Annotated in this window: 106 protein-coding genes, 1 tRNA gene and 1 riboswitch (2 of these 108 running past the window's edge); of the genes, 56 read left to right on the forward strand and 51 right to left on the reverse strand. The window is 64.6% G+C overall.

The genetic code is table 11. The features are described from left to right. Positions 1 to 128: the end of a TetR/AcrR family transcriptional regulator gene (locus U1R88_RS08535; protein WP_322430860.1), read on the forward strand. The gene continues 448 nt to the left of window position 1, outside the view; 128 of the gene's 576 nt are visible here — the last part of the coding sequence; its start codon lies beyond the left edge, outside the window; the stop codon is at positions 126 to 128. A 17-nt stretch (positions 129 to 145) separates the two neighbouring features. Further along, positions 146 to 1,084, forward strand: a complete 939-nt coding sequence (locus U1R88_RS08540; RefSeq protein WP_322430861.1) for a DMT family transporter — start codon at positions 146 to 148, stop codon at positions 1,082 to 1,084. 16 nt (positions 1,085 to 1,100) lie between these two features. Here U1R88_RS08540 and U1R88_RS08545 read toward each other — a convergent pair whose 3' ends face one another. The 8 genes from U1R88_RS08545 to U1R88_RS08580 all read right to left on the reverse strand — a co-directional run bounded on the left by U1R88_RS08545 (position 1,101) and on the right by U1R88_RS08580 (position 10,073). Continuing rightward, positions 1,101 to 1,781 carry a DUF4336 domain-containing protein gene (locus U1R88_RS08545; protein WP_322430862.1) on the reverse strand — a complete coding sequence of 227 codons (681 nt, stop codon included), beginning with the start codon at positions 1,779 to 1,781 and terminating at the stop codon, positions 1,101 to 1,103. Positions 1,782 to 1,825: 44 nt separating this feature from the next. Beyond that, positions 1,826 to 2,596, reverse strand: coding sequence for a pyrroline-5-carboxylate reductase (locus U1R88_RS08550; protein ID WP_068286329.1), 771 nt, complete (start codon positions 2,594 to 2,596; stop codon positions 1,826 to 1,828). Further along, the gene (locus tag U1R88_RS08555) at positions 2,593 to 3,552 is read right to left on the reverse strand and encodes a bifunctional riboflavin kinase/FAD synthetase (RefSeq protein ID WP_068286326.1); all 960 of its coding nucleotides are present in this window, start codon (positions 3,550 to 3,552) and stop codon (positions 2,593 to 2,595) included. Before U1R88_RS08555 ends, U1R88_RS08550 begins: the two co-directional genes overlap by 4 nt. Before the next feature lie 5 nt (positions 3,553 to 3,557). Next, a complete protein-coding gene (locus U1R88_RS08560) occupies positions 3,558 to 4,430 on the reverse strand; it encodes a TIGR01459 family HAD-type hydrolase (protein WP_322430863.1) in 873 nt (290 codons plus the stop codon). Positions 4,431 to 4,690: 260 nt separating this feature from the next. Then, positions 4,691 to 5,542 (reverse strand): patatin-like phospholipase family protein, encoded by an 852-nt coding sequence (locus U1R88_RS08565; RefSeq protein ID WP_322430864.1) that lies wholly within the window; start codon positions 5,540 to 5,542, stop codon positions 4,691 to 4,693. Between the two features lies 1 nt (position 5,543). Then, the gene (purD, locus tag U1R88_RS08570; protein WP_322430865.1) at positions 5,544 to 6,815 is read right to left on the reverse strand and encodes a phosphoribosylamine--glycine ligase; all 1,272 of its coding nucleotides are present in this window, start codon (positions 6,813 to 6,815) and stop codon (positions 5,544 to 5,546) included. A 170-nt stretch (positions 6,816 to 6,985) separates the two neighbouring features. Then, entirely contained in the window at positions 6,986 to 7,924 is a 939-nt protein-coding gene (locus tag U1R88_RS08575) for a 4-(cytidine 5'-diphospho)-2-C-methyl-D-erythritol kinase (RefSeq protein WP_322430866.1), read from the reverse strand. Then, positions 7,914 to 10,073, reverse strand: a complete 2,160-nt coding sequence (locus tag U1R88_RS08580) for a tetratricopeptide repeat protein (protein ID WP_322430867.1) — start codon at positions 10,071 to 10,073, stop codon at positions 7,914 to 7,916. The genes U1R88_RS08575 and U1R88_RS08580 overlap by 11 nt, the downstream gene beginning before the upstream one ends. Before the next feature lie 271 nt (positions 10,074 to 10,344). Between U1R88_RS08580 and U1R88_RS08585 the strand changes: the two genes are divergently transcribed. Both U1R88_RS08585 and U1R88_RS08590 read left to right on the forward strand, forming a co-directional pair. After that, positions 10,345 to 11,577: an MFS transporter gene (locus U1R88_RS08585; protein WP_322430868.1), complete on the forward strand. Its 1,233-nt coding sequence runs from the start codon at positions 10,345 to 10,347 to the stop codon at positions 11,575 to 11,577. 153 nt (positions 11,578 to 11,730) lie between these two features. Then, on the forward strand, positions 11,731 to 13,554 hold the full coding sequence (locus U1R88_RS08590) for a tetratricopeptide repeat protein (protein WP_322430870.1): 1,824 nt from the start codon (positions 11,731 to 11,733) through the stop codon (positions 13,552 to 13,554). Between the two features lie 40 nt (positions 13,555 to 13,594). Here U1R88_RS08590 and U1R88_RS08595 read toward each other — a convergent pair whose 3' ends face one another. After that, on the reverse strand, positions 13,595 to 14,809 hold the full coding sequence (locus U1R88_RS08595; RefSeq protein WP_322430871.1) for an N-acetylglucosamine-6-phosphate deacetylase: 1,215 nt from the start codon (positions 14,807 to 14,809) through the stop codon (positions 13,595 to 13,597). A gap of 80 nt (positions 14,810 to 14,889) precedes the next feature. On the opposite strand from U1R88_RS08595, the gene U1R88_RS08600 reads away from it, so the two are divergent. Further along, positions 14,890 to 15,651: a DeoR/GlpR family DNA-binding transcription regulator gene (locus U1R88_RS08600; RefSeq protein WP_322430872.1), complete on the forward strand. Its 762-nt coding sequence runs from the start codon at positions 14,890 to 14,892 to the stop codon at positions 15,649 to 15,651. A gap of 27 nt (positions 15,652 to 15,678) precedes the next feature. Here U1R88_RS08600 and U1R88_RS08605 read toward each other — a convergent pair whose 3' ends face one another. Together U1R88_RS08605 and U1R88_RS08610 are read right to left on the reverse strand one after the other, a co-directional pair. Next, complete coding sequence (locus U1R88_RS08605; RefSeq protein WP_322430873.1) at positions 15,679 to 16,050, reverse strand: hypothetical protein; 372 nt, start codon at positions 16,048 to 16,050, stop codon at positions 15,679 to 15,681. Positions 16,051 to 16,064: 14 nt separating this feature from the next. Further along, complete coding sequence (locus U1R88_RS08610; protein WP_322430874.1) at positions 16,065 to 17,741, reverse strand: electron transfer flavoprotein-ubiquinone oxidoreductase; 1,677 nt, start codon at positions 17,739 to 17,741, stop codon at positions 16,065 to 16,067. Between the two features lie 456 nt (positions 17,742 to 18,197). Here U1R88_RS08610 and U1R88_RS08615 point away from each other — a divergent pair, with 456 nt between their 5' ends. From U1R88_RS08615 to speD, 8 genes are all read left to right on the forward strand, one after another. Further along, the gene (locus U1R88_RS08615; protein ID WP_322430875.1) at positions 18,198 to 19,214 is read left to right on the forward strand and encodes an SPFH domain-containing protein; all 1,017 of its coding nucleotides are present in this window, start codon (positions 18,198 to 18,200) and stop codon (positions 19,212 to 19,214) included. 230 nt (positions 19,215 to 19,444) lie between these two features. Continuing rightward, a complete protein-coding gene (locus U1R88_RS08620) occupies positions 19,445 to 20,125 on the forward strand; it encodes a DUF4178 domain-containing protein (protein ID WP_322430876.1) in 681 nt (226 codons plus the stop codon). Then, complete coding sequence (locus tag U1R88_RS08625) at positions 20,125 to 21,702, forward strand: DUF4178 domain-containing protein (RefSeq protein ID WP_322430877.1); 1,578 nt, start codon at positions 20,125 to 20,127, stop codon at positions 21,700 to 21,702. Before U1R88_RS08620 ends, U1R88_RS08625 begins: the two co-directional genes overlap by 1 nt. Next, complete coding sequence (locus U1R88_RS08630; RefSeq protein WP_322430878.1) at positions 21,699 to 21,899, forward strand: hypothetical protein; 201 nt, start codon at positions 21,699 to 21,701, stop codon at positions 21,897 to 21,899. The genes U1R88_RS08625 and U1R88_RS08630 overlap by 4 nt, the downstream gene beginning before the upstream one ends. Positions 21,900 to 21,908: 9 nt before the next feature. Then, positions 21,909 to 22,136 (forward strand): DUF350 domain-containing protein, encoded by a 228-nt coding sequence (locus tag U1R88_RS08635; RefSeq protein ID WP_156771483.1) that lies wholly within the window; start codon positions 21,909 to 21,911, stop codon positions 22,134 to 22,136. Positions 22,137 to 22,302: 166 nt separating this feature from the next. Then, positions 22,303 to 23,811 (forward strand): polyamine aminopropyltransferase, encoded by a 1,509-nt coding sequence (locus tag U1R88_RS08640; RefSeq protein ID WP_322430879.1) that lies wholly within the window; start codon positions 22,303 to 22,305, stop codon positions 23,809 to 23,811. Between the two features lie 123 nt (positions 23,812 to 23,934). After that, on the forward strand, positions 23,935 to 25,605 hold the full coding sequence (locus U1R88_RS08645; protein WP_322430880.1) for an FAD-dependent oxidoreductase: 1,671 nt from the start codon (positions 23,935 to 23,937) through the stop codon (positions 25,603 to 25,605). A 26-nt stretch (positions 25,606 to 25,631) separates the two neighbouring features. After that, positions 25,632 to 26,039 carry an adenosylmethionine decarboxylase gene (gene speD, locus U1R88_RS08650; protein WP_322430881.1) on the forward strand — a complete coding sequence of 136 codons (408 nt, stop codon included), beginning with the start codon at positions 25,632 to 25,634 and terminating at the stop codon, positions 26,037 to 26,039. A 19-nt stretch (positions 26,040 to 26,058) separates the two neighbouring features. Here speD and U1R88_RS08655 read toward each other — a convergent pair whose 3' ends face one another. The 8 genes from U1R88_RS08655 to ctrA all read right to left on the reverse strand — a co-directional run bounded on the left by U1R88_RS08655 (position 26,059) and on the right by ctrA (position 33,722). Then, on the reverse strand, positions 26,059 to 26,463 hold the full coding sequence (locus U1R88_RS08655; protein WP_322430882.1) for a hypothetical protein: 405 nt from the start codon (positions 26,461 to 26,463) through the stop codon (positions 26,059 to 26,061). A 77-nt stretch (positions 26,464 to 26,540) separates the two neighbouring features. Beyond that, positions 26,541 to 28,106, reverse strand: coding sequence for an aminomethyl-transferring glycine dehydrogenase subunit GcvPB (gcvPB, locus tag U1R88_RS08660; RefSeq protein WP_322430883.1), 1,566 nt, complete (start codon positions 28,104 to 28,106; stop codon positions 26,541 to 26,543). Further along, entirely contained in the window at positions 28,106 to 29,446 is a 1,341-nt protein-coding gene (gcvPA, locus tag U1R88_RS08665; protein WP_322430884.1) for an aminomethyl-transferring glycine dehydrogenase subunit GcvPA, read from the reverse strand. Before gcvPA ends, gcvPB begins: the two co-directional genes overlap by 1 nt. 3 nt (positions 29,447 to 29,449) lie before the next feature. Then, positions 29,450 to 29,821 (reverse strand): glycine cleavage system protein GcvH, encoded by a 372-nt coding sequence (gene gcvH / locus U1R88_RS08670; RefSeq protein WP_322430885.1) that lies wholly within the window; start codon positions 29,819 to 29,821, stop codon positions 29,450 to 29,452. Positions 29,822 to 29,845: 24 nt separating this feature from the next. Continuing rightward, complete coding sequence (gcvT, locus tag U1R88_RS08675) at positions 29,846 to 31,000, reverse strand: glycine cleavage system aminomethyltransferase GcvT (protein WP_322430886.1); 1,155 nt, start codon at positions 30,998 to 31,000, stop codon at positions 29,846 to 29,848. Between the two features lie 179 nt (positions 31,001 to 31,179). Beyond that, positions 31,180 to 31,286: riboswitch (glycine riboswitch) on the reverse strand. 92 nt (positions 31,287 to 31,378) lie between these two features. Then, the gene (locus U1R88_RS08680; RefSeq protein WP_322430887.1) at positions 31,379 to 31,975 is read right to left on the reverse strand and encodes a hypothetical protein; all 597 of its coding nucleotides are present in this window, start codon (positions 31,973 to 31,975) and stop codon (positions 31,379 to 31,381) included. Between the two features lie 96 nt (positions 31,976 to 32,071). After that, the gene (locus U1R88_RS08685) at positions 32,072 to 32,854 is read right to left on the reverse strand and encodes a 5'-methylthioadenosine/adenosylhomocysteine nucleosidase (RefSeq protein ID WP_322430888.1); all 783 of its coding nucleotides are present in this window, start codon (positions 32,852 to 32,854) and stop codon (positions 32,072 to 32,074) included. A 166-nt stretch (positions 32,855 to 33,020) separates the two neighbouring features. Then, entirely contained in the window at positions 33,021 to 33,722 is a 702-nt protein-coding gene (gene ctrA / locus U1R88_RS08690; RefSeq protein ID WP_105861513.1) for a response regulator transcription factor CtrA, read from the reverse strand. Between the two features lie 852 nt (positions 33,723 to 34,574). Between ctrA and fliJ the strand changes: the two genes are divergently transcribed. After that, positions 34,575 to 34,934: a flagellar export protein FliJ gene (gene fliJ, locus U1R88_RS08695; protein ID WP_068286244.1), complete on the forward strand. Its 360-nt coding sequence runs from the start codon at positions 34,575 to 34,577 to the stop codon at positions 34,932 to 34,934. A 72-nt stretch (positions 34,935 to 35,006) separates the two neighbouring features. Here the strand turns inward: fliJ and U1R88_RS08700 are convergent, their stop codons facing one another. From U1R88_RS08700 to chpT, 3 genes are read right to left on the reverse strand one after another with little or no spacing between them, the layout of a single operon-like run. Then, positions 35,007 to 35,315 (reverse strand): hypothetical protein, encoded by a 309-nt coding sequence (locus tag U1R88_RS08700; RefSeq protein WP_322430889.1) that lies wholly within the window; start codon positions 35,313 to 35,315, stop codon positions 35,007 to 35,009. Between the two features lie 55 nt (positions 35,316 to 35,370). Beyond that, on the reverse strand, positions 35,371 to 35,751 hold the full coding sequence (locus tag U1R88_RS08705) for a RidA family protein (RefSeq protein WP_322430890.1): 381 nt from the start codon (positions 35,749 to 35,751) through the stop codon (positions 35,371 to 35,373). A gap of 10 nt (positions 35,752 to 35,761) precedes the next feature. Further along, on the reverse strand, positions 35,762 to 36,406 hold the full coding sequence (chpT, locus tag U1R88_RS08710) for a histidine phosphotransferase ChpT (RefSeq protein ID WP_068286236.1): 645 nt from the start codon (positions 36,404 to 36,406) through the stop codon (positions 35,762 to 35,764). 247 nt (positions 36,407 to 36,653) lie between these two features. On the opposite strand from chpT, the gene cysQ reads away from it, so the two are divergent. The 3 genes from cysQ (at position 36,654) to U1R88_RS08725 (ending at position 39,744) form a co-directional block, all read left to right on the forward strand. Then, on the forward strand, positions 36,654 to 37,460 hold the full coding sequence (gene cysQ, locus U1R88_RS08715; RefSeq protein ID WP_322430891.1) for a 3'(2'),5'-bisphosphate nucleotidase CysQ: 807 nt from the start codon (positions 36,654 to 36,656) through the stop codon (positions 37,458 to 37,460). A 296-nt stretch (positions 37,461 to 37,756) separates the two neighbouring features. Continuing rightward, the gene (locus tag U1R88_RS08720) at positions 37,757 to 38,350 is read left to right on the forward strand and encodes a DUF1134 domain-containing protein (RefSeq protein ID WP_068286233.1); all 594 of its coding nucleotides are present in this window, start codon (positions 37,757 to 37,759) and stop codon (positions 38,348 to 38,350) included. A 221-nt stretch (positions 38,351 to 38,571) separates the two neighbouring features. Beyond that, positions 38,572 to 39,744, forward strand: coding sequence for a coiled-coil domain-containing protein (locus tag U1R88_RS08725; RefSeq protein WP_322430892.1), 1,173 nt, complete (start codon positions 38,572 to 38,574; stop codon positions 39,742 to 39,744). Between the two features lie 131 nt (positions 39,745 to 39,875). Here U1R88_RS08725 and U1R88_RS08730 read toward each other — a convergent pair whose 3' ends face one another. Both U1R88_RS08730 and U1R88_RS08735 read right to left on the reverse strand, forming a co-directional pair. Further along, a complete protein-coding gene (locus U1R88_RS08730; RefSeq protein WP_322430893.1) occupies positions 39,876 to 40,775 on the reverse strand; it encodes a pseudouridine-5'-phosphate glycosidase in 900 nt (299 codons plus the stop codon). Continuing rightward, entirely contained in the window at positions 40,772 to 41,710 is a 939-nt protein-coding gene (locus tag U1R88_RS08735; protein ID WP_322430894.1) for a carbohydrate kinase family protein, read from the reverse strand. Before U1R88_RS08735 ends, U1R88_RS08730 begins: the two co-directional genes overlap by 4 nt. A 237-nt stretch (positions 41,711 to 41,947) precedes the next feature. Here U1R88_RS08735 and U1R88_RS08740 point away from each other — a divergent pair, with 237 nt between their 5' ends. The 4 genes from U1R88_RS08740 to ftrA all read left to right on the forward strand — a co-directional run bounded on the left by U1R88_RS08740 (position 41,948) and on the right by ftrA (position 46,146). Continuing rightward, positions 41,948 to 42,958: a lytic murein transglycosylase gene (locus tag U1R88_RS08740; protein ID WP_322430895.1), complete on the forward strand. Its 1,011-nt coding sequence runs from the start codon at positions 41,948 to 41,950 to the stop codon at positions 42,956 to 42,958. Between the two features lie 243 nt (positions 42,959 to 43,201). Beyond that, the gene (locus U1R88_RS08745) at positions 43,202 to 44,014 is read left to right on the forward strand and encodes a transporter substrate-binding domain-containing protein (protein WP_322430896.1); all 813 of its coding nucleotides are present in this window, start codon (positions 43,202 to 43,204) and stop codon (positions 44,012 to 44,014) included. Positions 44,015 to 44,183: 169 nt separating this feature from the next. Then, entirely contained in the window at positions 44,184 to 45,017 is an 834-nt protein-coding gene (locus U1R88_RS08750; protein ID WP_322430897.1) for an amino acid ABC transporter permease, read from the forward strand. A 130-nt stretch (positions 45,018 to 45,147) separates the two neighbouring features. Next, positions 45,148 to 46,146, forward strand: a complete 999-nt coding sequence (ftrA, locus tag U1R88_RS08755) for a transcriptional regulator FtrA (protein WP_322431360.1) — start codon at positions 45,148 to 45,150, stop codon at positions 46,144 to 46,146. Positions 46,147 to 46,164: 18 nt separating this feature from the next. On the opposite strand, the gene U1R88_RS08760 is transcribed toward ftrA, so the two are convergent. After that, positions 46,165 to 46,464, reverse strand: coding sequence for an ArsR/SmtB family transcription factor (locus U1R88_RS08760; protein ID WP_068286200.1), 300 nt, complete (start codon positions 46,462 to 46,464; stop codon positions 46,165 to 46,167). Between the two features lie 144 nt (positions 46,465 to 46,608). On the opposite strand from U1R88_RS08760, the gene U1R88_RS08765 reads away from it, so the two are divergent. Then, positions 46,609 to 47,673, forward strand: a complete 1,065-nt coding sequence (locus tag U1R88_RS08765; RefSeq protein WP_322430898.1) for an alkene reductase — start codon at positions 46,609 to 46,611, stop codon at positions 47,671 to 47,673. 40 nt (positions 47,674 to 47,713) lie between these two features. Here U1R88_RS08765 and U1R88_RS08770 read toward each other — a convergent pair whose 3' ends face one another. Then, on the reverse strand, positions 47,714 to 49,321 hold the full coding sequence (locus U1R88_RS08770) for a peptide chain release factor 3 (RefSeq protein ID WP_322430899.1): 1,608 nt from the start codon (positions 49,319 to 49,321) through the stop codon (positions 47,714 to 47,716). A gap of 222 nt (positions 49,322 to 49,543) precedes the next feature. Between U1R88_RS08770 and U1R88_RS08775 the strand changes: the two genes are divergently transcribed. Further along, a tRNA-Gly gene (locus U1R88_RS08775) sits at positions 49,544 to 49,618 on the forward strand. Positions 49,619 to 49,705: 87 nt separating this feature from the next. Here U1R88_RS08775 and U1R88_RS08780 read toward each other — a convergent pair. The 5 genes from U1R88_RS08780 to U1R88_RS08800 all read right to left on the reverse strand — a co-directional run bounded on the left by U1R88_RS08780 (position 49,706) and on the right by U1R88_RS08800 (position 56,201). Next, complete coding sequence (locus U1R88_RS08780; protein ID WP_322431361.1) at positions 49,706 to 50,611, reverse strand: substrate-binding domain-containing protein; 906 nt, start codon at positions 50,609 to 50,611, stop codon at positions 49,706 to 49,708. Between the two features lie 301 nt (positions 50,612 to 50,912). Continuing rightward, positions 50,913 to 51,404, reverse strand: coding sequence for a hypothetical protein (locus tag U1R88_RS08785; protein WP_322430900.1), 492 nt, complete (start codon positions 51,402 to 51,404; stop codon positions 50,913 to 50,915). Positions 51,405 to 51,484: 80 nt separating this feature from the next. Continuing rightward, positions 51,485 to 52,708, reverse strand: a complete 1,224-nt coding sequence (locus U1R88_RS08790) for an aminotransferase-like domain-containing protein (RefSeq protein WP_322431362.1) — start codon at positions 52,706 to 52,708, stop codon at positions 51,485 to 51,487. Positions 52,709 to 52,899: 191 nt separating this feature from the next. Further along, positions 52,900 to 55,296 (reverse strand): glucan 1,4-alpha-glucosidase, encoded by a 2,397-nt coding sequence (locus tag U1R88_RS08795; protein WP_322430901.1) that lies wholly within the window; start codon positions 55,294 to 55,296, stop codon positions 52,900 to 52,902. Then, positions 55,293 to 56,201, reverse strand: a complete 909-nt coding sequence (locus U1R88_RS08800; protein ID WP_322430902.1) for an ROK family protein — start codon at positions 56,199 to 56,201, stop codon at positions 55,293 to 55,295. The genes U1R88_RS08795 and U1R88_RS08800 overlap by 4 nt, the downstream gene beginning before the upstream one ends. Before the next feature lie 334 nt (positions 56,202 to 56,535). On the opposite strand from U1R88_RS08800, the gene U1R88_RS08805 reads away from it, so the two are divergent. Further along, entirely contained in the window at positions 56,536 to 56,700 is a 165-nt protein-coding gene (locus U1R88_RS08805) for a DUF1127 domain-containing protein (protein ID WP_082979645.1), read from the forward strand. A gap of 220 nt (positions 56,701 to 56,920) precedes the next feature. On the opposite strand, the gene U1R88_RS08810 is transcribed toward U1R88_RS08805, so the two are convergent. From U1R88_RS08810 to U1R88_RS08830, 5 genes are all read right to left on the reverse strand, one after another. Beyond that, entirely contained in the window at positions 56,921 to 57,124 is a 204-nt protein-coding gene (locus tag U1R88_RS08810) for a hypothetical protein (RefSeq protein WP_068286156.1), read from the reverse strand. Beyond that, a complete protein-coding gene (locus U1R88_RS08815; RefSeq protein WP_322430903.1) occupies positions 57,121 to 57,837 on the reverse strand; it encodes an aldolase in 717 nt (238 codons plus the stop codon). Before U1R88_RS08815 ends, U1R88_RS08810 begins: the two co-directional genes overlap by 4 nt. A 115-nt stretch (positions 57,838 to 57,952) precedes the next feature. After that, a complete protein-coding gene (mbfA, locus tag U1R88_RS08820) occupies positions 57,953 to 58,906 on the reverse strand; it encodes an iron exporter MbfA (protein ID WP_322430904.1) in 954 nt (317 codons plus the stop codon). A gap of 75 nt (positions 58,907 to 58,981) precedes the next feature. Continuing rightward, on the reverse strand, positions 58,982 to 59,557 hold the full coding sequence (locus U1R88_RS08825) for a Yip1 family protein (RefSeq protein ID WP_322430905.1): 576 nt from the start codon (positions 59,555 to 59,557) through the stop codon (positions 58,982 to 58,984). 83 nt (positions 59,558 to 59,640) lie between these two features. Then, positions 59,641 to 60,804, reverse strand: a complete 1,164-nt coding sequence (locus tag U1R88_RS08830) for a dihydrodipicolinate synthase family protein (RefSeq protein WP_322430906.1) — start codon at positions 60,802 to 60,804, stop codon at positions 59,641 to 59,643. A 331-nt stretch (positions 60,805 to 61,135) separates the two neighbouring features. Here U1R88_RS08830 and U1R88_RS08835 point away from each other — a divergent pair, with 331 nt between their 5' ends. The 17 genes from U1R88_RS08835 (at position 61,136) to U1R88_RS08915 (ending at position 82,578) form a co-directional block, all read left to right on the forward strand. Further along, positions 61,136 to 62,194: a LacI family DNA-binding transcriptional regulator gene (locus tag U1R88_RS08835; protein WP_322430907.1), complete on the forward strand. Its 1,059-nt coding sequence runs from the start codon at positions 61,136 to 61,138 to the stop codon at positions 62,192 to 62,194. Continuing rightward, the gene (locus U1R88_RS08840; protein ID WP_322430908.1) at positions 62,194 to 63,216 is read left to right on the forward strand and encodes a Gfo/Idh/MocA family protein; all 1,023 of its coding nucleotides are present in this window, start codon (positions 62,194 to 62,196) and stop codon (positions 63,214 to 63,216) included. The genes U1R88_RS08835 and U1R88_RS08840 overlap by 1 nt, the downstream gene beginning before the upstream one ends. Positions 63,217 to 63,220: 4 nt before the next feature. Next, positions 63,221 to 64,813, forward strand: coding sequence for an acyl CoA:acetate/3-ketoacid CoA transferase (locus U1R88_RS08845; protein ID WP_322430909.1), 1,593 nt, complete (start codon positions 63,221 to 63,223; stop codon positions 64,811 to 64,813). Between the two features lie 15 nt (positions 64,814 to 64,828). Then, the gene (locus U1R88_RS08850) at positions 64,829 to 65,602 is read left to right on the forward strand and encodes an enoyl-CoA hydratase/isomerase family protein (RefSeq protein WP_322430910.1); all 774 of its coding nucleotides are present in this window, start codon (positions 64,829 to 64,831) and stop codon (positions 65,600 to 65,602) included. After that, positions 65,599 to 67,128, forward strand: a complete 1,530-nt coding sequence (locus tag U1R88_RS08855; protein WP_425545397.1) for an aldehyde dehydrogenase family protein — start codon at positions 65,599 to 65,601, stop codon at positions 67,126 to 67,128. Before U1R88_RS08850 ends, U1R88_RS08855 begins: the two co-directional genes overlap by 4 nt. Positions 67,129 to 67,310: 182 nt before the next feature. After that, positions 67,311 to 68,576 carry an ABC transporter substrate-binding protein gene (locus U1R88_RS08860; RefSeq protein WP_068286130.1) on the forward strand — a complete coding sequence of 422 codons (1,266 nt, stop codon included), beginning with the start codon at positions 67,311 to 67,313 and terminating at the stop codon, positions 68,574 to 68,576. A gap of 221 nt (positions 68,577 to 68,797) precedes the next feature. Continuing rightward, positions 68,798 to 69,727, forward strand: a complete 930-nt coding sequence (locus U1R88_RS08865; protein ID WP_322430911.1) for a carbohydrate ABC transporter permease — start codon at positions 68,798 to 68,800, stop codon at positions 69,725 to 69,727. Continuing rightward, entirely contained in the window at positions 69,727 to 70,662 is a 936-nt protein-coding gene (locus tag U1R88_RS08870; protein ID WP_322430912.1) for a carbohydrate ABC transporter permease, read from the forward strand. The genes U1R88_RS08865 and U1R88_RS08870 overlap by 1 nt, the downstream gene beginning before the upstream one ends. Before the next feature lie 4 nt (positions 70,663 to 70,666). Then, positions 70,667 to 71,779, forward strand: coding sequence for an ABC transporter ATP-binding protein (locus tag U1R88_RS08875; RefSeq protein ID WP_322430913.1), 1,113 nt, complete (start codon positions 70,667 to 70,669; stop codon positions 71,777 to 71,779). A gap of 291 nt (positions 71,780 to 72,070) precedes the next feature. After that, positions 72,071 to 73,564: a GMC family oxidoreductase gene (locus U1R88_RS08880; protein ID WP_322430914.1), complete on the forward strand. Its 1,494-nt coding sequence runs from the start codon at positions 72,071 to 72,073 to the stop codon at positions 73,562 to 73,564. Then, the gene (locus U1R88_RS08885; RefSeq protein ID WP_322430915.1) at positions 73,561 to 74,337 is read left to right on the forward strand and encodes a 3-ketoacyl-ACP reductase; all 777 of its coding nucleotides are present in this window, start codon (positions 73,561 to 73,563) and stop codon (positions 74,335 to 74,337) included. The genes U1R88_RS08880 and U1R88_RS08885 overlap by 4 nt, the downstream gene beginning before the upstream one ends. 234 nt (positions 74,338 to 74,571) lie before the next feature. After that, positions 74,572 to 76,185: a GMC family oxidoreductase gene (locus U1R88_RS08890; protein WP_322430916.1), complete on the forward strand. Its 1,614-nt coding sequence runs from the start codon at positions 74,572 to 74,574 to the stop codon at positions 76,183 to 76,185. A gap of 12 nt (positions 76,186 to 76,197) precedes the next feature. Next, positions 76,198 to 76,506 carry a Dabb family protein gene (locus tag U1R88_RS08895; protein WP_322430917.1) on the forward strand — a complete coding sequence of 103 codons (309 nt, stop codon included), beginning with the start codon at positions 76,198 to 76,200 and terminating at the stop codon, positions 76,504 to 76,506. A gap of 268 nt (positions 76,507 to 76,774) precedes the next feature. After that, positions 76,775 to 77,653 carry a TetR/AcrR family transcriptional regulator gene (locus tag U1R88_RS08900; RefSeq protein ID WP_322430918.1) on the forward strand — a complete coding sequence of 293 codons (879 nt, stop codon included), beginning with the start codon at positions 76,775 to 76,777 and terminating at the stop codon, positions 77,651 to 77,653. Continuing rightward, positions 77,640 to 79,001 (forward strand): efflux RND transporter periplasmic adaptor subunit, encoded by a 1,362-nt coding sequence (locus U1R88_RS08905; RefSeq protein WP_322430919.1) that lies wholly within the window; start codon positions 77,640 to 77,642, stop codon positions 78,999 to 79,001. The genes U1R88_RS08900 and U1R88_RS08905 overlap by 14 nt, the downstream gene beginning before the upstream one ends. A 7-nt stretch (positions 79,002 to 79,008) precedes the next feature. Further along, entirely contained in the window at positions 79,009 to 82,152 is a 3,144-nt protein-coding gene (locus tag U1R88_RS08910; protein WP_322430920.1) for an efflux RND transporter permease subunit, read from the forward strand. 129 nt (positions 82,153 to 82,281) lie between these two features. Continuing rightward, positions 82,282 to 82,578 carry a hypothetical protein gene (locus tag U1R88_RS08915; protein WP_322430921.1) on the forward strand — a complete coding sequence of 99 codons (297 nt, stop codon included), beginning with the start codon at positions 82,282 to 82,284 and terminating at the stop codon, positions 82,576 to 82,578. 28 nt (positions 82,579 to 82,606) lie between these two features. On the opposite strand, the gene U1R88_RS08920 is transcribed toward U1R88_RS08915, so the two are convergent. The 3 genes from U1R88_RS08920 to U1R88_RS08930 all read right to left on the reverse strand — a co-directional run bounded on the left by U1R88_RS08920 (position 82,607) and on the right by U1R88_RS08930 (position 86,403). Continuing rightward, positions 82,607 to 83,593, reverse strand: coding sequence for a magnesium transporter CorA family protein (locus tag U1R88_RS08920; protein WP_322430922.1), 987 nt, complete (start codon positions 83,591 to 83,593; stop codon positions 82,607 to 82,609). A 295-nt stretch (positions 83,594 to 83,888) separates the two neighbouring features. Further along, positions 83,889 to 84,371 (reverse strand): energy transducer TonB family protein, encoded by a 483-nt coding sequence (locus tag U1R88_RS08925; protein WP_322430923.1) that lies wholly within the window; start codon positions 84,369 to 84,371, stop codon positions 83,889 to 83,891. A 211-nt stretch (positions 84,372 to 84,582) separates the two neighbouring features. After that, positions 84,583 to 86,403 (reverse strand): ABC-F family ATP-binding cassette domain-containing protein, encoded by a 1,821-nt coding sequence (locus U1R88_RS08930; protein WP_322430924.1) that lies wholly within the window; start codon positions 86,401 to 86,403, stop codon positions 84,583 to 84,585. Between the two features lie 232 nt (positions 86,404 to 86,635). Between U1R88_RS08930 and U1R88_RS08935 the strand changes: the two genes are divergently transcribed. The 3 genes from U1R88_RS08935 (at position 86,636) to U1R88_RS08945 (ending at position 89,951) form a co-directional block, all read left to right on the forward strand. Further along, positions 86,636 to 87,424, forward strand: coding sequence for a L,D-transpeptidase (locus U1R88_RS08935; RefSeq protein WP_068286086.1), 789 nt, complete (start codon positions 86,636 to 86,638; stop codon positions 87,422 to 87,424). 277 nt (positions 87,425 to 87,701) lie between these two features. Further along, positions 87,702 to 88,763 (forward strand): sugar phosphate isomerase/epimerase family protein, encoded by a 1,062-nt coding sequence (locus U1R88_RS08940; protein ID WP_068286085.1) that lies wholly within the window; start codon positions 87,702 to 87,704, stop codon positions 88,761 to 88,763. 15 nt (positions 88,764 to 88,778) lie between these two features. Further along, on the forward strand, positions 88,779 to 89,951 hold the full coding sequence (locus U1R88_RS08945) for a Gfo/Idh/MocA family protein (protein WP_322430925.1): 1,173 nt from the start codon (positions 88,779 to 88,781) through the stop codon (positions 89,949 to 89,951). A 184-nt stretch (positions 89,952 to 90,135) separates the two neighbouring features. Here U1R88_RS08945 and U1R88_RS08950 read toward each other — a convergent pair whose 3' ends face one another. Further along, a complete protein-coding gene (locus U1R88_RS08950) occupies positions 90,136 to 90,738 on the reverse strand; it encodes a TetR/AcrR family transcriptional regulator (RefSeq protein ID WP_322430926.1) in 603 nt (200 codons plus the stop codon). 114 nt (positions 90,739 to 90,852) lie between these two features. Here U1R88_RS08950 and U1R88_RS08955 point away from each other — a divergent pair, with 114 nt between their 5' ends. Then, positions 90,853 to 92,061 (forward strand): MFS transporter, encoded by a 1,209-nt coding sequence (locus tag U1R88_RS08955; protein ID WP_322430927.1) that lies wholly within the window; start codon positions 90,853 to 90,855, stop codon positions 92,059 to 92,061. Positions 92,062 to 92,079: 18 nt separating this feature from the next. On the opposite strand, the gene U1R88_RS08960 is transcribed toward U1R88_RS08955, so the two are convergent. From U1R88_RS08960 to U1R88_RS08980, 5 genes are all read right to left on the reverse strand, one after another. Continuing rightward, positions 92,080 to 93,045, reverse strand: coding sequence for a branched-chain amino acid ABC transporter permease (locus U1R88_RS08960; RefSeq protein WP_322430928.1), 966 nt, complete (start codon positions 93,043 to 93,045; stop codon positions 92,080 to 92,082). Continuing rightward, a complete protein-coding gene (locus U1R88_RS08965; RefSeq protein ID WP_068286078.1) occupies positions 93,045 to 93,932 on the reverse strand; it encodes a branched-chain amino acid ABC transporter permease in 888 nt (295 codons plus the stop codon). Before U1R88_RS08965 ends, U1R88_RS08960 begins: the two co-directional genes overlap by 1 nt. 93 nt (positions 93,933 to 94,025) lie before the next feature. Next, entirely contained in the window at positions 94,026 to 95,243 is a 1,218-nt protein-coding gene (locus U1R88_RS08970; RefSeq protein WP_322430929.1) for an ABC transporter substrate-binding protein, read from the reverse strand. Between the two features lie 31 nt (positions 95,244 to 95,274). Further along, positions 95,275 to 95,997 carry an ABC transporter ATP-binding protein gene (locus U1R88_RS08975; protein WP_322430930.1) on the reverse strand — a complete coding sequence of 241 codons (723 nt, stop codon included), beginning with the start codon at positions 95,995 to 95,997 and terminating at the stop codon, positions 95,275 to 95,277. Beyond that, positions 95,990 to 96,745: an ABC transporter ATP-binding protein gene (locus U1R88_RS08980; protein ID WP_322430931.1), complete on the reverse strand. Its 756-nt coding sequence runs from the start codon at positions 96,743 to 96,745 to the stop codon at positions 95,990 to 95,992. Before U1R88_RS08980 ends, U1R88_RS08975 begins: the two co-directional genes overlap by 8 nt. Before the next feature lie 367 nt (positions 96,746 to 97,112). Here U1R88_RS08980 and dhaL point away from each other — a divergent pair, with 367 nt between their 5' ends. The 6 genes from dhaL to dhaK all read left to right on the forward strand — a co-directional run bounded on the left by dhaL (position 97,113) and on the right by dhaK (position 101,641). After that, complete coding sequence (gene dhaL / locus U1R88_RS08985) at positions 97,113 to 97,724, forward strand: dihydroxyacetone kinase subunit DhaL (protein ID WP_322430932.1); 612 nt, start codon at positions 97,113 to 97,115, stop codon at positions 97,722 to 97,724. Then, a complete protein-coding gene (gene dhaM, locus U1R88_RS08990) occupies positions 97,721 to 98,104 on the forward strand; it encodes a dihydroxyacetone kinase phosphoryl donor subunit DhaM (protein ID WP_068286069.1) in 384 nt (127 codons plus the stop codon). Before dhaL ends, dhaM begins: the two co-directional genes overlap by 4 nt. A gap of 7 nt (positions 98,105 to 98,111) precedes the next feature. Further along, positions 98,112 to 98,402 carry an HPr family phosphocarrier protein gene (locus tag U1R88_RS08995; protein WP_068286067.1) on the forward strand — a complete coding sequence of 97 codons (291 nt, stop codon included), beginning with the start codon at positions 98,112 to 98,114 and terminating at the stop codon, positions 98,400 to 98,402. Between the two features lie 123 nt (positions 98,403 to 98,525). Further along, a complete protein-coding gene (locus U1R88_RS09000) occupies positions 98,526 to 100,118 on the forward strand; it encodes a putative PEP-binding protein (protein WP_322430933.1) in 1,593 nt (530 codons plus the stop codon). After that, positions 100,111 to 100,590 (forward strand): hypothetical protein, encoded by a 480-nt coding sequence (locus U1R88_RS09005; RefSeq protein WP_322430934.1) that lies wholly within the window; start codon positions 100,111 to 100,113, stop codon positions 100,588 to 100,590. The genes U1R88_RS09000 and U1R88_RS09005 overlap by 8 nt, the downstream gene beginning before the upstream one ends. A 61-nt stretch (positions 100,591 to 100,651) precedes the next feature. Further along, positions 100,652 to 101,641 carry a dihydroxyacetone kinase subunit DhaK gene (dhaK, locus tag U1R88_RS09010; protein WP_322430935.1) on the forward strand — a complete coding sequence of 330 codons (990 nt, stop codon included), beginning with the start codon at positions 100,652 to 100,654 and terminating at the stop codon, positions 101,639 to 101,641. 432 nt (positions 101,642 to 102,073) lie between these two features. Here the strand turns inward: dhaK and U1R88_RS09015 are convergent, their stop codons facing one another. Next, on the reverse strand, positions 102,074 to 102,622 hold the full coding sequence (locus U1R88_RS09015; RefSeq protein WP_322430936.1) for a cysteine hydrolase family protein: 549 nt from the start codon (positions 102,620 to 102,622) through the stop codon (positions 102,074 to 102,076). 104 nt (positions 102,623 to 102,726) lie between these two features. On the opposite strand from U1R88_RS09015, the gene U1R88_RS09020 reads away from it, so the two are divergent. Next, the gene (locus U1R88_RS09020) at positions 102,727 to 103,686 is read left to right on the forward strand and encodes a GlxA family transcriptional regulator (RefSeq protein WP_322430937.1); all 960 of its coding nucleotides are present in this window, start codon (positions 102,727 to 102,729) and stop codon (positions 103,684 to 103,686) included. Positions 103,687 to 103,699: 13 nt separating this feature from the next. Here the strand turns inward: U1R88_RS09020 and U1R88_RS09025 are convergent, their stop codons facing one another. Then, positions 103,700 to 104,296 (reverse strand): TetR/AcrR family transcriptional regulator, encoded by a 597-nt coding sequence (locus U1R88_RS09025; RefSeq protein ID WP_068286054.1) that lies wholly within the window; start codon positions 104,294 to 104,296, stop codon positions 103,700 to 103,702. A 79-nt stretch (positions 104,297 to 104,375) separates the two neighbouring features. On the opposite strand from U1R88_RS09025, the gene U1R88_RS09030 reads away from it, so the two are divergent. Then, complete coding sequence (locus U1R88_RS09030) at positions 104,376 to 105,650, forward strand: MFS transporter (protein WP_322430938.1); 1,275 nt, start codon at positions 104,376 to 104,378, stop codon at positions 105,648 to 105,650. Between the two features lie 103 nt (positions 105,651 to 105,753). Continuing rightward, the gene (locus tag U1R88_RS09035; RefSeq protein ID WP_322430939.1) at positions 105,754 to 107,199 is read left to right on the forward strand and encodes an aldehyde dehydrogenase family protein; all 1,446 of its coding nucleotides are present in this window, start codon (positions 105,754 to 105,756) and stop codon (positions 107,197 to 107,199) included. A 16-nt stretch (positions 107,200 to 107,215) separates the two neighbouring features. Here the strand turns inward: U1R88_RS09035 and U1R88_RS09040 are convergent, their stop codons facing one another. The 3 genes from U1R88_RS09040 to U1R88_RS09050 form a co-directional block, all read right to left on the reverse strand. Then, the gene (locus tag U1R88_RS09040) at positions 107,216 to 107,839 is read right to left on the reverse strand and encodes an HD domain-containing protein (protein WP_322430940.1); all 624 of its coding nucleotides are present in this window, start codon (positions 107,837 to 107,839) and stop codon (positions 107,216 to 107,218) included. 132 nt (positions 107,840 to 107,971) lie between these two features. Continuing rightward, positions 107,972 to 108,763, reverse strand: a complete 792-nt coding sequence (gene attM / locus U1R88_RS09045; RefSeq protein WP_322430941.1) for an AttM family quorum-quenching N-acyl homoserine lactonase — start codon at positions 108,761 to 108,763, stop codon at positions 107,972 to 107,974. A gap of 34 nt (positions 108,764 to 108,797) precedes the next feature. After that, positions 108,798 to 110,084 carry a hydroxyacid-oxoacid transhydrogenase gene (locus U1R88_RS09050; protein ID WP_322430942.1) on the reverse strand — a complete coding sequence of 429 codons (1,287 nt, stop codon included), beginning with the start codon at positions 110,082 to 110,084 and terminating at the stop codon, positions 108,798 to 108,800. Positions 110,085 to 110,338: 254 nt separating this feature from the next. Between U1R88_RS09050 and U1R88_RS09055 the strand changes: the two genes are divergently transcribed. Further along, positions 110,339 to 111,127, forward strand: a complete 789-nt coding sequence (locus tag U1R88_RS09055) for a FadR/GntR family transcriptional regulator (RefSeq protein WP_322430943.1) — start codon at positions 110,339 to 110,341, stop codon at positions 111,125 to 111,127. Between the two features lie 7 nt (positions 111,128 to 111,134). Here U1R88_RS09055 and U1R88_RS09060 read toward each other — a convergent pair whose 3' ends face one another. After that, on the reverse strand, positions 111,135 to 112,133 hold the full coding sequence (locus tag U1R88_RS09060; RefSeq protein ID WP_322430944.1) for an extensin-like domain-containing protein: 999 nt from the start codon (positions 112,131 to 112,133) through the stop codon (positions 111,135 to 111,137). A gap of 110 nt (positions 112,134 to 112,243) precedes the next feature. Here U1R88_RS09060 and U1R88_RS09065 point away from each other — a divergent pair, with 110 nt between their 5' ends. Beyond that, positions 112,244 to 112,271: the 5' end (the start) of a nucleotidyltransferase family protein gene (locus U1R88_RS09065; protein ID WP_322430945.1), read on the forward strand. It continues 659 nt past the right edge of the window; 28 of the gene's 687 nt are visible here — the first part of the coding sequence; its start codon is at positions 112,244 to 112,246; its stop codon lies off the right edge, out of view.

Genomic DNA, 112,271 nt, shown 5'->3' on the forward strand with positions numbered 1-112,271 from the left:
TCGATGAAACCGCTGAACATCTTTCCTTCCTGCTCGAAGGCGCCATGTCGCGCGCCGGGCTGGACGGGCATGACGGGCGCCTGAAGACCGCACGCCGGATTGCCGCCTCGATCCTGGAACGGTTTTGAGCCCGGATGTCATGCCCATGAGTGAGGCTGTCAGCCCATCTTCTCCCGGGGAGAACAGAATTGTGGCGATTGCCGTGCTGCTCGTGCTCGAAGCGGCATTGGTGATCTCATGGAGCGCCGGGTTCGTCGGCATCCGGTTTGCCATCGACCATGCCCCGATCTTCCTGATCCTGCTGTGGCGCAGCCTGGTCTCCGGCCTGGTCCTGCTGCCCTTTGCCCTTACGATGGGGCCGCCGCTGCGCTGGAAGGACGTGCTGCCGCAGATATGGTTCGGCGCGCTGGCGATGTCCGGCTACCTCGCCGGCTTTGCCCTGGCGATCGTCTTCGGCGTGCCGACCGGCCTCGTGGCCCTAATTGCCGACATGCTGCCTTTGGCCGTGGCCATCCTGTCCTGGCCGGTGCTGGGGCAGGCCTTAAATGCGCGTCAGTGGCTTGGTTCGTTCCTTGGCCTGGCCGGTGTCCTGATCGCCTCGGGCTGGTCCCTCGACATGGGCCATGTCCCGCTCTGGGCCTATGGCCTGCCGGTTCTCGGCACGCTATCGCTGGCCCTGGCGACCTTGCTGCAGAAGCGCAGCCCGGCCGGCGCCATGCCGGTGCATCAGAGCCTGTGCATCCAATGCCTGTCCGCTTCGGCAATCTTCGCCCTGTTCGCCTGGCATGAGGGCAGCGTCCTGCCTGTCCTCGACAGGGGTTTTGTCGGCGGCATCCTCTGGCTGGTTTTCGTTGCGACTTTCGGTGCCTGGAGCCTCTATTACGTCGCCCTGCGCAAATCCTCGCCCACCCGCGTCACCTCGGTGCTGTATCTCAGTCCCCCGGTGACGATGATCTGGGCCTGGCTGATGTTCGGCGAGCCGCTGTCTTGGGCCATGGCAGCGGGCCTGGTGGTTTCCCTGGCCGGGATCGTCATCGTCGCGCGATCACCGGCCATCGCGGCGGGCCACGCCGGCGATCCCTGAGGGGCGGATCATTTGATCAGCCAGGCGAGGCCCTGGCAAGGAAAGCCTGGCCGTCCCCTGTGATGGGCTCGCCATGCGCCATCAGCACCTTCGCGGTCGGCCATGCCAGGATACGCTTGACCGCCTCGCGTGCGGCGGGCCGGTTCACGAAGGCCATGCGGAACTTGCGGGGCACCGACGGTTCGGGGGCGACCATGAGGTCGAGTTTCGCCACCACCGCCCGCCAGCCGTCGAACCAGGCGGCGTCGAAATGCTGGATGAGATCGGTGAACAGCGTCGTACGGCTCGGGCGATGGAAAAACACCACCTCGGTGGTGATCAGATTGCCTGGCACGAGGACATGGTCGAGATCATCGGCCCAAGCCGGAATGGGTGCCTCACCGAAATCGCCGTCGAAGCGGATGTCCTTGCGTTTGGTCCTGAGGCCGGGCGGTGCATAGACGCTGGCACCGGGATAGGCGTGCTGCCAGTCGCCCAGGAAGAGGTGATGAAGCGAATTGGGGGGCACCAGATAGCGCACGGCGCCCAGTGCGTCGACCTGCGCCTGCAGATCCTGCGACAAGGCGATCGGGGACCAGACGAGGAGATTGCCGCCGGATAGCCGGATGATGGCCATGCGGGTGGGGTAGTGAAAGCCGGCCACCGAGGTGGTCGGGCCATCCGCAATCCAGATCTCGCCACCGAAATTCTTCAGCATTGCCGATCTTCCCGCGGTCTGCCGGGTTCCGTTCGATCGCCTGCTCAGGACGCCGTAATGCGTCGGTGCACGCCGTCGAGGCTCTCGGCGAAAGCCTCGAAGAGCTTGCGATCCGTCAATTCGCGCAGGACCTGTTCGTTGATGCCGCCGCGCGTCGCATATTCCTGCGCCAGATGCATGAAATCGGCATTGGGCGCCGCTTCCGGCGCCTGGGCCAGGGCCTTGAAGAGGGCGCCGACATAATCGCGTGCCGCCGGATCGGCAACGCCATGGCCCTGCAGCCAGCCGTGAAGGGTGTCGAGATATTTGAAATAAGTGGCGAATGTCGCGGTGGCAACGCTCAGCGCATCGAACTCGGCAACATCCTTCACCGCAAAGGCTTTGCCGAACCGGGCGAAGAAGGTCACGACGTCGGGATCGGGCGGATAGATGATCGTCGGCCCCTGCCTCTGGGCGACCATCGGCATCGGCAGCGCCTTGGTGACGCGCTCGGCCGGGGAGACGAGGGCGGCGATCTCCTCGAGAGACAGAGTAGCGATCAGGCTGATGACGCGATGGTCCGGGCGGAACCGCAGACCCGACAGCACGTCATCGGCGATCTGGGGCCGCACGGCGAGCATGATCGTGTCGCAGGCGTCGAGGACGGCCTGGTTGTCGGCCGCGATCCGCACATCGGCAAAACGCGCTGCGAGGTCGGCGGCAATAGCCTCGTTGCGCGGCGACAGCACGACCGGCACGTCGTTGTCGGCGACCGACTTGAGACCCGTGACGATTGCCGATGTCAGCGCGCCCGTTCCGATGAAGCCGAGTTTCATGGAGCGCTCCGCGCCGTCATCTGGCGGGCGATGCGACTGTCCTCGTTCATGCGCTCGACCAGGGCTTCGATCGAATTGAATTTCAGCTCGCCGCGGATATAGCCGACGAAAGCGATCTCGATCTCCTTGCCATAGAGGTCGCCGGCATAGTCGAACACGAAGGTCTCGAGCAAAGGAGGGCCATTGTCGAAGGTCGGGCGGCGGCCGAAACTGGCGACACCGGCATGCACCACGCCATCGATCAGCGCACGCACGGCGTAGATACCAAGGGCGAGGCCGCATTGCGGATCGAGCGCCATATTCGCCGTGGGAAAGCCGAGCTCGCGGCCACGCTTCTCGCCGTGGACGACGGTGCCCAACACCGACCATTCATGGCCGAGCAGGCGATTGGCGCGCGTGATGTCGCCCGCCGCCAGGGCGCGGCGAATGGAGGAGGAGGAAACGGCCTCGCCGCTCTCGCGCGTCGGCGCCACGATGGCGATGTCGAGGCCGAGGGCGCGGCCATGCTGCACCAAGAATTCGGGGGTGCCGCGGCGATCCTTGCCGAAATGAAAATCATAGCCGACGGCGACGGCATGGGCGCCGAGCCGCCGGACCACCAGCTCTTCCAGGAATTCCTCGGCCGTCATGCCGGCAAGCGCCCGGTCGAAGGTGAGGGTGACCAGCGCGTCGAGCCCGGCCTTCTCCAGGAGGCGGGCCTTCAAGGCGGGCGGTGTCAGTCGGAACAGGGGCTCATCCGGCCGGAACAGGCTGCGCGGATGCGGCTCGAAGCTGAGGGCGACGGCCGGCCGCGACCGATGGTGCGGTCCCGGCTGCGAGCCCCTGGCGAGAGCCTCGGCCGCATCGATCACCGCTAGGTGACCGCGATGCACGCCGTCGAAATTGCCGATCGCGATGGCGGCGCCGGCAAGATGGGCGGGCAAGGTGACGGGATCGAGAAACTGCTCGAAGGCCATGATGTCTACCAGATCAGCCGCGGCATGACCGCGTCGGGAATGACGCCCTTGTCGGCAAGGAAGGCAGAGAGCGCCTCGGGGTCGACGCCATCGCCTTCATGGCCGGCCTCGAGCGCATGGATGCCGCCGGAAATGAACAGCGCGCCGCACCCGATGGCGGCGGCGCCGGCGAGATCGGTTCGCACGGAATCGCCGATGGCCAGTGTACGCGCGGAGGATGTCGGCTTGCCGCGGAGCGAGGTGGCCGTCTCGAAGGCGGCGTCATAGATCGGCTTGTAGGGCTTGCCGCAGATGGCCACCTCGCCGCCGATGGCGCGATAGGCTTCCGCCAGCGCACCGGCGCAATAGATGATGGTGCCGCCGCGATCGACGATGAGGTCGGGATTGGCGCAGATCATCGGCACGCCGCACGCCTTGAAGCCCGCCAACATGTCTCTATAGGTCTCCGGCGTCTCCGTGGTGTCGTCGAACAGGCCGGTGCAGACGACCACTTCCGCCTCCTCGGGCGTGTCGGCGAAACGGATGCCGAGGCCGTCATAGAGCGGCCGGTCGCGATCGGGGCCGAGATGGAAGACCCTCCTGGCTGCCACATGGGCGATCTGCGCCCGCGTCACGTCCCCCGAAGTGACGATGGCGTCCCAGCATTCGCGCGGCAGGCCGAGCCGGGCGAGCTGCGGCATCACCGACTGAGCCGGCCGCGGCGCGTTCGAGACCAGCACCGCAACGCCGCCCTGCCGGCGATAGGCGATGAGGGCGTCGGCAACACCGTCGAACACCCTGTGGCCATTGTGGATGACGCCCCAGATGTCGCAGAAGATCAGGTCATAGGCGCTGGCAATCTCGCGAAAGCCATGGATGAGACGGGGCGAGGAAGCCAAGGCGGGGCCTTTCCTGTCGAATGGGTTAAGCGGTGCGGGACGACGGTGCCCTTCACATAAGCCCTCAGGGCCGGGCTGGGAAGAGACAAGGGAGCGGGGGCGTCGAAAGGGGCCGGAAAGAGCGCCACCGCCTTCTCCCCTCGCGGGAGAAGGTGTCCCGAAGGGACGGATGAGGGGAGATACGCAACCTGGTCGGGAAATCGCTGCACCCCTCATCCTCCTGCCGGGACCTTCTCCCGCAAGGGGAGAAGGAACCTGACTTATCCCCGCTCCAGCAGCTCGCCCAATTTCCGTTTCAGTTCCTCCTTTGCCGGCCTCGCCAGGCGGAAGACCACGCTGGAGCGGGCGAAATCGAGGGCACGGATGCTGCCGACATTGGGGCGGATCAGGATGTCGGGACGATAATGGGCCGCCTTGGCATCGACGATCGCCGCCTGCATGATCTGCAGGGCCCCGAACATCGCCTCGAAGGTTCCGGGCATGTCGGTCTCGGCGGCGATGGTCGCGGCGCCCGAGACGTCGACGCCGACGAGAATGTCGGCCTTGCCGGCAAGGTGGTCGAGCGGCAGCGGGTTGACGGTGGCGCCATCGACCAGCACCTGGCCGTCGATGCGCACCGGTCTGAAGGCGCCGGGGATCGCCATGGAGGCGGCGACGGCCTGGCGCAGCGGGCCGGCGGTGAAGGCCCGCTCACGGCGGCCGTAATAATCGGTGGCCACGATGGTGAGCGGGATGGCAAGATCGGCAAAGGCCTGGGGCACGGCCTCGGGCAGAAAGGCGTCGCAAAAGACCTCGGCATCGATCATCACCGGATTGCCGAGGCCGGAAAACAGGTCGGCCAGCCGCCCGCTGCGTGCTGCCATCAGCTTGTTGCGCATGCCGCGCCGATCGGCGAGCATGGCCAGCGTATAAGCATGAAGCTCGGCGGCCGACAGGCCGGCGGCGTAGGCTGCGGCATAGATTGCGCCCATCGAGGTGCCGGCCATGGCGACCGGCCGGATGCCGAGCTCGTCGAAGACTTCCAGCATCGGGATATGGGCGAGGCCGCGTGCGCCACCGCCACCCAGGGCCAAAGCTACGGTCTTGCTGGAACGCGTGACCGTGGGCGTCATGTCAGGCCTTGCCGATGGCGCGCCAGCCGATGTCGCGGCGGCTGAAACCTTCGGGCCAGTCGACGAGATCGACGGCCTCATAAGCCCGCTTCTGCGCCTCCGCGACGGTCTTGCCGCTGGCGGTGATGCCGAGCACGCGTCCGCCATTGGCGAGGATATGGTCGCCCGAGCGCTTGGTGCCGGCATGGAAGACCAGCACGTCGTCGAGCGAAGCCGCCTTGGCGAGACCCCGGATTTCCGAGCCGCGCTGGAAACTGCCGGGATAGCCCTTGGTCGCCATTACCACGCAAAGCGCCGCGTCGTTCTTCCAACGCAGGGAGATGGTGGAGAGCACCCCGTCGGCCGAGGCGATCAGGGCCGGCAACAGGTCCGAGCGTAGCCGCGGCATCAGCACCTGCGTTTCCGGATCGCCGAAGCGGACATTGTACTCGATCAGCTCAGGGCCATCCTTGGTGATCATCAGGCCGGCGAAGAGTACCCCCTTGAACGGCGTGCCGCGGGCGGCCATGGCCCGTACGGTGGGGCGGATGATGGTTTCCATCACGCGCTCTTCCATCTCTGATGTCATGATGGGCGCGGGCGAATAGGCGCCCATGCCGCCGGTATTCGGGCCCTTGTCTCCATCGAAGACGCGCTTGTGGTCCTGCGCGGAGATGAGGGGAAGGGCGGTGGTGCCGTCGCACAGGGCGAAGAAGCTCGCCTCCTCGCCCTCCAGGAACTGTTCCACCACCACTTCGTGGCCGGCCTCGCCGACGCTGCCTGCGAAGATGGCGTCGACGGCGGCCAGGGCATCGTCCAGCGTCATCGCCACCACCACGCCCTTGCCGGCGGCCAGGCCATCGGCCTTGATCACGATCGGCGCGCCCTGTTCTTGGACATATGCACGCGCAGCGACAGCATCGGTGAAGCGCCGATAGGCGGCGGTCGGGATGGAAAATTCCTGGCACAGATCCTTGGTGTAGCCCTTGGAGCCTTCGAGCTGGGCGGCGGCCTTGGTGGGGCCGAAGGCTTTGATGCCGGCCGCTGCGAGATCGTCGACAAGGCCGGCGACCAGGGGAGCCTCTGGGCCCACCACCACGAAGTCGATCTCGTTCTCGCGGCAGAAGGCGATCACCGCCGGATGGTCGGCCGGGTCGAGGACGGCGCAGATCGCGCATTCTTCCATGCCGGGATTGCCGGGCGCGGCATAGAGCCTCTCGCAGAGCGGGCTCGCCGATATCGCCCAGGCCAGGGCATGTTCGCGCCCGCCCGATCCGATCAGAAGAATGTTCATCGTCACCGCCTGCAGAAATTCCGTTGGCCGGACCTTTGCCCGATCAGGGGGCAGGATGCAATGTCGAAGCGTATTCCCTGGGAGTGCGGACGTCCTCGTCCGCTCTTGGAAACGCTGCGCTTGGGGGGAGGAGCGGACGAGGACGTCCGCTCCTCCCAGGAGTTCCTTCCTCAGCCGATGACGGTGTCCACCACCCACCAGCCCGGTCGATGCCGTGCGATCGCCTGTCTTGCTGCGACTGCGGTCTCCGCCGTCTCGAACAGGCCGAACACGGTGGCGCCCGAGCCTGACATGCGGGCGAGACGGCAGGCGGGCTGGTCACGCAAGACGGCGAGCGCCTCGCCGATGGCAGGGCGCAGGGCAAGGGCCGGTGGTTCGAGATCGTTGCGGCCCCGATCGAGATGGCCGATCAATGCCGCCGTTCGCCGTTCGCCTTCGATGGTCGCGGCCAGGGCAAGGTCGGGGGAGGTGACCGACCCCACGGGAAGGGCAAGCGCGCGGAAGACATCTGCCGTCGGCGTGGCAATCCCCGGATTGAGCAGGACGGCGGGCAGGGGAGGCAGGGGAACCGGAGCGGACAGGGTCTCTCCTGCGCCGCGCATCCAGCGGCTGACGCCTTGCAGGCAGACCGGCACGTCCGAGCCCGTGGCGCGGGCAGCGGCCAGGACTGTCTCCTCAATCGAACCTTTCTTGTCCGTCAACGGCAGGCCATTGGCGCGGGCGAGCAGGCGCAGGGCAGCTGCGGCATCCGAGGAGCCGCCACCGATGCCGGCGGCGGCCGGCAGGCGCTTGTCGAGGCGGAAATGGCCGAGCGTGAGGCCGTCATGCCGTTCGGCGAGAGCCTTGGCTGCTTTCAGGACGAGATTGTCGCCAATGCTGCCGGTCTCTTCCGCACGAGGCCCGAAAACCTCCAGGGAAAGGCCGCGCCCCGGATCGAGACTGAGCTCGTCGGCGATATCGGCAAAGGCGACCAGGCTGTCGAGCACGTGAAAGCCGTCAGCGCGTCGCCCCAGCACGGCCAGGGTCAGATTGACCTTGGCACGGGCTTTCTCGTTCAGCCGGGCAGGCGAGACTCTCGCTTCGCCCGCTCCCGGATCGTCAGCCGCCATTGCTGTTGGACGGCGCGACAGGCTTCACGGGTTCTGCAGGTTTTGGTGCATCGGCAGGCTTGGGTGCATCAGCCGGCTTAGCCGGATCGACGGGCTTGGGAGCCTCGGTCGGCTTGGAGGGATCAGTCGGCTTGGAAGTATCAGCCGGCTTGGGTGTGTCGGCCGGCTTTGTCTCGCCTGCGGGCTGGGGAGCGTCAGCAGGCTTACTTTGGTCAGTAGATTTGGGTGCTTCCGCGGGTTTGTCGGCATCGGCCGGCTTTTCGGGCTGCGAGGGCTGGGCAGCATCCGGCGTCTTCGGTGCATCGGTGGGTTTTGCCTCGTCCGCGGGCTTGGACGCATCCGCCGGTTTGGCCGCATCCGGGGACTTGGCCGCATCAGGAGACTTGGCCACATCAGGAGACTTGGCCACGTCACCGGTCTTGCTGGCATCGGCCGAGGCCGTGTCCCGCATGCCATCCTTCAGCTTCTGCTCGATCTTGGCTTTCTCGTCCGGCTCGGGCTTGGCATCGAGAGCGTGGCGCCACTGGAAGGTCGCCTCCAGCTTGCGCCCGATCTTCCAATAGGCATCGCCGAGGTGGTCGTTGATGGTCGGATCGCTCGGCTTGAGGGAGACTGCGCGCTCGAGCTGTTCGACCGCCTCGTCATATTGGCCGAGCTTGTAGTTGGCCCAGCCGAGGCTGTCGACGATATAGCCGTCGTCCGGGCGTTGATCGACGGCCTTCTTGATCATCTCCATGCCTTCCTGGAGATGCATGCCCTGATCGATCCAGGAATAGCCGAGATAGTTCAGTACCGAAGGCTGGTCCGGGAAGAGTTCGAGCGCCTTCTTGAAGTCCGCCTCGGCCTTGGGCCACTGCTTGATGCGCTCATAGGCGATACCGCGGTAATAGAAGGTGGCCCAGTCATTGCGGGTGGGCTTGCCGATCACGTCGACCGCCTGCGAGAACGCCACGGACGCCTCTTCCCAGCGCTTGCGCTGGTTGAAGATGCCGCCGAGCGAGATGATGGCGTCGAGATCCTGCGGATTGGCCGAAATGATCTTCTTCAGATGCGCCACGCCCTCATCCGTCTTGTCGAGCTCGTCCAGCGTGGTGGCGAGCTCGATTTCGGCGTTGCGCTTGAGCGGCGAGGAAGCGGGCACGCTCTTGAACAGGGTTTCGGCGGTCTGGGGCTGCTTGAGGTCGCTGTAGAGTTCGGCAAGGCCGATCAAGGCCGTGGCATTGGCGGGCTCCAGATAGAGCGCCAGGCGATAGAACACCACGGCATAGTCGGCACCGCCCTGCTTGGCGATGCCGGCGGCGACCGAGACCAGGATATCGGCCGCGCCCTGCTGGGCCGTGGTCACGGCCGGCGCGATGCGCTTGCCCGCCTTGATGTCGGCGATCAGTGCCGCGACGATCGGCTGGCGAGGCACCTTGGCCGAATAGGCTTCCAGCACCTTGAGCGCATCGTCCTTCTTGCCGGCGCGCGCCAGTGCCCGGGCATAGGCGTCGACGATGGAGACGGCATTGGCATCGCGCTCATGGGCGTCCTTGAGCCGGGCGATCGCCTCATCGCGCATTCCCGCCATGTCGAGCATCATGCCGGTGGAGAAATTCTTGAAGGTGGAAAAGCCGTCATTGGACGAGATGTCGTCGCTGGCCACCACGCCTTTCTTGGTCTGGCCGGCACCCGCATAGGTCCAGGTCGAGATCAGGGGCGTCGCCAGCTGCAGGATGGGCTTGTCGAGCGTGAAGGCGAGCTCGTCGCGGGCCTTGGTGTAGTCCCGCCCCTTCAACGCCCGGATGCCGAGCACGAGATGGGCGATCGGGTTCTTCTTGTCGATCGCCACCACGCGCCGGGCGAAGGTGACGGCCTTGTCCATTTCGCCCGAGGTCAGCAAGGCAATGAAGGTGCGGTTGGTCAACTCCTGCCGAGCCTGCTCGTCCTTGAACAGGCCGCTGCTCAGCGCCTTGGCATAGAAGGAGGCCGCATTGTCGTCGTCGCGCACATTGGCGGCCAGTCGCCCGGCCAACAGGCTGCCTGAAGCGGAAGTCGGCCGGAATGGACGTTCGAGCGCCTTGGCCGCCAGTGCCGGCGCCATCAGGGTCGTCGAGAGGGCGATCGCCAACAAGGCGGCGGAAAAAGACGTGCGGGAAGACAGGGGCACAGGGAAGAAAACTCCGAATCAGCCGGCCGCCTCGACACAGGCGACGCAGTCGCGAATTATTCGCCGCTACCATGGCTGCTTTGAGGCGAGGGAACAACCCACCCTCCGCGCTAATCCGCCGATTTTGCCGGGCCGTTTGACCCGTCTTCGATCGGCCGCCGCCGGCCTGCAACCCCAGCGGGCGCCCGTGCCGGCAGGTATCGACCGCTCCTCTTGGAATGGCCCGGGATCGGCGCTTGACAAGCTGACGCCGGGATACGACCCCTTGGTCATGTCCGCTCCCACCCCCTGTGCGCCCCCCGTGCCCCATGTCGCTCGCGGGTCGGCTGCCTACCGCAAGATCAGTCTCGCTCTCTTCCTCGCCGGTTTCGGCACTTTCTCGCTGATCTATTGCGTTCAGCCCCTGCTGCCGCTGCTGGCCGAGGAATTCCATGTCGGCGCGGCCCAGAGTTCGCTGGCGCTCTCCCTGACCACCGGCGCGCTCGCCTTTGCCATCTTTGCGGCCGCCGCCGTTTCGGAGCGATTCGGCCGGCGCGAACTGATGTTCGCCTCCATCGGCCTTGCCAGCCTGCTCAATCTTGCCGTGGCGGTCACGCCGGGATGGCATGCCATCCTGGCCTTGCGTGCCGTCGAAGGGCTGGCCATTGGCGGGGTACCGGCCATCGCCATCGCCTACCTGGCCGAGGAGATCGAGCCCAATGGCCTGGGTTTTGCCATGGGGCTCTACATTGCGGGCACCGCGCTCGGCGGCATGGCGGGCCGGGTGTTGACCGGCGTTCTTGCCGAATTCCTGACCTGGCGCCTCGCCTTGGCGATCGTCGGTCTCGGCGGCCTCGTGCTGGCGCTCGGCTTCGTCCTGCTCCTGCCGCCCTCGCGGCATTTCACGCCGCGCAAGGGTTTCGATCTTCGCTATCACCTCAGGGCGTGGGCTTCGCATGTCGGCCGGGAGAGGCCCGGTGCCGTGCTGGCAAAGCCGCTTTTGTTCGCCGTCGCCTTTTGCGGCTTCGGCAGCTTCGTGACCGTCTACAATTACGCCGGCTTTCGGCTGATGGCGCCGCCCTTCGACCTCAGCCCGACGCAGACCGGCCTGATCTTCACCGTCTATCTGTTCGGCACCGTCTCTTCCTCGTTCGGCGGCATGGCGGCCGACCGGCTGGGGCGGGCGCCGGTGCTGATCGCCGGCCTCCTGACCATGGCGGTTGGCATCGGCCTCACGCTCTCCTCGAGCCTCACCGGCATCATTGCCGGCATTGCGGTGCTGACGGCGGGCCAGTTCGCCTGCCATGCGGTGGCGAGCGGCTGGGTCGGCCGGCTGGGCGGTGCCAGCAAGGGCCACGCCGCCTCGCTCTACATGCTCGCTTACTATCTCGGCGCCAGCATCGTGGGCTCGACGGGCGGCTGGTTCTGGAGCGTCGGGGGATGGCAGGCCGTGGTCGGCTTCACGCTGGTACTGATCGCGCTTGCCGTCGCATGCGCGGTGCGGCTGATGCGTTCCGGGCGTTGATGAAAGAGCCGGACGCCGCTCCAAGCGAAGAAAGCTGTCGACCTGCGCTCGATTGACGGCCATGTTCGGCGCGATAGGGACAAGGGGAGGCGGGCGGCCTTGCCGTCGCCGTGCCGTCGGCAGGATCGAGCCGGGGCGCTGGGGAGCGGGATCATGAACGCATATCGCCTGATGATCGTGGCTGCGGCAATGCTCCTGTGGCTGGCCGGCCAGGCAGCCGCGGCTCCCAAGGGCGGCTGCGCCTCGGATGATCCGGCCGTCGCCATTCCTGCCTGCACTGCCGCCATCAACCGCATTGCGGTGACACCTGGCAGCCAGGCTACCGCCTACCTGCAGCGCGGGCGCGCCTATTACCGGCAGAAGCAATATGGCCTTGCGATCAACGATCTCAGCGCGTCGATCCGACATAACGACAAGAGCTACCTGGCCTATGTCTTCCGTGGCCTCAGCTCTGCCGAACTCGGCGACCACAATGCGGCGATTGACGACTACGACAAGGCCATCGCCATCAAGCCGGGATCGGCGGATGTCTATTTCTATCGTGCCAATTCCCGTTCGGAGCAGGACGATATCGAAAACGCCATCGCCGATTATTCGCGCGCCGTCGATCTCGATCCGCGTATGGGCCCCGCTTTTGCCAATCGCGGCAATCTGCAGCAGCGGCTCGGCCGCCATGACAAGGCTGTCGCCGACTATACCAGGGCAATCGCGCTGAAGCAGGGGGTCTCGCTGATCTACAGCAATCGCGCCAATTCCTATGTCAATCTCAAGCGCTACGACCTCGCCATGGCCGATTTCGACAGGGCGATCGCGGCCGATGCCGGCAATTTCAATGCCTATAACAACCGTGCCAACCTGCATTACGCCCAGGGCGAGATCGACGAGGCCATCGCGGATGTCAGCAAGGCGATCGCCTTGAATCCCGGCATAGCCGAATTCCATTCGGGCCGTTGCGCGCTCTATCTGGCGAAGGGAGCGCTGCGGGAGGCACTGACGGATTGCGATACGGCCATCGCGGCACGGCGCGACTATGCCGAGGCCTATCTCAATCGCGGGCTGGCGCATTGGCGCCTCGAGGAGAGAGAAGCCGGCCTGTCCGACATGGAGATGGCCTTCTCGATCAATCCGAACCTGCCCAATGTCCAGCGCTATGTGACGCTCTTTCGTGCCTCGAAGGCGGTGCAGCAGGCCGAGGCCGGCAAGAAGAACCCGCCTGCCGCCGCCCAGAAGGCTATGGCCGGCGGTTCGCGGCGGTTCGCGCTGGTCATCGGCAATTCACGCTACCAGGCCGTGTCGCAACTGCCCAATCCCAGGCGTGACGCTGACCTCGTCGCCGCGGCTCTGCGAACGGCTGGCGTGCAGGACGTTACGGTTGCTTACGATCTCGGACGTGCCGGCATGGTCGATGCCCTCAGGGCTTTCTCTGCCAAGGCCGATACGGCCGACTGGGCCATTCTCTATTATGCCGGCCATGGCATGGAACTGACGGGGCAGAATTATCTCATCCCCGTCGATGCAAGACTGCAGTCCGATCGCGATGTCCCCGACGAAACCGTCAGCCTGCAGCGAGTCCTGTCGGCGTTGAGTGGCGCGCGCCGCCTGAAGCTGGTGCTGCTGGATGCCTGCCGCAACAACCCCTTTGCCGCGCAGATGACGATGACGGCCGCAACCCGCTCGGTCGGGCGCGGCCTCTCGCGGGTCGAGCCTTCGGGAGCGACGCTGGTGGTCTATTCGGCCAAGGAGGGCACGGTGGCCGAGGATGGCGACAGCCGGCACAGCGCCTTTGCCGAAGCCTTCGCCAGACGGGTGGTGGAACCGGGGCTGGAGATCAACAAGGTATTCCGCTTCGTGACCAGCGACGTGATGTCACGAACCGCAAACCGGCAGGAGCCCTTCGTCTACGGCTCGCTGCCGCCCGAGGATTTCATCTTCACCGGCGTGCAGAACCAGCCGTCATCGGCATCGTCCTCGCCCTGACCCCGCGCGCGGCCTGCGGCCAGGCGAGGGCGGTTGGCGCTCAGGCTGCCTGATAGGTACCTGCATCTGTGACGGACAGTGGCTCGCCACCGATGAAGACGCGCTCGACCTCTAAATTTCCATCGAGAACCACGATGTCGGCCCGCTTGCCCGGCGCCAGGGTGCCGACATCGCCGGCAATGCCGGTAAGCTCGGCCGGCGTCAGCGAGGCCATGCGGATGACGGCAGGCAGGTCCTGGCCGATGGCCTTTGCCATGGTCTTCACCATCTGGTCCATGCCATGCATCGAGCTCGCCAGGCTGCCGTCCGCGCCCCGGACGGAATGGCCGTCGCTCCAGACCCAGCTGCCGTCCACCTGCGAGCCGAAGCGATATTGGCCGGGCGGCATGTCCATGGCGCGGTTGGCATCGGTGACGAGGCAGCAGCGCCGGGGCCCGATCAGGCGGAAGGCGAAGCGCAGCAGGTCGTCGGAAAGGTGGATGCCGTCGGCGATCACCTCGGTGCTCATCGCCGGGTTGGCGAGGACATATTGCTCCATCCCGGCCTGCATGGGCGTGCCGAAGCGCTTGCGCAGGGAGGCGACCGAGCTCATGGCGCACCAGAAATGGTCGACGTGGCGCATGCCATGCGCGAAGGCCGCCTCGAGTTCATCCCAGCGGGCGTTGGAATGGCCGCAGGTGATGAAGCAACCCCGTTCGCGGGCATGGTCGAAGAAATCGAGGGCGCCGGGCAGTTCTGAGGCGCAGGTGGCGATCTTGATGATCTCCCGACCGAGGAAATATTCATATTCCTCCCGCACCGGATCACGCCGCCCCTCGGGCGCGTGGATGCCGACCTTGTCTTCCGCAAAATAGGGACCGTAGAAATGGATGCCGGCGATGCGGGCGCCATCCGAAGGTGTCCAGGAGGCTTGCACGTTTTCGCACGCTTTCACCATCGCATCGAGCTGGGCGAAGGACCCCGTCGTGGTGGTCGGGAAGATCGAGGTGGTGCCGTGCCTGGCATGGGCGACATTTGTTCGCCGCACGGCATCGACGGTGCCATCCATATAGTCGGCGCCGGCACCGCCATGCACGTGAATGTCGACGAAACCCGGTGACAGGTAGCGGCCGCCGAAATCGAGACATTCCTTGCCTTCATGCCTGGAAGCAGGGGGCTCGATCGCTTCTATCCGGCCGTCTACGCAGTGGATCACGGCGTCTTCGAGAATGGCATCTTCGAGGATAACGTTCCCTTTCAGGAGAAGCTCTTTCATGCTGGATCCGGCGATAGCTGTTGTGATAGGAATGCATGTATCTAACGATATCGTCATAAACGTGCAATTGAGGAATCGCCTTGCCCATCGAATCAACGCCTGACGAGAGGCGCGCCTTCGTCCTGTCGAAGCTGGAGGCCAAGGGCAGGCTGTCGACGCAGGAGGTCTCGGCGCATTTCGAGGTTTCCGAGGACACCATCCGGCGCGACTTCCGGGACATGGCGGCGGAAGGCCTGATCAAGCGTGTCCACGGTGCTGCCCTGCCGGTCTCGCCGGGCGGATTACCCTTCCAGGGGCGCTACAAGATCGCAGCAGGCCTGAAGGCGCGCCTGGCCCGGGCGGCGGCCGGGCTCGTGCTGCCGGATCAGGTGGTCGTCATCGACGGCGGCACCACCAATCTCGAAGTGGCCAGGCAGTTGCCGCGCGATCTCCGGGCGACCATCGTCACCAACAGTCCGCTGATTGCGAGCGCAACGACCGAGCATCCGCATCTGGAGGTCATTCTGCTCGGCGGCATCTTCGACAAGCGCAGCCAGATGGTGCTGGGCGCGCGCGTGCTCGACCAGCTTCACGCCATCAATGCCGATCTGTGCGTCATCGGCGTGCACGGCATCCACGAGGAGTTCGGATTGACCACTGCCGACTATGACGAGGCTGCGATCAAGGCCGCCATGATGAAGGCGGCTGCCGAGGTCGTCGCGGTGGCGACCCCGGATAAATTCGGCACCGTGGCGGCGCACCATTTCGCTACGCTGTCGTCGATCGATACGCTGGTTACAGAAGAGACGCCCCGTGCCCGCGACCTGCTGGAGAAGGGTGGCGTGAAGGCGATTTATGCCTGAGAGGGGGCAAGCCGCACTGCCTTGGAGTCAGGCCTCGCTCCGCCTTTTCGACTGCCGGGAGGCTGCCGCCGCCGCACCCAGGGCACCGATGCCGGCGCCGATCAGCGCGCAATTGATGAGGATGCCGACGAGATCGGTGCGATTGGCCGCCGCGATCGCCTGCGCCGCCTGCTCGGCACCGACGCCCCCGGTCCTCGCATCCATCATGGCGACCATGCCTGGCTCGTTGCATTTGGGCAGGAGCGTGTATTTGGCCTCGTCGCTGTCGCCATAGATCTTCTCGATGGCCTGCTCGCAGCGCAGCCGGTCGGCCGGGGAAACCCCGGGCGCGCCGAACTGCAGATAGAGGCCGACGCCGAGGAGGATGACCCCGAGGCCGGCGTAAAGAAGTGCCTTCACCCGCATGCGTCCGCCTACATGTTGGGATAGTTCGGGCCGCCGCCGCCCTCCGGCGTCACCCAGTTGATGTTCTGGGCGGGATCCTTGATGTCGCAGGTCTTGCAGTGCACGCAGTTCTGCGCGTTGATCACGAAACGCGGATCCTTCTTGGCTGTCTCGTCGCCATAGACCACCTCATAGACGCCCGCCGGGCAATAGAGCCGGGCCGGCTCGCCATAGACCGGCAGGTTCTTTTCGATCGGAACCTTGGGGTCCTTCAATGTAAGATGGATCGGCTGGTCTTCCTCGTGATTGGTCGAGGACAGGAAGACGGAGGAGAGCTTGTCGAAGGACAGCTTGCCGTCCGGCTTGGGATAGTCGATCGGCTTGCATTCGGCGATCGGCTTCAGGGTCGCATAGTCGGGCTTGCCATGCTTGAGCGTGCCGAACAGGGAGAAGCCGAGCTTTTCGTTGAGATGCATGTCGATGCCGCCGAGGATCACGCCGGCGAAGGTGCCGAGCTTTGACCACAGCGGCTTGACGTTGCGCACCTTGTAGAGGTCGCGGCCGATCTCGCTGGAGCGCCAGGCGGCCTCGTAGGAGGCTGGCTCGTCATGCGAACGGCCCTCGGCCAGCGCCTTGGAGAGGTGCTCGGCCGCCAGCATGCCCGACAGCACGGCATTGTGGCTGCCCTTGATGCGCGGCACGTTGACGAAGCCGGCCGCGCAGCCGATCAGGGCGCCGCCGGGGAAGGAGAGCTTGGGCACCGACTGGTAGCCGCCCTCGGTGATGGCGCGCGCGCCATAGGCGATGCGCTTGCCGCCCTCGAAAGTCGGAGCGATCAGCGGATGGTGCTTGAAGCGCTGGAACTCGTCGAAGGGCGAGAGATAGGGATTGGTGTAGTTGAGGTGGATGACGAAACCCACCACCACCTGGTTGTTCTCCAGATGGTAGAGGAAGGAGCCGCCGCCCGTCTTCGAATCCAGTGGCCAGCCAAAGGAATGCTGCACCCGGCCGGGGACATGCTTGGCCGGATCGATCTGCCAGAGTTCCTTGATGCCGATGCCGTATTTCTGGGGCTCGCGGCCGTCGGCGAGATTGAACTTGGCGATCAGCGCCTTGGTCAGGCTGCCGCGGGCACCCTCGGCGAAGAGGGTGTATTTGCCGTGGAGTTCCATGCCGCGGGTGAAGCCGGATTTGGGCTGGCCGTCGCGGCCGATGCCCATGTCGCCGGTGGCAATGCCCTTCACCGCGCCCTTATCGTCATAGAGCACTTCGGCGGCGGCAAAGCCGGGATAGATCTCGACGCCGAGGGTTTCGGCCTGGGTAGCCAGCCAGCGGCAGACATTGCCGAGCGAGCCGACGAAATTGCCGTGGTTCGACATCAGCTTGGGCATGCCGAAATTGGGCAGGCGCAGGGCGCCGGACGGGCCGAGATAATAGAACTGGTCCTCGGTGACCTCGGTCACCAGCGGGCGATCGTCCGCCTCGCGCCATTCGGGCAGCAGCTTGTCGAGGCCGATCGGATCGATCACCGCGCCGGAGAGGATATGGGCCCCGACCTCCGAGCCCTTCTCCACCACCACCACGCTGGTTTCGGGATTGAGCTGCTTGAGATGGATTGCGGCCGCCAGACCGGCAGGTCCGGCGCCGACCACGACGACATCATATTCCATCGCCTCGCGGGGGCCGAGATCGGCACTGTCGGTCATCGAGTAGTCTCCGGTGGTTTGAAAGAGCTTGGAGTGATCGTGCTTTTTTCACGTTTTTGGAATGGGTGCAAACAATGCTGCGACGGTTTCCCAAACTAAGTAACCAATTGGTGCGTTAATGTCACGTTGGGCGGGGCCGTCGGTTCCATCTGCGGGCAGCAGCGTTCGGGATCACGGCATCTTCTCCCGTTGCAGGGGGGCGATATTTCGCCAGCATGGCCGGCAACGCACGAAAAGACGATATCGATCGCAACGATGCCCTTGATCCGTCGCTGATTGTCATATTCTCCCGCAAAAGGCATGGAAGGGTTTGGCCGTTCTCCAAGAAGGCCGGTTCTGCGGCTCTATACTGATGCAGATGATGCTGTCTCTTGGGTTACCCTTTCCCATTGCCACGCGTGCTAGGTAGAGTAGGCTGTCTGCGGCTTGCGATCCGTCGGTGTGGAGCATACGGGCATGGGCATTCTGGACTTCATCTCCAAGCAATTTATCGATGTCATCCAGTGGACGGCCGAGGAGCCGGGCCTGTTGGCCTACCGCTTCCCGATGTCCGGCATGGAAATCCAGAACGGCGCCCAGCTCGTGGTGCGCGAGACGCAGAAGGCGGCCTTCTTCAACGAAGGCAAGATCGCCGACATCTTCGGCCCCGGCACCTATACGCTCACTACCCAGACCCTGCCGGTGCTGACCTATCTGAAGAACTGGGACAAGTTCTTCGAATCGCCCTTCAAGTCGGACGTCTATTTCTTCGACACCAAGGACCAGATCGACCGCAAATGGGGCACCACCCAGCCCCTCACCATCCGCGACAAGGAATATGGCCCGATCCGCATTCGCGCCTTCGGCAATTATTCCTATGCGATCGGCGATGTCGGCGCGTTCTGGTCTCGCCTGGTCGGCACGGCGGAGCGCTGCACCTCCGAGATGATCGAGGGACAGCTCCGCGGTGCCGTGCTCACCGCCATTGCCTCGACGCTCGGCCAGAGCAACGTCGCCTTCATCGACATGGCCGCCAATCAGGAAGCCTTTTCGCAAAAGCTCGCCGAGGCCATCCGTCCGGCGCTCCGGGACTACGGTATCGACATCAAGAGCTTCTACGTCCAGAGCCTGTCGCTGCCCGAGGAACTCCAGCGCATCCTCGACAAGGCCAGTTCCATGAACATGCTGGGCGATCTCAATCGCTACGCCCAGTTCCAGACGGCCGAATCCATTCCGCTCGCCGCCGAGAATCCGGGCGGTCTTGCCGGGGCAGGGGCAGGGCTCGGCGCCGGCATGGCGATCGGCCAGGCCATGGCCCAGGGCTTTGCCAATGCGGCGCCGGCCCAGGCCCCCTCGGCGCCGGCCGCGCCCGCGCAGCCGGCCGAGGACCCGATCCAACTCCTCGAAAAGCTCGGCGGGCTGCTGGCCAAGGGCATCCTGACCCAGCAGGAATTCGACGCCAAGAAGGCCGAATTGCTGTCGCGGATCAAGTGACCCCGCCCACTGGGAAATCAATCAAAGAGCTTGTCATCCCCGGCCGAGCTACTCGCGAGCGCAGCGAGAGAGGGCGAGGGGAAGGGGATCCAGGGGTAATGAAAAACATCGATGGGCCCCTGGATCCCCTTCCCTTGGCCTCCGGCCTCGCCGGGGATGACAGAGCCCTTATCTTGGAACCGTCCCTCGGTGCAGGAAGCCGGTCAATCCAGTGATCCATACGAGGCCCAATGCGTAAATTCGCCTGCCCTTCCTGCGGAGCGGATGTCGTGTTCCGGTCGGCGCAGTCGGTGTATGCCGTCTGTGCCTATTGCCAGTCCATGGTGGTGCGTACCGATGTGGACGTGACGTCGCTCGGCGTTATGGCGGCGCTCCCCGACGACATGAGTCCCCTTCAGCTCGGCACCGGCGGCGTGTTCGATGGCCAGTCCTTCACCATTATCGGACGCCTGAAGATCGGCTGGAGCGACGGGCTGTGGAACGAATGGCACATGCTGATGGATGACGGCCGGGAAGGCTGGATCGGTGAGGCACAAGGGTTCTTCTCAGTGAGCTTCGAGGCGGAGGAGGCGACCTGGGGGGGCGTGCGCGAAGCCTTGGAGCGCTGCCGGCCGCTGCTGGAGGGGAGCGAGACCGGCACCGCCGGCATTGGGCCGGGCTTCTCCGTGGCGATGAATGGCGTTCAGCTCAGGGCTGTCGACATCAAGCTGGCGACCTGCCTGGGGTCGGAGGGCGAATTGCCCTTTGCGGCCCCCAAGGGCCGGCGCACCGTGTCAATCGATTGCATCGGCGCCGAGGGTGAATTCGCCACGCTCGAACACGATGGCGAAGAGGTCAGTGCCTATTTCGGCCGCTATCTGGAATGGGATGCCTTGCGCTTCTCCAATCTCAGGCCGCTGGAGGGCTGGTGATGGACGAGCCTCTCACGCCGCCGTCGCCGCCGACACCACCTCTATCCGCGCAGCGACCGCCCGGGCGACCGCGAACCTTTGCCTGCCCCAATTGCGGCGGGGCGGTGACCCTGCGCGCCGTCGGCCAGTCGATCAGCGCGACCTGCAGCCAGTGCTCCTCGCTGATCGACGTCGCCGACGAGAATCTGCGCATCATCCAGAAGGCGCAGGCTGCGCTGGAACCCTCGGAGATTCCGATCGGCGCCCGCGGGCGGCTGCAGGACGTCGAATGGGAGGTCGTCGGCTATATGCGCCGGAGCGACCGGACGGGATATTACGAATGGATCGAATATCTCCTCTACAATCCCTATCGAGGCTATCGCTTCCTGGTCCGGGAAGCCGGTCACTGGACCCTAGTGAGAATGCTCACCCGCGATGTACCGGCGGCCGGCAGCACCATCGACCTCACGGTCGAGGGGCGGCGCTATGCCTTCTTCAGCAAGGGGCAGGCGCTTACCAAATATGTCGCCGGCGAATTCTATTGGCGAGCTTCCACGGCGGATGTCACCGAGACGGCGGACTATATCGCTTCGCCCCACCGGCTGATGGTCGAGAGCAATGCCGAGGAAATCATCGTCTCCGAAGGCATCTATCTCGAACCTAGCCTGGTGGCGCAGGCCTTCAAGCTGCCGCTGGCGGACGAACGCCGTGGGCCCGGCGTCAACCAGCCCAATCCGCACAAACGCTGGCTCAGGGTGCCCCTCGCCGCGCTCGGCCTGGCGACGCTGCTGCAATTCGGCTCGCTCGCCCTCTCGCCCGGACGCCAGGTCGCCTCGCAGACCTTCACCCTGACGTCTGCCGACAAGGGCAAGACCTTCGCCTCCGAGCCGTTCCGCCTGGATGGCCGCGGCAATGTCGAGTTCGAGACCAGCGCCGAGCTCAAGGATGACTGGCTGGAGCTCGATGTCGCCCTGGTCAATGTCGAGACAAATCGCAGCTACCATGCCTCCCAGGGGCTGGAGAATTACAGCAGCGGGCGGGTTACCGAACGCACCAGCGAATTGCTGTCGCCGGTGCCGGCAGGCACCTACAAATTGCTGATCGACACCAATGCCGGCCTGTTCACCAAGGCGGCGGAGACCGTGCCGATGGTGGCGCGCGAGGATTACCTGCAAACCTGGTTGCGCAACAATGGCCAGGGCGGCAGTTTCCCCTCCTCGCAGCCCGCCATTGCTCCTGCGCCCGCCAATCCTCTGCCTTCGGAGAAATTCACCGTCACGGTCCGGCACGACGTGCCGATCTGGTCTAACTATCTCGGTGCCGTCGGCCTCCTGGCTCTCGGCGCCGGCTTCGGCTTCTTCCGCGACCGGCGCTTCGAGCAGTCGCGCTGGGAGCAGGGCGGCATCGACGAGGAAGCGCCATCGGTGTCCGGCAACCTGGCGGCGGGCGGTTTCGTTGCCGCCGCCGGCAGCAGCAATAGCAACTCCGATTCCGGGACCGACAATTGGTGGTCGTCGAGCAGCGACGATGACGACGACAGCGGTGGTTCCTCATCGAGCGACGATTCCAGCAGCAGTTCCAGCAGCGAGGACACGTGAGCAGGATTCAGATGATCTTCGCCGGGGCGGTCGTGTTCGGCATGGCTCTCGGCAATTTCGGCGGCTATTCGCTGGCCAATATGTGGCACGGCAAGCAGACCACCAGCCGCGGCATCAGGAGCAGCGACGATGGCGGCTCCTTCGGGTGGTTCGGCGGCGGCAGAAGCTCCGGCGGCGGCTATTCATATCACAAATAGGGGGCTTTCATGGATGTCTCGGGCCTGATCGAACTGAAATATGTGGTGGCCTCGCTGGTCTATTCCGGCATCGGCCTCCTCGTCTTCGTCATCGCCTTCTGGCTGCTCGACCTGCTGACGCCGAAGGTGCAGGTGTGGAAGGAACTATGCGAGAAGCGCAACACCGCGATGGCGATCTTTCTGGGTGCCGTGGCGCTCGGCATCGCCATCATCATCGCCTCGGCGATCCATGGCTGACCGTGCGACAGACATGACTGGTGTGCTTGGGCCTTTGCGGTCATTGCGAGCGCAGCGAAGCAATCCAGCCCGTCCACGCCAAGGCTCCTGGATTGCTTCGCTGCGCTCGCAACGACGTGAGGCTCGCGCGGTATTCCAGCCGCAACCGTAATTCGAAGGCGCGTTCGTGGAAATCCTGCTGCTCTTTTCCGCCTTCGTGATCGCGACGTGCGGGCTGATCTACGAACTGATCGCCGGAACGCTGGCGAGCTATCTCCTGGGCGATTCCGTCACGCAGTTCTCCACCATCATCGGCACCTATCTCTTTGCCATGGGGGTGGGCTCCTGGCTTTCGCGCTATATCGAGCGCGACCTGCTCGGCCATTTCGTCCGCATCGAACTGCTGGTCGGGGCGGTCGGCGGCAGCTCCGCGGCGGCCCTGTTCATCCTGTTCGACCATGTCGCCTCCTTCCGGCTCTGGCTCTATTCGCTGGTCGGGGTGATCGGCATCCTGGTCGGCATCGAGATCCCGCTGCTGCTGCGCATCCTAGAAGGACGGCTCGCCTTCAAGGACCTGGTTTCCAAGGTCTTCACCTTCGACTATATCGGCGCGCTCTTCGCTTCCCTGCTGTTCCCGCTGGTGCTGGTGCCCTATCTCGGCCTGATCCGCTCGGCCTTCCTGTTCGGCATTCTCAACACGCTGGTGGCGATCTGGGTGCTCTATGCCATCAAGGCCCCCATCCTTCGGCGCGGTGCGCACAAGGCCGCCGCCTTCGCCGTGCTGGCTCTGCTCGGTGCCGGCTTCGCCTGGTCCGAGCGCATCCAGTCGATTGCCGAGGCGAGCGCCTATCCGGGCTCGGTGATCTTTGCCGAATCCACGCCCTATCAGCGCATCGTGGTCACGCGCCAGCAGCGCGACATCAGGCTTTTCCTCAATTCGAACCTGCAATTCTCCTCGCTCGACGAATATCGCTACCACGAGGCGTTGGTGCATCCGGTGATGAGCGCCCTCAAGGCACCGCGCAAGGTGCTGATCATCGGCGGCGGCGACGGGCTGGCCTTGCGGGAGGTCCTGAAATATCCGGCGGTCGAAGCGGTCACCATGGTGGATCTCGACCCGGCCGTGACGCGCCTGTTCTCCCATAACGAGATGATGACCGGCCTCAATGGCGGTTCCCTGTCCTCGCCCAAGCTGACCCTCATCAACGCCGATGCCTTCCTCTGGCTGCGCGAGCAGAAGCCGGCCGAGGCGCGTTTCGATGCGGTGATCATCGACCTGCCCGACCCCTCCAATTTCTCCATCGGCAAGCTCTATTCGCTCACCTTCTACCGTCTCTTGAAATCGGCGGTAAACGAGGACGGCCTGGTGGTGATCCAGAGCACCTCGCCCCTGGTCGCACGCAAATCCTTCTGGTGCGTCAACAACACGCTGGCGGCGGCCGGTTTCGAGACCGCGGCCTATCACCTCTTCGTACCCTCCTTCGGGGAATGGGGCTTCATCATCGGCTCCTTCGCACCCTATCGTCCGCCGGAGCGCCTGCCCGAGGGGCTTCGTTTCCTCGATGTGACCACCATGAAGGCGATGTTCCAGTTCCCGCCCGACATGGCCCATGTCCAGACCGCCATCCAGCGCCTCGATGACCAGCCGCTGGTGCGCTATTTCGACGAGGAGTGGGGCAATTACCTCATTTATTAGACATTCCGCTTCGACCTTGCCGGCCGTCATTGCGAGCGCAGCGAAGCAATCCAGCTCTGCCCCGCCCAACGGATTGGATTGCTTCGCTGCGCTCGCAATGACGTTTTCAGGGCGACCTTCACCATGACCCGGATCAGCCGCAAGCAATTCCTCGCCTTGGGGGCTGCCTCGCTCGGCCTGGCCGGCGCCGGGCTGGTCGGTGGGGAATTGCTGGCGGGCAAGGGGATGACTGGAAGCGGCGAGGGTGGTTCCGTGCCCGGGGAACTGGTGGGTGCGTCTTCCCGCATCGGTCACAGGTTGCGGAGCGGGTCCTTTCCGATTGCCGGCGAAACCCTGAAAACCGGCATCCTCATCGTGGGCGGCGGCATAGCGGGCCTCGGCGCCGGCTATCGCCTTGCCAAGGCTGGCTATGACGATTTCCTTCTGCTCGATCTCGAGGCTTCTCCCGGCGGCAATGCTTCCAGCGGCCGCAACGAGGTTTGTGCCTTTCCCTGGGGTGCCCATTACGTGCCGCTGCTCACCGAGGAGGCCAGGGCGGTCCGGGCGCTGTTCCAGGATTTCGGCGTCATCACCGGCTACGACGCCAAGGGCACGCCCATCTATGACGAATATGCCCTCTGCGCCGATCCCTCGGAACGGCTCTATCGCTATGGGCGCTGGCAGGAGGGCCTGATGCCTTCCATCGGCCTCGACGCCGACGAGGAGGCCGACGGCAAGCGCTTCTTTGCGGCGATGAAGGCGTTTCGCCAGCGTATCGGCAGCGACGGCCGACGCGCCTTCGCCATTCCGCTCGACCTCAGCTCCCGGGACGCCGATCTGATGGCGCTCGACGGCCTCACCATGACGGCCTGGATGGAGCGGGAGGGCTATCGCTCGCCGTCATTGGCCTGGTATGTCGATTATTGCTGCCGCGACGACTACGGCACGCGCTCGCGCGATGTCTCGGCCTGGGCCGGCATCCATTATTTCGCGGCCCGCAACGGCCGCGGCGCCGATGCCGAGGACCAGGGCCTGGTCACCTGGCCTGAGGGCAACGGCTATCTGGCGCGCCGTCTCGCCGAAGCGCTCGGCCCCCGCATCCGGACACGTTCGCTCGCTTATGCCGTCGAGGCGAAGGGGGGCGGCGTGGCCGGTAACGCCGGCGTTACCGTCGACGTCTGGGATGCGGTCGCCGACAAGGCTTTCCGCATCGAGGCCAAGGCGGCCATCCTGGCGACGCCGCATTTCGTCACGGCGCGGCTGCTGAGGGATCCGAGCCTTACCGCCGGTTTCTCCTACGCTCCCTGGGCGGTCGCCAACATCACGCTGAGCCGCCTGCCCGGCGGCGCCGGCGCCAATCTGAGCTGGGACAATGTCGTCTTCGACAGCCCCTTGCTCGGCTATGTCGTCGCCACCCACCAGATCACCCAGATGCGCCCGACCCGGACGGTGCTGACCTATTATTGGCCGATCAGTCATCTGTCGCCCGAGGACGCCCGCCGCGAGGCGCTCTCCCGGCCCCTGGCGGAATGGCAGGCGATCTTCCTGAAGGAACTCCTCGTCGTGCATCCCGAGCTCGAAGGCCATGTCGAGCGGGTTGATGTCTGGATCTGGGGCCATGCCATGATCCGGCCGGTGCCCGGCTTCATCTGGGGCGGGCAGCGCCGGGCCGGCCTGCAGCAGAGCCCGCCGGTCTTCACCGCCCATTCCGACATGAGCGGCGTCTCCATCTTCGAGGAAGCCTATACGCATGGCGTGCGTGCGGCGGAGAGGGCCATGGCCTATAGTGGCCATCCCTTCGAAACGGTGCTGTGATGGCGCGGGCAGATCAGGGAAGGCCATTGGCAGCGCAAGCGCAAACCTCGAGAGCCGGGCCGGCTCCGCCGGCGGATGCTACGCCCATCCAGGCCCGCGCCTTCGCGCCCGGCCTGCATCTGCTCATCGACTTCTGGGACTGCCGGGGCCTCACCGATGCCGCGGGCATCCAACGCGCCCTGCGCAAGGCCGCAACCGCCTGCGGCGCCACGGTGCTCGGCGTCAAGCTGCATGGCTTCGGCGAGACCGGCGGCATCACCGGCGTCGCCTTGCTCGCCGAATCCCATATCAGCATCCACACTTGGCCCGAGACCGGCTATGCCGCCCTCGACATCTTCATGTGCGGGCGCTGCGATCCCCGCCAGGCCCTGCCGGTGCTGGAGGCCCATTTCGCGCCAAGGCGGGTCAAGGTGAGCGAGCATCGGCGGGGATAAGATAGTCAGACCATAGTCCTCACCCCTCCGCCTCGCTGCCCATGTCGGCATCGGTGAGATAGACTGTCTTGATCGTCCCTGATGGATATACGCAATACCAGCTATAGGGGTTCGGCTCCTCGTCGGTGATGATCGAGCGGCAGTTGGCGGCTTTCGAAAAATGAAGGGCGAAGCGGCGCTCTTCCTCCAGTGAATCCGGGCCTGCCTGCCAGATGTCGATCTGGAGAGGATAGGTCTCGCTCAGCGGCGCGATGACGACCTCGATGTCGCTTGGCTTGTCGTCACCGGCAGCCCAGCTTTCATGCTTCTCGTCGTGGGAACCGAAATAGGTGATCGTTAGGTCTGGCTCGAAATAGTGCCGGATGGCGCCTTGGATCGTCTCGATATCGAGAGGGCGGTCGATGAAGAGCTGGAAATAGCCCATGCCGTGCTCAGTGATGTGAAAATCGCTCAGTGATGTGAAAATCCCGCCGGACCGTGCCCGGCGGGAACGATCGTTTCCTATTTCGCCGCGTCCTTGATGGGCTCCGGCTGCGTCCAGCGCAGCACGGGCTGGCGGGCGGCGCGGGTTTCGTCCAGGCGCCGGCGCGGGGCGTGGTAGGGGGCGCCGGAGAAGCGCTCGGTCTCGCCGCGACTGGCGACCAAGGCAAGGTCGCGCAGCGTGGCGATGAAGAGGTCGAGCGAGGTCTTGGATTCGCTCTCCGTCGGCTCGATCAGCATGGCGCCATGCACCACGAGGGGGAAATACATCGTCATCGGATGATAGCCCTCGTCGATCATCGCCTTGGCGAAATCGAGCGTGGTCACGCCGGTGTCCTTCAGCCAGGTGTCGTCGAACAGCGCCTCATGCATGCAGGGCTGGTCACCGAAGGGGGCCGACATCAGGTCAGCCAGGCCGGCGCGGATATAGTTGGCGGAGAGCACCGCATCTTCCGAGGCCTGCCGCATGCCGTCGGTGCCATGCGAGAGCATATAGGTCAGCGCCCGCGTGAACATGCCCATCTGGCCGTGGAAGGCGGTGAGGCGGCCGAAGGGCGTCTCGCCATTCATCACTTCTTCGGCCCGTTCGACCAGCACGCGGGCATTGACGACATAGGGGAAGGGCGCGAAGGGCGCGAGCTTGTCGGAGAGCACCACCGGCCCCGCGCCCGGCCCACCGCCGCCATGGGGCGTCGAGAAGGTCTTGTGCAGGTTGATGTGCATGGCATCGATGCCGAGGTCGCCGGGGCGCACCTTGCCGACGATGGCGTTGAAATTGGCGCCGTCGCAGTAGAAATAGGCGCCCGCCTCGTGCACCACATCGGCGATGGCGCTGACGTCACGCTCGAACAGGCCACAGGTGTTGGGGTTGGTCAGCATGATCGCGGCGACATGCGGGCCCAGGGCCTTCTTGATTTCCGCCGGATCGACGGTGCCGTCCGCGCGCACCGGGATGGACTCCACCGTGAAGCCAATCAGGGCGGCGGTGGCCGGATTGGTGCCATGGGCCGAGTCGGGCACCAGCACGACCTTGCGCGTCTCGCCTTCACCCCTGGCTGCGATGGCTGCCTTGATCGCCATCATGCCGCAAAGCTCGCCATGCGCGCCGGCCTTCGGGCTCATCGCCACCGCCGGCATGCCGGTGAGGGTCTTGAGGTAATGGGCGAGATGATCGATCACCGCCAGCGCGCCGGGCACGGTCGAGATCGGCTGCAGCGGATGGATGTCGGCAAAGCCCGGCAGCCGCGCCACCTTCTCGTTGAGGCGCGGATTGTGCTTCATGGTGCAGGAGCCGAGCGGGAAAAGCCCGGTATCGATGCCGAAATTCTTCTGGCTCAGGCGCACGAAATGGCGCATCGCCTCCGGCTCAGCAAAGCCGGGCAGGCCGATCGGATCCTTGCGCTCGAAGGCCCCGAGCCTCGGCTCGAAATCCTCGACCTCCTCGACGTCGACGCCGGTCACATCCGTGCGACCGATCTCGAACAGCAGGGCTTCCTCGATGATGAGGGCGCGGTTGCCGGTGAAGGTGGGGTTGAAGGCCTCGGCGCCCTCGCCGGGGGAGGAGGGACGTCCCTGACGGTTCAACATCAGACCAGCTCCTTCAGGGCGCTCACGAGGGCGGTGCGGTCCTCGTCGGTGTTCACTTCGGTGGAAGCGATGATCAGGAGATCCTTCAGCTCGGCATTGGGCGACAGGCGCGAATAAGGCACGCCGCCCAGAATACCCTGGGCTGCCAGCTTCTCCAGCAGCGAGGCGGCACTGCCTGATACCCGGATGGTGAACTCGTTGAAGAAGCTCTGCTGGATGATCTCGATACCCTTCACCTTGCCCAGCATGTCGGCCAGCTTCACCGCATTGGCATGGTTGACGCGGGCGAGCCTGCGCAGGCCTTTCTCGCCGAGCAGCGCCATGTGAATGGTGAAGGCCAGCACGCACAGGCCCGAATTGGTGCAGATGTTCGAGGTCGCCTTGTCGCGGCGGATGTGCTGCTCGCGGGTGGAAAGCGTCAGCACGAAACCGCGCCGGCCCTCGGCATCCACGGTCTGGCCGCAGAGGCGCCCGGGCATCTGGCGCACATATTTCTGCCGCGTGGCGAACAGGCCGACATAGGGCCCGCCATAGTTGAGGGCGTTGCCGATGGACTGGCCCTCGCCGACCACGATATCGGCACCCATTTCGCCCGGCGATTTAATGAGGCCGAGCGATACGGCCTCGGTGAACACGGCGATCAGGAGGGCGCCAGCCTTGTGGCAGGCTTGCGCGATTGGCGTGAGATCGCGCAGGTTGCCGAAGATATCAGGGTTCTGCACCACGACGCAGGAGGTCTCACCATCGATCCCCGCAATCAGATCCTCGCTGCCGTCGACGTCGGCGGGCATGGCCACCTCGGTATGGCCGGCCATCTTGGAGACGGTATGCACCACGTCGGTATAGTGCGGATGCAGGCCGCCGGAGAGGATCGCCTTGGAGCGGCGGGTGACGCGGTGGGCCATCAGCACGGCCTCGGCCGTGCCGGTCGAGCCGTCATACATCGAGGCATTGGCGACTTCCATGCCGGTCAGCAGCGCGACCTGGGTCTGGAACTCGTAGAGATATTGCAGCGTGCCCTGGGCGATCTCGGGCTGATAGGGCGTATAGGAGGTGAGGAATTCCGAACGCTGGATCAGGTGGTCGACGGTTGCCGGTACATGATGCTTATAGGCGCCGGCACCGACGAAGAAGGGCACTGAGGACGCCGTCACATTGCGCGAGGCGAAGGCGGTCATGATCTTCTCGACCGCCATTTCGCTCTTGGCATTCGGCAGCACCGGCGGTGCTTTCAGGAGCTTGTCGGCGGGGACGCTGGCGAAGAGATCGTCGATGCCGTTGACGCCGATCTTCGCCAGCATGGCGCTGCGATCATCGGCGGTCAGGGGTAGATAGCGCATGGATCAGGCTCCGATATGGGCCTTGTAGGCTGCATCGTCCATGAGAGCGTCGAGTTCGGCCGGGTTGGAGAGCTTGATCTTGATGAACCAGCCCTTGCCGAGCGGATCCTCGTTCACCGTGGAGGGAGAGTCGGGCAAGCCCTCGTTTGCCTCGATCACCGTGCCGGATACCGGGGCATAGACTTCGCTGGCGGCCTTCACCGATTCAACCACCGCGGCTTCGTCGCCCTGCTTGAGCACTTTGCCGGTGGCCGGAAGCTCGACGAACACCACGTCGCCGAGCTGCGACTGGGCGTAGTCGGTGATGCCGATCGTGGCGACGTCGCCCTCGACGGACACATATTCGTGGTCGCTGGTGAACTTGATCGTGGCCATGGTTTTCCTCAATCTCTGGATGGCTCAGGAACGGTGGAAGCGGTGTGGGGCGAAGGGCAGCGGTACGACCTGGATCGGCACATCCTTACCGCGCAATTCGACGGTGAGGCCGGTGCCTTCGGCCGCCAGGGCAGGGAGCACATAGCCGATGGCAATGGGGCCGGCCACGGTGGGGCCGAAGCCGCCCGAGGTGACGATGCCGACGGTCTCGCCGGCCTTGTTCTTCAGGGCCGCGCCCTCGCGTACGGGCGAGCGCCCTTCCGGCTTGAGGCCGACGCGGATGCGAGCGGGCCCTTCCGCGATTTCGCGCTGGATGCGGGAAGCGCCGGGAAAGCCGCCTTGTTCGCGCCGGCGCTTCTGGATCGACCAGATCAGGCCGGCCTCGATCGGCGAGATGGTCGGATCGAGCTCATGGCCATAGAGGCAGAGACCCGCCTCGAGGCGCAGCGAGTCGCGGGCGCCGAGGCCGATCGGCTTGACCCGCTCGTCGGCCAGCAGCGTGCGCCACAGGATGACGGCCTTGTCGTTGTGGACTGAGATCTCATAGCCATCCTCGCCGGTATAGCCCGAGCGGGAGAGGCCGATGGCAATGCCGTCGAAGGTCGAGCGCCGGGAGGCCATGAAGGGCATGGCGGCTGCGTCCGGGCAATGATCGGCCAGCACGGCAGCCGCGAGCGGACCCTGCAACGCGAGCAGGGCGTGGTCCCCGGCGACAACCAGCTGCGCGCTGTCGCCGATCTTATCGCGCAGCAGGGCGAAGTCGGCATCCTTGCAGCCGGCATTGACCACCAGGCCGAGCTTGCCGTCCTCGGCGGGGTCGCTCGAGCGTGCCGCCATGAGGTCGTCGAGCGTGCCGCCCTCATCGTTCAGGAACTGGGTGTAGCGCTGGCGGCCCGGGGCGAGATTGAGAATATCAGCCGGCACCAGCGTTTCCAGGGCCGCAGCGACGGCTTCATGGCTGTCGGCGATCAGATAGGCCTGCCCCATATGCGAAACGTCGAACAGGCCGGCCGCGTTGCGCGTGTGGTTGTGCTCGGCGATGATGCCAGTGGGATACTGGACCGGCATGTCATAGCCGGCAAATGGCACCATGCGTGCGCCAAGGGCGACATGCTCGGCATGAAGAGGCGTCTTGAGAAGCGGGGCTTGCTGATCTGGGCTTGCGGCTGGCTCGGCCATGGGCACTCCGGCAAAAGGTTGCACGCCGGACGAATGAATGTCCGGTTGTGCCCCCTCTGTCGCGGTTACCTGAGAGATTTCGCGACCCCGCACCCAAGTTCCAGGTGCAAGAACTGGGAGCCACTTACGCCCTTCGGTGAGCCCGAATGCTCGCGCATTCGTGCCGCTTTCCAGAGTTTCGTTCCCCCGCGGTCCGGTTGCCTGAGAGTTTCCGGGGCGGTTGCTCCTTCGGCGCCGGTCCGTGATTCCTCAAGGGAATCAGACCGAACTCTTCCGCGGGGATCGGCCGAATGCCGGGAAGCTATCCCTCGCCTCAACGGTCGTCAACCCAACAGAATGAGGCGCCTTGGGAAAAGGTCTGAAGAATTTTGAGCCCGCTCAGCCCCGGCGTTTTTTCTTGGTGACAGTGCCGCCCTTGCCGTCGAATCCGACCACGATGTCATAGGAACTGAGCGGCTGCTCCAGGCCGATGGTGATCGGGGCCGAGGTGTCGACCACCCGGAAACTGCCAGGACCGCCGCCGGGCGTCGCCGCGGCGGAGACGCGGATCACCTTGGTGTAGACGGGCTTCTCGTCGCGGTCGCGGATGGTGATACGCACTGGCGCCGAATAGCCACCACCGCCGGACGAAGCGACGTGACCCTCCACGCCGACCTTGATGGTGACGGTATTGCCGCTGGCGAGATCGCACTCACGGGCGAAGTTGGTGATAGAGAATTGCGCACTGGGGGGACCGTAGGCCGCCGCGCCGGTGGGAATGTTGATCTGCGGGCACTCGGTGTCGGGGTCGAAATCCACCCGCAGCGGGGCTTGCGATGCGGTCTGCGTCTGTGTCGGCGCAGCCGTTTCCGTCGGCGTGCCGTAGACACCGGTAATCATGCTGCTGGTGCAGCCGCCGAGAAGGAGCGCCGGGGCGACCACACCTGCCAACAGGGCGCTACGAGCCGCCCAGACGCCATACTGACTGCCAACCATCGTCACGCTCCGCTGAATGCACGGCGTCCTTATAGCATGCCGTTCGGCTTCGGCCAGTCCGGCGCTGGCCCGCTATGCACAGGCCCTTTGAACCAGTCACCAGTCAGTGTGCTGCAGGAAGCGCCGCAGGATGTGGTGGGAGTAGAAACTGGCGACCGTGGCGAGGAAGGCCGGAAAATCGACATGGGCATTGTCGTCGGCACTGTCGGAGATGGTGCGCAATACGCCACAGGGAACGCCGTAGTCATGGCAGATCTGGGCCACGGCCCCGCTTTCCATCTCGATGGCAAGGGCGTCCGGAATGTCGTCGCGCAGGGCTGCGACCGCCGCGTGACCGTTGACGAACTGGTCGCCGCTGATGATCAGCCCGCGATGAAGGCGGGGAGCGGCAAGAGCGAAGCGTTCGCGAATCTCGGCGGAGAGCTGCGGCAGATCCTCGGCCAGGAAAGCCTCGACCGCCTCCGACAGGCTGTTGCCGATGGGAGCATCGGCGGCGAAGCGGGCCATGCCCGTCAGGGGAACCTCGTAGCGCGGGAAGATCGGGCGCGCGTCGAGATCGTGCTGGAGCATGGCATCGGCCACCACGATATCGCCGACCCTGACCGATCGGGCGCCACCGCCGGCCACGCCGACATTGAGGATGGCGCCAACCTGATAGGCATGGATGAGGCCGGCGGCGGCAGTGGCGGCGGCAACCTTGCCGACCCGCGAGAGCGTCAGCACGCAGGGGCGGCCGAAGAGATGGCCGCTGTGGTAGTCCCGGCCGCCGATGCGCTGCGTCTGCGTGGCGCCGTCCTGCTTCATCAGGGCGAAAAGCGCTTCGGCCTCCTCGGCGAGCGGGACGAGGATGCCGAGGGGAGAGGTAGAAGAGACTGTCATGCAAGCTTCCGGAGCGGGCGGGTTCAGCGAAGGCGGGAACGGACACCATAGGCCATTCGTTCATCGCCTTGATGTCAAGCCATTCCGATGGGGGGACATGCCTTGCAAAAAGAAAGGCCGGGACTGAGCCCGGCCATCTCATCTCGTTGGTGGGGGAGACGCGGCGTCAGACCGCGATGCGCTCTTCGATCTCGTTGGGCTCGCGCAGCACATAGCCGCGGCCCCAGACCGTCTCGATGTAGTTGGTGCCGTTGGTGGCGTTGGCCAGTTTCTTGCGCAGCTTGCAGATGAAGACGTCGATGATCTTCAGTTCCGGCTCGTCCATTCCGCCATAGAGATGGTTGAGGAACATCTCCTTGGTCAGCGTGGTGCCCTTGCGCAGCGAGAGCAGCTCGAGCATCTGATACTCCTTGCCGGTCAGATGCACGCGCGAACCATGGACCTCGACCGTCTTGGTGTCGAGATTGACCACGAGGTCGCCGGTGGCGATCACCGACTGGGCATGGCCCTTGGAGCGGCGGACGATGGCGTGGATGCGCGCAACCAGCTCGTCCTTGTGGAAGGGCTTGGTCAGGTAGTCGTCGGCGCCGAAGCCGAGGCCCTTCACCTTGTCCTCGATGCCGGCAAGGCCGGACAGGATGAGGATCGGCGTCTTGACCTTGGCCACCCTGAGCGAGCGCAGGACCTCGTAGCCCGACATGTCGGGGAGGTTCAGGTCGAGCAGGATGATGTCGTAATCATACAGCTTGCCGAGATCGACACCTTCCTCGCCCAGATCCGTCGTATAGACGTTGAAACTCTCTGACTTGAGCATCAGCTCAATGCTTTGCGCCGTGGCGCTATCGTCTTCGACAAGAAGTACGCGCATCTCAATCCCCCACTGCGGCCTCGGAGGGTCGACCGCCGTCGCGAATGCGCAGACGGCACGGTGAAGTCACCTCGTCGATGATCAACCGCGACGCTACGCAGGCATGGTTAACAAATTGTGATTCTCTCATGCAAGCGAAACTTGAAAACAAGGTCCAAAACTCCCTGTAACACATTGCCTGAAAGACAGATTCGGTGAGCGACAAGCGTCAACATTCACATGAAGAAACTTGCCTAAGCGATTCAACCGACTCACCCATTCGCCGCAGAATTTCGACAAACGTGGCGGTGAGTTCGTTGACCGTTGTTAGGGATCATTAACGAGGCAGGTAAATTAATGGTTACCGTCGGGGCAGGTTCTTAGGGATTCAGAGCGAATCAACAGCTTTCCCCGAGCCGCCCGCGCCATGGTGGGCGGAGCGGTCGTCTCGTCGGCGACCCAGGAGGCAGGCCGGTTCGCTGCGGAGCAGCTTCGTCGAATCCGCCTGCTTCTTCAAGCTGTTAGAAACAAGTAAACGCAGTATTAATTCTGCGATTCCTGTCTGATGTGAAGCATATCTTCCGCATGAATCGGTAGTCCTGCTGCAGCTCGCTGCTCCCCGGAGAAATATTAAGAAAAGCGGCAGCGACGTGGAGAAATGGCGCGCCGACTTGGTAAATCATGGCGTACGATTTTCTTGATTGTCGACTGTCCCGCCTTGGTTCGCGGCTTTTTTGCGGCGAGTAAGGAAGAATTCACGTCCATGCCGGATGGTGTGGGTCTTCGCCGGGCCGATGGCCTGGCGATCCGATTGTGCGGCCTGTCCCCCACGGTAGGGGCGGCGGGCCGATGCGGCTGATGGAGTAGTGAGTAATGAAGTCGCGCGATACCCTTATTCGTCTCAAGCGCTTCCAGGCAGACGAGAGACGCCGCCAGGTCATCCAGATCGAAACCATGGTGGCCGAGTTCGAGCGCATGGCAAGCGAACTCGAACGCGAAATCAAGGCCGAGGAAGCCAAGGCCGGCATCACCGATCCGAGCCATTTCGCCTATCCGACCTATGCCCGTGCAGCCACTGCACGCAGGGACAATCTGCGTGGTTCGGCCGACGATCTGAAGATCAAGCTGGAAGACGCCAGGAGCGCGCTCACCGATGCGCTGGACGATCTGAAGATGGTCGAGACGCTCGACGATCGCGAAAAGGCCAGCGAGCGCAGCATCGCTGCCCAATAGAAGGCTGACGTTGGACAGCCAAATCCTGGCTAACCTCGGGCTTGGACAATCGGTACGATACGAGGCCGTCGCTCACTGCTTGGGCGTCGGCGGCTTGGTGCTGGTACAGCGCAGGTCCCTGCGCACGCAGGAAATGCCCGGGGTCGAACACATCGGCTTGCCATTCACAACCGCGCAGATGATGCATTCGTCGGTGACCTCGCTGCAATCGGGATTGCCGGCGATGAAGGAAAGCACGCGCTCGTCGGGGGCGATGGGCTGGGAGGGCGCCGGAGGCTCCGGCGGCTTGGCCTGGCTGTCCTGCGCCCGTGCCGGCGACCATCCCTGGCCGACAGTCAGTATGGCGGCAGCCAGACACAGGCGGATCAGTACGCTGCGCATTGGAGCACACTCCCTGCAACCGGCCTTCAAAACAAAGGCTTACAGCAAAACAACGTCAGCCGCGAAACGCCGTGACTTCAATCTCGACCTTCATCTCAGGCTTGATGAGATCGCAGATCAGCATGGTGGCCGCAGGTCGAATCTCCCCAAAGACCCGGCCGGTGACCGCCATCACGGTCTCCACATGGTCGGTGCTGGTCACGTAATAGGTCGCGCGCACCACCTGGCTCATGGCAAAACCACCCTCGGCCAAGGCCTTTTCGATGGTTGCCAGCGTGTTCTCGGTCTGGGCGGCGACGTCTTCCGGCAACGTCATGCTGGCATAGTCATAGCCGGTGGTACCGGAGACGAAGCACCAGTCGCCCTGCACCACGGCGCGGGAATAGCCGGCGCTGCGTTCGAGCGGGGAGCCGGTCGAGATCAGTTTGCGGGGCATGGATGCTTCCTTACACAGGCGCGGCGGTGATGCGCACGCCGCCATCGATCGCCTCGATCGTCACGGACATGCCGGCGGCCCGGGCAATCAGCCCGGTGTAGTAGGGCTGGATCAGGTGGCTATCGAGCGTGCCGTTTTCGGGCTCGCCCGCCAGAAGGCTGATCAGGCCGGGGGGAATGCGCGAATTGCCGCCAAGCGAGACGACCTCGAAGGTCGGCGCCTCGGGATCACCGGTCACCTTGGCATTGATGGAGCCGCCACGCGGAATGGTGGTGGTGGCGACCACGAGCAAGTTCAGCAACAGCTTGACCTTGTTCTTCGGCATGAACTGGCGCGGTGCCGACCAGCTCAGCGTCACCTTCTCATCCTGGATGAAGCCGCGGGCGACGTTCTCGGCATCGCCGAGATCGATCGAAGCTCCGGCCGAGCCGGCGGCCCCGAAGGCGATCCGCGCAAACTGCAGGCGTGCCGAGGCGTTCCGGGAACTTTTCTTGATCAGGTCGAGGGCAAAGGCCTTCATCGAGGCATCGTCTTCGTCCTCGAGGACTTCGAGCCCGTTGACGATGGCGCCGACCGGATTGATCACGTCATGGCAGACGCGAGAGCAGAGCAGGGCGGCCAGATCAAGCGCATCGAGTTGAAAACCAGCGGTCATCGCAGCACCCAGAATAAATCAGGAGAGAAAGGCAAATCGGAAGAGAATCAGGTCTCGAGAACCTGTTTTTCAGATAGACTCTGCGGCGCGGGATGTGAAGGCGCGAGGTGCCTGCATGTCCCGTTCCGCCCTGTTTGCAACCCTGGAGTGCGCTGACGAAGGGGGTGCAAAGATGAGCAGCAGACCCAATATTCTTGCGGTACGACGCCAATCAGGACTAAACAGGCCGCTGCTATCGGAGGCCCTTGTGACCCAGACCGCTCAGACTTCACTCTCGCCCCTTTCCAGCCCGGACGCGATTGCGCATGCCTTTGCCGAGATCGCCCGTGAGGCGGGCGCCGCGATCATGCAAGTCTACGCCAAGGGATGCGACGCCCGCATCAAGGACGACCGCTCGCCGGTGACGGAAGCGGACGAAGTGGCGGAAGCGATCATCCTGCGGCGGCTGGCGGATGTGATGCCGGGCGTCCCGGTGGTGGCGGAAGAATGCGCTGCCAAGGGGGTGATTCCGGATGTCGGCAGGCGCTTCATCCTGGTCGATCCGCTCGATGGCACCAAGGAATTCCTCAACCGCAACGGCGAGTTCACCGTCAACATCGCCCTGATCGAAGATGGCAGGCCGGTCGCCGGTTGTGTGTTCGCGCCGGCGGTCGACACGCTTTATGCGGGGGGTGATACGGCCTGGCGCGTGCGGGACGGTGCCGAAGAGACCATCTCGACGCGGGCCTACCCCGCCGAGGGGCTGACGGCGTTGTGCAGCCGTTCCCATCCCGACGCCAAGAGCGAAGCCTTTCTGGCCGAATATGCCATTGCGGACCGGCGCGAGGCCGGATCCTCTTTGAAGTTCTGCCGGGTGGCGGAAGGCGTCGCCGATGTCTATCCGCGCTTCGGGCCGACCATGGAGTGGGATGTCGCGGCCGGCCATGCCGTGCTTTCCGCCGCGGGCGGGCAGGTGCTGATGCCCGATGGCGAAGACTTTCGCTATGGCAAGGCTGCTGCCGGCTTCCGCAATGTCGCTTTCGTGGCCTGGGGCCAGGAGGCTCCTCGCAAATAGCTGAGTTGCCGCGGCTTTTCCTCGTTATCCCTGCCTCAATCCCGCGCAGATGCGGCCATGTTTCCGGGCGTTTTGCCTGCTGGAATCGCGTGGTCGTATCGCCAAGGCCTCTTGTGACCCGGTGGCATCACCGGGACCCGCGCGGACGCGTCGAAACGAAGAACGAGGGCAAGAAGGGCAGCCATTCGGATGCACTTCGCTCTTGGAAGCAATTTGTTAACGCTGATAGGCCACAAAATAGGGCTCACAGACGCCCAAAACAGGGCTTACAGAGGCCTAAGCCAACGAGGCTCGCGATGAACGACATTCTTCCCCGCCGCAAGGCTCTTACCATGATGGCCGGCATGGCTCTGTCCGCGACCGGCTTCGTCTCCCCCTCCCTGGCGCTTGCGCAGTCGGAGCGGCCGGAGCGCATCTCCTCCAACGAACTCGTCAATTCCGGCCACCGTTTCTTCGGTACCGTGTCGAGGGATCTGGCGCTCACCATTCAGAAGGCGGTGGCGCGCTGGGGCGAGCCCAATGGCTACATCCTCGGCCAGGAAGGGTCGGGCGCCTTCATCGGCGGACTTCGCTATGGCGAGGGCACGATGTTCACGCGCAATGTCGGCGACCGCAAGGTCTACTGGCAGGGCCCCTCCGTGGGGTGGGATTTCGGTGGCGACGGCGCGCGTACCATGATGCTGGTCTACAATATGGACCGGATCGACGAGATCTATAGCCGCTTCCCCGGGATCGCCGGTTCGGCCTATATCATCGGCGGCTTCGGCATGACCGCGCTGGGTGATGGCAATATGATGGTGGTGCCCATCAAGTCCGGCGTCGGTGCCCGTCTCGGCATCAATCTGGGTTATCTCAAATTCACGCCGTCGGCCACGTGGAATCCCTTCTGATCCCGCGCAACTGTGCGGCATCTGAGGGTGGTTGCTGGTGTTCATCCCAGCAAGGAAATGCAGATACCAGTGCTGCGGTCAGATCATCTATACAAACCGTACGCAATGGATGCTAGTTGGACATCCAAGTGCGATTTTAAGCACGCTGTGCGTTTTCATCCTGCATTGTCGTCGAATTGACGTATAGTACGGCGAAGATATCGCCGTACTGAGACTCTGCCGTGCTCGATTATGCGATTGCCTTTTTCCTCGGAGCAGCGCTCGCTGCCTTGGCCGCACTGGCCATGGTGCCTGCGATCTGGGGACGTGCGCGTCGCTTGATCCGTCGTGAAATGGAAACCGCTTTGCCCCTGTCGATGGCACAGGTGCGGGCCGCCCAGGATCACGTCCGGGCGGAAGCGGCCATGCGACACCGTCGCCTTGAACAGAAAGCCGAGCATGAGCGCGCCCAGCGGCATCAGCTGATGGCCGACTATGGCCGTCAGAGTGAAAGGCTGCGCCGGCTCGAGGCCCTGCTCGGGGTCGATGCCGCCAGGCTTGGTCAATTGGAAGACGGTGCAGCCAATGGCCAGCGCGACGTGCTCGCCGCCCAGCAGGAGGTTGCGGCGCTGAAGGCGGAGCTGGCGGCGGCGCGAGTGACCATTGCGCTGCGCGATGACGAAGCCCTCGATCACGGCCGCGAGCTTGCCGCGGCGCAGGAAAGCAATGACAGCCTGCGCATCGAATTGGTCGCTCTTCGTACCAAGCTCGGTGCGGCGGAGGATGGCGCGGTTCTGCATCAGCACGAATTGCAGGAGGCGCTGGAACTGGCTTCCGGCAAGAATGACCGCCTCGCCACCCAGTCGATCGAGCTGATGCGGCGCGACACTGCGATCGCCGCACTCGAGGCGCGGACGGCCTCGTTGCAGCGCGAATTGCAGGCGATGGCCGACAAGAGACAGGCAGCCGAAACCGAGCGATCTGACAGCCTGGTCCGACTTTCGGACTGGGAGGCGGATCTGCGCCGCAAGGATGCCCTATTGGCCGAACGCGATGCCCGGCTGGCCCTGGCGGGGGGACGGGAGGCCGAACTGATCGCCGAGCTCAATCGCCTGCGCCGCAGTGCGGAGCCGAGCGCCGCCGAGGAAGAAATCGGTGCCCTGAAGATCGAGCGGGCCCGCTTGCAGGCCGAGCTTGCCGCTCTTCGCGAGGAAGCCCATGAATCCTGGCTGCGCATCGAGGCCGACAACAGCCTTCTTCGCCGCGAAATGGCGCAGGTCGCTGCCGAAATCGCCCGCGAGGCGGCAACCCGCCGGGCCGTCGGTGTGGTGCCCGGACCGGAGCGTCAGGCAGCGAATGATCCGGCTGCACAGGACCAGGCAGCACAGGCAAGCCAGGAAGCCCGGCCGAACTGACCACGCTCTCAACGCATTTCGACGGTATGGCTGCGCAAGGATTCCTTCGGTCACACCTGGTCGATCGGCGCGCCGCCGAAGTAGCAGAGTGGCGGGAGCATTCGTCACTCCCGTCAGTGACCGGGCTGATATTACAGCGCGGCGGCGATCTTCGCCGCCAGGCGCGCATTGTTCTCCACCAAGGCGATATTGGCGATCAGGCTGCGCCCCTCGGTGAGGTCGAGCATGCGTGAGAGCAGGAAAGGCGTGAGAGCCTTGCCGGAAATGCCCATGGCATCGGCTTCGTCCACGGCCGCTTCGATAGCGGGATTGATCTCGTTGGCGGCGATCTCGTCGGCCGGCGGGATGGGGTTGCCGACCAGCACGCCGCCGTCGAGCCGCAATTCCGCGCGGGCTCGGATCAGGGCGGCGATGTCGGCGGGGTCGTCGAGGCGCATCGGTGCCGCCAGGCCGCTCTTGCGGCTCCAGAAGGCGGGGAATTCGTCGGAGCCATAGCCGACGACCGGCACGCCGAGCGTCTCCAGGGTCTCCAGCGTCTTGGGCAGGTCGAGGATGGCCTTGGCGCCGGCGCAGACGACGCAGACCGGCGTGCGCGCCAGTTCCTGCAGATCGGCCGAGATGTCGTAGGTCTTCTCGACGCCGCGATGCACGCCGCCGATGCCGCCGGTGGCGAAGACGCGGATACCGGCCCGGTCGGCGGCGATCATGGTGGCGGCCACCGTGGTGGAGCCGTTCTTGCCCGTGGCGACGGCATAGCCGAGGTCGGCACGGCTGAGCTTCAGGAAGCCGGTAGCCTTGCCCATGGCTTCGAGCTGGCTGTCCTCCAGCCCGGCATGAATGACGCCGTCGAGCACGGCGATGGTTGCCGGCTCGGCACCGCCGGCCCTGACCGCCGCTTCGACCTTGCGGGCCGTCTCGACGTTCTGGGGCCAGGGCATGCCATGGGTGATGATGGTGGATTCCAGCGCGACGACCGGCTTGCCGGCCTTGAGGGCGGCAGAGACAGCGGCGGAATGAGCAATGGACGTCATGATGCTATCGTTTCGGTTGGATGGGAATTGATGTAGCGGGCCAGCACGGCCTGCATGGTGAGATCGGAACGCACGGTCTGGGGCGACTCGACCGTGAGGGCTGCGGCAGCCATGGCCCGGTGGGCCGCCATGAGGAAGTCGTCGCCGGCGGCGAGGCGTGCGAGCGTGGCCCCGGCCAGCGCATCGCCGGCCCCGTTGACGTTGGTCGGGCGGGAGGCCAGCGCGGCGATAGGGGTTACCTTGCCCGCTTCCCAGGCCAGGGCTCCGCGCGGGCCGAGGGTGAGCAGGCCGCGTGGCGCCGGGCCCGCCGCGAGCCTTGTAGCCAGGGCTTCCGCTTCCTCCTCGCTTCCGAGCAAAGCGCGCGCCTCGTAGAGATTGAGGAAGAGGATATCGATCGAGGCCAGGATCGGTACGAGCCTGGCCAGCTTCTGCACCGAGACGGGCACGCAGGCGAGGGGGCGGGCACCTTTGGTCTCCGCCACGGCCTGCAAAGCGGCTGGCGGCAGGTTGGCGTCGGCGAACACATAGCCTTCCGGAGGAAAGCTGACCATCTGGGCGGTGATGGTTTCGGGCTCTATCCGGTCGAAGATCGCCATGTCGGCGAGACCGATCACCAATTCGCCCTCGCCGCTGAAAATGGCGGTGTAGGAGGCGGTGGTGGCTCCGGCGGCCAGCCTGACGGAGCTCATGTCGATGCCGGCCCGGTTGCTTTCCTCGACGACACGCCGCCCCTCCAGATCGTCGCCGACCAGTGAGACGAGGCCGACCTCGATGCCCAGGCGCGCCAGATTCTCAGCCACGTTGCGGGCGACACCGCCCAGGCTGGTGCGCATCGTGCCGATGTTCGAGGTGTAGAGGCGCTCCTTCGCATCGGCGGTCTCGCCGACACGGTCGATGACGCAGCCCCCTGCACATAGAACGGGACGATAGGCCATGGCTCCTCGCGACGGGCCCATAGGCCCGAAAACGCTTCCCGTGCCACAGATTCGCGCCCGCAACAATGCGACGCTCCGCCGGTTGCCGCTTTCCTCTTGCGTCACGCTGCGATTGCCGTCATGAGAATCCCGCCTTCCAAGCGCATCCGGGACAGGCCTTGCTCTTTCCCGGCAACCGCCACATTTTGCGCATTCTTGTTTGGCTTTTGTGGCTCTTCTTCCCTCCGAGATGATTTCATGCGCACTGCCCCCTTGCTTGCCGCCCTGTTGCTGATGGCCTCGCCAGCCCTGGCCCAGACGGAGCCGCAGCCTTCGTCGCCCCAGGCCCAGCCACAACCTCAAGCCCAGCCACAACCTCAAGCCCAACCGCAGCCTCAAGGCCAGTCTGAGCCCCAAGCCCAACCTCAAGCCCAGCCTCAAGCTCAGCCGCAATCCGGGGCGCAGCCCGCCGCACAGCCCCAGCCGCAAGGCCAGCCACAGGGGCAGGCGCAGCCCCAGGTGCAGGCCTGCACCACGCCGACCGATCCCGCCGGCTTCCCGGCGTGGCTGGAAAATTTCAAGAAGGATGCCGCGGCCAGGGGCATTGGCGCCCAGGGCATGGCCGCCCTGGAGGGCGTTACCTACGATCCCAAGGTGATCGGGCTCGACCGCGCCCAGCGGAAGACCTTTTCGCAGACCTTCGAGGAGTTCTCGGGCCGCATGGTCAATGCCTATCGCATCAAGCGCGGCAAGCAGGTGATCAAGAAATACCAGGCAGTGTTCGACAAGGCCGAAGCCGAATATGGCGTGCAGGCGCCGATCATCGCTTCTCTCTGGGCGCTCGAGACCGATTTCGGGGCCAATGTCGGCAAGTTCGAGAGCATCCGCTCGCTGGCAACCCTCTCCTTCGATTGCCGCCGCGGTGACAAGTTCCGCCCCGAACTGATTGCCGCCCTCACCATCGTCGACAAGGGCGACGTGCCGCTGCACGAGATGCGCGGTGCCTGGGCCGGTGAGATCGGCCAGGTCCAGTTCATGCCGACCTCCTATCTCAAGCATGCCGTAGATTTCGACGGCGATGGCCACAAGGATCTGGTCAAGAGCCAGGCCGACGTGATCGGCTCGGTCGCCAAGTTCCTGTCGGGCCGCTGGCAGCGTGGCGCCGGCTGGAATCCCGGCGAGCCGAATTTCGACGCCCTCAAGGCCTGGAACGGCAGCGAGCTCTATCGCAAGACGGTCGCGCTGCTGGCCACCAAGATCGCGGAATAGCGGAAATTTCCGGAGCGGTGGCCTGCCCACGGGGGCGGTCTTGCCGGGCAAGCGCGGGGTTGGTGTGCCGATCTTCAGATCGGCATCTTTCCGCCGCTCCGGAACTGAGAATGCCGATCTGAAGATCGGCACATCGGCCCCGTCTCCCCGCCTTTTCCATGTGGGGACCGTGAAAATCCCCTGTTCGGCATGAAACCCGCGTGGCAAGGTTGCGGCTTGAGCCCGCCACACCGGAGTTTCCCGATGCTTCGCCGCACCTTTCTCGCCCTTGGCGCCATCGCAGCCTTGGCCGTTCCCCTAGGACTGGCCCAGGGGCCGGCCGAGGCCCAGACGCTGCCTGACCTGAAGGGCCGCACCATCGTCGCCGTCACCGAGAATGCCTATTTCCCGTTGAACTTCACCGATCCCAAGACGGGGCAGGGCATCGGTTGGGAATATGACGCGATCAACGAGATCGGCAAGCGGCTCAATGCCAAGGTCGAGTGGAAGACCTCGTCCTGGGACGCCATGATCCAGGCGGTGCAGAATGGCCAGTTCGACATCGGCATGGACGGCATCTCCATCACCGACGAGCGCAAGAAACAGATCGCCTTCTCCGACCCTTACATGGTGTCCGAACAGTTCATGCTGGTGCGGGCCGACGAAAAGCGCTTCACCGATTCCAAGAGCTTTGCGGCCGATGACAAGCTTTTCGTCGGCGCCCAGTCCGGCACCACCAATTTCTTCGTCTCGGTCACCGACCTGCTCGGCGGCAACGACAAAAGCCCGCGGCTTAAGCTGTTCGAGACCTTCGGGGCCTCGGTGCAGGCGCTCAAATCGGGCGATGTCGATACGGTGCTGATGGACAAGGCCGGCGCCGAGGGCAACATCGCCGCCTCGCCGGACAGCTTCAAGATCGTCGGCAACGGCCTTGGCCATGACGAGTTCGGCTTCATCCTCAAGCAGGGCTCCGATCTCATCGGTCCGGTCAATGCCGCGCTGGCCGCAATGAAGGCGGATGGGACGACCAAGGCGCTCGATAAGAAGTGGTTCTTCGACTACAAGACCGCGAACTGAGCCGGGATCGGCTTCTCGACACCACGGTGTCATTGCGAGCGGAGCGAAGCAATCCAGTTTTCTGCTGGCGGCGAAGTCTGGATTGCTTCGCTCCGCTCGCAATGACCAAATTGTCCGTCGCTTCGACCCTTGAGCCGCCTGCCTTACTCCCGGATCTTCCTGCCTTCACATGACGACGTCTCACGCGCCACCGCCGCCACCCTCCTTCCTGTCGAAAGTGCCCTGGTGGCTGGTGATCCTCATCGTGCTGGGGACGGCCGTCCTGATCGGCGGCCTGGCCAGCGAGCAATATCGCATCATCTTCGGCGTGGTGGGGCAGGGGCTCTTCGTCACCATCCGGGTAACGGTGATCGCCTTTGCTGCTTCGCTGGTGCTCGGCACCATTCTGGCGCTCGGGCTGGTGTCGCGGTCGCGCTGGCTGGGGGAGGGGCTCAAGGCCTATGTCGAGGTCATGCGCGGCGTGCCCATGATCGTGCTGCTCTATTACATCGCCTTCGCGGTCGGCCCGGCCTTGATCGAAGGCTATGTCACCCTGTTCGGCCCGGCCATCGCCGCCGGCTTCATGCCGGAGATCACCATCCGGGATTTCAGCTTCGAATGGCGGGCGATCTTCGCGCTGACGCTGGCCTATTCGGCCTTCATCGCCGAGATCGTGCGCGGCGGCATCCAGTCCATCCCGGCCGGACAGTTCGAGGCGGCCCAGGCGCTCGGCCTGACGCGCTTCAAGACCATGCGCCTCATCGTGCTGCCGCAGGCGTTCAAGACGATGACGCCGCCGCTCGGCAACGACCTCGTCTCCATGCTGAAGGATTCTTCTCTCGTCTCCGTGCTCGGCATCGCCGACATCACCCAGAACGGCAAGACCTATACGGCCTCGACCTTCCGCTTCTTTGAGACCTATACGGTGGTGGCCTTCTTCTATCTCACCATGACCATTGGCCTGACCCTGCTGGTGCGCAGGCTGGAGCAGCGCATGCGCCGCAACGAGGTGCGGCAGGATTAGGGGGAGCTGGAGGGGCGATCTCCAGATCGACCTCTTTACCCGCACGCTCGGCGTTTTCAAGAGGTCGATCTGGAGATCGACCCTCCAAGGCGGTTGAAGACCCGTACTCCCTTGTATCCGTCTGGCCAGGCTGGCACACTCCGTCAAGATCATGCCAAACATGCCCTCCCTCAGCGGCCCCCTCGTGGCTGTGCTCGTCTATGATGGCCTCTGCACCTTCGAATTCGGGGTGGCCTATGAGGTCTTCGGCCTGCCGCGTCCTGAGATGGGGGCCTCCTGGTATCGCTATGCCACCTGCGGCATCGAGTCGGGGCCGCTTCATGCGGCGGGTGGGCTGACGGTCGAGCCGCATGCCGGCCTGGAATTGCTGGAGGAGGCCGATCTCATCATCGTGCCGGGCTGGCGCGGTATCGCCAGCCCTGTACCGGCGGACCTCATCGACAGCCTCAAGCTCGCGCATCGGCGTGGCGCCCGCCTGATGTCGCTGTGCTCAGGCATTGCCGTGCTGGCTGCCTGCGGCCTGCTCGATGGTCGGGAGGCGACGACGCATTGGCGCTATGCGGCCGATATCGGCGCGCGCCATCCCACCATCGCACTCGATCCTGGCCGGCTCTATGTCGACCTTGGCGACATCATGACCGCCGCCGGGAGCGCAGCGGCGCTGGATCTTTGTCTGCATGTGATCCGGCGCGATTTCGGCCCGGATGCCGCCAACACCGTGGCCCGCCGGCTGGTGGTGCCTCCGCATCGCGACGGCGGCCAGGCTCAGTTCATCGAGCGGCCTGTGCCGCGTGAGCGTGAGTCCGCCCGGCTGGCTCCCTTGATCGATTGGCTGCGCCAGAATTTGGTCGCGCCCCACCGCATCGAGACGATCGCTGCCCGCTCCGGCATGAGCCAGCGTACCTTCCAGCGCCGCTTCGAGGAGACGACTGGGCTGCCGCCGGGCGAATGGCTGGTGGCCGAGCGCGTGCGGCTGGCCCGCGAGCAGCTCGAGCGCAATCTCGGCGCCTCGCTCGGCGACATCGCCGCAAGTTGCGGCTTCAATTCACTGGAGACGATGCGCCATCATTTCCGGCGTCGCGTGGGCGTCAGTCCTGCGGCCTATCGGGCGCGCTTCCGCTCGGAATAACTATTCCGGGCAAGAAATTTAGTCGGCAAACTTCAGCACGGATTGCAGCAAGCCCGGGAACTTTTCATCGATATCCGGGCGCAGGGCGACGAAGCAGCGCGTGCCTTCCTTGCGGTGGCTGACGATGCCGGCCTCACGCAATTGCTTGATGTGATGGCTCAGCGTCGAATTGGCGACCTGGCAATCGAATTCCGTCGATCCCTTCTCGCCCTCCGCGAGCAGCGTGGTGACGATGTGCAGCCGCACCGGATCACCGAGGGCGGCCAGAACGCCGATCAGATTGATGTCGTTCACATCGGGGTGAGGGTGTTGCTTCATGGGTTCTTCTACCTATATTCGACGAATATCGAATTTTGAAACTTTAACGCCTCGGCGAGCCGACCACCAGTTAAGTCTGTGTAAGCCAGGTGCAGGAGTGTCAATCGATTGCCCAGAAATGCCATTTGGAACAAGGTTCTTCCAATGCCCTCCTTACTTGATCCCATTCGTATCGGCGCGCTCGATCTGCCCAACCGCGTCATCATGGCCCCACTGACCCGCACCCGGGCCAGTGAGGGCCGCGTGCCCAACACGCTGATGCGCGACTATTATGTCCAGCGCGCCTCGGCCGGCCTGATCCTGACCGAGGCCACCGCCGTCACGCCGACGGGCGTCGGCTATCCCGACACGCCCGGCATCTGGTCGCGGGAGCAGGTCGAGGGCTGGAAGGTGATCACCAAGGCCGTGCACGAGGCCGGCGGGCGCATCGCTTTGCAGCTCTGGCATGTCGGCCGCATTTCCGATCCGATTTATCTCGACGGGGCCCTGCCGGTTGCCCCGAGCGCCATCGCGCCGGCGGGCCATGTCAGCCTGATCAGGCCCGAAAAGCCCTATGTCACGCCGCGTGCGCTGGAGCTCGACGAGATTCCCGCTATCGTCGAGGCGTATCGCCAGGGTGCGGCCAATGCCAAGGAAGCCGGCTTCGACGGCGTCGAGATCCATGGCGCCAACGGCTATCTGCTCGACCAGTTCCTGCAGGATTCCACCAACAAGCGCACCGATGCCTATGGCGGCTCGATCGAGAACCGCGCGCGGCTGATGCTCGAGGTCACCGACGCGGTGATTTCGGTGTGGGGCGCCGATCGCGTCGGCATGCATCTCGCTCCGCGCGGCGATTCGCATTCGATGGGCGATTCCGATGCGCCGGCCCTGTTCGGCTATGTCGCCCGGCAATTGGATGCCCGCGGGATCGCCTTCATCTGCGCCCGCGAATATGCCGACGGCTCCAGCGTCGCCCCGGTTATCCGCAGCAATTTCAAGGGCGTGTTCATCGCCAATGAGAAGCTGACGGCCGAAAGCGCCGAGGCTTTGGTCGAGAGCGGCGAAGCCGACGCGGCGGCCTTCGGCAAGCTCTTCATCTCCAATCCGGACCTGCCCGCGCGCCTGTCCCTCGGCGCCCCGCTCGCCCCCTGGAATGCCGCGACCTTCTACGCCAAGGGCGCCGAAGGCTATACGGACTATCCGGCGCTGGAAGAAGTGCCGGCGTGACCTTCCCGGAAGCGCGGACACCCAGTCCGCGCTTCAGAAATCACTTCGCCTTCTTCACGTCCTTGATGTCGGCGAACACGATGGAAGGCGATCGCTCGCCTTGGTAGCGCAGGTCGAAGGCGGATTTGGCCATGAACACCGGATCGCCGTCGAGATCATCGGCGATCGAGAAATTGTGGGACGAAACGAAGCTGTCGAGTTCCAGCTTCGTCGGCGCCGAGATCCAGCGCGCCAGCGCGAATTCTGACGGTTCGAAGCGGATTTCCAGCCCATATTCGGCCGCGAGCCGGCCCTGCAGCACGTCGAGCTGCAGGGCGCCGACCACGCCGACCAGGGCAGGGGAGCCGTCGCGCGGGCGGAACACCTGCACCACGCCTTCCTCGGCGAGGTCCTGCAGGGCATCCTTGAGCTTCTTGGCCTTCATGGCGTCGGGCAGGCGCACCCGGCGCAGGATTTCCGGGGCGAAGCTCGGCACACCCAGGAAGGCGATCTCCTCGCGCTCGGTCAGCGTGTCGCCGATGCGCAGGGCACCGTGGTTGGGAATGCCGACGACATCGCCCGCATAGGCCTCCTCGGCCAGGGCACGATCCTGGGCGAAGAAGAATTGCGGCGCGTTAAGGCTCATCGACTTGCCGGTGCGCACCTGCTTCACCTTCATGCCCCGCGTCAGCTTGCCCGAGCACAGACGTACGAAGGCGATGCGGTCGCGGTGATTGGGATCCATGTTCGCCTGGATCTTGAAGACGAAGGCGGAGAGGTTGTCCTCCGTCGCCTCGACCATGCGGGTGGCGGCAGCCTGGTCGCGCGGCTGGGGCGCATAGTCGCCCAAGCCCTTGAGCAGGTCGCCCACGCCGAAATTCTTGATGGCCGAGCCGAAGAATACCGGCGTCATATGGCCTTCGCGGAAGGCGGCGAGATCGAATTCGCCGCAGGCCTCCTGCACCAGCGCGATCTCTTCCGAAGCCGCTTCGGCGTCGATGGAAGGCACGGCGCGGGCCAGGGCCGCGGCATCGCCGGCCTCGACCGGGATCGGCGCGGTGTCCTTGTCGAGCAGGCGCACATGGCTGGCCGTGAGGTCGTAGGTGCCGGCGAAGTCGCGGCCGCGGCCGAGCGGCCAGGTCATCGGCACGGTGGAGAGCGCCAGCGTCTTCTCGATTTCGTCGAGCAGTTCGAAGGGGTCGCGTCCCTCGCGATCCATCTTGTTGATGAAGGTGACGATGGGAATGTCGCGCAGGCGGCAGACCTCGAACAATTTGCGCGTGCGCGCCTCGATGCCCTTGGCCGCGTCGATCACCATCACCGCCGAATCGACGGCCGTGAGCGTGCGATAGGTATCTTCCGAGAAGTCCTCATGGCCCGGTGTGTCGAGCAGGTTGAAGACCAGGCCCTCATATTCGAAGGTCATCACCGAGGTGACCACCGAAATGCCGCGCTCGCGCTCGATCGACATCCAGTCCGAGCGGGTGTTGCGCTTTTCGGCTTTGGCCTTGACCTGGCCGGCGAGCTGAATCGCACCGCCGAACAGCAACAGCTTTTCCGTCAGCGTGGTCTTGCCGGCGTCCGGATGGGAAATGATGGCGAAGGTGCGACGCCGCTCGACTTCGCGGGCGAGCGGGGTGAGGGCCGAAGTGTGTGACAGATCGTTCAAGGCGGACCTAAGGAAAAGTTTGCAGCCCCAAAGCGGGGGAGATCATCGGGAATTGGCGCGCTTTTGGCACGAAACGGTGTCCGCGTCACCCCCGACGATGTCAGCGCGGCCTGTGGATGAAACACGCAATGCAAAAAAACTGAAACTTGCCTGTTGCAATCCGTCACGGGCTTTGGCATAGAGCGCCCACGCCGATGCAACGAGCATCTGCGGCCCACGGAAGCGGGTGTAGCTCAGGGGTAGAGCACAACCTTGCCAAGGTTGGGGTCGAGGGTTCGAATCCCTTCGCCCGCTCCAGTGGTCCCTTCGGGGAAGAACAAAAAAGCGGTCCTTCGGGGCCGCTTTTTGCTTTTGGGGCCATTTCAGGCCGGAATTTCGCCGGTTCTACTTCTTGCTGCCCATCAGGGCGATGAAGTCGGCTGCCTTGTCCTTTTCGTACATCGAGCCGGTGGTGATGTCGAAGCCGGGCTTGATTCCGCCGGCCTGCATGGCGGCGAGCGAGAGGGCGAGATAGCTTTGGGCCTGCGGGTCCTGCCAGGCAGCCGCCAGGACATAGCCGTCCTGCACCTCGTTGGCGGTATCGAGCGAATTGCCCCAGCCGACGACCGGAATCTCGCCAGGCTTCACGCCGACCTGGTCGAACACGCGCTTGATGCTGCCGGAGACGAGATCGCCGAGCGGAAGGATCGCCTTGATCTTGCTGCGGTTGGCCGTGAGGTAGTCGCTCATGCGTGAGATGATGTCGGCTTGGTCGAGCGTCGAATCGGTGACCTCCCAGCTGATGTTCAGCGGCTTGAACACGCTGGCGATGCCCTTTTCCTGGTCGGCGCCATAGGTCGCGCCAGGCACTTCCACCGGCATCCAGACGAAGTCGCCCGATTTCACCAGCCCCTTCTCGACGAGGTAGCGGGCATGGTCGGCGCCGGCCTTGATGTTGTCGCCGCCCACGAAGGTGGAAAAGCGGACCGTCTTGTCATCGGAGTTGAAGGCGATCACCGGGATGTTCTTGGCATTGGCTTCCTCGACCGGCTTGACCAGGCTGCCGGCGGCGGGACTCGCCGTGACGATGCCGTCGGCGCCCGCCGCGATTGCGGCCCGGATGGCCTCCTGCTGCGAGGCGACGTCGCCATTGTGGAAGGAAGTGTTGACCTTGTTGCCGGTGTCCTTGGCCCATTGCTCGGCGCCGGCCAGGAAATAGGTCCAGACCGGGTCGGCGGCCGAGCCATGCGAGATCCAGTAGAACGTTTTTGGCGCCGCCTCGGCCGGCGATGGCGCAGACGAGAACGCCATGCAGAGTGCGGCGCCGGCGCCGAGACCCCAGCGCGCCATCCGCTTGGCGAGAACTTTCAGTGACATCAGATCCTCCCGATGTGATTGTTTGTTGTCCTTGTGAGATCGCGCCCGGCCCTTAGGGGCTGGTTCGCGCATCCCAGACGAAACATCCTACATCGGCAGTCGCGGCCGGATGCCGCTGATTCCACAATTCTTGTGCTGGCAGGTTTTTCGCTCCGGCGGCATCACCCGGGATCGAGCCTTGCTTCGGTAGATCGAGGGCAGCCGCGATCGTCCTCGCCGGCCGGCACAGGCTGAATCAGGACCCGATCTGCCTGGCCTTGGCGAAGGCGTCTGCCTGCTGCTCCGCCTCTTCAAGCTCCGCCGCCAGGCGTTCGGCGCGCTTTTCGCGCCGCCAGGCGATCAGGCTGTTGATGGTGAGTGCGGCGAAGCCGAGCGTATAGACGGCGGCGACGAAGGCGCTGAACCAGGCATTGTTGTCGCCGGTCCGCAAGGCGCGCTGGAGCTCGATAGTGGTGGCGATGCCGTAGATCAGCACCACCAGCATGGTGAAGTTCTGCACCCGCGCGCCGAAGCGCCGGAGGATGAGATGCAGGCACAGATAGAAGAACGGCATCACCACGGCATTGGCGACGATACGGCCGATGGGATGGAAGATCGAGGGCAGCATCTCGCCGAGCCAGCGCGCCCCGACGAAAGGGACGATCAGCAGCAGGGCATAGAGCAGGCCGAGGCCGGTCCAATCCATCAGGCGATTGGACAATGCCGGTCTCGTCGGTTCTGCCGTCATGTTCCCGTTCCGTGGACTGCACCCGCTCCGGATTTAAGCACATTCCGGAGCCGATAACAGAGGAAACAGGAGCGCTGCAATCAGGCCGCGCCGGCTTCGCGGATGACGCGGCCGAGCCGTTCGATGCCCTGGTCGATCGCGGCATCATTGGCCAGCGAGAAGCTGAGCCTAAGCGTGTTAGCGCCCGAGCCGTCGGCATGGAAGGCCTGGCCCGGCACGAAGGCGATGCGGGCGGTCTCGATGGCGCGGGCGAGAAGGCGGGCGCCGTCCATGCCGTCCGGCAGCGTCACCCAGACGAACATGCCGCCCTCGGGGCGCGACCAGCGCACGCCCTCCGGCATGTGGCGTTCGAGAGCGGCCAGCATGCGGTCGCGGCGATGGCGATAGGCGCCGCGGATCTTCTCGACCTGGGCCGGGAAAGCATGCTCGGCCACATGATGCATTGCCATCTGGTTGATGGTGGGGCTGTGCAGGTCCGAGGCCTGCTTCATCAGCACCAGCTTCCTGATCACGCCGGCGGCGGCGCAGATCCAACCCATGCGCAGGCCCGGCGCCAGAGTCTTGGAGAAGCTGCCGCAGGAGATGGTGCGGGTGGCATCGATATGGCCCTCGCGGGCAATGTCGAGCGCCAGGATCGGCGGCACGTCGACGCCGTCGTAGCGCAGCGACTGATAGGCGGTATCCTCGATCACCACGATGTCAAGTTCGCGCGCGAGATCGAGCACGCGCTCGCGCCCGGCCCTATCAAGCGTCTCACCGGTCGGATTGGCGAAATCCGGCGTCAGATAGGCGAACTTCACCCGCCCACCCGCTTTCGCTGCGGCGTCGGCATAGGCGGAAGGGGTCATGTTGCCTTCCACCGGCGCCAGCCTGTCATAGCGCGGCTCATAGGCGTTGAAGGCCTGCAGGGCTCCGAGATAGGTCGGCCAGGTGACGAGGGCGGTATCGCCCGGGGAGAGCAACAGCTTGCCGAGATAATCGAGCGCCTGCTGCGAGCCGGAGGTGATCAGGATGTTGTCCGGGCCGCAGGTGACTCCGATGCGCTGCATCTGCCGGACCACCCAGTCGCGTAGCGGCGGAAAGCCCTCGCTGGTGGAATATTGCAGCGCCGCGCCGGCGCTCACATCGCCGAGCACGCTGGCATAGGCCGTCCGGAACGCTTCGTTCGGAAACAAGGCAGGGTCGGGAATGCCGCCGGCGAAGGAAATGATGTCCGGCTGTTCCAGCAGTTTCAAAAGTTCGCGGATTTCCGAGGCACGCATCCGTCCCGCCCGCGTGGCGAAGATCGCTTCCCAGTCCAAGATCTTGTTCTCCTGATAGACGGCGGCGAGGTGCTTGCCGTCATACGATCACGGCATCGTTTCCTGTCAGGGAGTTGCCCCTTTTCTGGGCGCGATGCTCATGTTGCGTGCAGCATCCTACTTGCGAAAAATTATGTCAATAATGCTGACATATTTTTTCGCTTGTTGCGCCGCAAGGCCGCAGGCGTGGCCGATCAGGCCTTGACCGTCACCAGATAGTCCTCCTCCAGCCACGGGCCGCCGATCGGGGCGAGGCGGAAGCGGATCTCGCTGCCATCAGCCAGGGAAGAGGTCGGCAGGTCGAGGACGTGGAGGGACAGGCCGGCGTCATGGGTACGGCCCTCGTCGTGGCTCGCCCAGCCGTCGAAACTCCAGCGTATGGCCGAGAGGTCGGCAAGCTCGATGCGCAGGATCTGGCCGGGGGCGATGGCGTGGCGCTGGTGGTTGAGCCGCCAGAAACGGCGGTTGCTGACGATCTTGCGGGTCAGATAGCGCTCGACCGTCTGAGGCGGGGTGTCGAACACCGTCCCGTCGCGCAGCGAACGAAGCAGCTTGATGTGCTCGCCATGGGCCCAGACCAGCGGCATGGCACTACCGGTCGGCTTGCCGAGAAAGAGTTCGTGCTCCGGCCGGTCGGCGCTGTCCCAGATCTGCTCGGGCAACTGGCCACCAGGGCCTGCCGATGCTTCGAGCGCGGCCAGCAGGCGCCGGGCTTCCTCGGGCCGGCCTGCGGCGAGTTCGTAATGCGCCCTTTCACCGGTCAGCAGCGGCCAGAGCCGGCCGACGCCGGTGCCGTCGAAGGCGGAGCCATCCTCATGCTCGCCATAGCCATCATTGTTGTAGCGATACCAGCAGGACCCATTGGGCAGGTCGCGTTTCAACAGGTGATCGATCGCCTTCACGGTCGCCACCATACGTGGGTCGTCGGCGGCCCTGAGGCCGAAGCGCACCAAAGCGAGGGCATCGGGACTGAGCAGCATCTTGGCGCTGAGCACGGCCTCCTGGGCGGAGCGGTTCTTGATGGCGACAGTACCGCCGAGGCCCGGGCCATCCTCGCTGTCGCCGGGGCCGATGCGGACATAATAGCCGGGAATGTCGAGCGCCCTGGCAAGCTCGGTATCGGTGGCGAAGGTCCAGCCATCGATCTCGGCATGCCATGCGTCGGCCGTCTCGCGCAGCAGTGTGGCGGCATCCGGACGATCCGCCGCGTCCATGGCATCGGCGGCAGCGAGCAGAGCGGCGATCTCCACGGCAAGCGTGAAGGGCGAATAGCCGGCGTCCTCTTCCCAGCGGTCTTCGTCGGTGACGGGGCCATTGCGCAGCACGAAGCTCGCCGCGCGTTCCACCATCGGCAGGAAGCGCCTGGCTTCGGCGGCATCGAGACTGCCGGCGCGCACCAGCATGTCGAAGAGCAGGATGGGAAAGGCGGTCTCGTCCATCTGGATGCCGTCCCAATAGGGATGGCCGTCGATCCAGTTGTTCTGGGCCCAGTGGCCGTCGCCTTCCTGGATGGCGGCGAGATAGTCGAGGATGCCGCGCGCGTCGGCCGGGCTGCCGGCCGCCAGGAAGCCGCCGGCCGTCTCGACCAGGTCGCGCGGCCACACCAGATGGTAGCCGCCAAGGTCGTTGTCGCCCTTGTTGTAGCCCCAGGGCGTCGACAGGCTGGCGATGGCGCCGCCCGTGAAGGCGCCGGTGCGGTGGGCGGCAAGCACGGCGGTGCTGGTGCGATAGCTGGTGCCACGCGCGGGGCTGACATGGTCGAGATCCTCGAGCCCGGCCTGCCAGCCTTGCCAGATCGCGCGTACGCGCTGGCGCGCGGGCTCGAGCCCCTGCTGCAGGCTGGCGATGGCGTTGAGGGCTGCTTCCTCCGGTCGCAGGCCGAGGCCGAGGGTGAGCAGCACGCGGCCCTGGCTGCCGCGAAGGTCGAGCGTGCCGCTCAGCGCGACATTGCCGTTCTCGGCGCGGAGCCAGGCCGAATTCACGCCTTCGCCGCGTTTGAGGGTCTGCCAGCCATCGGAAAAGCCGACATAGCCGGCCGAGCGGTCCTGCCAGGGAACCGAGGCGGCGAGGGCGAGCGAATAGCCATAGCTGCCGCTGGCCATCAGCAGGCCATGCCCCTTGTAGTCGTCGACCCAGGCGGTGTTGTGGCTGCCCTGATTGACCAGATGCGGCGACAGCAGCACATGCAGGCCGTAATCCTCGGCCTCGCCCTTCAGGGCTTCGAACCGGATGTCCTGCAGCAGGCTGTCGCGGAAGGGGTCGGCCAGGATGGTCTTGCGGATGCGGTAGCGCCCGTCCTTCGCCGTGTTGACGAGTTCGAAGACTGGCGTACCGTCGCTCTCCATGCGGATCTCGCCGTCCGCATCGCGCTTTTCTTCGGAAAAATAGTCCGCGGCCGTGACGAGGAGGCCGCAATCCCGGATGCAGGCAAGGTCGATGCGCGGATAATAGATCTCGTTGAGGATGCCGTGGCTGAGCGCGAACCAGACTCGGCTCGACGCGGAACCGGCGGTGCCGATTCCGCTCTTAGCGGCCGAGGTCCAGCGGGGCTCGACGCCCGGGGCTCCGGGAGGTGGGGCGGTTTCGCTCATGCGCTAGTCTTCTTGCCGGCTGGCTTAGCCATGGTGAGTATCTTGGCTTTGGCCGGTGATCTGGCCTTGGCAGGTGTCCTGGCCTTGGCAGGTGTCCTGGCCTTGGCGGGTGTTCCGGCCTTGGAAGGCGCCTTGACCTTGGAAGACGTCCTTGTCCTGGCAGACGGTTGGGGCGCTTCCTCGGATTCGTGGAAATTCCTCAGGCGCCAGAGGGCGGCACCGCCATCGAGGCCGGCATCATTCGAGCCGAGCGTGACATTGGCCGGCAGAGTGAGCTTCACATGCTTGGTGTTGCCGCCGCCAAGATGGAGGTGGTCATAGTGGAACAGAACGAAGAGCACGTCGATGACGTGTTTCAGCCGCTTGTTCCAACGCTTGTTGCCGATCTTCTCCCGTGCCGCCTCGCCGATATAGTCGTCATAGGTCTTGGTGCGGGTGATGGGGTGATGAGCCAGCTCCATATGCGGCATCAACTCGCCGTCGCGGAACACGGCCGTGCCCGCTCCGGTACCCAGCGTCAAGGCAAGCTCGATGCCCTTGCCCTTGATCAACCCGAGGCCCTGGACTTCCGCATCGTTGATCAGCCGTATCGGCTTGTTGCCGAGCCGGGCGGCAAGCTTTTGCCCGAGCGGAAAGCCGTCCCAGCCATCGGGTGCGAGGTGCGGCGCGGTGAGGATGCGGCCATGCCGCACCAGGCCGGGAAAGCCCACCGAGATGCGGCTATAGGCGGGGAGGGACGCGACCAGCTCGGCCAGGGTCTCGACCAGCAGATCGGGCGGGCAGGGATGGGGCGTGGCAACGCGCACCCGCTCCCCCTGCATCTGCCCGCTCGGATTGATGATCGCCGCCTTGAGGCCGGTGCCTCCAATGTCGATGGCGAGGATGTCGGATGTCTCCTTGGCCACGGGCAGGCTCCCTGATTGACGGCGATCCCAGTTCTACCGGGCTTCGTCGATGGAAAGGCGCAATTGTGGCTGGCTTGTGTTGCCGGCTTTATTTTGGTGGTGATCCTATCAGCTCGGTTACCCCTGCGGCAATTCGGAGGCGGAATCCGCCTCGGATCGGGCCGGCGGCATTCGATTGAGGCAGAATGTTGCCCTATTGCTAAGCGCTATGCACAAAATCCATGCAGCCGCCGCATACCGGGCATACGCGCCAGTCTGTGCGATTTTTTACCGTGCGGTGCAAAAGAGGAGTATATGCACTGCAACAAATCAATCTCTCTGGAAAGTAAGTGTCATGGTTCTCTTCGGTTTTGTTTCTTCGATCGCTTCTCGTTTCACGGCCTATCGCAATTATCGCCGTACCCTCCAGGCTCTCTCGGCTCTTGATGACCGCGAGCTTGCTGATCTCGGCATCTTCCGCGGCCGTATCGAGGAAATCGCTCGCGGCGCCGCTCGCTAATCGAGCCTAGCGTCCGTTACGGAATGCAAAGCCGCCGGGATGGTTCCCGGCGGCTTTTTCTTTGGTTGTTGCTCGCGCCGATTCCCTGCAGAACAGCAGGACAGGCCATGCTGCACCTGCGAAGAGCCGCAATGACTAACCCATCGGCTGTGCGGAGCGCCTCTGCCAGGCATCCACGCTCAGCGCATAGCTCGTGCGATGCGCAAACGGTCCCGGAGCTCTATTGGCGTTCGAACCAGGCCAAGGCCGGTTCAGCCTCGGTGAACTTGGTTTCCTCGTCCAGCTTAACCCGCTCGCCACCCTTCTGTTCGAAGAGCCGGCCGCGATAGAAGGTTGCCACGCCGCCTTCGGGCAGCGGCTTGTCGAGCTTCCACAATTCCGCCCTGGCGTTCTGGCGAATCCGGACCCAGCGCAGGGTCGTCACAGGCCGTCGATCCGCATCAGCGCCTCGAAATGCAGTTTGGCTTGGTGATCGAGCACATTCATCCATTCACGCGCGGTGCTCTCGATGACCTGTTGGGGAATGAGCTTGAGTGGCCGGCCGGTCGACATGGCCAGCACCTGCTGGCGGCAGGCGCGGTCGAGATAGTAGAGGTCGTCGAAGGCGGTGGCGACGGACGGGCCGCCGACGATGATGCCATGATGGGCCAGGAAGACGATATCGGCCTTCTGGTCCGACTTGGCGGAGCTGGCGATACGCTCGCCTTCCTTCTCGCCCGAGGCAAAGCCGCCGAATTCGTCGTTATACGCCGTGCGGCCGTAGAAGCGGGCTGCCGTCTGATGGGCCATTTCGAGCCGGCCCCCCTCGATCATGGTGAGGCTGGTGGCCCAGGGCATATGGGTGTGCAGCAGGCAAAGATGGCGCGGATTGGCGCGGTGACCGGCAATATGGATGTTGCGGGCCGTCGCCTCCAGTTCGCCTTCGCCCTCCAGGATCTGCCCCTGTCCATCGACGAGGAGAAGATCCGCCGGGCGCATCTCCGACCAGTGGACGCCATAGGGATTGAAGAGATAGCGCTCTTCGGCGCCGGGGACCTGCACCGAGAAATGGTTGCAGATGCCCTCGTTGAAGTCGAACTTCGCGGCGAGGCGGAAAGCGGCCGCGAGTTCGCGGCGATAGACGTCGATATCAGGCATTGCATTTGTCCGATCACGGGATGGAAAGCTTTCTTATCCCGTGATGCCGGGCGAACGGCAACGGCTATGTTGCCGCATTGGGCATTGCACCGGAAAGAGCCGGCTTGCCAGGGCCCTATTGGCTGCCGATCAGGATACCGGTGAGCAGCACCAGGATGCCGCCGAGGACGACCTGCACGATCGCCGACGTGAAGGGCGTGGCCATGAAGCGGGTACGGATCCAGGCGATGGCGATGAGTTCCAGCACCACCACGCAGCCGGCGACACCGGTCGCCACCCAGAAGTCCGGGATGAGATAGGGCAGGGTGTGGCCGAGGCCGCCGACGGTGGTCATCACGCCGCAGGCGGCGCCGCGCACCCAGGGATGGCCACGCCCGGTGATCTCGCCGTCGTCGGACAGCGCCTCCGTCAGACCCATGCTGATGCCGGCGCCGATCGAGGCGGCCAGGCCGACCAGGAAGGCGTCCCAGGAGTTCATGGTGGCGAAGGCGGCGGCGAAGATCGGGGCGAGGGTGGAAACCGAGCCATCGATCAGGCCGGCGAGGGCGGGCTGCACGATCTGCAGCACGAACAGGCGCCGGGAGGTCTCGTCCTCGCTGCGCTTGAGATCGGCGGGCAGCTTGGATTCCAGGGACTCGGCCAGGCTTTCGTGACGCTTTTCCTCTTCGGCGAGATCGGCCAGCAAGGTGCGGATTTCGGCATCATGAGTCCGCTCGGCGGCCTTGGCGTAATAGCGCGCCGCCTCCAGTTCCATCGCCTCGGCCTGCTCGCGCACGGTCTCGATGCGCAGATTGTCGAGCAGCCAGATCGGGTTGCGCTTGAGGAACCCCTTGACGTCCTGGCGGGTGATGTAGGGCAGGGTGTCGCCGAATTTGGCGGTATAGGTCTCCATCAGGCGGTGGCGATGGCCGTGCTCCTCCTGCGCCATCGCCTCGAAGATCTTGGCCGAGCCGGGAAAATCGGCGCGCAGGCGGTTGGCGAATTGCAGGTAGATGCGCGCATCCTCCTCCTCGTTGGAGATGGCGAGCGCCAGGATTTCGGCCTCGTTCAGGTCGGAAAAGCGTTTCATGACGAACTCAGATTAGAATAATTCTAAATTAAACTCCTTCTATCCTGCCCGCCGGTTCCTGTCGAGCCAAATCCCTCATCCCGGGAAGACGGGCGGCGCGAGCAATGCCGTCAGCATCGAACCCACCAGAAAGTTGAGGAGCAGGCCGATTAGCACCACTGCGATCGTATAGATCGGCGTCTTCATGGTGGGGATCCGCATCAGCACGGGAGCGCCGACGAACAGGAGATAGACGCTGTAGAGGCCGACGATGGCGAGCAGTCCAAGGGCCGGAACGATCGTGAAGATGTTGGCGAGCCAGGCCGCCGTCATGCTGTAGGCAGCGAGCTTGAAGGCGCTGAGGAAGTCGGACCTGCCGCCGAAATGAGGAGAGAGTCGGTCGATCACGATCGCCATGACATGGAGCATGGCAAGGGTGATCACGTAGCGCAGGACGGCCAGAACGAGGCCGCCGACCAGGCCGATGCGAACGCCGCCGATGCCGATCAGAGAGGTGCCGATGAAGCCGGCGACCGGCCCGATGGCGGCGAGGTAGAGGACATAGTCCCGATAGATGCGCTCGACGCTGGTCGCCTCGGCGGCGATATTTCGCCATTCCGCCGACGGCGACAACAACAGGTTTCGCGCCCGCGCCACGACATCCATGACCATGATGATGACACCTCCGATCGATCGCTCCCCCTGCATAGCATGGGGCGCGGCATCGTCATGGCCCGTCGCGGGTGCCTCGAGAGTTATCCAATACCGTTGAGGGCACAGAGCAGCTTCATGCGATGGGCCGCCTTCTCGGGATCGACGAGGAGCTGGGCCTTGTCCGCCAGGCGGAAGATATCGGCGTAATGCGCGATGCCGCGGGCCGATTCGGCGCCGCCCACCATGCGGAAATGCGACTGGAAGCCGTTGAGCCAGGCCAGGAACACTACGCCGGATTTGTAGAACTGGGTGGGTGCCTCGAACAGGCGGCGGGCGAGGGTCACGGTCGGATCGAGGATGATGCGGTAGCCCTCGTCATTGCCGGCGGAAAGCCGATCCATCGCGGCGGCGGCGGCCGGTGCGATCGGATCGAAGATGCCGAGCAATCCATGCGAGAAGCCCTGCAGATCGCCCTGGATCAGTTCGGCATAGTTGAAATCGTCGCCGGTATACATCGCCACGCCCTCCGGCAGCAGCCGGCGCATGGTGATTTCCTTGCCGGCGTCGAGAAGGGAGATCTTGATGCCGTCGATCTTACCGGCATGGCTGCGGATCAGTTCCAGCACCGTCTGCATGGCGGGTTCGAAGGTCTGCGAGCCCCAATAGCCTGCCAGAGCCGGGTCGAAGGCCTCGCCCAGCCAGTGCAGGATGACCTTGTCGCGGGTCTGCTCGATCAGCCGCCCATAGACGGCGAGATAGTCGTCGGGGCCCTTGGCGACATGACACAGCGCCCGGCTCGCCATCAGGATGATGCGCCCGCCATGCTTCTCGACATGGGCGATCTGTTCCTCATAGGCACGGATGACGTCGTCGAGCGTGGAGGCGGCTTGGGGAGTGAGCTGGTCGGTGCCGGCGCCGCAGGCCAGGTCCGCGCCGGGCACGCTGCGGGACTCGGCCAGGGAGCGCTCGATCAGCTCGGCGGCACCGGGCCAGTCCAGGCCGAGGCCGCGCTGGGAGGTGTCCATCGCCTCGGCGATCTTGAAGCCGAGTCCCCACAGATGATGCCGGAAACGCAAGGTTGCGTCCCAATCGATCGCCGGCCTGCGCCAGGGATCGTCCAGTCGGCGAGGATCGGCGACGACATGGGCGGCCGCGTAGAGAATGCGTGGAAAATTGCCGGAATGGACGAGGGGATAGGGCGAGGACGGCCCGTAATGATAGGCCTCCAGGCCACCTTCGACGGTTGGCAATATCAGTGCACTCATCGGCCTCTCCTCGTTCCTCTCTTATTCGGCTTCTTCGATGCGCCGGCAATTTTCACCCGATGACGGGATCTCGCGGGGAATCTGCTGCAAAGCAGGATCCAACACATCGTCCCAGGATTCCGGTGAAAAATGGCCGAGGCGCCGCGGCCTTGGGGATAAGCAAGGCTATTAGAACGTTCCAAAGTCAAGAATATTTCATCTAAGACAAGATTTATTCTTTTGTATCAATGGGTTCCTGCACATTCGAAAGCGGTATTGACACAGCTGTAGGAACGTTCCAAAAATACCACCCACTGGCCCGGTTCAAGAGGCTGGCTGAGGGAGCGCAAGGATGAGCGGAGGCAAGCGCGGCGTAAGCCGGGCCACGACGATCGTCGATATTGCCAGGGCTGCCGGCGTGTCGAAATCGACCGTGTCGCTGGTGCTCAAGGGGTCTCCCCTCGTCAAGTCGGCTACGCGCGATCGTGTCATCAGGGCCATCGACCAGCTCGGCTATGTCTATAATCGCTCGGCCGCGAGCCTGCGCACCGCCCGTTCGAGCTTCGTGGGCATGGTGATCTCAGACCTGATGAATCCCTTCTTCACCGAGCTTGCTGTCGGCATCGAGGACGGGCTGCACAATATGGGCTTCGTGCCCATCCTGGCCAACACCAACGAAGACGTCGAGCGGCAGACCCGCGTGTTGCAATCCCTGCGCGAACATGGGGTTGCCGGCATCATCATGAGCCCGGCACGGGGCACCGATGTCTGGTCGCTGGCCGAAACCCTGCCGCGCTCACTGCCGATGGTGCTGACCATGCGACGGGTCGAGGGCAGTACCTTGCCCTATATCGGCCCCGACAACCGCACCGGCTCGCGCGAGGCGGTGAGCCACCTCATCAATCTTGGCCATCGCTCCATCGCCTTTTTTGGCGGCTTCGGCACCATGACCACCCAGAAGGAGCGCATTTCCGGCTATCGGGACGCGCTGATCGCTGCGGGCCTGCCGCTGCGCGACGAACTGATCTTCGAGGCGATGCCGACACGCGCTGGCGGCGCCGAGGCGATCGCCGCCGCTTTGGCGAGCGTTCACAAGCCGACGGCTGCCTTTTGCTACAACGACATCGTGGCGATGGGGGCGACCCGCGCCCTGGGGTTGCGCGGCATCCGTGTCGGCATCGACTTTGCCGTGATCGGCTTCGACGACATCGTCGAGGCCGAGCACAATGCTCCGCCCCTCACCACCGTCAATGCCGATACCAGGATCATGGGCACACGTGCGGCCCGCAGCCTGCTCGGCCTGATCGACGGCGCCGATCCCGAAGCGATGTCCTTCATCGGCACGACCCGTCTGGTCGTGCGGGAATCCTGCGGCGCGCACGGACGTACTATCTTGAAGGAGACGGCATAATGGCCCGGGAAGCGGCGAGAAGAGGCTTGCGCTGGGGGGTCGTCGGCGCCACGACGATCGCCAGGGAATGGATGATCGGCGCCATCCGCGAGACGGGCGGCGACGTCGTCAGCGTGATGTCGTCGGATGCCGAGCGCGGCAAGGCCTATGCCAAGGCGAACGGCATTCCCCATTCAACCCGGAGCCTTGCGACCCTGCTCGCTAGGGATATCGATGCCGTCTACATCGCCACCACCAACGAAAAGCACAAGGCGCAGACCCTGGCAGCCGCCAAGGCCGGCATTCACGTGCTGTGCGAAAAGCCGCTGGCTCTCAAGCTTTCCGATGCGCACCGCATGGTCGCCGCCTGCAAGGAAGCCGGCGTCGTCATGGCGACCAACCACCATCTGCGCAATGCCGCTGCCTTCCGCGCCATGCGCGAGGCCGTCGCCTCCGGCAAGATCGGCAAGCCGCTGTTCGCCCGGGTCTTCCACGCCGTCTATCTGCCGCCCCACCTGCAGGGCTGGCGCATCAAGGATACCAAGGCCGGTTCCGGCGTGGTGATGGACATCACCGTGCACGATGCCGACACGCTGCGTTTCGTGCTCGGCGAGGAGCCGGTGGCGGCAACCGCTTTCACCCAGCAGGGCGGCATGGGAGGCACAGGTATCGAGGACGGCGTCATGGGCGTGGTGCGCTTCGAGAGCGGGCTTCTGGCTCAGTTCCATGACGCTTTCACCACTGCCTATGCCAATACGGGCTTCGAGGTGCATGGCACCGAAGGCTCCCTGATCGGCACCAATTGCATGACGCAAAAGCCCGTCGGCGAGGTCGTGCTGCGCAATGCGTCCGGCGAGCACAAGCTGCCCTTCGAGCCGGAAAACCTCTATGTCCGCAGCGTCGCCAATTTCCAGAACGCCGTTCGTGGCAAGGGCACGCCGTCGGCCACCGGCGAAGATGGCATCCGCTCGATGGCACTGGCCCTGGCGGTGCTGAAATCGGCCAAGACGGGCCGCGAAGTCGCTGTCGAGCCGGGGCTCTGATCCGATGGCCTTCCCCAAAATCCTTTCGGCCGACCAGGCTGCCGCGCTCATCCCCGACAATGCCGTCGTGACCGTCTCTTCCTCCTCCGGCCTTGGCTGTCCGGATGCGATGCTCGCCGCCATCGGCCGCCGCTTCGATGCAACAGGGCACCCGCGCAACCTCACCACGTTGCACCCCATCGCGGCCGGCGACATGTGGGGCATCAAGGGCGTCGATCATATCGCCAAATCAGGCCTGCTCGCCCGCATCCTCGGCGGTTCCTATCCGTCCGGCCCCTCTTCGGCCGAGCCGCCGGCGATCTGGAAGATGATCACCGGCAACGAGATCCCCGCCTACAACATCCCCTCCGGCATCCTGTTCGACATGCATCGCGAGGCGGCTGCCAAGCGCCCGGGCGTGCTCACCAAGATCGGCATGGACACCTTCGTCGATCCGGCTCGCGAAGGTTGCGCCATGAACGGTCGGGCGGCCGAGACGCCGATCGTGCGCAAGGTCGAGTTCGACGGCGAGGACTGGCTCTATTTCAAGACCATCGTGCCCGAGGTCGCCATCATCCGCGCCACCACGGCCGATGAGCGCGGCAATCTCTCCTATGAGCATGAAGGCGGCTATCTCGGCCCGCTCGACCAGGCGCTGGCCGTACGCAACAATGGCGGCATCGTCATTGCCCAGGTGAAGCGCCTCGCCGAGAGCGGCACGCTCAAGCCCCAGAACGTGCTGGTGCCGGGCGTCTTGGTGGATGCCATCGTCGTCGCGCCGGACCAGATGCAAACGACGCAGACGCCCTACGAGCCGGCGATCTCGGGCGAGATCTTCCGCCCCCTGTCGAGCTTCGAAATCCCCGAATTCGGCGTCTCCAAGGTGATTGCCCGCCGGGTGGCGCAGGAATTGCGCCATGGCGATGCCGTCAATATCGGCTTCGGCATTTCCGCCAATGTGCCGCGCATCCTGATCGAGGAGGGACGGCACGGCGAGGTGACCTGGGTGATCGAGCAGGGCGCCGTCGGCGGCGTGCCGCTGCTCGACTTCCAATTCGGCTGTGCCTCCAATGCCGAAGCGATCATGCCTTCGCCCTATCAGTTCACCTATTTCCAGGGCGCCGGCTTCGATGCTTCGCTGCTCTCCTTCCTGCAGATCGACCGCGAGGGCAGCGTCAACGTCTCCAAGCTCGGCGTGCGCCCGCATGTGACGGCGGGAGCGGGTGGCTTCGTCGACATCACGGCCCGGGCTCGGCGCATCATCTTTTCCGGCTTCTTCACGGCCGCCGCCGGCCTTGCCGTCGAAAACGGCGCGCTGGTGATTTCCAGGGAAGGCAAGGTCAGGAAGCTGGTTGAGGCGGTGGAGCACGTCTCCTTCTCCGGCCGCCGCGCCGTCGCGCAGGGCCAGGACATCACCTATGTCTCGGAGCGCTGCGTGCTCAAGCTGACCGACAAGGGGGTCGTGGTCACGGAGATCGCGCCCGGCGTCGACCTCGAGAGCGATGTCCTGGCCCAGGCCGAGTTCCCGCTTGGTGTCGCCGACGATCTCAAGACAATGGATGCCGCGCTGTTCCGGCCGGAGCCGATCGGATTGGATCTGGGGGGAGGGAAGGCGTGAAAAGGAACCGCACCCATGTCTGACCCCGTCCGCCTCGACATCGAGGATGCCATCGCCATCATCACTTTGGCGCGGCCCGAAAAGCTCAACGCCCTCGACGAGGCGATGATATCGGGGCTTGCCATCGCGGCCGAGCGGATCGATGCCCATGGTGTCATCCGGGCCGTCATCCTCACCGGCGAGGGCAAGGGCTTCTGCGCGGGCGGCGACATTGCCGCCTGGGGCAAGCTCTCGCCGCTCGACATGGGCCAGCGCTGGGTGCGCGACGGCCATCGCGTCTTCGACCGCCTGACGCGGCTGCGCGCGCCGCTGATTGCCGCAATCAACGGGCATGCGCTGGGCGGCGGCCTGGAACTGGCGGCGACGGCCGATATTCGCATCGCCGAGGAGCAGGCCAAGTTCGGCCTGCCGGAAACCGGCATCGGCATGGTGCCGGGCTGGTCCGGCACGCAGCGCCTGGTCACCCGCTTCGGCGCGGCCGCAGTGCGCCGCCTTGCCTTGACCGGCGAGATCGTCACGGCCGAGCGGGCGCTGCAACTCGGCCTGATCGACGAGATCGCGCTCAAGGGGCAGGGGCTCGAGCAGGCACGCGAACTTGCCCGCAAGATCGCGGCGCGCGCGCCCATCGCCAATGCCGTAGCCAAGCAGATGATCAATGCGGCGGAGGGCGAGGATGCCGCCGCCGCCATCGAAATACTCGCCGGATCGCTGGTGTCCTACACCGACGATCTCAAGGAGGGCGTCGCCAGCTTCGTCGAAAAGCGCACGCCCGATTTCAAGGGACAATGACCGTGACGATCGCCGTCCGCCTCGACAAGGCCCGTTTTGCTGCCGCGCTCGCCGGCATTCCCCGTGAGCACCAGCTTTTCATCGCCGGCACCTTCGGGCCTGCCATGGAGGGGCGAACCATCGAACGCCTCAGCCCCGGTCATGGTGAGCGGGTGGGCCTTTATCCGCAAGCAGGTATCGCCGATCTCGATCGGGCCCTGGCTGCGGCGCGCAAAGCCTTTGACGACGGGCCGTGGCCTTCGATGACGGGAGCCGAGCGCTCGCGGCTCATCCACAAGGTTGCCGATCTGATCGAGGAAAGACTCGAGATCTTCGCCACGCTCGACAGCCTGGAATCCGGCAAGCCGATCAGCCAGGCCCGTGGCGAGATGGCTGGCGCGGTCGATATCTGGCGTTATGCGGCAGGCCTTGCCCGCGACCTGCATGGCGAGAGCTACAACACCATCGGCGCCAACAAGCTCGGGCTGGTAATGCGCGAGCCGATCGGCGTGGTCTCCATCATCACGCCCTGGAACTTCCCCTTCCTGATCGTCAGCCAGAAGCTGCCCTTCGCGCTTGCCGCCGGCTGCACCGCGGTGGTCAAGCCGAGCGAGATGACGTCGGGCTCGACCCTGCTGCTCGGCCATCTGCTGGCCGAGGCCGGCTTGCCCGAAGGGGTCGTCAACATTCTCTCCGGCTATGGCCCGGAGATCGGCGGGCCGATGACCACGGACGGGCGTGTCGACATGGTCTCCTTCACCGGCTCCACCCGGGTGGGCAAGGCGGCGATGGCGGCGGCCTCGGGCACGCTCAAGAAGCTGTCGATGGAGCTCGGCGGCAAGAATCCGCAGTTGATCTTCCCCGATGCCGATCTCGACGCCGCGCTCGATGCCGCCGTGTTCGGCTCCTATTTCAACGCCGGCGAATGCTGCAATGCCGGCAGCCGCCTGCTCGTTCACCAGGACATCGCGGCCGAGTTCGAGGCCGAATTCGTCAAGCGTTCCCGCCAGGTCGTGGTCGGCGACCCCCTGGATCCGGTCACGCTCGTCGGCGCCCTGATCTCGCCGCAGCACCTGGCTCAGGTCGAGGGGCATGTCGCCAACGCCCAGGCCGAAGGAGCCGAGGTCGCCCTCGGAGGAGCGCGTCTGGACAGCGAGGCCGGCCAGTTCATGGCGACCACGGTGGTGGCAGGCGCCCGGGCCTCGATGGCGATTGCCCGCGACGAGGTGTTCGGGCCGGTGGCGACGGTGATGCGTTTCGCCAGTGCCGAGGAAGCCGTTTCCATCGCCAATGGCGTGGATTACGGTCTGTCCGCCAGCGTCTGGAGCCGGGGTTTCGACACGGCGGTCGGCGTCTCCAGGCGCCTCAAGGCCGGGACGGTATGGACCAATACTTTCATGGACGGCGCCGCCGAACTGCCCTTCGGCGGCTTCCGGCAATCGGGAATCGGACGGGAACTCGGCCGCAATGCCGCAGCCGACTACACCGAGGAAAAGACGATGCATCTTCATTGCGGACCGCGCACGGCCTGGTGGCTGCCGCGGTAGGCGAATGAGACCAGGAGGCATTGAAAATGCCTCTTGGTGCCTTCTGCCGATTTTCTTCAAATCCCTGATTTGGAGAAGAGAAAATCGGCAGGTGTCCAAGCCGAGGATGCATCAGCATCTTCGAGGCTTGGAATGAGACGTCGCCGGAACGTATCCGGCAATCATGGTCATGGGAGGAATAGATGACCGTTCGTACCAAACTGATCGCAGGCGTGGCGCTTGCCGCTGCCAGCTTCGGCTTTGCCGGCGCGGCGCAGGCGCAGACCAAGGAAGTGCAGATGCTGCACTGGTGGACCTCCGGTGGCGAGGCGGCCGCGCTCAACGTGCTCAAGCAGGATCTGGCCAAGGAAGGCTATGCCTGGAAGGACGTGCCGGTTGCCGGCGGCGGCGGCGATGCCGCCATGACCGCGCTGAAGGCCATGGTCGCGGCCGGCAACAATCCGACGGCGTCCCAGATGCTGGGTTATACCGTGCTCGACTATGCTGCCGCCGGCAAGATGGGCGACCTGACCGAGCTCGCCAAGTCGGAAGGCTGGGACAAGGCGGTGCCGGCACCGTTGCAGAAATTCGCCGTCTATGACGGCAAATGGGTCGCCGTTCCCGTCAATGTCCATTCGGTCAACTGGCTGTGGATCAACAAGGCCGTGATGGACAAGATCGGCGGCACCGAACCGAAGACCTTCGACGACTTCATCGCCCTGCTCGACAAGGCCAAGGCTGCCGGCGTGACGCCGCTCGCCCTCGGCGGCCAGGATTGGCAGGAAGCCACCATGTTCGACTCGGTCGTGCTCTCCACGGGTGGCCCCGAATTCTACAAGAAGGCGATGAACGACCTCGACGAAGCCTCGTTGAAGTCGGACACCATGAAGAAGGCCTTCGACAACCTGGCCAAGCTCAAGACCTATGTCGATCCGAACTTCTCGGGCCGTGACTGGAACCTGACCACCGCCATGGTGATCAAGGGCGATGCCCTGGTGCAGGTGATGGGTGACTGGGCCAAGGGCGAGTTCAAGGCCGCCAGCAAGACCCCTGGCACCGACTATATCTGCATGCGCTTCCCGGGCACCGACGGCAGCGTCGTCTACAACTCCGATATGTTCGGCATGTTCGCGGTTCCGGATGATCGCAAGGAAGCCCAGCTCGCGCTCGCCAAGGCAACGCTGTCCAAGTCCTTCCAGTCCTCTTTCAACGTCGTCAAGGGTTCGGTTCCCGCCCGTACCGACGTGCCGGATACCGATTTCGACGCCTGCGGCAAGAAGGGTATCGCCGATCTGAAGAAGGCCAATGAAGGCGGCACGCTGTTCGGCTCGCTGGCCCAGGGCTATGGCGCGACGCCGGCTGTCGCCACCGCTTACAAGGACGTGGTGGACAAGTTCTTCAACGGCCAGATCAAGACCTCGGACGAGGCTGTCGCCCAGCTGGTCAAGGCCATCGACGAAGCCAAGTAGGCTCGATGCGTGGAGTAGCGCCCGGGCGACTCCCGGGTCATCCCGGACGCGCTGCAGCATGAAATGCTGCAGCGCAGATCCGGAACCGCGCTCAGGATAGAGCACCTGTCTCGTCTTACGGTCCCGTGTCTGCGACGCAGCATTGCATGCTGCAGCGCGCACGGGATGACCGGGAGAGCCGTTCGCTCTCGGGGCACAAGAACAATAAGCGGGGAACCTTCATGACATTGGCTACGACAAGCGCGCCGCCTGGCCCGGGCTTGCGCGAGAAACTTCAGGATGCCTTGCCCAAGATCGTGCTGGCGCCCAGCTTCGCCGCGATCCTGGTGTTCGTCTATGGCTTCATCCTGTGGACGGTTTATCTGTCCTTCACCAATTCCAAGACCTTCCCCAGCTACGACCTGACGGGAGGCCTCGCCTATCAGCGCCTGTGGGGCTGGACCTTCGAGAGCGACCCGCCGTCGAGCTGGTATTATTCGATCACCAACATGGCTGTTTTCGGCGTGCTCTATGTCGGCATCTGCCTGGTGCTGGGCCTGTTCATCGCCATCCTGCTCGACCAGCGCATCCGGGGCGAGGGCATATTGCGGCCGATCTATCTTTACCCGATGGCGCTCTCCTTCATCGTCACCGGCGTTGCCTGGAAATGGTTTCTCGACCCTGGCCTCGGCTTGGAGGCGACGCTGCACAATCTGGGCTGGACCAGCTTCCATTTCGACTGGATCAAGAACAAGGACCGGGTGATCTACACCGTGGTGATCGCGGGCGTCTGGCAAGCCTCGGGCTTCGTGATGGCGATGTTCCTGGCGGGGCTGCGCGGCGTCGACGGCGAGATCCTCAAGGCCGCGCAGATCGACGGTGCCTCGACCTTCCAGGTCTATTGGCGCATCGTCATCCCGATTCTGCGGCCGGTCTTCCTGTCCGCCTTCATCGTGCTGGCCCATATGGCGATCAAGTCCTACGACCTCGTGGTCGCCCTGACCTCGGGTGGGCCCGGCGGCTCGGCCTGGCTGCCCTCCAACTTCATGTATGAATACACCTTCAAGCGCAACCAGATGGCGATCGGCTCGGCCAGTGCCGTGATCATGCTGATGACGATCAGCGCCATCATCGTGCCCTATCTCTACTCCGAACTGCGGGAGAAGAAGTGATGAGCGCCGCCACCCGGGACGTTTCGGGGCCGGTCGGCTCCAATTGGGTCAGCCGCGTCGTGATCTACGGCCTCTTGCTGATCTTCGCCTTCGTCTATCTCGTGCCCCTGTTCGTGATGCTGACCACCTCGTTCAAGACCATGGACGAGATCCAGGGCGGCAACATGCTCGCCCTGCCGGGATCGCCCACGGTGCAGCCGTGGATCAAAGCCTGGAACGAGACCTGCGTCGGCCTCACCTGTGCGGGAATCAAGGGCTATTTCTGGAATTCGCTCAAGATGGTGGTGCCCGCGGTGGCGATCTCCACCATCCTCGGCGCGCTCAACGGCTATGTGCTGACGAAGTGGCGTTTCCCCGGCCATAAGATCATCTTCGCCATGATGCTGTTCGCCTGCTTCATCCCGTTCCAGTCGGTGCTGCTGCCGATGGCGACGGTGCTGGGCAAGTTTGGTGGCATCGGGTCCTTCCTGCAGTCGACCATCGGCACCTCGCTCGGCTTCGGTTCCTCGACCTTCAACCTCGTATTCGTGCATGTGGTCTATGGCCTCGGCTTCACCACTTTGTTCTTCCGCAACTATTATGAGGCGTTCCCCAATGAACTCGTGCGGGCTGCGATGGTCGATGGTGCCAGCTTCTTCCAGATCTTCCGGCGCATCCTGCTGCCCAATTCGATCCCGATCTTCGTGGTCACGGTGATCTACCAGTTCACCAACATCTGGAACGACTTCCTGTTCGCCTCCGCCTTCGCCGGCACCGGCGACGTGATGCCGATGACGGCGGCGCTCAACAATGTGGTGAACACCACCACCGGGGCGGTCGAATACAACGTCAACATGGCGGCCGCGATGATCGCCGCCCTTCCCACCCTCTTCGTCTATATCGTCGCCGGCCGCTATTTCGTGCGTGGCCTGATGGCGGGCGCTGTGAAAGGCTGACCCAATGGCGTTCCTGGAAATCAACAATCTCAAGAAGCGCTACGGCGCCGTCGAAATCCTCAAGGGGATCAACCTCGACCTCGACAAGGGCGGCTTCCTCGTCCTGGTCGGCCCGTCCGGCTGCGGCAAGTCCACCCTGCTCAACACCATTGCGGGGCTGGAGAACATCACCGAAGGCGAGATCCGGGTCGATAGCAACAAGATCAACGACCTGCATCCTTCCAAGCGCGACATCGCCATGGTGTTCCAGAGCTACGCGCTCTATCCCAACATGACGGTGGGGCAGAACATCGCCTTCGGCATGGAGATGCGCGGTGTTCCCAAGCCCGAGCGCGACACCGCGGTGGCGCAGGTCGCCAAGACCCTGCAGATCGGCCATCTGCTCGACCGCAGGCCCTCGCAGCTCTCGGGTGGCCAGCGCCAGCGCGTCGCCATGGGCCGTGCCTTGGTGCGCGACCCCAAGCTCTTCCTGTTCGACGAGCCGCTCTCCAATCTCGATGCCAAGCTGCGCGTCGACATGCGCGTCGAGATCAAGCGCCTGCATGCCACCACCGGCAAAACTATCGTCTACGTCACGCATGACCAGATCGAGGCGATGACGCTGGCCACCAAGATTGCCGTGCTCAAGGACGGCGAGCTGCAGCAGGTCGGCACCCCCGCCGAGATCTACAACAAGCCCAACAACCTTTTCGTCGCTGATTTCATGGGCTCGCCTGCCATGAACCTAATCCAGGCCAAGGCAGCGCGCGAGAATGGCAGGACGGTGCTCAGGATCCTCAACAAGAGCGGAGGCGGCGTCAGCCTGCCCGTGCCCGAGGATATCGCAAGCGCGCCGCTAGAGGATGGCCGCGAGTTGATCTTCGGCATCCGGCCAGAGGCAATCACCGATCATGACGGTGCCGACCGCAATTCCAAGGCGATCGAGACGGTGAACGCGGTGGTCGACGTGGTGGAGCCAGCCGGCGCCGATACCTTCGTCGTCACCCATCTCGGCGGCAAGGAGGTCACGGCGCGCATGCGCTCCGATGCCGTGGTGGCGCCGGGCCAGGAACTGCCCTTTGCCTTCAACCTCGACAAGGCGGTGGTCTTCGATCCGGCGAGTGGGAAGAGGCTGTAGGTCCTGGTCAGGTCGATTCCTGTGTTACGGTTGCAGCATGCATAGGCTCCGCTTTGGCCAGCAAGGGCGCCAGTATCCCTCCCCGACTTCGGGGAGGGTGGCCCGGCGCAGCTGGGCCGGGTGGGGGTAGGGTGGTGCAACCTCATTGCCCTGCCGCTTCGGTCGGTGCCACGCTCCCCCTTCCGTCATTTCTACGAAATGACACCTTCCCCGAAGTCGGGGAAGGATATCCGCGCCTCTTCCGCTTAGCGGCGCGAACCCCCTTCTCTTTCCTTTCGTCGAGGAGCTCGCATGCCTTCGCCTGACATCGTCATCATCGGCGCCGGCATGGGCGGAGCGACGCTGGCTCATGCTCTGGCGCCGAGCAGGGCCGACATCCTCATCCTGGACAAGGGCGGCCAATTGCCGGACAGGCCGGAGAACCGGGATGCCCGTGCGATCTTCCAGCGGGGTTTCTTCCGCCCCGAGGAGAGCTGGTATGACAGCGACGGCGATCCGTTCAATCCGGGCAATTACTACTGCAATGGCGGCAATTCGAAATTCTACGGCGCGGTGCTGTTGCGTTACCGTGCCGAGGATTTCGACGGTATCGCCCATGCCGATGGCGATGCGCCGGCCTGGCCGTTCCGTTACGGCGAGCTGGCGCCCTATTACGACGAGGCCGAACGACTGTTCCAAGTACGTGGCAGGGCAGGAGAGGACCCGACGGAGCCGCCTCGCAGCGGCGACTTCGCCTTCCCGCCCGTGCCGGACGAAAGGGCGATCGCCGAGGTCCGCGAGCGCCTCACCCGCATCGGGTTGAAGCCCTTCTCCCTGCCGCTCGGCGTCGATATCGACGAATGGCTCTCGCACGGCCGCACGCCATGGGATGCCTTTCCCGATTCGCGCACCGGCAAGATGGATGCGGAGACCTGCGCGCTGCTGCCGGCGCTCGAATATGCCAATGTGCGGCTGCAGAACCATTGCGAGGTCCGCCGCCTGATCCCGGCTGCCGACGGCAAGCGTATCGAGGCGGTGGAATATCTGGAGGGCGGTGAACTCAAGCGCGTCACGCCGCGCCTCGTCGTGCTGGCGGCCGGGGCCGTGCGCTCGGCGGCGATCCTGCTGGCTTCCGCGCCCGAGGGGCTCGCCAACAGCTCCGGCATGGTGGGCCGGCATTTCATGAACCACAATCTGTCGGCGATGATCGGTGTCGATCCGCGTTTCACCAACGATTCGATCTACCAGAAGACCTTCGCGCTCAATGATTTCTATCTCGGTGACGGCAAGGGCGGTCCGCCGCTCGGCAATGTGCAACTGCTCGGCCGTGTCTCCGGCACCATCCTGAAGTCGGACCTGCGCAAGGTGCCCGAATTCCTGCTGAACGCCGTGGCCCGCAAGACCATCGATTTCCTGATCATGAGCGAGGACCTGCCGGATCCCTCCAGTCGCGTCCGGCTCGATGGCGAGAAGATCGTGCTGGAATGGCGGCGTTCCAACATGACAGCGCATGAAGGATTGAAGGTCGTGATGCGCAAGGCCCTGAAGCAGGCCGGTTTTCCGATCGTGCTCACCCATTTGTTCGACCGCAAGACGCCGTCGCACCAATGCGGCACCATCCGCATCGGTGCCGATCCCAGCGAGGCGCCGCTCGATCCCTTCGGCCGGGCCTTCGACCATCCCAATTTGTTCGTCGCCGATGCCTCGACCCTGGTAACCTCGGCTGCCGTCAACCCGTCGCTGACGGTGGCTGCCCTGTCCCTGCGGACAGCCAAGCATATTCGTGAAACGGAGCTGAACCGATGAGCCGTCCCGTCGTCCTCGTCACCGGTGCCCGTCGTGGCATCGGCCTTGCCATCGCGGTGGCCTTCGCCGAAGGCGGCTACGACATCGCCTTCACCGATATCGTCGACAATGACGATATCGACGATGCCGAATTGGCGATCGGCCAGGCAGGCGGCGCTGCGCTGTTCTTCCAGAACGACGTGGCGGATCTCGCCAGCCATCAGGGCCTGGTCGACGAGGTGCTGTCGAGCTATGGTCGGCTCGACTGCTTCGTCTCCAATGCCGGCATCGGCTCGCCGGTGCGGGGCGACCTGCTCGACCTCGAACCCGGCAATTTCGACCGGGTGATGAACGTCAACATGCGCGGTGCGATGTTCCTCAGCCAGGTGGTGGCCCGCACCATGCTGAAATTGCCGCCGCCGCAAAAGCCCGTGCGCAACCGCTCCATCCTGTTCGTCACCTCGGTCAGCGCCGAAATGGCCTCGCCCGAGCGGGCCGATTACTGCGTCTCCAAGGCGGCGCTTTCCATGTGGGTGAAGAACCTCGCCGTCAGGCTGGCACCGGACAGCATCCCCGTGTTCGAGATCCGTCCGGGCGTGATCCGCACCGACATGACCGCCGTGGTCGCCGACAAGTACCAAGCTGTGATCGACCAGGGCGTGGTGCCGGCCCGGCGCTGGGGGGAGGGTGCCGATGTCGCGCAGATGGCGCTGACGCTCGCCGGCAGTTCCTTCGGCTTCGCCACTGGCAGCGCCATCGCCTGCGACGGCGCACTCTCGATTTCGAGGCTGTGATGACATCCGGGTGCACGGGCATCCTGCCCGTTCTTGGAAACGGCGCGCTTGGGGAGAGGAGGAGCGGACGGGACGTCCGCGGTCCTAGTCGCGCTGCTTCCTGTGCGATCCTGGCAAGGTTCGTGATGGAACCGCCAAAGCTGGGACCGCGGACGTCTCGTCCGCTCTTGCAAACGATGCGCTTGCAGGCAGGAAGAGCGGGCAAGATGCCCGCGCACCCGGAAAGAGTTCGCCATGACTGACTACATCATCGTCGGGGCGGGGCCGGCCGGTTGTGCGCTGGCGGCAAGGCTGAGCGAGGATCCGGCTGTCAAGGTCCTCTTGATCGAGGCGGGCGGGCGCGACAGCCACCCCTTTTTCCACATGCCGGCGGGTTTTGCCAAGATGACCAAGGGCATCGCCAGCTGGGGCTGGTCCACGGTGCCCCAGAAGCATCTGGATGGACGGGTGCTCTGGTACACCCAGGCCAAGGTGCTGGGCGGCGGTTCCTCCATCAATGCGCAGATCTATACGCGGGGCAATCCGCGCGATTACGACGTCTGGGCCTATGTGCATCGCTGCGAAGGCTGGAGCTATGCCGAGGTCCTGCCCTATTTCAAGCGGGCCGAGGACAATCAGCGCTTCATCGACAGCTACCATGCCGCCGGCGGGCCGCTCGGCGTCTCCATTCCCATCAATCCCCTGCCGATCAACGAGGCCTTCATCCGCGCCGGCCAGGAATACGGCCTGCCCTACAATGCCGATTTCAACGGTGCCAGCCAGGAAGGGGTCGGCCATTACCAGGTCACGGTGCGCAATGCCCGGCGCTCTTCCGCCGCGGCCGCCTATCTGAAGCCGCTCGAGGGCAAGCGGCCGAACTTGAGCATCCGTACCGATGGCATGGTAACCCGCATCCTCATCGAGAAGGGGCGGGCTGTCGGCGTCGAGGTCGCCGGCAAGGGCGGCAGGAGCGAACTGCGCTGCGAGCGTGAGGTCATCGTCTCCTCCGGTGCAATCGGCTCGCCGCGCCTGCTGATGCTCTCCGGCATCGGCCCGGCGGCTCATTTGAGCGAGGTGGGCGTCAAGGTGGTGCATGATCTGCCGGGTGTCGGCGAGAACCTGCAGGACCATCTCGACCTCTATGTCATCGCCGAATGCACCGGCGACCACACCTATGACAATGTCGCCAAGCCGCATCGTACGGCCTGGGCCGGGCTGCAATATCTCCTGTTCAAGAAAGGGCCGGTGGCCTCCACTTTGTTCGAGACCGGCGGCTTTGCCTATGCCGACAAGGGCGCCCGTTCGCCCGACATCCAGTTTCATCTGGGTTCGGGTTCGGGCATCGAGGCGGGCGTCGCCCGCTTGCGCAATGCCGGCGTGACGCTGAATTCGGCCTTCCTGCAGCCGCGCTCCCGTGGCACGGTGCGGCTCAAATCCGCCGATCCGATCGACCACCCGCTCATCGATCCGAATTACTGGTCCGATCCCTACGACAAGGCGATGTCGCTGGAAGGACTGCGCATGGCGCGCGAGATCTTCCGTCAGAAGGCGCTGGAGCCTTTCATCCTGGCCGAGCGCATGCCGGGGCCGGACAAGGTCAGCGAGGAGGATCTGAGCGACTATGCCTGCCGGACCTGCAAGACGGACCACCATCCTGCCGGCACCTGCAAGATGGGGATCGACGACATGGCCGTGGTGACGCCCGAACTCAAGGTCAGGGGGCTGGAAGGACTGCGCGTCTGCGATTCCTCGATCATGCCGATCGTCAACTCCTCCAACACCAACGCCCCCACCATCATGATCGGCGAGAAGGGTGCCGATCTCATCGCCGGCAAACAGCCGCTTCCCGCCGTCAATTTCGGTTCCTGACAGGACAGCATCATGATCCGCCATATCGTTCTCGCCCGCCTGCGCCCGGACCTGTCGAAACAGGAGACCGAGGCATTGCTGGCCGCCATTCTGGACATGAAGTCGGAGATTCCCGGGATCGTGGCTGTTTCGGCCGGCCCGGACAACAGTCCGGAGGGGTTGGCGCGCGGTTATGGCCACGCCTTCACCGTGGACTTCGTCGACGCCCCGGCCCGCGACGCTTACCTGCCCCACCCCCATCACGCCAAGATAGCCCAGGCTCTCCTGGCTGCGACGCAAGGCGGTGTCGACGGCCTGCTGGTGCTCGACTTCGAGGCCTGATCGCGGGCTAAAGCGTTTTCCAGAAAAGTTGATAGACTTTTCGATTAAGAAAATGCGTCAAAACAACAGGTTAGAGAGCAAAGTGCGATTAGACGGAAGCGCTGTATTGCTCTCACTCTTTGGTGGGACGCGTCTTTGCGATGCTTGGTGATTCCACCTAATCGCAAAACGCCCTGGCCGGGTACGCGGTGCGGCCGAGCGGAGTACCAACGCCACAACCCCTTGTTAACTGCAATACCACGCCCTTTTCGCGCAGCGGAGGGGCGTTTTGCGTTGGTTTTGGCAGGTTTTGCGCTCGTTTCCGCGCAGATGTACGCCTTTCGCCTTAATTCCGCCGCCGGAAGGGAAGCATGATCCCGGCCGGCCGTACGGGTGTGGCTTGGCTTCTTGTACAATCTCTGATACTGAGAATGAACGTTCATTCTCATTCGGGGTTGCGATAGTGGTGATCGAAGCAGGGGTGGCGCCGCCGCCGCCCACGGTTGCAAAGGGAGCCGACGCGCGTCGAAATCACATTCTCGATGCCTTTGAGGTGTGCATCCAGCGCACCGGGTTCCATCGCACCACCATGCAGGACGTCGCAAGGGAAGCCGGCATGAGCGCCGGCAATCTCTACCGCTACTTTCCCTCTAAGGAGGCTTTGGTGTCGGGCCTGATTGAGCGCGATCGCGAACGCTTCAGTGCCGATTTCATGAATGTGGCGCGTTCCAGCGACGTCATGGGTTCCTTCGTCGCGCTCGGTCGCAAGCATTTCCTTGAAACGCCGCGCGAGCGCTGCGTGCAGTTCATGGAGATCTGGGCGGAGGCCAGCCGTAACCCGCAGGTGGCGGAGATGTGTGCGGCCGTCGACAGGGAGGTGAACGACTTCATGGTCGCGATCCTGGAAGCGGCCAAGGCCTCGGGGCAGATCCCCCCATCGGTGGACAGCGCGGCCGTGATCACCGTGCTTTCGGCGATGGGAGACGGCATGTTCACCCGTCGCGCCCTGGAGCCGGATTTCGATGTCGAGGACGGCTTCCGGCTGTTGGTGAACGTCATGGACGCTTTGATGTCGGGAAAGATCCCGCTCGATCGTCCTTTGCCTGTGATGTCAGATTCTCCGGGCTCTCCGCCCGTTTCAGAGGAAAAGCCCCATGTCCGCGGTTGAAAAGCAGAACCGGCCCGAGCGCGATGGCGAGCGGCAGCGGCGGGAGGAAGGCTTTGCCGACGAGGCGAGCCTGAAGGCGCTGCGCCTGTCCGGTCGCTCCCATGGGGAGGCGGTCGAATATCGCCGCACGCCCTGGTACACGAAGCTCACCATCCTGATGCTCGTCGTCATCGTCGCGGCCGCGGTTCTCTATGCCTATCGCGAGCCGCTGATGGCCCGTCTCAACCCACCGCCCCCGCCTGTGGTGGTCACCAAGCCGCCGGCGGTCACCGTGACGCCGGCCGTGACCGGCGCCATCACCGAGCATGCGGTGGTGACCGGCAATCTGGTGGCACGCGAGGAGATCCTGGTCTCCCCGCAGATCGAAGGCTACGCCGTCGACAAGATCATGGTCGAGGAAGGAGACCGCGTGAGCGAAGGCCAGGTGCTGGCCGAACTCTCGACCACCACCATCGATACCTCTCTCGCCCAGAACGAAGCGCAGACCGCCAGGGCTGAGGCTGCGATCGCCCAGGCCGAGAGCGCTATTGCCGAAGCCAAGGCCAACCAGGACCAGACCGCCAGCGCCTATGCGCGCTCCAAGGCGCTGGTCCGGACCGGCAACACCACGGCCGAGCAGCTCGACCAGCGCGAAGCAGCCGCCAAGATGGCGGATGCGCGCGCGGCGGCGGCCGAACACGCCCTGACCGTGGCCAAGGCCGACAAGAAGCTAGCAGATGCCCAGCGTTCCGAATTGATGGTTCGCCTGGAGCACACCAAGGTGCGCGCGCCGGCGGCGGGCGTGATCAGCCGCCGGGCCGCCCGCATCGGCGCGATCGCGTCCGCATCTGGCGATCCCCTGTTCCGCATCATTCGAGACGGTGACGTCGAACTTGAAGCGGATGTGCCGGAAGCGACTTTGGCGCGCGTCCGGCCTGGGATGACGGCCGAGGTCACCACGGCGGGTAGCAAGGAGCCTTTCAGGGCCCGCGTCCGCCTGGTTTCGCCCGAGGTGAATTCGGTTACGCGCCTGGGGCGTGTGCGCATTGCCATCGACCAGGCGCCGGGCCTGACGATCGGCGCCTTTGGGCGCGCCAGCGTGGCGGTTGCCAACCATACCGGCGTGCTCGTGCCGCAATCGGCGGTTCTCTACAGCGAGGACGGCGCGACGGTGCAGGTCGTCCATGACGGTGTCGTGGCGACCACGCCGGTCAAGCTCGGCCTGCGCACCGAAAAGCAGGCCGAGGTCATCGAGGGCGTCAAGGCCGGCGATACGGTGATCGCCACCGCCGGCACCTTCGTGCGTGACGGCGACAAGGTCAGCGCCGTCGGGGCGGGCATGGCCCAGCCCGCGACCCAGTCCAAGTGAGGCGCCGATGTCGTTCAACGTCTCGGCCTGGTCCATCCGCAATCCGGTGCCTTCGATCGTCCTGTTCGTGGTACTGATGGCGCTTGGCTGGGTCTCTTTCCAGAACCTCCCGATCACCAAGTTTCCCAACATCGACATTCCCGTCATCACCGTGACGGTGACCCAGGTAGGCGCTGCGCCGTCCGAGCTGGAGACACAGGTGACGCGCAAAATCGAGGATGCCGTCACCAGCGTCGCCGGCGTCAAGCATGTGCAGTCGACCATCACCGACTCCACCTCGACGGTCGCCATCGAGTTCTGGCTCGGCACCAACACCGATCGCGTCCTCAACGACGTCAAGGATGCGGTGACCAAGATCCGCACTGAACTTCCCCGTGACATCGAGGAGCCGGTGGTGGCGCGCCTCGAAATCGAGTCGCAGTCGATCATGACCTATTCGGCCACGGCGCCCGGCATGACGCTGGAGCAACTGTCCTGGCATGTCGACAATGTGGTGAAACGGGACCTGCAGAGCCTGCGCGGCGTCGGCCGCGTCGACCGTATCGGCGGCGTGACGCGCGAGATCCGCGTCGCCGTCGATCCCGATCGCCTGCTTTCGCTCGGTATAACCGCCGCCGACGTCAACCGCGTACTGAAGGCGACGACGGTCGACCTGTCGGGCGGCAAGGGCGAGGTCGGCAATCGCGAACAGGCCATCCGGACCCTGGCCGGCGCCCATACGGTCGACGAGCTCAAGGAGACCAAGATCACACTGCCCGGCGGGCGGCAGGTGCGCCTCAACGAGATCGCCGACATCACGGACGCCTATGCCGACCAGACCTCGTTCGCGCGCATCAATGGCTCGACGCCGATCGTCGCCTTCTCGGTTTTCCGCTCCAAGGGTGCCAGCGACACCACGGTCGCAGCCGCGGTCGCCGCCAAGATCCAGGCGCTGCACCAGGCCCATCCCGAGGTCAGCTATGCGGTGGTGGACGATGGCGTCGCCTCGACCTACGGCAATTTCGAAGCGGCGATGCAGACCCTGGTGGAAGGCGCCATCCTTGCCGTCATCGTCGTGCTGATCTTCCTGCGCGACTGGCGGGCCACGCTGATCGCCGCCATCGCCTTGCCGCTCTCGGCGATTCCGACCTTCTGGGCGATGAGCATGATGGGCTTTTCGCTCAATCTCGTCAGCCTGCTCGCCATCACGCTGGTCACGGGTATCTTGGTCGATGACGCCATCGTCGAGATCGAGAACATCGTCCGGCACATGAAGATGGGCAAGTCGCCCTACCGCGCCTCCATCGAGGCGGCGGACGAGATCGGCCTCGCGGTGATGGCGATCACCATGACGATCATCGCCATCTTCGCGCCCGTGAGTTTCATGGGCGGCATCGTCGGCCAATATTTCAAGCAATTCGGCCTCACGGTGGCGGTGGCGGTATTCTTCTCGCTGCTGGTGGCACGCCTGATCACGCCGATGATGACGGCCTATTTCCTCAGGCCGCATGCCCATGTCGAGGCGCGTGATGGCTGGATCATGCGGGCCTATACCCGCTTCCTGGAAATGACGCTGGCGCGCTGGTTCTCGCCTTATCTCACGATCGTGGCCGGCTTCGGGCTGCTGATCGTGACGTTCGGCCTGATGGGCCTGCTGCCTCAGGGCTTCATCCCGCCCGAGGATAACGCCCGCGTCGTCATCTCCGCCGAGATTCCGCCGGGCGGCAAGCTCGAGAATACCCAGGCGAAGACCGACGAGGTGGTCGCCGCCATCCGCAAGATCCCGGAAGTCGAGCAGGTCTTCGTGATCGGCGGCACCTCGCCGACCGGGCAGCTCGACCCGCGGCGCGCGGCGATCTATGTCAAGCTCACCAAGCGTGAGACACGCGCACGCCACCAACTCGCCATCCAGGACGATATTGCGCGCATCCTCACCGCCATTCCCGACATGCGCGCCTGGCGCGTCAACGACAATGGCGAGCGCGACGTCAACCTGGCGCTGAAGAGCAATGATCCGAAGGCGCTCGCCCTCGCGTCGTCTCGCCTGGAAGGCGCCATGCGCCATGTGCCCGGCTTCAACAATGTCGCTGCCAATACTGGCCTCGAACGGCCGGAAGTGCGCATCCTGCCGCGAACCGACGATGCCGCCCGCTATGGCATCACCACCGAGCAGATCTCGGAGGCGGTGCGCGTGGCGACCATTGGCGACATCGACGCCAATCTGGCCAAGTTCAATGCCGGGGACCGGCTGGTGCCGATCCGCGTGCAGTTGACGGAGGAATCCCGTGGCAATCTCGGCCTGATCGAAGCGCTCAGCCTGACCACGGCCTCGGGCGGCAGCGTGCCGCTATCGGCGGTGGCGGATGTCGAGTTCGGCCAGGGGCCGACCTCGATCGAGCGCAACGATCGCGAGCGGCAGGTCAAGATCGGCGCCGACCTGCGCAAGGGCCTGGAGATCGGCGAGGCGTTGGAACTGGCCATGGCCTTGCCCGAGGCCAAGAACCTGCCCAAGGGCGTGGTCTTCGCGCCCACCGGAGATGCCGAAGTGATGGCCGAGGTGTTCTCGGGCTTTGCCATGGCAATGGGGACGGGCCTGCTAATGGTCGCGGGCGTGCTGGTGCTGCTGCTCGGCAGCCCCTTCCACGCCATTACCATCCTGCTCTCGCTGCCGCTGTCGATGCTCGGCGTGGTCCTGGCGCTGCTCGCCACCCACAACTCGATCTCGATGCCGGTGGTGATCGGCATCCTGATGCTGATGGGCATCGTCACCAAGAACGCCATCATGCTGGTCGACTTCGCGGTGGAGCGGGTCAAGCATGGCATGCACCGCCATGACGCCATCATCGATGCCGGACGCAAACGCGCGCGGCCGATCGTGATGACCACCATCGCCATGGTGGCCGGCATGGTGCCGACGGCGTTGGGACATGGGGATGGCGGCGAGTTCCGGGCACCGATGGCCATCGCCGTGATCGGCGGCCTGATCGTCTCGACCCTGCTGTCGCTGATCTTCGTGCCGTCGTTCTATGCGGTCATGGATGATCTCACGCGTGGCATTTCCTTCCTTTTCGGTCCCCTGGTTGGGCCGAAGGATGAGGCGGGGAAGCCCGGCGTGCCAGCTGCGCTGGACAACGGCCACGGCGGCAGGGGGACGGCCGCGGCGGCGGAATAGAGCGGAAACATCCAATGCCCTTCAGCTGCTTTGGACACAGATCGGCGCCGCGGTCAGGGCGCCGGTCATTCTCAATTTTTCACGGCTCGGCAGGCGCCGGCATCATCGAAAGCGACGATAGGGACTGTCATGAACTTCATGCCCTTGCCGGACCGTGATCCGACCCCTCGCGAACGAGCCTATCTGGTGGCCCTGGAGGCGGGCGAACTGAGGCCGTCGATCAGCGGGCAGGCCGGAAATATGTGCCGGAAGTTCGGCTGGTGCGAGGCCGTCTTCCATTTGCCCGACGGCTCGCAGAAAACGCGATCGGAATTGCCCAGCCAGATGGATTCGATCGCGGTGATCAAGGCGGGCTACCGGGCCATCGGCTATTGCCTCACCCCACGCGGCCGAGCCGCCCTGGCGCGGCCCGCAGCGAAGAGGTAGCGCGTTTTTCCACTGCCGGATGATGGGGCTACAGCCAGTTCTTCCAGCGGAACAGCACGTAGGGGGCGATGGCGACCACCACCATCAGGATCAGGGCCATCGGGTAGCCGTGCGCCCATTTGAGCTCCGGCATGTTCTCGAAATTCATGCCGTAGACCGAGGCCACCAATGTCGGCGGCATGAAGATCACGGCCATCACCGAAAAGAGCTTGATGATGTTGTTCTGTTCGAGATTGACCAGGCCGAGCGTGGCGTCGAGCAGGAACTGGATCTTGCCGGATTGAAAGGTCGCGTGCTCCTCGAGCGACTGCAGGTCGCGTAGTGTCATCTTGACTTCCTCGCGCAACTCCGAGGGCACCTTGGCGGCCTTGAGGCCTGCCGAGAACCACAACAGTACCCGCTCGATCGAGACCAGGCTTTCACGCGATTTCGAGACGAGGTCGCCATGACGGCCGAGCGCCTGCAAGGTTCGCTGCAGGGTGGCGTTGCGATTGCCTTGCTTGACGGACTCCTTGAACACACCGCGCGAGAGCGCGTCGAGGCGCTCGCCGGTGTCCTGCAGCACCTCGGCTGCACGGTCGATGACGGCATCGATCAGCCCGGCCATGATCGCCTCGGGACTGCCTCCGCAGCCGCCGGCCTTGACCGCATGGCCCGTATAGGTGGTGAAGGATTTCGGTTCGCTGTAGCGCACCGTCACCAGGACGCTGGCCGTGAGGATGAAGGTCACCGCCGAAATGTCCGGCTCGCTGGTGTTGACGTTCACCAGGAGGCGGGTGGTCATGTAGCGCGTGCCATTCTCCGACCAGATCAACTCGGAGGGTTCGATATCATCCATATCCTCATGGGTGGGGATGGAGATGCCGAGCAGCGTCTCGACCTGCTGGTCTTCCTCGCGCGTCGGGTTGAGCAGGTCGATCCACAGGACATCCCCCGTGAGGGGCTCACCCCGCTGCAATGTGTGGGGCAGCAGCCTGTCCTTGGTCGTCGGGCACAAGCGATGTGTGGTGATCATGACAGGCCCTGCGACAAGGGAGTGAGGAATTGGCCATCCCGCCAAATCGCAAAACGCTCTAGGGAGGAAAGATGACGGCAGCGTGATCTCGATCGGTATCGATCACAGCCAGCAGAAAAGCCGCCGATGGCGTTTGTCAAGAATGACGAAGGTCGCTTCCCGGGCCTTGTCGCCAACCTGGAACGCGATCTCGGCAAGGCGCTGCGCAAAACGGGCATCGTGAAAGGCCCAGCGCCGATCCTTCAGTGGGTTCCGCTGCAACTGCGGGCAAGCACGATGCGGGGCGTATTCGCGCTCAATTTGAGCGGGGCGGCTTGGCCTTGGGCGTATTCTGGGGCTGAGGCCCGCCCCTGAAAACAATCGGGAGCCGCAGCGAGAAGCTCTCTCCGGTCACGTTGGCGGGCGGCTTGGGGAGGGGTGTGGCCCGCTTGAGCGCGTCGAGCGCGGCCTCGTCGAACTCGCTCCTGCCGGAACCCTGCACCACCTTGGCCGACCGCACCTGTCCGTTGCGATCGAGGACAAACTGGACCATGACCTGTCCGGACGGCAGCGGCGGAGGCGCTTCGCCTTCCTTCAAGGGCGGCTGGGGCAGGTTCGGAAAGCGGGTATTGGCCCCTACCTGCCTGAGCAAGGCGGCATGCCAGCTCTTGGCGTCGGTGATCGGCGGAGAGGCGGGGGCCGGCTTGGACTGGGCCCAGACAGGGGAAGCCGCGAAAAACGCTCCCAGGGACGCGCCAAGCAGGGCCCGGGTCAGTGCAAGACGTCGGAAGGCAGACATGGGACGTTCCGGAAAGCTAAGGCGTTTTACGATTTGGAGAAATCGCCCAGAATCGCAAAGACGCATCAAACCAACGAGACGGAGCAAAATGGCGTTTCCATCCAAACGCTCTTTGCTCCGGGGGACACACCCTTGTTGCCTTTCCGGGGAGATTGCAAGTTTTTGATATTACTATGGAATAGTTCTTATCGGGGCTTGCTGCGAAGCCCGCTCATCCCTCGATTTCCTCCCGCAGCATCTCCAGGGCCAGCCATTCTTCCTCGGCATGCGCCTTCTCGGCTTCGAGTTTGGCGAGCTGTTGGCTGAGCTCGGCGAATTTCTTCGAATCCCTGGCGAAGAGGTCGGGGTCGGCAAGCCGCTCCTGCAGGCTCGCCGCCTTGGTGGCAAGCTGGTCGATCTTGCCGGGCAGGGTCTCGAGGGCGTGCTTTTCCTTGAACGAAAGTTTGCGCTTGCCGCTGCGCTCCGGCGCCGAACCGGTCGCTGCCTGATCTGCGACGGCCGGCTTGGACGTTTCCGCCTTCTCGGTCGGTTTGCGGGCGACGCCCCCGCCGCGCTGGGCCACCATGTCGCTATAGCCGCCGGCATATTCCGTCCAGCGCCCGTCGCCTTCGCTCATCAGGATCGAGGTCGAAACCCGGTCGAGGAAGTCGCGGTCATGGCTGATGACGATGACGGTGCCCTGATAGTCCCCGATCATCTCCTGCAGGAGGTCGAGTGTTTCCAGGTCGAGATCGTTGGTCGGCTCGTCCAGCACCAGGAAATTGGAGGGCTTGGCCAAAGCGCGCGCCAGCATCAGCCGGCCGCGTTCGCCGCCCGACAGCACCGAAACCGGCGTGCGTGCCTGCTCGGGCGGAAACAGGAAATCGCGCATATAGCCGATGACGTGCTTGCGCTCGCCGCCGACCTCGACATAGTCCGAGCCGCCGCCGGTAAGCGTATCGCTGAGGGTCGTCTGTGGGTCCAGGCTCTCGCGACGCTGGTCGAGCGTCACCATCTGCAGGCTTGCGCCCAGCTTCACCACGCCACTGTCGGGCGGGACGGCACCGGTCAAGAGGTTGAGCAGGGTAGTCTTGCCGGCGCCGTTGGGGCCGACAATGCCGATCCTGTCGCCTCGGGCGATGCGGATGGAGAAATCCTTGACGATCGGCGGGCCGCCCCAATTCTTGTTCACGCCGATCGCTTCGACCACCAGCTTGCCGCTTTCCTCGCCTTCGGTCATCGTCAACTTCACCGCGCCGGTGACGCGGCGGGCATCGCGGCGCTCTTGCCGGAGGGCGGCGAGATTGGCCATGCGGCGGACATTGCGCTTGCGACGGGCGGTCACGCCATAGCGCACCCAGTGTTCTTCCGCCACGATCTTGCGGTCGAGTTTCTGGCGGTCGCGCTCTTCTTCTTCCAGCACCTGGTCGCGCCATTCCTCGAAGAAGGCGAAGCCGCGATCCGTGCGCCGGGTCTGGCCGCGATCGAGCCAGACGGTGGCGCGCGACAGGTTTTCCAGGAAGCGCCGGTCATGGCTGATCAGCACCAGGGCCGAGCGCAACGAGCCGATTTCCTTTTCCAGCCATTCGATGGCCGGCAGGTCGAGATGGTTGGTCGGCTCGTCGAGCAGCAGGATGTCCGGTTCGGGGGCAAGCACGCGGGCAAGCGCCGCGCGCCGGGCCTCGCCGCCGGAGAGATTGTCGGGGCTCTCCTCGCCCGTCAGGCCGAGCTCGTTGAGCAGATAGAGGGCGCGGTAATTGTCGTCGCCCGGACCGAGGCCCGCCTCGACATAGGCGAGCGTGGTGGCAAAGCCGCTTAAATCCGGCTCCTGCGGCAGATAGCGCACCGTGGCGCCGGGATGCACGAAACGCTCGCCGCGATCGGCCTCGATCTGGCCCGCGGCGATCTTGAGCAAAGTCGACTTGCCGGAGCCGTTGCGGCCAACGAGGCAGAGCCGCTCGCCGGGGGCAATCGACAGATCGGCTCCCTCGAGGGTCGGGGTGCCGCCAAAGGTCAGATGGACATCGCGCAGGAAGAGCAGGGGAGGAGCCATGCGCGCCTTGTGCAGGCGGCCACGAAGCGGGTCAAGCCTTCATTCTGTGCGCACTGTGTTCTAGCGCACGTCCTAGCCAGCCTGCGGGGCATAGATGAAGCCAATGTGAACGGCAGTGCGTTCACGAGAACGCGATATAAAGAAATTCGGAACGTTGCAGCAAAGGCACAGCCGAACACGGAAGTCTTGCTTATTGTAAGTGCCGGTTCTCCCGATCCCAGTAGGATGTATAATGTCGTCTCTCTCCCGCCGCGTCTTTCTCATGGGCGCCTCGCTGACTGGACTGGGCTTTGCCCTGGCCAGTTGCGTGACCGATTCAGCCGCAATCAAGCCGGTCGTCGTGGCTTCGGCCGACCCGGCAACGCTGCCGGCGGTGCCGGTGGACGGCCGCCCGACCGATGAGATTACGCAACCCGAACAGCCCCTCACGCCCGAGGGTACATATGACTACAAGGCCATCTACGCTCAAATGACCGACGGTAAATTCGTCGTTCCGGCCGTGGATACCAAACGCATCGGCGCTCAGTTCCTGCGCGCCGAGGTCGACTATCCGTCCAGCGAACCGGCTGGCACCATCGTGGTCGATCCCAGGGCGCATTATCTCTACTACGTCATGGGCGGTGGTCGAGCCATGCGCTATGGCGTCGGCGTCGGCAAGCAGGGCTTCGGCTGGTCCGGCACGGCGGAAATCCGCTACAAGCGCGAATGGCCCGATTGGTATCCGCCCAAGGAAATGATCGCCCGCCGGCCCGATCTGCGCGGCAGTCTCGCCCAGTTGCAAAGCGGTGTGGGCGTGCGCGGCGGACCGCGCAATCCGATCACGGGACGTGCCATGTATCTGTGGCAGAACAACAAGGATACGCTCTTCCGTATCCATGGCACCAACGAGCCCTATAGCATCGGACACAATGCCTCCTCGGGCTGCATCCGCATGATCGTCCAGGATGCGATCGACCTTTACAAGCGCGCCCCTCTCGGTGGCCGCGTTGTCGTCCTCGGCCCCGGCATGTCGGAAGCCTGAGCGGGACGCCGATTTCGCCACATCGCTGTGTTTGTGCAAGGCCGGGCTCATGCCCGGCCTTTGCTTTATGACAAGACCCTGTCTGAAGGGGGGAGACGGTCTTGTCTTTCCCTGGTGTACGTACATCAAATCGCCGTTGCACAGTCCGGAAGGATTTGCCATGGTGAGGCAAGCCGAGGGGCAGGTCAGACAAATGGCCCCAGGCCGAAGGGGCGAGCCGGCACATGCGATCGGCTCCTGACCTGCGGCCCGAAGGCATCACCTCAGGAGACGCAGCATGGCGGCCACGATCAAGGGACCGGCGATCTTTCTCGCCCAGTTCGCGGGCGACGCCGCGCCCTTCAATTCCCTCGATTCGATCTGCAAATGGGCCGCCTCGCTCGGCTACAAGGGCGTGCAGATCCCGAGCTGGGACGGCCGCCTGTTCGACCTCAAGAAGGCCGCCGAATCCAAGACCTATTGCGACGAGGTCGCCGGCGTCGTTGCCAGCCATGGCCTCGCTATCACCGAATTGTCGACCCATCTGCAGGGCCAGCTCGTGGCCGTCCATCCGGCCTATAACGAAGCCTTCGACGGGTTTGCGCCGCCGGAAGTGCGCGGCAAGCCAAGGGAGAGGCAGGCCTGGGCCGTGGAGCAGCTGAAAGCTGCAGCCACCGCCTCCCGCCATCTCGGCCTCGATGCCAGTGTCAGCTTCTCCGGCGCCCTGGCCTGGCCTTTCGCCTATCCTTGGCCGCAGCGGCCGGCCGGCCTCATAGACGAGGCGTTCGGGGAACTCGCCAAGCGCTGGAAGCCGATCCTCGATGCCTATGACGCGGTCGGCGTCGACGTCTGCTACGAGCTGCATCCCGGCGAGGACCTGTTCGATGGCGCTACCTTCGAGCGCTTCGTCGACCGGCTGAAAGGGCACAAGCGAGCCAACATCAACTACGACCCGTCGCATTTCGTGCTGCAGCAGCTCGACTATCTCGCTTTCATCGATATCTATCACGAGCGCATCAAGGCCTTTCACGCCAAGGATGCCGAGTTCAACCCGACGGGCCGTCAGGGCGTCTATTCGGGCTATGCCTCCTGGACGGAGAGGGCGGGGCGCTTCCGCTCGCTGGGCGACGGCCAGGTCGACTTCACCGGCGTCTTCTCCAAGCTCGCCCAGTACGACTATGCCTCCTGGGCCGTGCTCGAATGGGAATGCTGCCTCAAGCACCCCGAAGACGGCGCGGCGGAAGGGGCGCCCTTCATCGCCGCCCATATCATCCGGGTGACGGAGAAGGCCTTCGACGATTTCGCCGGCGGCGGCACCGATCGCAAGGCGGTGCGGCGCATGCTCGGCCTCAACCGATAAGCAGGGGGAAACACGATGGCGATCGAGGGCCGTTCGGACAGCAAGGCAGGCGGACGCGTGCGCTATGGCATGGTCGGAGGCGGTGAGGGCGCTTTCATCGGCGCCGTGCATCGTCTTGCCGCCCGCATGGACGACGATTATGTGCTGGTGGCGGGCGCCCTGTCGTCCACGCCCGAGAAGGCCCAGCGTTCTGGCGAGGCACTGGGGCTCGATCCGAGCCGGATCTATCCCGATTTCGAGACGATGGCGCGCCGGGAAAAGCGCCGTAAGGACGGCATCGAGGCTGTCTCCATCGTCACGCCGAACCATATGCACGCTCCGGCGGCGGAAGCCTTCATCAAGGCCGGCATCCACGTCATCTGCGACAAGCCGGTGACCACTACGCTGAAGGATGCGCTACGCCTGAAGAAGCTCGCCGCCGACAAGGGCGTGATCTTCGCGGTGACTCATAATTACACCGGCTATCCCCTCATCCGCGCGGCGCGCGAGATGGTGAAGTCGGGGCAGCTCGGTGCCATCCGCCTGATCCAGGTCGAATATCCGCAGGACTGGCTCACCACGCCGATCGAGCACACCGGTCAGAAACAGGCCGATTGGCGCACCGATCCCAAGCGCTCCGGCGCCGGCGGCGCCATCGGCGACATCGGCACCCATGCCTTCAACCTGGCCCAGTTTGTCGGCGGGCTGGAGGTTTCGGAGTTGCTGGCCGAACTCACCTCCTTCGTGCCCGGAAGGGCGCTCGACGACAATGTGCAGATCCTGCTGCGTTACGCCAATGGCGCACGCGGGGCCTTGTGGGCGAGCCAGGTGGCGCCCGGCAACGAGAACGGCCTCATGCTGCGCGTTTATGGCGAGAAGGCCGGGTTCCATTGGCGCCAGGACAACCCGAACTATCTCTATTTCACCCCGCATGGTGAACCGACCCGCATCATCACCCGCGGCTCGGCCGCGGCCGGCGAGGACGCTGCGCGGGTGACGCGCGTGCCGCCCGGCCATCCCGAGGGCTATCTGGAGGGCTTTGCCAATATCTATGCCGAGATTGCCCGTGCCATCCGGGCCGCCCGCAGCGGCGAGACCCTTGATCAGGCCGTGCTCTTCCCCGGCATCGACGACGGCATCGCCGGCATGGCCTTCATCGAGGCGGCGGTGAAATCCTCCAAGAAGGGCGGCGTCTGGGTGAAGCCGTAGGAAAACGGGCCTCTATCCCCCATGCGGCCCACTTCAGCGTCTTCGAGTTTGTACAGCCTTTGTCATTGCCGGGCTTGACCCGGCAGTACAGTTCCTTTGCGCTCCGTGGCTTCTGGATAGCCGGGTCAAGCCCGGCGATGACAAATCGAAGCCCAGTCCCCTTCAGTGAACCGGATGGGACCCGCTATCCGGCTCCGACCTCGGTGGAAACGACGAGCGTCTCGATCCGGCGCAGGAGTGCCTCGTCGGCGTCGATCTGCCAGGTCAGCAGGTGGTACCAGTTGAAACCTGCCCACAATGCGATGCGTTCGTCGATCAGGTGGGCAGGAAATTCGCCCCGCGCTGCTGCTCGTTCGAAGAGATGGCGCACCGGCCGGAACAGCACCGGCAGAAACTCATTGCGCAGGCGCGAGCCTGCCGCTTCGCTCGCTTGCGCCTCGGCGAGCAGCGCCCTGAAGGCGCCACCGGGCGGCGTCCGCCAGAAGCGCCAGAGGTCGGCGGTGTGCTGCACCAGATCCTCGATCAGGCTGCCTGTGTCCGGCAGGCTGATCGCCCGAGCCTTTTCGGCCCCGTAGGCTGCCATGAACAGATCGGCCTTGGTCGGCCACCAGCGGTAGACCGTGGCCTTGCCGGCGCCGGCGCGTCGTGCAGCCTCCTCGATGGAAAATCCGGCATAGCCCCGATCCGCCAGAAGCTGTCGTGCGGCCTCGATGATGGCGGTCTCGGTCTGCGGATTGCGCCGGGCGCCGATCGAGCGGCGCCTTGGCTGCGTGGCTTTCGTCTCCATGCTGTGCCTCCCCATCTTGACATAACGAAACGTATCGTTTTATTCAATCATAACGATACGTATCGTTTCATTAGTCGGCAAATACGCGCCGTGAAACCGCCTGCCGTGAATCACATGCATCAGATGGAAAATACCGCCTCCGCCGTCATCCGGCAGGCTGCTCCCGCCTTGGTCCTGACCCTGGCGGTCGCAACCGGAGCCATCGTCGGCAATCTCTATTATGCCCAGCCTCTGGTGGCCAAGATCGCGCCCGAGATCGGCATCGGTCCGGATCTGGCCGGCGCCATCGTCAGCCTCACCCAGATCGGCTATGGCCTGGGGCTCATCCTGCTGGTGCCCCTGGCCGATCTCATCGAGAACAAGGTCCTGGCCCTGGCCACGCTCGTCTGCGCGGCCGCCAGCCTGCTCCTCGCGGCCGGCGCACAGGGTGTCGTGGCTTTCCTGTTCGCCTCGCTCGCCATCGGCATCTTCTCGGCCGGTGCCCAGATCCTGGTGCCGTTCATCACCCATTTCGTTCCGCCCGAGCGACGCGGCCGCGCGGTCGGCCTGGTGATGGCCGGCCTGATCACCGGCATCATGCTGGCAAGGCCGGCCGCCCTTTTCGTGGCGGCCTATCTGAATTGGCGGGCGGTCTTCCTGGCGTCCGCCGTGCTGATGATCGGGATCGGCGCCGTTCTGTGGCGTATGATGCCGCGCTACCAGCCGTCCGGCACGAGCCATTACGGGGCTGTGCTCGCCTCGCTGCCGGGCCTTGTGCGGAATACGCCGATCCTGCGTCGCCGAGCCCTCTATCAGATGTTGCTGTTCTGCGCCTTCAACCTGTTTTGGACCGCTGCGCCCTTGATGCTGACGGAGCGTTTCGGCATGTCCGACTATGCGATCGGACTCTTCGCTCTTGCCGGGGCGGGCGGGGCGCTGGCGGCGCCGCTGGCGGGTCGCCTTGCCGATCACGGGCATGGCCGCATGGCGACCTATGGCGCGATGGCCTCCCTGGCGCTCGCCTTTCTCGCAACGGTTCTCGGCGAGCACATCCTGTCTCTTCTGGTGCTGATCGTGGCGACGCTGGTTATCGATGCGGCGGTTCAGACCAACCAGATCGTCAGCCAGCGCACCATCTTCTCGACGCCTGCGGCGGTCCGCGGACGTATCAATGCCCTCTACATGACGACGGTGTTCGTCGGCGGGGCCCTCGGGTCGGTGCTGGGTACGCTGACCTACCATGCCGGTGGCTGGATGGTCACGGCCGGGACCGGTGCTGCGCTCGGCATCGCCGGGTTGGCCGCTTTCGCCACGGAACGGCTCGAACACCGCTCTCCTGACTGAGGAGGGCGGCGTTAGCGCTCAGCCGTGTTTGCGCAAGAGCTTGCCCAAAGTGCCCGCAATGCCATCGCGGAAGGCGAGCACGCAGACGACGAACACGGCGCCCTGGGCCACCGTCACCCAGGAGCCGAGCGGTGCGAGATAGGTCTCCATCGCCACCACCAACAAGGCGCCGAGCATTGGTCCGAACAGCGTGCCGGTGCCGCCGACCAGGGCCATCAGCACGACCTCGCCCGACATCGACCAGTGTACGTCGGTGAGCGAGGCGAGCTGGAACACCAGCGCCTTGGTGGCGCCGGCGATGCCAGCCAGCGTGGCCGACAGCGTGAACATCAGCAGCTTGAAGCGTTCGGCATCATAACCCAGCGACAGGGCGCGGGGCTCGTTGTCGCGGATCGCCTTCATCACCTGGCCAAAGGGTGAATGCACGATACGGTGAATGACGAACAGGCCCAGCAGCACGATCACGGCAACCAGGACGTAGAGCGCCTTGTCGTCGGAAAGGTCGATGAGGCCAAACAGCTTGCCGCGCGGCACCGCCTGGATGCCGTCCTCGCCGCCGGTGAAGGGCGCCTGCAGGGCGAAGAAATACACCATCTGGGCCAGCGCCAGGGTAATCATGGCGAAATAGATGCCCTGACGCCGGATGGCGAGCGAGCCGACCACGAGGCCGAGAACGGCGGCGACGGTGCCCCCGCACAGAATCGCCAGCTCGGGCGTCAGGCCCCAGACCTTGGCGGCGTGGGCGCTGGCATAGCTCGCCATGCCGAAGAAGGCGGCGTGGCCGAAGGACAGCAGGCCCCCATAGCCGAGCAGGAGGTTGAAGGCGCAGGCGAACAGGCCGAAGCACAGCACCTTCATCACGAAGACGGGATAGGCAACGAAGGGTGCGACGGCGATCAGCACGACGATCAGCAGCATCACGCCGCGGTCGCCGAGCAGGGGCGCGCCGCGGATCGCAGTGGCCGGTTGGGTGGAGGCGGCCATCAGGAAGACCTCCCGAACAGGCCGGCAGGCCGGACAAGCAGCACGATGACCATCACCACGAAGACCACGGTGGCCGATCCCTGCTGGTAGAAATTCTTGACGATGCCTTCGATCAGCCCGAGGCCGAAGCCCGTCACCACCGAGCCGAGGATCGAGCCCATACCGCCGATCACCACCACGGCGAAGACCACGATGATGAGATCGGAGCCCATGTTGGGATTGACGTTGGAGGTGGTCGCCGCCAGCACGCCGGCAAGCCCGGCCAGGCCGACGCCGAAGCCATAGGTCAGCATCCGGAGCATCGGCACGTTGATGCCGAAGGCCTCGACCAGCTTGGGGTTTTCGGTCGCTGCGCGCAGATAGGCGCCGAGCCGTGTCTTCTCGATCACAAGCCAGGTGGCGAGGCAGACGGCGAGCGAGAAGGCGATCACGAAGACGCGGCTCTTCGGCAGTATCATGAAGCCGAGATTGACCGGCCCCGTCAGCGCGGGCGGCAGGGTATAGGGCACGCCGGAGACGCCGTAATAATTGCGGAACAAGCCCTGGATGACCAGCGCGAGGCCGAAGGTGAGCAGCAGGCCGTAGAGATGGTCGAGCTGGTAGAGCCTCGAGATGAAGAGCCGCTCGATGGCAATGCCGACCAGCCCGACGCCGAGCGGGGCGAGGATGAGCGCCGGCCAGAAGCCGATGCCGGCATAGTTGAGCAGCATCCACGCCGCGAAGGCTCCCATCATGTAGAGGGCGCCATGGGCGAAGTTGATGACATTGAGCAGGCCGAAGATGATGGCAAGGCCGAGGCTGAGCAAGGCGTAGAAGGAGCCATTGATCAGGCCCAGCGCGAGCTGGGCCATGATGCCCTGCAGGGGAATGCCGAAAATCGTGGTCACCTTATGGGTCCTTCACCATCATCTGCTTCGTCATCGGCGAGAAAAGGCGAAAGGCGCGTGGCACACTTCCCCACGCGCCAAGCGGCTCTTCAGTTACTTCGCCAGCGGGCAGCCGGCCTCGGCCATGGGCTGGAAAGCCTCGGACGCCGGAATGGTGGCGAGCAGCTTGTAGTAGTCCCACGGGCCCTTGGATTCGTCAGGCTTCTTGACCTGGAACAGATACATGTCGTGGGTCACGCGGCCGTCCTTGCGGACCTCGCCCTTGCCGAACAGGGGATCGTCGGTCGGCGTCGCCTTCATCTTGGCCATCACTGCCGCAGCGTCCTTGGACTTGGCGGCTTCGATGGCCTTCAGATAGTGCAGGACACCGGCATAGACGCCGGCATGCACCATGGTCGGCATCTTGCCGCCGCTCTGTTCGGCGAAGCGCTTGGACCAGGCACGGGTGCCGTCGTTGAGGTCCCAATAGAAGGCTTCCGTCAGCACGAGGCCTTGGGCCGCCTGCAGGCCGAGCGCGTGCACGTCGGAGATGAAGATCAACAGGCCGGCCAGGCTCTGGCCGCCCTGGGTGATGCCGAATTCGGCGGCCTGCTTGATGGCGTTGACGGTGTCGCCGCCGGCATTGGCAAGGCCGATCACCTTGGCGCCGGAGGACTGGGCCTGCAGCAGGAAGGAGGAGAAGTCGGAGGTCGGGAAGGGAGCCTTGATCGAACCGAGCACCTTGCCGCCCGCGGCCGTGACGATCGCCGTCGCATTCTCCTCCAGCGACTTGCCGAAGGCATAGTCGGCGGTGATGAAGAACCAGCTGTCGCCGCCCTGCTTGACCATGGCGCCACCCGTGCCCTTGGCCAGGGCATAGGTGTCATAGGTCCACATCAGCGTATTGGGCGTGCATTGCTTGCCGGCGATCTCGGTGGAACCGGCGCCGGAATCGATGAAGATCTTGTTCTTTTCCTTGGTGACCTGGCTGACGGCGAGCGCTACCGAGGAGGTCGGCACGTCGAAGATGGCATCGACGCCATCCTGGTCGTACCATTGCCGGGCGATGCCGGCGCCGATATCGGGCTTGTTCTGGTGGTCGGCCGAGACGATCTCGACTTTCAGGCCCTTTTCGGCGGCCTTGAAGTCCTCAACCGCCATTTTGGCGGCGATCACCGAGCCTTCGCCGGACAGGTCGGCATAGACGCCGGAACGGTCGTTGAGGATGCCGAGCTTGACTGCGATGTCCTCGGCGCTTGCCGGCCCCAGCGCCGAGCCTGCGAATACCGCGGCGAGGGCTGCTGCTGCGAGCAGGGTCCGTTTTGAAATCATAAGCGTCTCCCGTTCAGCTTTTTGATTGGCGTCACACGCCCAGATAGGCGTGCAGCTTGTCGCTGTTGGTTTCCAGCTCGGCATTGGGGATCATGTCGATCACCTTGCCCTGTTCGACGACGTAGTGGCGGTCCGCCACGGTCGAGGCGAAGCGGAAATTCTGTTCGACCAGGATGATGGTGAAGCCGCGCTGCTTGAGGCTGGCGATGGTATGCCCGATCTGCTCGACGATCACCGGCGCGAGGCCCTCGGTCGGTTCGTCGAGCAGCAGGAGGTTGGCGCCGGTGCGCAGGATGCGGCCGATGGCCAGCATCTGTTGCTCGCCGCCCGAGAGCTTGGTGCCCTGGCTGGTAAGGCGCTGCTTGAGGTTGGGAAAAAGGGTGAAGATCTCGTCCACGCTGAGGCCGCCGGTCTTCACCACCGGCGGCAATTCGAGATTTTCCTTCACCGACAGGCTGGAGAAGATGCCGCGCTCTTCCGGGCAATAGCCGATGCCGAGGCGCGCGATATGACGGGAGCCGAGAGTGATGGTCTCCTGGCCACCGAAACGGATCGAGCCCCTGCGCTTGGCCATCACGCCGATGATCGATTTCATCGTGGTGGTCTTGCCGGCGCCGTTGCGGCCGAGCAGGGTCACGACCTCGCCGGGGTTCACGTCGAAGTCGATACCGTGGAGCACATGGGACTCGCCATACCAGGCCTCGAGGCCGCGGACCCGGAGCAGCGGATCAGACTTGTTCACGGGGTCAGGCATGGCCACTCCCGATATAGGCCTCGACCACGCGCGGGTCGCCGGAGACGGTTTTGTAGTCGCCCTGCGCCAGCACCTTGCCGCGTGCCAGCACGGTGATGGTGTTGGAGAGGGTGGCGACCACCGAGAGATTGTGCTCGACCATCAGGATGGTGCGGCTCGCCGCGATCCTGCGGATCAGTTCGGTGGTGCGCTCGACGTCCTCGTGCCCCATGCCGGCCATCGGTTCGTCCAGCAGCAGCATTTCCGGATCGAGCGCCAGGGTCGTCGCAAGCTCCAGGGCGCGTTTGCGGCCATAGGAGAGTTCCTTGGCCGGCGTCGCGAGGAAGGATGTCAGGCCGACGCTCTCAGCGAGTTCGGCGGCTTCTTGGTTCAGGCCGTCGAGAACGCGCTGCGAGCGCCAGAAATCATAGGAGTGACCCCGGCGGCGCTGCAGGGCGATGCGGATATTGTCGTTCACGCTCATCTCACCGAACACGGCCGAGATCTGGAAGGAACGGACCAGGCCGAGCCGAGCCACGGCGGCAGGCTTCATGCCGGTAATGTCCTGACCCTTATAGGTGATCCGCCCGGCGGAAGGGGACAGGAACTTGGTCAAGAGATTGAAACAAGTAGTCTTGCCGGCGCCGTTCGGACCGATCAGAGCGTGGACCGTCCCACGCATGACCGAGAGATCGACCCCGTCGACGGCCCGAAATCCCCTGAAATCCTTGGTCAGGCCTTCGGCTTTCAAGACTGCATCTGTTGCCATCAAACGGAGCGTTTCCCCTAGCGTTTCTAAATCTTGCTTGGTTCTAGTCTTGGCCGTCCGGGCAAGCTTCGTCAATGGCGATATGGCACCAATACTGACCTTAAGATAGGCAACCCAATAGGCGGCTGGGGACACAGCAATATGACCGAAGGCCGGGCCGGTCATGCGCGTTGCCGGGGCTGGTGCCCTACTACGCGGCCCTCCAATCGATGTTCAGTGCAGTGCAGCATTGCCAATGCCTGCACCCCGTAGAACAAGCGACAATTTGGCTTGCAATGTTTAGGATTAGGTGATCAACTAAACAAATAAGCAAACTGCGAGCCGGCGGTGGCCGGCCGCTACAAGAATGCGGGGCGGAGGCGGGGCGATGGACAGCCAAGCAAGAGAGCAGCTCATTCGCGCGGTTGCGGCAACCATAGTCCAACATTCCGGAGAGCTAACCGCGCTCGATCAGGCGATCGGCGATGGCGACCATGGGCTGAACCTCAAGCGAGGCTTCGAGGCCATCACTGCCGAATTGCCCGGCCTTGCCGAAAAACCCTGGCCGGAGTTGCTCAAGGCGGCCGGCATGGCGATGGTGATGAAGGTCGGCGGCGCGTCCGGCCCACTTTTCGGTACCTTCTTCATGGAATTGGGCAAGACGGTGGGTGCCGAGCCCGATCGCGCCGCAGTGGTTGCGGCCTTCGCCAAGGCCGTCGAGGCCGTCAAGGCGCGCGGCCGCTCGGAGGCCGGGCAGAAGACGCTGCTCGATGTCCTCGTCCCGGTCCAGGCCGCCCTGGCAGCCGGTGCCGATGCCGCCACGCTCAAGGCGGAAGCCATCTCCGCCGCCGACAGGACGGTGCCGATGCAGGCGATCCGCGGGCGCGCTTCCTTCCTGGGCGAACGCTCCGTCGGCCACATGGATCCGGGCGCTCGCTCCTCCTCGCTGCTCATCGCCACGGTGGCAGACGAACTCAACAAGCAGGGCCTGATGTCATGACAGTGAGTCTGGTGATCGTATCGCATTCGCCCAAGGTCGCCGAAGGCGCGGCCGACATGGTTAGGCAGATGGTGGGCGAAAGCGTGCGTGTCGCCTGGACAGGGGGCGATCCCGGCGGCGGGCTCGGCACCGATGTCGCCAAGATCATCGCCGCCATCGACAGTGTCTGGTCGGAGGAAGGCGTCGCGGTCCTCGTCGACCTCGGCGGCGCCGAGACCAATGCCGAGATGGCCGTGGAGATGCTCGACGAGCACAAGCGCGACCTCGTGGTCATCTGCAATGCGCCGGTGGTGGAAGGAGCGGTGATCGCTGCGACCGAGGCTTCCGGCAATTCCTCCCTGGCCGCGGTTCGCTCCGCCGCCGAAGATCTCTATGGATAGGATTGATATGCCGGATATCAATGGAGCACTGACGGGCAAGGCCGAGCTGACCAATGCCATCGGGCTGCATGCCAGGCCGAGCGTGAAGCTGACCCAGCTCGCCAAGAGCTTCCAGTCGAGCATCGAGCTGGCCACCGATGCGGCGGGGCCCTGGGTCGACGCCAAGAGCCCGGTCAAGGTGATGCGGGTGAAGGCACCCAAGGGCACCGTGCTGCATTTTATGGCGGACGGGCCCGACGCCGAGGCGGCGCTGTCAGCCATTCTGGGATTGATCGAGGAAAAGTTCGGGGAAGAGTGACGATGCGGGGGCATTTTCGAGAAAAGTTGACCAGCTTTTCGCTTTAGAAAATGCACCGAAACAAAGAGGTGGAAGAATTGCGTTTTGGGGAAATCGCGATTTTCTCCGGAGCAGGGGGCGGCCATGACTGAGCGGCGGATATCGGGACGTCCAGCCTCGCCGGGGCTCGCCTCCGGTCCTGTCTTCATGATCGGCAAGCCGAGGCCCCGGACCGAGAAGGCGACGGCAACACAGGAGGACGGCGACGCCGCCTTGCGCAGCGCCATCGATGCGGCGCTGGTCGATCTGGTGTCCCTGGTCGAAGCCGTCGATGAAGAGGGGGCCGACATTATCGGCTTCCAGATCGCCATGCTCGAGGACGAGGCCCTGTCCGAAGGCGCATTCGACGCGATCACCGCCGGCGTCCCGCCCGTCCATGCCTGGCGCTCGGCCCTCGATGCGGAGATCGCCGATTACGAACGCAGCGAGGACGCCTATTTCCGTGCCCGCGGCACCGACCTTGCCGATATCCGCGACCGCGTGCTCGCCCATCTCACAGGGGCGGCCGAAGGCGAGAAGGTGCCGTCGGGTTCCGTGCTGGTGGGCGAAGACCTGCCGCCATCGCTGTTCCTGTCGGTCGACTGGAGCAAGGGCGGCGCGATTGCCCTGGGCGCCGGTTCGCCATCCTCGCATGTCGCCATGCTCGCCCGCAGTCGTCGCGTGCCGATGGTGACCGGGCTCGGTGCGCTCGGGGAAGCGAGCCAGGCCATCGTCGATGGCGCGGCTGGAACGGTGACCTTCGATCCCGACAGTGCCTCGCTCGCTGATTTCGGCCCGGCTCTCGCGCGACGGCACGAAGCCGATGCCCGCGCGGAAACGATGAAGGGCGAAGCGGTGTTCCTGCCCAACGGCACCCGGATCGACATCATGATCAATGTCGCCTCACCGGCGGATCTCGAGGACATCTCGCCGGAGATCTGCGACGGCATCGGCCTGGTGCGCACCGAGTTCCTGTTCGAGCCCGGCCGGCCCCTGCCGGACGAGGAAGCGCAATATGCCGCCTATGTCGCCATTGCCGCCTGGGCCGATGGGCGGCCGGTGACCATCAGGACCCTCGATGCCGGCGGCGACAAGCCGATCCCTGGCGTTACCAGCGATGGCGAATCCAATCCCTTCCTGGGGCTGCGCGGATTGCGGCTGTCCCTGGCTCGCCCGGAAACCTTCCGCGTCCAGCTCAGGGCATTGGCCCGGGCCAGCCTGCATCACGAGATCCGCATCATGCTGCCGATGGTGACGGTACCGGGGGAACTGGCCGAGGCGTCCGCCCTGCTCGACGAAGTGGTGGCTTCCCTCATTGCCGAAGGTACGCCCTGCCGCCGGCCGCCGCTCGGAATCATGGTCGAGGTTCCCGCCGCCGCGCTCGGCGCCCTGCGCTTTCCCGCCGATTTCTATTCGATCGGCTCCAACGATCTGACCCAATACACCATGGCCGCGGCGCGCGACATTGCCGACGTCGCCGGCCTCAACGACGCCGGCGATCCGGCTGTGCTCGAATTGATGGCCCGTGCGGTAGGGGCCGGCAAGGCACGCAAGGTTCCGGTCTCGATCTGCGGCGATGCCGCGGGTGAGGTGCGCCTAGTACCCAAGCTCATCGGCGTCGGCCTGACCTGCCTGTCCGTGCCGCCCGCCCTGGTAGGGGCCGTCAAGGCCGCAATTGCTGATTTCAAACATGTCTGATGCCCGCGATGCCACCACGCGTTCGATAGCGGCCTACAAGGCGCTGCTGCGGCGCGCGCTGGACAATCGTCCCTCGGGCACGAGGCTGAAATTGGCGGCGGCCCTCGGCACCAACAGGTCCTTTATTTCGCAGATCACCAATCCCGGCTATCCCATTCCGATCCCGGCCCAGCACCTCGACGTCATTTTCGAGGTCTGCCACCTCGCGCCGGCAGAGAGGACGGAGTTCCTCAAGGCCTATCAGGCAGCCCATCCGGGGCGGACACAGGCCCAGGGCAAGCCGGCCCAAGGGCGCAGCCTGACACTCACCTTGCCGGATCTCGGCGATGTCAGACGCAACCAGGCGATGGACAAGGCCATTCTCGATTTCGTCGCCAGCCTCGTCCACTACACGCGCGCACTCGATCGCAAGGCCAAGGGGGAGGAGGAATCGGTTCCGGATGAGCCTGGAGAAAGCCAGGTTCGGAGTTGAGTCCGAATATCGGTTCCTGCAGTGGCCCGATCTAACCACGAACAATATGGAGGCCCATGGAATGAAAAAGCTCATCAATGCAGTCGATGACGTGCTGGCGCAGAGCCTGGACGGGTTCGCGGCAGCGCACGCCGATATCGTCGCCCTGGGCGAGGAGCGCAAATTCGTGCGCCGCCGCCAGGTCAAGCCCGGCAAGGTGGCCCTCATCTCGGGCGGTGGCTCCGGTCATGAGCCGCTGCATGCCGGCTTCGTCGGCTTCGGCATGCTCGATGCAGCCTGTCCGGGCCAGGTCTTCACCTCGCCGACGCCCGACCAGATGATGGCGGCGGCCGAGGCCGTCGATGGCGGTGCCGGCACGCTCTATATCGTCAAGAACTACGAAGGCGACGTGATGAACTTCGCCATGGCGGCGGAGATGGCGTCCGGCCCGGTCGAAAGCCTGATCCTGGACGATGACGTCGCCGTGGAGAATTCGACCTGGACCACCGGCCGGCGCGGCGTGGCCGGCACGCTGATCGTCGAGAAGATCCTCGGCGCCGCAGCCGAGCGTGGCGACGACCTCGCCGGCCTCAAGGCGCTGGGCGCGCGCGTCAACAGCCATACGCGCTCGATGGGCGTGGCGCTCACCTCCTGCACGGTGCCGGCAGCCGGCAAGCCGACCTTCAGCCTCGGCGAGGACGAGATGGAGATGGGCGTCGGCATCCATGGCGAACCCGGCCGTCGCCGCGTCAAACTGGCCTCCGCCGATGCCATCGTCGACGAAATGCTGGGCGCCATCGTCGGCGACCTCTCGCTGACCGCGGCCACCGAGGTTCTGCTCTTCGTCAACGGCTTCGGCGGCACGCCGCTGATGGAGCTCTATCTGATGCAGGATCGGGCGCGCAAATGGCTCGACGGCAAGGGCATCAAGGTCGCCCGCTCGCTGACGGGCTCCTATGTGACCTCGCTCGACATGGCCGGCTGCTCGCTGACGCTGTCCGTGCTGGACGACCAGGCCAAGGCGCTGTGGGATGCGCCGGTGCACACGCCGGCCCTGCGCTGGGGCGTATGAGGAGCGCAGGCTTGTTGGGTGCCGTGGTGCCTGTAACTTTTGGTTCAGACGAATAATATCAACCCGCAGAATGCCTGACTTGTCATCCCCGGCTGAGCGTAGCGAGGGGAAGGGGATCCAGGGGCCAGCGAGTGCGGATTTTGGCCCTGGATTCCCTTCCCGCCACCTTCGGCGGCGCCGGAAATGACAGCGTTCCATCTACACGCAACGGTCAAGATTTATGAAGGTCGGTATAAGACGCAATCTTCCTTCTCCCCTTGCGGGAGAAGGTGCCCCAAAGGGGCGGATGAGGGGTGAAACAAAACCTTCCCCGAGATATGTGCCAACGCCCCTCAACCGTCATTGCTGTGCAATGCCACCCAAGGCACTTCCTTTGGAAGTGCCAGATCCCACAGGAAGAGAAGGGAGGATTGCGCCCTTTCCCGATCTTCCTCAATCCGCCAGCAGTTCGTCCGTCGAAGCAAGCTTGGCGTAGCCGAAGGCGAGCGATGCCATGGCGGCGGCGTGGACCTGCGCAGCCGGCACGGTGACGCCACCGAATTCCAGGTCACGCGTCGCCGCAGCGTCGTGGGCAACGGTGACTGCATAGCCGAAATCGGCCGCCGCCCGGGTCGTCGCCTCGATGCACATGTGGCTCATTGCGCCCGCGACAAGCACGTCGGTGACGCCGGCATCGTCGAGCAGCTTCTTGAGGTTGGTGTCCCTGAAGGAATTGGGGAAGTTCTTGACGACGACCTGCTCGCCGGCGCGATTGGCGACGCCCGGGTTGATCTCGGCGCCCGGCGTGCCGGCAACGAAGAAGGGGGCATCCGCCTTGGCTGCTTCATGGCGCACATGCACCACGAACTCGTTCTTCGTCCGGGCCGCCTCCAGGAGCCGCGCGGCATTGGCGGTGGCCGCCTCGATGCCGGACAGGGTCCATTTGCCGCCCGGAAAATAGTCGTTCTGGATATCGACGAGGATCAAGGCACGCTTGGACATGGGGTGTTTCTCCAGTTTCAAAGGATGTTGTGATTGCTGAAATAGGACGCCCCGGGCAGAATGCCGATTGGCACATGTGACAAAAATCAGGGCGAAAGTGACAAATGACCTCGGCTCCCTCCGAGATCGGCCTGCTGGCCTATCCCGACGTTCAACTGGCCGCGCTCTATGGTCTCACCGACCTTTTCGCCATCGCCGACAGGATCGCCCGGGAGCGCAGGGAGGGCAGTGGCCCGCTGCTGCGGGTGAGCCATTGGGAGTGTGATGCCAAGGGCCAAATCCACAATCGCGACGGTGAGGACGACGCGATCCCGGGCATGATCATCCTGCCGCCGAGCCTGGCAAAACCGCCGAACGAGGCCTGGACTTCGAACCTCGCCGAGTTCCTCCGAAACTGTCACGGCCGCGGCAGCGTGCTGGCCTCCGTCTGCATCGGGGCCTTCCTGCTCGCAGAAACCGGGCTGCTCGACGGGCGCGAGGCGACCACTCATTGGAGCTATGCCGATGATCTCGCCGAACGCTTCGGCAAGGTCAGGGTGGATTCGGCCAAGATCGTGATCGACGACGGTGACATCATCACTGCCGCGGGATTGATGTCCTGGACCGATCTCGGTCTGAAACTGGTGGAGAAATTGCTCGGAACCAGCGTGATGGTGGCAACGGGGCGCGCCATTCTGGTCGATCCGCTGGGACGCGAGCAGCGCCATTACAGCGTGTTCTCGCCGCGGCTCAACCATGGCGACGAGGCCATCCTCGCGGTTCAGCACTGGCTTCAGCAGGCCTATGCGGGCGACGTCGACGTCAACGCCATGGCGGCAAAGGCGGGGCTGGAGCGGCGCACCTTCCTGCGCCGCTTCGGCAAGGCGACCGGCTTGAGGCCTATCGAATATTGCCAGCAGCTCCGCGTTGCCAAGGCCCGCGACATGCTGGAGACGACGCGGCTTTCCTTCGACCGCATCGCCTGGAATGTCGGCTATGGCGATCCGGTTTCCTTCCGCAAGATTTTCGTGCGGACGATGGGATTGACGCCGGGCGACTATCGCCGCCGTTTCGGGGCGGCGTGAATAGGGTTCCGGCTCAATCCTTCAGGCTCGCCTCGATCAGCAGGTCGGCGATCACGGCAACCGAACCGGCCGGTCCGCCCTCGTGGAAGATCTGGCCGCTGACGAAAGCGCCTTCGATCAACAGCAGCAGCCCGTCGGCGAGCAGGCCCGGATTCCTGGCGCCCATGCGCTCGGCCATGCCTTCCAGGCGCTCGCGCAACAATACCTTGCCACCCTCGGCGACCATGCGGGCAGGGTTGTCCTCTTCCGGATATTCCACGGCGGCATTGCTCAGCCCGCAGCCGCGATAGCCGGCGAGGGTGGCCCTTTCGCCCAGGCCCGTCAGGTAGTTGCGCAGATGGGTACGCGGGTCGTTCTCGAAGCCGACGCCTGCACCTTCGAAGCGGGCCCAGAACTCGGCGTCGTAGACCCGGACATAGGCCGCCGCCAATTCGTCCTTTGAGTTGAAGCAGCGATAAAGCGTCGGCTTGGTCACGCCGGCTTCCGAGGCAATGGTGTCCACCCCGACAGCCCGGATGCCCTCCTTGTAGAAGAGTTCGCGCGCGGTCTTGAGGATGCGTTCCGCCGCGCGGGGCTGCGGCGGCGAAGCGGCGTTTGCGGATCCGGTCATTTGCCTCTTTCCAATTTCCGACAACGATGTTACAGACCGGTACGTATCACGTCAATCTCGACATCCTACAGGTCTCCCGATGCAGCGCGTCAGTCGCCGGCCTTTCGGCCAGAATTATGCATTCGTCGTCGTCGCCGTCATCTTCCTTTCCCTGCTGGTGGCGGCCGGTGTACGCGCCGCGCCCGGGTTGCTGCTCCAGCCCCTGCACAAGGCTTTCGGCTGGGGCATCGACACAATCTCGCTCTCCGGTTCGATCGGCATTCTGCTGTACGGCCTTGTCGGCCCCTTCGCCGCCGCCCTGATGAACAAGTTCGGCATTCGGAGGGTGCTGGTGATCGCTCTGACGCTGATGGCGGGCTCCATCGGTCTCAGCCTGCTGATGACGGAGTCCTGGCAGTTGATCGCGACCTGGGGCGTACTTTCCGGGCTCGGGTCCGGCTGCGTCGCCATGGTGCTGGGCGCCACCGTCGCCAATCGCTGGTTCAAGACCAATCGCGGCCTGATCATGGGGCTGATGGCCGCGAGCGCCGCGACGGGTACGCTGATCTTCCAGCCGGGGCTCGCCAAGCTCTCCGAGATCGGCGGCTGGCAATTGGTGGTGGCGGCGGTGGCGATCGCCTGTGCTGTCTTGATTCCGCTTGCCTTCTTCCTGGTGCCGAACCACCCCAGCGACATCGGCCAGCGCCCCTATGGTGCCGATCCCTCCGCACCGATCGAGGCGCCGCACACACAGACGGGCCTGATCGACGCCTCGCTCGGTGCGCTGGTACGGGCGGCCCGCACGCGCACCTTCTGGTATCTCTTCGCCACCTTCTTCATCTGCGGCTTCACCACCAATGGCCTGGTGGGCATGCACCTGATCTCCTTCTGCGGCGACATGGGCATCCCGGAGGTGCAGGCTGCCGGCCTGATGGCGATGATGGGGATCTTCGATCTCTTCGGCACCACTTTCTCGGGCTGGCTGACCGATCGCTACGATCCGCGCAAGCTGCTCTTCGTCTATTACGGCCTGCGCGGCATCGCCCTGATCTATCTGCCTTTCAGCGGCTTCAACATCTACACGCTCACCATTTTCGGCGTGTTCTACGGCCTCGACTGGATTGCCACCGTGCCGCCGACCGTGCGCCTGACCAACGAAGCCTTCGGCGATCGCGACGCTCCCGTGGTGTTCGGATGGATTGCGGCTGGCCACCAGATCGGCGCCGCCAGCGCTGCGGCCCTGGCCGGCTATATGCGGGTGCTACAGGGAAGCTATGTCGAGGCCTTTCTCTTCTCGGGCCTCACCGGTATCATCGCCGCGCTGATCGCTCTCCTGATCGTGCGCCAGCGCGTGACGGCAGTTGCAACTGCCTGATGGGCGCCACCAGAAAATTGCCGGCCGCGTCAAGCTGCCGGTTTGCGCCGGGCATTTGTTAGACTAATGTCCGGCCAGTTTTGTTACCTCTAGGATCTTCCCGATGACACTGCATGCCCGTAACTTCATCGCCGGCGAATGGGTCGCCTCGTCCGATCTCGCGCCGGACGTGAATCCCTCCAACACCGCTGAGATCGTCGGGCATTTCCCCCGGGCGACCAAGGCCGAGGCCGAAAAGGCCATTGCTGCCGCCAAGGCCGCGTTCCCGGGCTGGAGCCGCTCGACCCTGCAGGAACGCCACGACGTGCTCAAGCGCATCAGCGACGAGATCCTGGCGCGCAAGGAGGAGCTCGGCGCCATCCTGTCGCGCGAGGAAGGCAAGACCCTGCCCGAAGGCATCGGCGAGGTGGCGCGGGCCGGCCAGATCTTCGGATTCTTTGCCGGTGAAGCGCTGCGCCTGGCCGGCGAAATCATCGGCTCGGTCCGCCCCGGCGTCGGCGTCGAGGTCACGCGCGAAGGCATCGGCGTGGTCGGCCTGATCACGCCCTGGAATTTTCCCGCTGCCATTCCGGCCTGGAAGATCGCGCCGGCGCTCTGCTACGGCAACACCGTGGTGTTGAAGCCGGCCGACCTCGTGCCGGCCACTGCGCATGCCCTGGGTGAGATCATCGCGCGTTCCGGCCTGCCGGCCGGCGTGTTCAACCTGGTGATGGGCCGCGGCTCGGTGGTCGGCGAGGCGCTGCTGTCCTCGCCCGACGTCGATGCCATCTCCTTCACCGGATCGGTCGGCACCGGCCGCAAGATCGCCGCGACCTGCGTAGCCTCTTCACCGATGAAGAAGGTGCAGCTCGAAATGGGCGGCAAGAACCCCTTCGTCGTGCTCGACGATGCCGACGTCAAGGTGGCCGTGGAAGCCGCCGTCAACGGTGCCTTCTTCTCGACCGGCCAGCGTTGCACCGCCTCCTCGCGCCTGATCGTCACCGACGGCATCCACGATGCCTTCGTTGCCGCGCTGGTCGAGCGTCTCAAGGGCGTCACCGTCGACGACGCCATGAAGGCAGGCACCCATATCGGCCCGGTGGTCGACCAGAGCCAACTCGACCAGGACCTGAACTACATCAAGATCGGCAAGGAAGAGGGCGCCAAGCTCGCCTTCGGCGGTGATCTCGTCAAGCGTGAGGCGCCCGGCTTCTATCTGACGCCGGCTTTGTTCATCGGCGCCAGCAACGACATGCGCATCGCCCGCGAGGAGATCTTTGGACCGGTTGCCGCCGTGGTGCGCGTCAAGGATTACGACGAGGCCCTGGCCGCGGCCAACGACACCGAATTCGGCCTTTCCGCCGGCATCGCCACCACCAGCCTGAAATATGCCACGCATTTCAAGCGCAATGTCCAGGCCGGCATGGTGATGGTCAACCTGCCGACGGCGGGCGTCGACTATCACGTGCCGTTCGGCGGGCGGAAGGGCTCGAGCTACGGCCCGCGCGAGCAGGGCCGCTACGCCGCCGAGTTCTACACCACGGTGAAGACCAGCTACACGCTGGCCTGAGGCGGTTCGCCTTCCGTCAACTTTGCGAGGGAGCGCGCGAGATTGGCGCGCGCTCTTTCCTCAACTTTTCGGCGAAGAGATCGCTGAAATAGAGCCGCGGCCGGGCCATGAAGCGCCGCAGCACGGTTGCCCGCCCGATGCGCCAGGCCGCCTCCGGCACATGCGCATATTCGCGTCGTACCGCCGTCTCATAGGCATCGAAACGCGTCGCCTCCGTGCCGAGAAGCTGCAAGTCGAGATCGAGGAAATAGGCCATGTCCGATCGTTCCCGATCGGCCGGCTCCTGCGTTTCCCCGGAGCTCGCGAGTTCGTGCTTCCGGGTCGCCAGGATCAGCGCAGCGACCTGTTCCAGCCGTCCTTGTTCGAGCCGCCCTGCCAGAACCTGACGGGCGAGGTCGGCGCTGCGCTCCTCATTATCCGGGGCCGCGGCATCGTAGACCGCATCGTGGAACCAGATCGCGAGTTCCACGGCCTCGGCATCGTGGAGAAGAGAGCGACAGTCCCGCAGGCCCGCCAGCATCGCCTCGATATGGCCGACATCGTGATAATGCCGTCGCGAATCCCGATAGGCCGCGAGCAGTTCGGCGAAAGCCGGCCCGGGAATGGCCGATGGCCTGGAAAGATGGTCGCCAGCGTTCATGGCAGCAATTCCCGACGAACTCCACTCGGCAAGACTGGCATTATCATCGCGGTCGTCGGCGGCGCCACATACAATTCTATCGCTGTCGCGCTTTTCGGCGAGGCGCCCGGATCGTCCAGGCGCCTCTCGGGTTCAGTCGTAGAAGCCGGGCGACTGCTTGAAGTTCGGCCAGGCGTCGGGGTCGTGGCCGGTGACCACCTTGGCATCCGTCTTCGCCGCCAGGGACCGCAGCTTCTGCACGGAGCGCACCGTATCGACCGTCGAGGCAAGGAAGCCGGGCAGGGCCTTTTCGTTCCAATGGTCGAGCGTGTAGGCGGCATCGACAGCCAGCAGGATGGCGCCGCTCTTGGGCAGGGTGACCAGGAAGGACTGGTGCCCGGGGGCATGGCCGGGCGTGAAGATCATCTTGAGCGTGCCGTCGCCGAACAGATCGTAGCCATCGGTGGCCTCCGCTTCCAGGAATTGCCATTTCAGGCCCGGCCGGTCGAAATCATTGCGGATATAGCCGCCGGCGGCGAACCAGTCGGGCGCATAGGCATACTCATATTCGCGGCGCTGCACGACGTGCACGGCATTGGGGAAGCGGCCGATCGCGCCGGTATGGTCGAGATGCAGATGCGACTGCACGACATGGGTGACGTCATCGGGCGAAATGCCCATGGCGGCAAGCTTCTGCACACAGCCATCGCTTTCCTGCATCACCGGCCAATAGGTCTTGGAAATGCCGCCCCAATAGCCGCGCGGATCGCTGGCACACTCGACGGCGTTGCCGCCATCGATCACCACCAGCCCCTTGGGGTGCTTGAGCAGGTACCAGGGGACCGGGATCTCGTAGTCCGTGTTGGCGCCCTGGTTCATCTTGATGTTGTGCAGCTTGCACTTCAGCGTGCCGCACTGGAACATGTGCAGTTCGATCTCACCCATGGTTTCCTCCTGGCCTTTTTTCTGTGCGGCGCGCCTACCAGTTGCGCAAGGATTGGCGCATGACGGCCTCGATCCCGGCGGCGTCGATGGCCTTGGGAGCACCGACCAGCAGGCGTTGCTGCTTCAGCGCGCCCTGCACCAGAGCGGGAATGTCCTCCTCGCCATAGCCGAGTTCGGCGATGCCCGACGGCGCCCCCACTGCCTTCATCAGCCGGATCAGGGTGTCCGGCAGCGAGTCCGGGCCCGGATTGGCGATCGGCCCGGCATTGAGAAGCTCTGCCGCCTGGATGTGCTTGTCCGGGGCCGCGTCATAGGTGAAGCGGAACACGGCGGGGGAGGTGACGATCACCGAGAAGCCGTGCGGCACGAAATTGTGGTTCGTCTCGTAGCCGGGGGCGCTGTAGCTATGCTTGAGGCCGGCGAGGGGATAGGCGCAGGCATGTGGGATGTGCACGCCTGCCGTGCCGAAGCCGATGCCGGCCATGGTGGCGCCCAGCATCATGGTGCCGCGCGCTTCCAGGTCGTTGCCGTCGTGGACGGCGCGCTCCAGGAAGCGCCCGCCGAACTCGATCGCCTTGAGGGACCAGATGTCGGCCACCGGATTGCTGCCCTGGTAGGGTGGCCGATCATCCGGCGTGGCCGGGCGCGGCCTGGCGTCGAAGGGGCGGGAGATGAAGGATTCCACCGCGTGGCAGACGACGTCGAGGCCGCAGGAGGCCGTGACCGCTCCCGGCGTGGTGCGCGCCAGTTCGGGATCGACGATGGCTAGCGTCGGCCGCATATAGCGGTGCGAGATGCCGGTCTTCATCTTGAGTTCGGGAATGTCCAGCACCGCCACCGTGGTCGCCTCCGAGCCCGAGCCGGAGGTGGTCGGGATGGCGATCAGGGGGCGTAGCGGCGAGGGCGGCTTGCGGCCGCCGCCGACAGGCGCGTTGACATAGTCGATGATGGCGCCGCCATGGCTATGGATGAGGTTGGCGACCTTGGCGGTGTCGATGGTGGAGCCGCCGCCCAGGGCGACGAAGCCGTCGACGTCCTGGGATGCGGCGAAGGCTGCAGCCTCCCCCAGCGACTCGATGGTCGGCTCGACGAGAATGCTCTCGAAGACGCTGACCGCGACGCCGGCGCGCGTGATGATATCGGTGACGCGTTCGGTGATCCCTAGCCGGCGCAGCCGCGGGTCGGCGACCAGCAATATCTTGCGCAGCCCAAGGCGCTTGAGCTCCCAGTCGAGTTCTTCGACCGCTCCGTTGCCGAATTTGAGCTGCGTTGCCTCCAGGGTGAAGATGGTCTCGTTCGCGCCCCGATCATTGGGTGCCATCGTCATGTCCTCCTGCGCCGGCGATCATTCCGCCAGCCGGGCGGTGGGGCCGCGCGGCCAGCCCGTGATCGGGTCGTGTGTTCTGACTTGCGAAGTTGGCGGAAGGCTTCCACAATGGTAGAAGTATGTCAATATCACATAGTGACATGGTCATATGATGAATTTAATCTCAGCGTATTTTGAAACTGATTGTCGATCCGCGTAACATTTCCAGTTGGGAAATGGTCTGCTCGAGAACCCAGGAGGAGGCGTATTTGGCCCTCAAAGAGCGAATGCGCCCGGCCCCGGAAGCCGCGGGGGCCGTCGGTGACGAGGACAGGCGGATCGGCAGGCCGCTGCCTTTGGCCGACCGGGTGGTCGCCGCGCTGCAGGAAGACATCGAGAAGGGGCGCTTCGAAGCCGGTGCCCGCCTGCCGACCGAGCCCGAACTGGCGACCGGCTTCGGCGTCAGCCGCACGGTGATCCGGGAGGCGGTCTCGCGCCTCAAGGCCGATGGCATCGTGGTCAGCCGCCAAGGCGCCGGGGTCTTTGTCAGCGCCGCCCCGCTGCAGCGTTCCTTCCGCATCCGGGATGCCGAGGTTGGCAGCGGCGTTGCCCTGCGCGAAATCTTCGAATTGCGCCTGTGTCTCGAAGTAGAGGGGGCGGGGCTTGCCGCAGTTCGCCGTTCCGAGGCCGATCTCGTTCTGCTCCGGCACTGGCTGCAGGAAATGGATCGCACCAAGCTTGGTGAGGATCTCGGCGTCGGCGCCGATATCGAGTTTCATCGCGCCGTCGCGGCGGCAAGCGGCAATGGCAAGGTTGCCGATTTCCAGCGCTATCTATCCCTCTTGCTGCATCAGAGCGTGACGGTCGCCCGCAGCAACACCCTGACGCAGAAAGGGCCGGCTCATGTCGACAGCGTCATCGGGGAACATGGTGACATCTACCGCGCCATCGAGGCGGGTTCGGCTGCGAATGCGCGCAGTGCCATGCGCCGCCATCTCCTACTGGCGGCGACGCGGCTCGGTGTGATCGGAGAGGAAGAGGCGACGCTCCTGGCTTAGAGCGTCGTCATTCGTCGTAGCCGCCGGCCGGAACGTCCTGGATCGAACCCGTATAGTCCTCGGACGGCGGCGGTGCGCCGCCGGCACCACGCTGCGCGGCGGCGATCCAGCCGGCAGGCGCGCGCGGACGGCAGATGCTCTTGCTGCGCACGCCGTGGCGGGCGAGATCGAGATGCAGATGGTTGTCGTGCAGGGGCGCACCGGGGCCGAGCACGGTGGTGAATTTTGCGCAGGCGCCGAAGGCGATGTCGCGCCAGAAGCCACGCTCCTGGGCCGAGCCGCGCCAGCCGGTCAGGATGCGCGTCTCCCGGCCATCGGCCAGCTTGAAGCCCTTGACGTCGACGGCATTGGCGAAAGCATGTTCTGACATGCGGCCGAAATGGCCATTGTTGCGCCGGCGGCAGGAATAGCTGCCGAACGTCGTCATCTCCACGATCGGGGAGCCGAAATTGGCCATCGCCGCCGGCTGCACGTCTTGAACCAGCCAGCGGGTGATGGCGGGGATCATCGAGCAGGAGAGCACGAGGCTGCGATCCATCGAAACCGAGAAGGGACCACCGTCGGCGATGCGAACCGGACCGGGGGATGGGGCGGCCCGGTAGGACATGGGAGCCGAAGCGTCTCCGTCACCGATTGCGCCGGTCTGGTCGCCGACCGCCGCGGGCGGCAGCAAGCCATCCGGTGCGCCCGATGGCTGCGGGGCATATTGCGGCTGAGGCGCCTCATTCGGCTGAGGGGCCACGGTTGCCGGTGCGCGGGGCCGCAGGGCCGCGTAGACGGGTGCAGCAGGTGTCCCGGTGGTATTCAGGGCCGTAACGCGGAAGGGGTGGTCGACACCACACACGCCAGGCCCCTCGATCGCCTGGGCGATGCGAATGCCGGCGGTTTCCCGGACCTCACCGGAAGCAAGGCACTGAGATTCGGCCTGGGCACGCCAGGGCTCTCGCTCTTCGAGATTGAAGAACGACCCGCAACCAGCCAGGCTACCCAGAACCGTACCCAGCACGAGAGAACACGCAACGCGACGCAACATATCCGGAGTTTACCGGCCATTTTCAAAAAGAAGCGTTAACCGCGCAGACGTGGTCGATTTCATCTGTGCGGAGTGCTTCCACGATGGCCAAGCAGGGCAAAAGCGTGTATG

The sequence above is a fragment of the Labrys sedimenti genome (genome assembly GCF_034424805.1).
GTDB lineage: Bacteria > Pseudomonadota > Alphaproteobacteria > Rhizobiales > Labraceae > Labrys > Labrys sedimenti.

Excerpts from the sequence above, each read along its gene's own strand:
- U1R88_RS08875 (WP_322430913.1), top strand. The coding sequence starts at position 70,667 with ATGGCGTTCCTGGAAATCAACAATCTCAAGAAGCGCTACGGCGCCGTC.
- U1R88_RS08995 (WP_068286067.1), top strand. The coding sequence starts at position 98,112 with ATGCCGGATATCAATGGAGCACTGACGGGCAAGGCCGAGCTGACCAAT.
- U1R88_RS08785 (WP_322430900.1), bottom strand. The coding sequence starts at position 51,404 with ATGACGGCAGAACCGACGAGACCGGCATTGTCCAATCGCCTGATGGAT.
- U1R88_RS08840 (WP_322430908.1), top strand. The coding sequence starts at position 62,194 with ATGGCCCGGGAAGCGGCGAGAAGAGGCTTGCGCTGGGGGGTCGTCGGC.
- U1R88_RS08705 (WP_322430890.1), bottom strand. The coding sequence starts at position 35,751 with ATGCCCCGCAAACTGATCTCGACCGGCTCCCCGCTCGAACGCAGCGCC.
- attM (WP_322430941.1), bottom strand. The coding sequence starts at position 108,763 with ATGGGTGAGATCGAACTGCACATGTTCCAGTGCGGCACGCTGAAGTGC.
- U1R88_RS08760 (WP_068286200.1), bottom strand. The coding sequence starts at position 46,464 with ATGAAGCAACACCCTCACCCCGATGTGAACGACATCAATCTGATCGGC.
- U1R88_RS08905 (WP_322430919.1), top strand. The coding sequence starts at position 77,640 with ATGTCCGCGGTTGAAAAGCAGAACCGGCCCGAGCGCGATGGCGAGCGG.
- U1R88_RS08940 (WP_068286085.1), top strand. The coding sequence starts at position 87,702 with ATGGCGGCCACGATCAAGGGACCGGCGATCTTTCTCGCCCAGTTCGCG.
- U1R88_RS08830 (WP_322430906.1), bottom strand. The coding sequence starts at position 60,804 with ATGAGTGCACTGATATTGCCAACCGTCGAAGGTGGCCTGGAGGCCTAT.
- U1R88_RS08860 (WP_068286130.1), top strand. The coding sequence starts at position 67,311 with ATGACCGTTCGTACCAAACTGATCGCAGGCGTGGCGCTTGCCGCTGCC.
- U1R88_RS08730 (WP_322430893.1), bottom strand. The coding sequence starts at position 40,775 with ATGACGTCCATTGCTCATTCCGCCGCTGTCTCTGCCGCCCTCAAGGCC.
- U1R88_RS08825 (WP_322430905.1), bottom strand. The coding sequence starts at position 59,557 with ATGGTCATGGATGTCGTGGCGCGGGCGCGAAACCTGTTGTTGTCGCCG.
- U1R88_RS08685 (WP_322430888.1), bottom strand. The coding sequence starts at position 32,854 with ATGACAGTCTCTTCTACCTCTCCCCTCGGCATCCTCGTCCCGCTCGCC.
- U1R88_RS08880 (WP_322430914.1), top strand. The coding sequence starts at position 72,071 with ATGCCTTCGCCTGACATCGTCATCATCGGCGCCGGCATGGGCGGAGCG.
- fliJ (WP_068286244.1), top strand. The coding sequence starts at position 34,575 with ATGAAGTCGCGCGATACCCTTATTCGTCTCAAGCGCTTCCAGGCAGAC.
- U1R88_RS08590 (WP_322430870.1), top strand. The coding sequence starts at position 11,731 with ATGAACGCATATCGCCTGATGATCGTGGCTGCGGCAATGCTCCTGTGG.
- U1R88_RS09030 (WP_322430938.1), top strand. The coding sequence starts at position 104,376 with ATGCAGCGCGTCAGTCGCCGGCCTTTCGGCCAGAATTATGCATTCGTC.
- U1R88_RS08625 (WP_322430877.1), top strand. The coding sequence starts at position 20,125 with ATGGACGAGCCTCTCACGCCGCCGTCGCCGCCGACACCACCTCTATCC.
- gcvPA (WP_322430884.1), bottom strand. The coding sequence starts at position 29,446 with ATGCGCTATCTACCCCTGACCGCCGATGATCGCAGCGCCATGCTGGCG.
- U1R88_RS08805 (WP_082979645.1), top strand. The coding sequence starts at position 56,536 with ATGGTTCTCTTCGGTTTTGTTTCTTCGATCGCTTCTCGTTTCACGGCC.
- U1R88_RS08745 (WP_322430896.1), top strand. The coding sequence starts at position 43,202 with ATGCTTCGCCGCACCTTTCTCGCCCTTGGCGCCATCGCAGCCTTGGCC.
- dhaM (WP_068286069.1), top strand. The coding sequence starts at position 97,721 with ATGACAGTGAGTCTGGTGATCGTATCGCATTCGCCCAAGGTCGCCGAA.
- U1R88_RS08855 (WP_425545397.1), top strand. The coding sequence starts at position 65,599 with ATGACCGTGACGATCGCCGTCCGCCTCGACAAGGCCCGTTTTGCTGCC.
- U1R88_RS08740 (WP_322430895.1), top strand. The coding sequence starts at position 41,948 with ATGCGCACTGCCCCCTTGCTTGCCGCCCTGTTGCTGATGGCCTCGCCA.
- U1R88_RS09040 (WP_322430940.1), bottom strand. The coding sequence starts at position 107,839 with ATGAACGCTGGCGACCATCTTTCCAGGCCATCGGCCATTCCCGGGCCG.
- U1R88_RS08885 (WP_322430915.1), top strand. The coding sequence starts at position 73,561 with ATGAGCCGTCCCGTCGTCCTCGTCACCGGTGCCCGTCGTGGCATCGGC.
- U1R88_RS08945 (WP_322430925.1), top strand. The coding sequence starts at position 88,779 with ATGGCGATCGAGGGCCGTTCGGACAGCAAGGCAGGCGGACGCGTGCGC.
- U1R88_RS08545 (WP_322430862.1), bottom strand. The coding sequence starts at position 1,781 with ATGCTGAAGAATTTCGGTGGCGAGATCTGGATTGCGGATGGCCCGACC.
- mbfA (WP_322430904.1), bottom strand. The coding sequence starts at position 58,906 with ATGAAACGCTTTTCCGACCTGAACGAGGCCGAAATCCTGGCGCTCGCC.
- U1R88_RS08565 (WP_322430864.1), bottom strand. The coding sequence starts at position 5,542 with ATGACGCCCACGGTCACGCGTTCCAGCAAGACCGTAGCTTTGGCCCTG.
- U1R88_RS08635 (WP_156771483.1), top strand. The coding sequence starts at position 21,909 with ATGGATGTCTCGGGCCTGATCGAACTGAAATATGTGGTGGCCTCGCTG.
- U1R88_RS08585 (WP_322430868.1), top strand. The coding sequence starts at position 10,345 with ATGTCCGCTCCCACCCCCTGTGCGCCCCCCGTGCCCCATGTCGCTCGC.
- U1R88_RS08970 (WP_322430929.1), bottom strand. The coding sequence starts at position 95,243 with ATGATTTCAAAACGGACCCTGCTCGCAGCAGCAGCCCTCGCCGCGGTA.
- U1R88_RS08720 (WP_068286233.1), top strand. The coding sequence starts at position 37,757 with ATGAACGACATTCTTCCCCGCCGCAAGGCTCTTACCATGATGGCCGGC.
- gcvH (WP_322430885.1), bottom strand. The coding sequence starts at position 29,821 with ATGGCCACGATCAAGTTCACCAGCGACCACGAATATGTGTCCGTCGAG.
- U1R88_RS09035 (WP_322430939.1), top strand. The coding sequence starts at position 105,754 with ATGACACTGCATGCCCGTAACTTCATCGCCGGCGAATGGGTCGCCTCG.
- U1R88_RS08750 (WP_322430897.1), top strand. The coding sequence starts at position 44,184 with ATGACGACGTCTCACGCGCCACCGCCGCCACCCTCCTTCCTGTCGAAA.
- U1R88_RS08540 (WP_322430861.1), top strand. The coding sequence starts at position 146 with ATGAGTGAGGCTGTCAGCCCATCTTCTCCCGGGGAGAACAGAATTGTG.
- gcvT (WP_322430886.1), bottom strand. The coding sequence starts at position 31,000 with ATGGCCGAGCCAGCCGCAAGCCCAGATCAGCAAGCCCCGCTTCTCAAG.
- U1R88_RS08960 (WP_322430928.1), bottom strand. The coding sequence starts at position 93,045 with ATGGCCGCCTCCACCCAACCGGCCACTGCGATCCGCGGCGCGCCCCTG.
- U1R88_RS08870 (WP_322430912.1), top strand. The coding sequence starts at position 69,727 with ATGAGCGCCGCCACCCGGGACGTTTCGGGGCCGGTCGGCTCCAATTGG.
- U1R88_RS09015 (WP_322430936.1), bottom strand. The coding sequence starts at position 102,622 with ATGTCCAAGCGTGCCTTGATCCTCGTCGATATCCAGAACGACTATTTT.
- U1R88_RS08645 (WP_322430880.1), top strand. The coding sequence starts at position 23,935 with ATGACCCGGATCAGCCGCAAGCAATTCCTCGCCTTGGGGGCTGCCTCG.
- gcvPB (WP_322430883.1), bottom strand. The coding sequence starts at position 28,106 with ATGTTGAACCGTCAGGGACGTCCCTCCTCCCCCGGCGAGGGCGCCGAG.
- U1R88_RS08895 (WP_322430917.1), top strand. The coding sequence starts at position 76,198 with ATGATCCGCCATATCGTTCTCGCCCGCCTGCGCCCGGACCTGTCGAAA.
- U1R88_RS09025 (WP_068286054.1), bottom strand. The coding sequence starts at position 104,296 with ATGACCGGATCCGCAAACGCCGCTTCGCCGCCGCAGCCCCGCGCGGCG.
- U1R88_RS08835 (WP_322430907.1), top strand. The coding sequence starts at position 61,136 with ATGAGCGGAGGCAAGCGCGGCGTAAGCCGGGCCACGACGATCGTCGAT.
- U1R88_RS09005 (WP_322430934.1), top strand. The coding sequence starts at position 100,111 with ATGTCTGATGCCCGCGATGCCACCACGCGTTCGATAGCGGCCTACAAG.
- U1R88_RS08700 (WP_322430889.1), bottom strand. The coding sequence starts at position 35,315 with ATGCGCAGCGTACTGATCCGCCTGTGTCTGGCTGCCGCCATACTGACT.
- U1R88_RS08935 (WP_068286086.1), top strand. The coding sequence starts at position 86,636 with ATGTCGTCTCTCTCCCGCCGCGTCTTTCTCATGGGCGCCTCGCTGACT.
- U1R88_RS08765 (WP_322430898.1), top strand. The coding sequence starts at position 46,609 with ATGCCCTCCTTACTTGATCCCATTCGTATCGGCGCGCTCGATCTGCCC.
- chpT (WP_068286236.1), bottom strand. The coding sequence starts at position 36,406 with ATGACCGCTGGTTTTCAACTCGATGCGCTTGATCTGGCCGCCCTGCTC.
- U1R88_RS08735 (WP_322430894.1), bottom strand. The coding sequence starts at position 41,710 with ATGGCCTATCGTCCCGTTCTATGTGCAGGGGGCTGCGTCATCGACCGT.
- U1R88_RS08680 (WP_322430887.1), bottom strand. The coding sequence starts at position 31,975 with ATGGTTGGCAGTCAGTATGGCGTCTGGGCGGCTCGTAGCGCCCTGTTG.
- U1R88_RS08595 (WP_322430871.1), bottom strand. The coding sequence starts at position 14,809 with ATGAAAGAGCTTCTCCTGAAAGGGAACGTTATCCTCGAAGATGCCATT.
- U1R88_RS08865 (WP_322430911.1), top strand. The coding sequence starts at position 68,798 with ATGACATTGGCTACGACAAGCGCGCCGCCTGGCCCGGGCTTGCGCGAG.
- U1R88_RS08620 (WP_322430876.1), top strand. The coding sequence starts at position 19,445 with ATGCGTAAATTCGCCTGCCCTTCCTGCGGAGCGGATGTCGTGTTCCGG.
- U1R88_RS08890 (WP_322430916.1), top strand. The coding sequence starts at position 74,572 with ATGACTGACTACATCATCGTCGGGGCGGGGCCGGCCGGTTGTGCGCTG.
- U1R88_RS08815 (WP_322430903.1), bottom strand. The coding sequence starts at position 57,837 with ATGCCTGATATCGACGTCTATCGCCGCGAACTCGCGGCCGCTTTCCGC.
- U1R88_RS08780 (WP_322431361.1), bottom strand. The coding sequence starts at position 50,611 with ATGGCGTTCTCGTCTGCGCCATCGCCGGCCGAGGCGGCGCCAAAAACG.
- ctrA (WP_105861513.1), bottom strand. The coding sequence starts at position 33,722 with ATGCGCGTACTTCTTGTCGAAGACGATAGCGCCACGGCGCAAAGCATT.
- purD (WP_322430865.1), bottom strand. The coding sequence starts at position 6,815 with ATGAACATTCTTCTGATCGGATCGGGCGGGCGCGAACATGCCCTGGCC.
- U1R88_RS08575 (WP_322430866.1), bottom strand. The coding sequence starts at position 7,924 with ATGGCGGCTGACGATCCGGGAGCGGGCGAAGCGAGAGTCTCGCCTGCC.
- U1R88_RS08915 (WP_322430921.1), top strand. The coding sequence starts at position 82,282 with ATGAACTTCATGCCCTTGCCGGACCGTGATCCGACCCCTCGCGAACGA.
- U1R88_RS09050 (WP_322430942.1), bottom strand. The coding sequence starts at position 110,084 with ATGGCACCCAATGATCGGGGCGCGAACGAGACCATCTTCACCCTGGAG.
- U1R88_RS08975 (WP_322430930.1), bottom strand. The coding sequence starts at position 95,997 with ATGCCTGACCCCGTGAACAAGTCTGATCCGCTGCTCCGGGTCCGCGGC.
- U1R88_RS09020 (WP_322430937.1), top strand. The coding sequence starts at position 102,727 with ATGACCTCGGCTCCCTCCGAGATCGGCCTGCTGGCCTATCCCGACGTT.
- U1R88_RS08550 (WP_068286329.1), bottom strand. The coding sequence starts at position 2,596 with ATGAAACTCGGCTTCATCGGAACGGGCGCGCTGACATCGGCAATCGTC.
- U1R88_RS08920 (WP_322430922.1), bottom strand. The coding sequence starts at position 83,593 with ATGATCACCACACATCGCTTGTGCCCGACGACCAAGGACAGGCTGCTG.
- U1R88_RS08845 (WP_322430909.1), top strand. The coding sequence starts at position 63,221 with ATGGCCTTCCCCAAAATCCTTTCGGCCGACCAGGCTGCCGCGCTCATC.
- U1R88_RS08655 (WP_322430882.1), bottom strand. The coding sequence starts at position 26,463 with ATGGGCTATTTCCAGCTCTTCATCGACCGCCCTCTCGATATCGAGACG.
- U1R88_RS08955 (WP_322430927.1), top strand. The coding sequence starts at position 90,853 with ATGCATCAGATGGAAAATACCGCCTCCGCCGTCATCCGGCAGGCTGCT.
- U1R88_RS08980 (WP_322430931.1), bottom strand. The coding sequence starts at position 96,745 with ATGGCAACAGATGCAGTCTTGAAAGCCGAAGGCCTGACCAAGGATTTC.
- U1R88_RS09000 (WP_322430933.1), top strand. The coding sequence starts at position 98,526 with ATGACTGAGCGGCGGATATCGGGACGTCCAGCCTCGCCGGGGCTCGCC.
- U1R88_RS08795 (WP_322430901.1), bottom strand. The coding sequence starts at position 55,296 with ATGAGCGAAACCGCCCCACCTCCCGGAGCCCCGGGCGTCGAGCCCCGC.
- U1R88_RS08925 (WP_322430923.1), bottom strand. The coding sequence starts at position 84,371 with ATGTCTGCCTTCCGACGTCTTGCACTGACCCGGGCCCTGCTTGGCGCG.
- U1R88_RS08930 (WP_322430924.1), bottom strand. The coding sequence starts at position 86,403 with ATGGCTCCTCCCCTGCTCTTCCTGCGCGATGTCCATCTGACCTTTGGC.
- U1R88_RS08615 (WP_322430875.1), top strand. The coding sequence starts at position 18,198 with ATGGGCATTCTGGACTTCATCTCCAAGCAATTTATCGATGTCATCCAG.
- U1R88_RS08555 (WP_068286326.1), bottom strand. The coding sequence starts at position 3,552 with ATGGCCTTCGAGCAGTTTCTCGATCCCGTCACCTTGCCCGCCCATCTT.
- U1R88_RS08850 (WP_322430910.1), top strand. The coding sequence starts at position 64,829 with ATGTCTGACCCCGTCCGCCTCGACATCGAGGATGCCATCGCCATCATC.
- dhaK (WP_322430935.1), top strand. The coding sequence starts at position 100,652 with ATGAAAAAGCTCATCAATGCAGTCGATGACGTGCTGGCGCAGAGCCTG.
- U1R88_RS08950 (WP_322430926.1), bottom strand. The coding sequence starts at position 90,738 with ATGGAGACGAAAGCCACGCAGCCAAGGCGCCGCTCGATCGGCGCCCGG.
- dhaL (WP_322430932.1), top strand. The coding sequence starts at position 97,113 with ATGGACAGCCAAGCAAGAGAGCAGCTCATTCGCGCGGTTGCGGCAACC.
- U1R88_RS08910 (WP_322430920.1), top strand. The coding sequence starts at position 79,009 with ATGTCGTTCAACGTCTCGGCCTGGTCCATCCGCAATCCGGTGCCTTCG.
- U1R88_RS08610 (WP_322430874.1), bottom strand. The coding sequence starts at position 17,741 with ATGACCGACAGTGCCGATCTCGGCCCCCGCGAGGCGATGGAATATGAT.